Source organism: Aquitalea sp., from assembly GCF_030150775.1.
Classification (GTDB): domain Bacteria; phylum Pseudomonadota; class Gammaproteobacteria; order Burkholderiales; family Chromobacteriaceae; genus Aquitalea; species Aquitalea denitrificans.
Map to the genome: position 1 here is coordinate 1 of NZ_JASLFG010000029.1, position 109,428 is coordinate 109,428.

Annotated in this window: 106 protein-coding genes; 61 read left to right on the top strand and 45 right to left on the bottom strand. The window is 60.1% G+C overall.

Translation table 11 applies throughout. The annotated features are described in order from the left end of the window. The 8 genes from glyQ to QVF59_RS09360 form a co-directional block, all read left to right on the top strand. A partial coding sequence (gene glyQ / locus QVF59_RS09325) for a glycine--tRNA ligase subunit alpha (protein ID WP_287879154.1) occupies nt 1-883 on the top strand: 883 nt, incomplete at its 5' end. Between the two features lie 6 nt (nt 884-889). Beyond that, nucleotides 890-1,324 carry a surface-adhesin E family protein gene (locus QVF59_RS09330; RefSeq protein ID WP_287879156.1) on the top strand — a complete coding sequence of 145 codons (435 nt, stop codon included), beginning with the start codon at nt 890-892 and terminating at the stop codon, nt 1,322-1,324. Between the two features lie 3 nt (nt 1,325-1,327). Further along, nucleotides 1,328-3,388: a glycine--tRNA ligase subunit beta gene (gene glyS / locus QVF59_RS09335; protein WP_287879158.1), complete on the top strand. Its 2,061-nt coding sequence runs from the start codon at nt 1,328-1,330 to the stop codon at nt 3,386-3,388. 107 nt (nt 3,389-3,495) lie between these two features. Beyond that, nucleotides 3,496-4,032: a D-glycero-beta-D-manno-heptose 1,7-bisphosphate 7-phosphatase gene (gene gmhB / locus QVF59_RS09340; protein ID WP_045847554.1), complete on the top strand. Its 537-nt coding sequence runs from the start codon at nt 3,496-3,498 to the stop codon at nt 4,030-4,032. Nucleotides 4,033-4,061: 29 nt separating this feature from the next. Beyond that, nucleotides 4,062-4,832, top strand: a complete 771-nt coding sequence (locus tag QVF59_RS09345) for a lysophospholipid acyltransferase family protein (RefSeq protein ID WP_287879163.1) — start codon at nt 4,062-4,064, stop codon at nt 4,830-4,832. Further along, nucleotides 4,792-5,502 carry a M48 family metallopeptidase gene (locus QVF59_RS09350; protein WP_287879166.1) on the top strand — a complete coding sequence of 237 codons (711 nt, stop codon included), beginning with the start codon at nt 4,792-4,794 and terminating at the stop codon, nt 5,500-5,502. The genes QVF59_RS09345 and QVF59_RS09350 overlap by 41 nt, the downstream gene beginning before the upstream one ends. Before the next feature lie 39 nt (nt 5,503-5,541). Further along, a complete protein-coding gene (gene gloA / locus QVF59_RS09355; RefSeq protein WP_159875201.1) occupies nt 5,542-5,931 on the top strand; it encodes a lactoylglutathione lyase in 390 nt (129 codons plus the stop codon). 127 nt (nt 5,932-6,058) lie between these two features. Beyond that, nucleotides 6,059-7,462, top strand: a complete 1,404-nt coding sequence (locus tag QVF59_RS09360; protein WP_287879169.1) for a sodium:proton antiporter — start codon at nt 6,059-6,061, stop codon at nt 7,460-7,462. A 41-nt stretch (nt 7,463-7,503) separates the two neighbouring features. Here QVF59_RS09360 and ypfH read toward each other — a convergent pair whose 3' ends face one another. After that, nucleotides 7,504-8,190, bottom strand: coding sequence for an esterase (ypfH, locus tag QVF59_RS09365; protein ID WP_159875203.1), 687 nt, complete (start codon nt 8,188-8,190; stop codon nt 7,504-7,506). Between the two features lie 154 nt (nt 8,191-8,344). Here ypfH and mpl point away from each other — a divergent pair, with 154 nt between their 5' ends. Both mpl and QVF59_RS09375 read left to right on the top strand, forming a co-directional pair. Next, nucleotides 8,345-9,730, top strand: coding sequence for a UDP-N-acetylmuramate:L-alanyl-gamma-D-glutamyl-meso-diaminopimelate ligase (gene mpl, locus QVF59_RS09370; RefSeq protein ID WP_287879172.1), 1,386 nt, complete (start codon nt 8,345-8,347; stop codon nt 9,728-9,730). A gap of 31 nt (nt 9,731-9,761) precedes the next feature. Beyond that, nucleotides 9,762-10,394, top strand: coding sequence for a LysE family translocator (locus QVF59_RS09375; RefSeq protein WP_159875205.1), 633 nt, complete (start codon nt 9,762-9,764; stop codon nt 10,392-10,394). A gap of 6 nt (nt 10,395-10,400) precedes the next feature. On the opposite strand, the gene QVF59_RS09380 is transcribed toward QVF59_RS09375, so the two are convergent. The 11 genes from QVF59_RS09380 to queC form a co-directional block, all read right to left on the bottom strand. Continuing rightward, nucleotides 10,401-11,330 carry a PAS domain-containing protein gene (locus QVF59_RS09380; protein ID WP_287879173.1) on the bottom strand — a complete coding sequence of 310 codons (930 nt, stop codon included), beginning with the start codon at nt 11,328-11,330 and terminating at the stop codon, nt 10,401-10,403. 93 nt (nt 11,331-11,423) lie between these two features. After that, complete coding sequence (locus tag QVF59_RS09385; RefSeq protein WP_159875207.1) at nt 11,424-11,936, bottom strand: hypothetical protein; 513 nt, start codon at nt 11,934-11,936, stop codon at nt 11,424-11,426. A 25-nt stretch (nt 11,937-11,961) separates the two neighbouring features. Then, the gene (serB, locus tag QVF59_RS09390; protein ID WP_159875208.1) at nt 11,962-12,804 is read right to left on the bottom strand and encodes a phosphoserine phosphatase SerB; all 843 of its coding nucleotides are present in this window, start codon (nt 12,802-12,804) and stop codon (nt 11,962-11,964) included. Between the two features lie 84 nt (nt 12,805-12,888). Further along, nucleotides 12,889-13,356 carry a DoxX family protein gene (locus tag QVF59_RS09395; protein ID WP_287879174.1) on the bottom strand — a complete coding sequence of 156 codons (468 nt, stop codon included), beginning with the start codon at nt 13,354-13,356 and terminating at the stop codon, nt 12,889-12,891. A 70-nt stretch (nt 13,357-13,426) separates the two neighbouring features. Beyond that, the gene (locus QVF59_RS09400; RefSeq protein ID WP_287879175.1) at nt 13,427-14,176 is read right to left on the bottom strand and encodes an HvfC/BufC N-terminal domain-containing protein; all 750 of its coding nucleotides are present in this window, start codon (nt 14,174-14,176) and stop codon (nt 13,427-13,429) included. Then, nucleotides 14,166-14,996 carry an MNIO family bufferin maturase gene (bufB, locus tag QVF59_RS09405; RefSeq protein WP_287879176.1) on the bottom strand — a complete coding sequence of 277 codons (831 nt, stop codon included), beginning with the start codon at nt 14,994-14,996 and terminating at the stop codon, nt 14,166-14,168. The genes QVF59_RS09400 and bufB overlap by 11 nt, the downstream gene beginning before the upstream one ends. A gap of 42 nt (nt 14,997-15,038) precedes the next feature. Next, nucleotides 15,039-15,293: a BufA1 family periplasmic bufferin-type metallophore gene (locus QVF59_RS09410; RefSeq protein WP_159875212.1), complete on the bottom strand. Its 255-nt coding sequence runs from the start codon at nt 15,291-15,293 to the stop codon at nt 15,039-15,041. Between the two features lie 93 nt (nt 15,294-15,386). Further along, entirely contained in the window at nt 15,387-15,653 is a 267-nt protein-coding gene (locus QVF59_RS09415) for a BufA1 family periplasmic bufferin-type metallophore (RefSeq protein WP_287879177.1), read from the bottom strand. A 251-nt stretch (nt 15,654-15,904) separates the two neighbouring features. Further along, the gene (queE, locus tag QVF59_RS09420) at nt 15,905-16,534 is read right to left on the bottom strand and encodes a 7-carboxy-7-deazaguanine synthase (RefSeq protein ID WP_287879178.1); all 630 of its coding nucleotides are present in this window, start codon (nt 16,532-16,534) and stop codon (nt 15,905-15,907) included. A gap of 2 nt (nt 16,535-16,536) precedes the next feature. Continuing rightward, nucleotides 16,537-17,571: a 6-carboxytetrahydropterin synthase gene (locus QVF59_RS20920; protein WP_502866804.1), complete on the bottom strand. Its 1,035-nt coding sequence runs from the start codon at nt 17,569-17,571 to the stop codon at nt 16,537-16,539. Between the two features lies 1 nt (nt 17,572). Further along, entirely contained in the window at nt 17,573-18,277 is a 705-nt protein-coding gene (queC, locus tag QVF59_RS09435) for a 7-cyano-7-deazaguanine synthase QueC (RefSeq protein WP_287879180.1), read from the bottom strand. A gap of 306 nt (nt 18,278-18,583) precedes the next feature. Between queC and QVF59_RS09440 the strand changes: the two genes are divergently transcribed. Further along, nucleotides 18,584-19,498: a diacylglycerol/lipid kinase family protein gene (locus QVF59_RS09440; RefSeq protein ID WP_287879183.1), complete on the top strand. Its 915-nt coding sequence runs from the start codon at nt 18,584-18,586 to the stop codon at nt 19,496-19,498. Between the two features lie 7 nt (nt 19,499-19,505). Here QVF59_RS09440 and QVF59_RS09445 read toward each other — a convergent pair whose 3' ends face one another. The 4 genes from QVF59_RS09445 to QVF59_RS09460 form a co-directional block, all read right to left on the bottom strand. Continuing rightward, nucleotides 19,506-20,189, bottom strand: coding sequence for a type 1 glutamine amidotransferase domain-containing protein (locus tag QVF59_RS09445; protein ID WP_287879186.1), 684 nt, complete (start codon nt 20,187-20,189; stop codon nt 19,506-19,508). 71 nt (nt 20,190-20,260) lie between these two features. Next, nucleotides 20,261-21,361 (bottom strand): N-ethylmaleimide reductase, encoded by a 1,101-nt coding sequence (gene nemA / locus QVF59_RS09450; protein ID WP_287879188.1) that lies wholly within the window; start codon nt 21,359-21,361, stop codon nt 20,261-20,263. 33 nt (nt 21,362-21,394) lie between these two features. Next, nucleotides 21,395-22,135 (bottom strand): NADPH-dependent oxidoreductase, encoded by a 741-nt coding sequence (locus tag QVF59_RS09455; protein ID WP_287879190.1) that lies wholly within the window; start codon nt 22,133-22,135, stop codon nt 21,395-21,397. Nucleotides 22,136-22,236: 101 nt separating this feature from the next. Next, complete coding sequence (locus QVF59_RS09460; protein ID WP_287879191.1) at nt 22,237-22,851, bottom strand: TetR/AcrR family transcriptional regulator; 615 nt, start codon at nt 22,849-22,851, stop codon at nt 22,237-22,239. A gap of 461 nt (nt 22,852-23,312) precedes the next feature. Between QVF59_RS09460 and QVF59_RS09465 the strand changes: the two genes are divergently transcribed. The 6 genes from QVF59_RS09465 to QVF59_RS09490 all read left to right on the top strand — a co-directional run bounded on the left by QVF59_RS09465 (nt 23,313) and on the right by QVF59_RS09490 (nt 29,475). Beyond that, complete coding sequence (locus tag QVF59_RS09465; protein ID WP_287879193.1) at nt 23,313-23,948, top strand: GspH/FimT family pseudopilin; 636 nt, start codon at nt 23,313-23,315, stop codon at nt 23,946-23,948. Between the two features lie 5 nt (nt 23,949-23,953). Then, a complete protein-coding gene (pilV, locus tag QVF59_RS09470) occupies nt 23,954-24,559 on the top strand; it encodes a type IV pilus modification protein PilV (protein WP_240902651.1) in 606 nt (201 codons plus the stop codon). 8 nt (nt 24,560-24,567) lie between these two features. Further along, on the top strand, nt 24,568-25,533 hold the full coding sequence (locus QVF59_RS09475) for a PilW family protein (RefSeq protein ID WP_159875224.1): 966 nt from the start codon (nt 24,568-24,570) through the stop codon (nt 25,531-25,533). Next, nucleotides 25,515-26,054, top strand: coding sequence for a pilus assembly PilX family protein (locus QVF59_RS09480; protein WP_287879195.1), 540 nt, complete (start codon nt 25,515-25,517; stop codon nt 26,052-26,054). Before QVF59_RS09475 ends, QVF59_RS09480 begins: the two co-directional genes overlap by 19 nt. Nucleotides 26,055-26,755: 701 nt before the next feature. Further along, complete coding sequence (locus QVF59_RS09485; RefSeq protein WP_287879197.1) at nt 26,756-29,068, top strand: pilus assembly protein; 2,313 nt, start codon at nt 26,756-26,758, stop codon at nt 29,066-29,068. Between the two features lie 8 nt (nt 29,069-29,076). Continuing rightward, the gene (locus QVF59_RS09490) at nt 29,077-29,475 is read left to right on the top strand and encodes a type IV pilin protein (RefSeq protein WP_159875227.1); all 399 of its coding nucleotides are present in this window, start codon (nt 29,077-29,079) and stop codon (nt 29,473-29,475) included. 88 nt (nt 29,476-29,563) lie between these two features. On the opposite strand, the gene yiaY is transcribed toward QVF59_RS09490, so the two are convergent. Beyond that, the gene (yiaY, locus tag QVF59_RS09495) at nt 29,564-30,715 is read right to left on the bottom strand and encodes an L-threonine dehydrogenase (RefSeq protein WP_205677492.1); all 1,152 of its coding nucleotides are present in this window, start codon (nt 30,713-30,715) and stop codon (nt 29,564-29,566) included. Nucleotides 30,716-31,189: 474 nt separating this feature from the next. Between yiaY and QVF59_RS09500 the strand changes: the two genes are divergently transcribed. The 9 genes from QVF59_RS09500 to QVF59_RS09540 all read left to right on the top strand — a co-directional run bounded on the left by QVF59_RS09500 (nt 31,190) and on the right by QVF59_RS09540 (nt 41,933). Beyond that, nucleotides 31,190-31,789, top strand: coding sequence for a GspH/FimT family pseudopilin (locus QVF59_RS09500; protein WP_287879200.1), 600 nt, complete (start codon nt 31,190-31,192; stop codon nt 31,787-31,789). 1 nt (nt 31,790) lies between these two features. Then, a complete protein-coding gene (pilV, locus tag QVF59_RS09505) occupies nt 31,791-32,303 on the top strand; it encodes a type IV pilus modification protein PilV (RefSeq protein WP_159875230.1) in 513 nt (170 codons plus the stop codon). Further along, nucleotides 32,300-33,082: a prepilin-type N-terminal cleavage/methylation domain-containing protein gene (locus QVF59_RS09510; protein WP_276608565.1), complete on the top strand. Its 783-nt coding sequence runs from the start codon at nt 32,300-32,302 to the stop codon at nt 33,080-33,082. The genes pilV (QVF59_RS09505) and QVF59_RS09510 overlap by 4 nt, the downstream gene beginning before the upstream one ends. A gap of 14 nt (nt 33,083-33,096) precedes the next feature. Next, nucleotides 33,097-33,639 carry a pilus assembly PilX family protein gene (locus tag QVF59_RS09515; protein WP_159875232.1) on the top strand — a complete coding sequence of 181 codons (543 nt, stop codon included), beginning with the start codon at nt 33,097-33,099 and terminating at the stop codon, nt 33,637-33,639. A 71-nt stretch (nt 33,640-33,710) separates the two neighbouring features. After that, nucleotides 33,711-37,055, top strand: coding sequence for a pilus assembly protein (locus QVF59_RS09520; RefSeq protein WP_287879203.1), 3,345 nt, complete (start codon nt 33,711-33,713; stop codon nt 37,053-37,055). Nucleotides 37,056-37,057: 2 nt separating this feature from the next. Next, entirely contained in the window at nt 37,058-37,510 is a 453-nt protein-coding gene (locus tag QVF59_RS09525) for a type IV pilin protein (RefSeq protein ID WP_287879206.1), read from the top strand. Nucleotides 37,511-38,001: 491 nt separating this feature from the next. Beyond that, on the top strand, nt 38,002-39,267 hold the full coding sequence (gene gabT / locus QVF59_RS09530; RefSeq protein ID WP_287879207.1) for a 4-aminobutyrate--2-oxoglutarate transaminase: 1,266 nt from the start codon (nt 38,002-38,004) through the stop codon (nt 39,265-39,267). A gap of 214 nt (nt 39,268-39,481) precedes the next feature. Then, a complete protein-coding gene (gene gabP / locus QVF59_RS09535; protein WP_159875236.1) occupies nt 39,482-40,882 on the top strand; it encodes a GABA permease in 1,401 nt (466 codons plus the stop codon). Between the two features lie 385 nt (nt 40,883-41,267). Further along, a complete protein-coding gene (locus QVF59_RS09540; RefSeq protein WP_287879208.1) occupies nt 41,268-41,933 on the top strand; it encodes a YiaD family glycine zipper/OmpA-like lipoprotein in 666 nt (221 codons plus the stop codon). A gap of 79 nt (nt 41,934-42,012) precedes the next feature. On the opposite strand, the gene QVF59_RS09545 is transcribed toward QVF59_RS09540, so the two are convergent. Next, complete coding sequence (locus QVF59_RS09545; RefSeq protein ID WP_287879209.1) at nt 42,013-42,933, bottom strand: LysR family transcriptional regulator; 921 nt, start codon at nt 42,931-42,933, stop codon at nt 42,013-42,015. Nucleotides 42,934-43,242: 309 nt separating this feature from the next. Here QVF59_RS09545 and QVF59_RS09550 point away from each other — a divergent pair, with 309 nt between their 5' ends. The 4 genes from QVF59_RS09550 (at nt 43,243) to nikR (ending at nt 47,146) form a co-directional block, all read left to right on the top strand. Further along, the gene (locus QVF59_RS09550) at nt 43,243-44,646 is read left to right on the top strand and encodes an NAD(P)/FAD-dependent oxidoreductase (RefSeq protein ID WP_287879211.1); all 1,404 of its coding nucleotides are present in this window, start codon (nt 43,243-43,245) and stop codon (nt 44,644-44,646) included. A 38-nt stretch (nt 44,647-44,684) separates the two neighbouring features. After that, on the top strand, nt 44,685-45,038 hold the full coding sequence (locus QVF59_RS09555; protein WP_287879213.1) for a cupin domain-containing protein: 354 nt from the start codon (nt 44,685-44,687) through the stop codon (nt 45,036-45,038). A 48-nt stretch (nt 45,039-45,086) separates the two neighbouring features. After that, nucleotides 45,087-46,571, top strand: coding sequence for an aldehyde dehydrogenase family protein (locus QVF59_RS09560; RefSeq protein ID WP_287879214.1), 1,485 nt, complete (start codon nt 45,087-45,089; stop codon nt 46,569-46,571). 128 nt (nt 46,572-46,699) lie between these two features. After that, nucleotides 46,700-47,146: a nickel-responsive transcriptional regulator NikR gene (gene nikR, locus QVF59_RS09565; protein ID WP_287879216.1), complete on the top strand. Its 447-nt coding sequence runs from the start codon at nt 46,700-46,702 to the stop codon at nt 47,144-47,146. Between the two features lie 7 nt (nt 47,147-47,153). Here the strand turns inward: nikR and QVF59_RS09570 are convergent, their stop codons facing one another. The 5 genes from QVF59_RS09570 to QVF59_RS09590 form a co-directional block, all read right to left on the bottom strand. Further along, nucleotides 47,154-48,008 (bottom strand): energy-coupling factor ABC transporter ATP-binding protein, encoded by an 855-nt coding sequence (locus tag QVF59_RS09570; protein WP_159875243.1) that lies wholly within the window; start codon nt 48,006-48,008, stop codon nt 47,154-47,156. After that, nucleotides 48,005-48,856: a cobalt ECF transporter T component CbiQ gene (gene cbiQ, locus QVF59_RS09575; protein WP_287879218.1), complete on the bottom strand. Its 852-nt coding sequence runs from the start codon at nt 48,854-48,856 to the stop codon at nt 48,005-48,007. The genes QVF59_RS09570 and cbiQ overlap by 4 nt, the downstream gene beginning before the upstream one ends. Next, on the bottom strand, nt 48,853-49,911 hold the full coding sequence (cbiM, locus tag QVF59_RS09580; RefSeq protein WP_287879220.1) for a cobalt transporter CbiM: 1,059 nt from the start codon (nt 49,909-49,911) through the stop codon (nt 48,853-48,855). Before cbiM ends, cbiQ begins: the two co-directional genes overlap by 4 nt. A 272-nt stretch (nt 49,912-50,183) precedes the next feature. Further along, nucleotides 50,184-51,203: a chorismate transformation FkbO/Hyg5 family protein gene (locus QVF59_RS09585; protein WP_287879222.1), complete on the bottom strand. Its 1,020-nt coding sequence runs from the start codon at nt 51,201-51,203 to the stop codon at nt 50,184-50,186. A gap of 41 nt (nt 51,204-51,244) precedes the next feature. Then, nucleotides 51,245-51,925: a phosphatase PAP2 family protein gene (locus QVF59_RS09590; RefSeq protein WP_240902595.1), complete on the bottom strand. Its 681-nt coding sequence runs from the start codon at nt 51,923-51,925 to the stop codon at nt 51,245-51,247. Nucleotides 51,926-52,177: 252 nt separating this feature from the next. Here QVF59_RS09590 and QVF59_RS09595 point away from each other — a divergent pair, with 252 nt between their 5' ends. The 13 genes from QVF59_RS09595 to fabG are packed head-to-tail and all read left to right on the top strand — an operon-like array spanning nt 52,178 to nt 63,317. Beyond that, nucleotides 52,178-52,468 carry a phosphopantetheine-binding protein gene (locus QVF59_RS09595; protein ID WP_159875246.1) on the top strand — a complete coding sequence of 97 codons (291 nt, stop codon included), beginning with the start codon at nt 52,178-52,180 and terminating at the stop codon, nt 52,466-52,468. Continuing rightward, nucleotides 52,465-53,121 (top strand): COG4648 family protein, encoded by a 657-nt coding sequence (locus tag QVF59_RS09600; RefSeq protein WP_287879224.1) that lies wholly within the window; start codon nt 52,465-52,467, stop codon nt 53,119-53,121. The genes QVF59_RS09595 and QVF59_RS09600 overlap by 4 nt, the downstream gene beginning before the upstream one ends. 33 nt (nt 53,122-53,154) lie before the next feature. Next, nucleotides 53,155-54,501 carry an AMP-binding protein gene (locus tag QVF59_RS09605; RefSeq protein ID WP_287879226.1) on the top strand — a complete coding sequence of 449 codons (1,347 nt, stop codon included), beginning with the start codon at nt 53,155-53,157 and terminating at the stop codon, nt 54,499-54,501. 1 nt (nt 54,502) lies between these two features. Further along, complete coding sequence (locus QVF59_RS09610) at nt 54,503-54,802, top strand: ApeI family dehydratase (protein WP_287879227.1); 300 nt, start codon at nt 54,503-54,505, stop codon at nt 54,800-54,802. Beyond that, nucleotides 54,799-55,716 carry a lysophospholipid acyltransferase family protein gene (locus QVF59_RS09615; RefSeq protein WP_287879229.1) on the top strand — a complete coding sequence of 306 codons (918 nt, stop codon included), beginning with the start codon at nt 54,799-54,801 and terminating at the stop codon, nt 55,714-55,716. The genes QVF59_RS09610 and QVF59_RS09615 overlap by 4 nt, the downstream gene beginning before the upstream one ends. A 7-nt stretch (nt 55,717-55,723) precedes the next feature. Continuing rightward, nucleotides 55,724-56,305 (top strand): LolA-related protein, encoded by a 582-nt coding sequence (locus QVF59_RS09620; protein ID WP_287879230.1) that lies wholly within the window; start codon nt 55,724-55,726, stop codon nt 56,303-56,305. Beyond that, nucleotides 56,302-58,641, top strand: a complete 2,340-nt coding sequence (locus tag QVF59_RS09625; RefSeq protein WP_287879231.1) for an MMPL family transporter — start codon at nt 56,302-56,304, stop codon at nt 58,639-58,641. The genes QVF59_RS09620 and QVF59_RS09625 overlap by 4 nt, the downstream gene beginning before the upstream one ends. Continuing rightward, complete coding sequence (locus tag QVF59_RS09630) at nt 58,625-59,293, top strand: alpha/beta fold hydrolase (RefSeq protein ID WP_287879233.1); 669 nt, start codon at nt 58,625-58,627, stop codon at nt 59,291-59,293. The genes QVF59_RS09625 and QVF59_RS09630 overlap by 17 nt, the downstream gene beginning before the upstream one ends. Next, on the top strand, nt 59,290-60,120 hold the full coding sequence (locus QVF59_RS09635; RefSeq protein WP_287879235.1) for a polysaccharide deacetylase family protein: 831 nt from the start codon (nt 59,290-59,292) through the stop codon (nt 60,118-60,120). The genes QVF59_RS09630 and QVF59_RS09635 overlap by 4 nt, the downstream gene beginning before the upstream one ends. 32 nt (nt 60,121-60,152) lie before the next feature. After that, nucleotides 60,153-61,346, top strand: coding sequence for a beta-ketoacyl-[acyl-carrier-protein] synthase family protein (locus tag QVF59_RS09640; protein ID WP_287879236.1), 1,194 nt, complete (start codon nt 60,153-60,155; stop codon nt 61,344-61,346). Further along, a complete protein-coding gene (locus tag QVF59_RS09645) occupies nt 61,343-62,137 on the top strand; it encodes a beta-ketoacyl synthase chain length factor (RefSeq protein ID WP_287879238.1) in 795 nt (264 codons plus the stop codon). Before QVF59_RS09640 ends, QVF59_RS09645 begins: the two co-directional genes overlap by 4 nt. Then, on the top strand, nt 62,134-62,589 hold the full coding sequence (locus QVF59_RS09650) for a hotdog family protein (RefSeq protein WP_159875256.1): 456 nt from the start codon (nt 62,134-62,136) through the stop codon (nt 62,587-62,589). Before QVF59_RS09645 ends, QVF59_RS09650 begins: the two co-directional genes overlap by 4 nt. Nucleotides 62,590-62,597: 8 nt before the next feature. Beyond that, nucleotides 62,598-63,317, top strand: coding sequence for a 3-oxoacyl-ACP reductase FabG (gene fabG, locus QVF59_RS09655; protein ID WP_287879240.1), 720 nt, complete (start codon nt 62,598-62,600; stop codon nt 63,315-63,317). A gap of 61 nt (nt 63,318-63,378) precedes the next feature. Here fabG and QVF59_RS09660 read toward each other — a convergent pair whose 3' ends face one another. The 3 genes from QVF59_RS09660 to QVF59_RS09670 are packed head-to-tail and all read right to left on the bottom strand — an operon-like array spanning nt 63,379 to nt 65,417. Beyond that, on the bottom strand, nt 63,379-63,885 hold the full coding sequence (locus QVF59_RS09660; RefSeq protein ID WP_159875258.1) for a 3-hydroxyacyl-ACP dehydratase FabZ family protein: 507 nt from the start codon (nt 63,883-63,885) through the stop codon (nt 63,379-63,381). Then, complete coding sequence (locus tag QVF59_RS09665) at nt 63,882-65,138, bottom strand: beta-ketoacyl-[acyl-carrier-protein] synthase family protein (RefSeq protein WP_287879242.1); 1,257 nt, start codon at nt 65,136-65,138, stop codon at nt 63,882-63,884. Before QVF59_RS09665 ends, QVF59_RS09660 begins: the two co-directional genes overlap by 4 nt. Then, nucleotides 65,139-65,417 (bottom strand): acyl carrier protein, encoded by a 279-nt coding sequence (locus QVF59_RS09670; protein WP_287879243.1) that lies wholly within the window; start codon nt 65,415-65,417, stop codon nt 65,139-65,141. 261 nt (nt 65,418-65,678) lie between these two features. On the opposite strand from QVF59_RS09670, the gene QVF59_RS09675 reads away from it, so the two are divergent. The 3 genes from QVF59_RS09675 to QVF59_RS09685 all read left to right on the top strand — a co-directional run bounded on the left by QVF59_RS09675 (nt 65,679) and on the right by QVF59_RS09685 (nt 68,274). Beyond that, nucleotides 65,679-66,434, top strand: a complete 756-nt coding sequence (locus QVF59_RS09675) for a lysophospholipid acyltransferase family protein (RefSeq protein ID WP_159875261.1) — start codon at nt 65,679-65,681, stop codon at nt 66,432-66,434. Between the two features lie 117 nt (nt 66,435-66,551). Then, nucleotides 66,552-67,313: a glycosyltransferase family 2 protein gene (locus QVF59_RS09680; protein ID WP_287879244.1), complete on the top strand. Its 762-nt coding sequence runs from the start codon at nt 66,552-66,554 to the stop codon at nt 67,311-67,313. A gap of 70 nt (nt 67,314-67,383) precedes the next feature. Then, nucleotides 67,384-68,274 carry a class I SAM-dependent methyltransferase gene (locus QVF59_RS09685; RefSeq protein WP_159875263.1) on the top strand — a complete coding sequence of 297 codons (891 nt, stop codon included), beginning with the start codon at nt 67,384-67,386 and terminating at the stop codon, nt 68,272-68,274. On the opposite strand, the gene nfsB is transcribed toward QVF59_RS09685, so the two are convergent. Together nfsB and QVF59_RS09695 are read right to left on the bottom strand one after the other, a co-directional pair. Beyond that, on the bottom strand, nt 68,261-68,914 hold the full coding sequence (gene nfsB, locus QVF59_RS09690; protein WP_159875264.1) for an oxygen-insensitive NAD(P)H nitroreductase: 654 nt from the start codon (nt 68,912-68,914) through the stop codon (nt 68,261-68,263). The two genes, QVF59_RS09685 and nfsB, sit on opposite strands and share 14 nt — an antisense overlap. A gap of 177 nt (nt 68,915-69,091) precedes the next feature. After that, nucleotides 69,092-72,406, bottom strand: coding sequence for an EAL domain-containing protein (locus QVF59_RS09695; protein ID WP_287879245.1), 3,315 nt, complete (start codon nt 72,404-72,406; stop codon nt 69,092-69,094). 323 nt (nt 72,407-72,729) lie between these two features. Here QVF59_RS09695 and QVF59_RS09700 point away from each other — a divergent pair, with 323 nt between their 5' ends. Then, entirely contained in the window at nt 72,730-73,752 is a 1,023-nt protein-coding gene (locus tag QVF59_RS09700) for an adenosine deaminase (RefSeq protein WP_287879246.1), read from the top strand. A 90-nt stretch (nt 73,753-73,842) separates the two neighbouring features. Here QVF59_RS09700 and QVF59_RS09705 read toward each other — a convergent pair whose 3' ends face one another. Together QVF59_RS09705 and QVF59_RS09710 are read right to left on the bottom strand one after the other, a co-directional pair. Beyond that, on the bottom strand, nt 73,843-74,130 hold the full coding sequence (locus QVF59_RS09705) for a hypothetical protein (RefSeq protein WP_287879248.1): 288 nt from the start codon (nt 74,128-74,130) through the stop codon (nt 73,843-73,845). Nucleotides 74,131-74,216: 86 nt separating this feature from the next. Next, nucleotides 74,217-75,251 (bottom strand): NAD(P)H-dependent flavin oxidoreductase, encoded by a 1,035-nt coding sequence (locus QVF59_RS09710; protein WP_287879250.1) that lies wholly within the window; start codon nt 75,249-75,251, stop codon nt 74,217-74,219. A gap of 242 nt (nt 75,252-75,493) precedes the next feature. On the opposite strand from QVF59_RS09710, the gene QVF59_RS09715 reads away from it, so the two are divergent. After that, entirely contained in the window at nt 75,494-78,637 is a 3,144-nt protein-coding gene (locus QVF59_RS09715; RefSeq protein ID WP_287879252.1) for a putative bifunctional diguanylate cyclase/phosphodiesterase, read from the top strand. 15 nt (nt 78,638-78,652) lie between these two features. On the opposite strand, the gene QVF59_RS09720 is transcribed toward QVF59_RS09715, so the two are convergent. The 3 genes from QVF59_RS09720 to QVF59_RS09730 all read right to left on the bottom strand — a co-directional run bounded on the left by QVF59_RS09720 (nt 78,653) and on the right by QVF59_RS09730 (nt 84,768). Further along, nucleotides 78,653-81,859 carry a bifunctional diguanylate cyclase/phosphodiesterase gene (locus tag QVF59_RS09720; RefSeq protein WP_287879254.1) on the bottom strand — a complete coding sequence of 1,069 codons (3,207 nt, stop codon included), beginning with the start codon at nt 81,857-81,859 and terminating at the stop codon, nt 78,653-78,655. 162 nt (nt 81,860-82,021) lie between these two features. Then, nucleotides 82,022-83,224, bottom strand: coding sequence for an ammonium transporter (locus QVF59_RS09725; RefSeq protein WP_287879256.1), 1,203 nt, complete (start codon nt 83,222-83,224; stop codon nt 82,022-82,024). A 233-nt stretch (nt 83,225-83,457) separates the two neighbouring features. Then, on the bottom strand, nt 83,458-84,768 hold the full coding sequence (locus tag QVF59_RS09730) for an NAD(P)/FAD-dependent oxidoreductase (protein WP_287879257.1): 1,311 nt from the start codon (nt 84,766-84,768) through the stop codon (nt 83,458-83,460). A gap of 182 nt (nt 84,769-84,950) precedes the next feature. Between QVF59_RS09730 and gcvA the strand changes: the two genes are divergently transcribed. From gcvA to QVF59_RS09755, 5 genes are all read left to right on the top strand, one after another. Continuing rightward, the gene (gcvA, locus tag QVF59_RS09735; RefSeq protein WP_159875272.1) at nt 84,951-85,856 is read left to right on the top strand and encodes a transcriptional regulator GcvA; all 906 of its coding nucleotides are present in this window, start codon (nt 84,951-84,953) and stop codon (nt 85,854-85,856) included. A gap of 87 nt (nt 85,857-85,943) precedes the next feature. Further along, a complete protein-coding gene (locus tag QVF59_RS09740) occupies nt 85,944-86,981 on the top strand; it encodes an extracellular solute-binding protein (protein ID WP_240902598.1) in 1,038 nt (345 codons plus the stop codon). A 3-nt stretch (nt 86,982-86,984) separates the two neighbouring features. Beyond that, complete coding sequence (locus QVF59_RS09745) at nt 86,985-88,709, top strand: GGDEF domain-containing protein (RefSeq protein WP_159875273.1); 1,725 nt, start codon at nt 86,985-86,987, stop codon at nt 88,707-88,709. A gap of 42 nt (nt 88,710-88,751) precedes the next feature. Next, nucleotides 88,752-90,068, top strand: a complete 1,317-nt coding sequence (locus QVF59_RS09750) for an Hpt domain-containing protein (RefSeq protein WP_287879260.1) — start codon at nt 88,752-88,754, stop codon at nt 90,066-90,068. A gap of 60 nt (nt 90,069-90,128) precedes the next feature. After that, the gene (locus tag QVF59_RS09755) at nt 90,129-91,655 is read left to right on the top strand and encodes a fumarate hydratase (RefSeq protein ID WP_159875275.1); all 1,527 of its coding nucleotides are present in this window, start codon (nt 90,129-90,131) and stop codon (nt 91,653-91,655) included. A 75-nt stretch (nt 91,656-91,730) separates the two neighbouring features. Here the strand turns inward: QVF59_RS09755 and QVF59_RS09760 are convergent, their stop codons facing one another. Further along, a complete protein-coding gene (locus QVF59_RS09760) occupies nt 91,731-92,258 on the bottom strand; it encodes a cysteine hydrolase family protein (RefSeq protein WP_287879263.1) in 528 nt (175 codons plus the stop codon). Between the two features lie 124 nt (nt 92,259-92,382). On the opposite strand from QVF59_RS09760, the gene QVF59_RS09765 reads away from it, so the two are divergent. Continuing rightward, entirely contained in the window at nt 92,383-93,324 is a 942-nt protein-coding gene (locus tag QVF59_RS09765) for a GlxA family transcriptional regulator (protein ID WP_159875277.1), read from the top strand. Here the strand turns inward: QVF59_RS09765 and QVF59_RS09770 are convergent. After that, the gene (locus QVF59_RS09770; RefSeq protein ID WP_287879264.1) at nt 93,318-94,241 is read right to left on the bottom strand and encodes a LysR family transcriptional regulator; all 924 of its coding nucleotides are present in this window, start codon (nt 94,239-94,241) and stop codon (nt 93,318-93,320) included. The genes QVF59_RS09765 and QVF59_RS09770 overlap by 7 nt on opposite strands. 377 nt (nt 94,242-94,618) lie before the next feature. Here QVF59_RS09770 and QVF59_RS09775 point away from each other — a divergent pair, with 377 nt between their 5' ends. The 3 genes from QVF59_RS09775 to QVF59_RS09785 all read left to right on the top strand — a co-directional run bounded on the left by QVF59_RS09775 (nt 94,619) and on the right by QVF59_RS09785 (nt 97,574). Further along, nucleotides 94,619-95,842: a GGDEF domain-containing protein gene (locus tag QVF59_RS09775; RefSeq protein WP_287879265.1), complete on the top strand. Its 1,224-nt coding sequence runs from the start codon at nt 94,619-94,621 to the stop codon at nt 95,840-95,842. Between the two features lie 164 nt (nt 95,843-96,006). Continuing rightward, a complete protein-coding gene (locus tag QVF59_RS09780; RefSeq protein ID WP_287879267.1) occupies nt 96,007-96,885 on the top strand; it encodes an MBL fold metallo-hydrolase in 879 nt (292 codons plus the stop codon). Beyond that, nucleotides 96,879-97,574, top strand: coding sequence for a DsbA family protein (locus tag QVF59_RS09785; protein WP_287879270.1), 696 nt, complete (start codon nt 96,879-96,881; stop codon nt 97,572-97,574). The genes QVF59_RS09780 and QVF59_RS09785 overlap by 7 nt, the downstream gene beginning before the upstream one ends. 19 nt (nt 97,575-97,593) lie before the next feature. Here the strand turns inward: QVF59_RS09785 and QVF59_RS09790 are convergent, their stop codons facing one another. Then, nucleotides 97,594-98,742, bottom strand: a complete 1,149-nt coding sequence (locus QVF59_RS09790; protein ID WP_159875282.1) for a PP2C family protein-serine/threonine phosphatase — start codon at nt 98,740-98,742, stop codon at nt 97,594-97,596. Between the two features lie 201 nt (nt 98,743-98,943). On the opposite strand from QVF59_RS09790, the gene QVF59_RS09795 reads away from it, so the two are divergent. Together QVF59_RS09795 and QVF59_RS09800 are read left to right on the top strand one after the other, a co-directional pair. Further along, nucleotides 98,944-99,405, top strand: coding sequence for a YaiI/YqxD family protein (locus QVF59_RS09795; protein WP_159875283.1), 462 nt, complete (start codon nt 98,944-98,946; stop codon nt 99,403-99,405). A 314-nt stretch (nt 99,406-99,719) separates the two neighbouring features. Further along, nucleotides 99,720-100,472: a class I SAM-dependent methyltransferase gene (locus QVF59_RS09800; RefSeq protein WP_287879275.1), complete on the top strand. Its 753-nt coding sequence runs from the start codon at nt 99,720-99,722 to the stop codon at nt 100,470-100,472. A 51-nt stretch (nt 100,473-100,523) separates the two neighbouring features. Here QVF59_RS09800 and QVF59_RS09805 read toward each other — a convergent pair whose 3' ends face one another. The 3 genes from QVF59_RS09805 to tadA are packed head-to-tail and all read right to left on the bottom strand — an operon-like array spanning nt 100,524 to nt 102,350. Further along, the gene (locus QVF59_RS09805) at nt 100,524-100,940 is read right to left on the bottom strand and encodes a DUF2721 domain-containing protein (RefSeq protein WP_159875285.1); all 417 of its coding nucleotides are present in this window, start codon (nt 100,938-100,940) and stop codon (nt 100,524-100,526) included. Between the two features lie 5 nt (nt 100,941-100,945). Further along, on the bottom strand, nt 100,946-101,602 hold the full coding sequence (locus QVF59_RS09810) for a L,D-transpeptidase (protein WP_159875286.1): 657 nt from the start codon (nt 101,600-101,602) through the stop codon (nt 100,946-100,948). A 1-nt stretch (nt 101,603) separates the two neighbouring features. Next, nucleotides 101,604-102,350 (bottom strand): tRNA adenosine(34) deaminase TadA, encoded by a 747-nt coding sequence (gene tadA / locus QVF59_RS09815; protein WP_287879278.1) that lies wholly within the window; start codon nt 102,348-102,350, stop codon nt 101,604-101,606. 224 nt (nt 102,351-102,574) lie between these two features. Here tadA and QVF59_RS09820 point away from each other — a divergent pair, with 224 nt between their 5' ends. After that, nucleotides 102,575-103,417 carry a hypothetical protein gene (locus QVF59_RS09820; RefSeq protein ID WP_287879281.1) on the top strand — a complete coding sequence of 281 codons (843 nt, stop codon included), beginning with the start codon at nt 102,575-102,577 and terminating at the stop codon, nt 103,415-103,417. A gap of 28 nt (nt 103,418-103,445) precedes the next feature. Here the strand turns inward: QVF59_RS09820 and QVF59_RS09825 are convergent, their stop codons facing one another. The 3 genes from QVF59_RS09825 to QVF59_RS09835 are packed head-to-tail and all read right to left on the bottom strand — an operon-like array spanning nt 103,446 to nt 104,442. After that, entirely contained in the window at nt 103,446-103,724 is a 279-nt protein-coding gene (locus tag QVF59_RS09825; RefSeq protein WP_159875289.1) for a hypothetical protein, read from the bottom strand. A gap of 1 nt (nt 103,725) precedes the next feature. Continuing rightward, complete coding sequence (locus tag QVF59_RS09830; protein ID WP_287879283.1) at nt 103,726-104,112, bottom strand: phage holin family protein; 387 nt, start codon at nt 104,110-104,112, stop codon at nt 103,726-103,728. A gap of 15 nt (nt 104,113-104,127) precedes the next feature. Beyond that, entirely contained in the window at nt 104,128-104,442 is a 315-nt protein-coding gene (locus tag QVF59_RS09835; RefSeq protein ID WP_159875291.1) for an ElaB/YgaM/YqjD family protein, read from the bottom strand. 366 nt (nt 104,443-104,808) lie between these two features. On the opposite strand from QVF59_RS09835, the gene QVF59_RS09840 reads away from it, so the two are divergent. Then, the gene (locus QVF59_RS09840; protein ID WP_287879285.1) at nt 104,809-105,579 is read left to right on the top strand and encodes a glycosyltransferase family 2 protein; all 771 of its coding nucleotides are present in this window, start codon (nt 104,809-104,811) and stop codon (nt 105,577-105,579) included. Between the two features lie 69 nt (nt 105,580-105,648). On the opposite strand, the gene QVF59_RS09845 is transcribed toward QVF59_RS09840, so the two are convergent. From QVF59_RS09845 to guaA, 3 genes are all read right to left on the bottom strand, one after another. Continuing rightward, nucleotides 105,649-106,287, bottom strand: a complete 639-nt coding sequence (locus tag QVF59_RS09845) for a hydrolase (RefSeq protein ID WP_287879287.1) — start codon at nt 106,285-106,287, stop codon at nt 105,649-105,651. A gap of 34 nt (nt 106,288-106,321) precedes the next feature. Further along, nucleotides 106,322-107,287 (bottom strand): hypothetical protein, encoded by a 966-nt coding sequence (locus tag QVF59_RS09850; RefSeq protein WP_159875294.1) that lies wholly within the window; start codon nt 107,285-107,287, stop codon nt 106,322-106,324. 552 nt (nt 107,288-107,839) lie between these two features. Beyond that, a complete protein-coding gene (gene guaA / locus QVF59_RS09855; protein ID WP_287879291.1) occupies nt 107,840-109,417 on the bottom strand; it encodes a glutamine-hydrolyzing GMP synthase in 1,578 nt (525 codons plus the stop codon). Nucleotides 109,418-109,428: the final 11 nt, after the last annotated feature.

Consider the following 109,428-nt stretch of genomic DNA (forward strand, 5'->3'; position numbering starts at 1 on the left):
CTTCCAGGAAATCATCCTTACCCTCCAGAATTATTGGAACGAGCAAGGGTGCGTCATCATGCAACCCTTCGACATGGAGGTGGGCGCCGGTACCTCGCATCCGGCCACCTGTCTGCGTGCCATCGGCCCGGAGCCGTGGAACGCTGCCTATGTACAACCGTCGCGTCGTCCCAAGGACGGCCGCTACGGTGAAAACCCGAACCGCCTGCAGCATTACTACCAGTTCCAGGTAGCCCTGAAGCCGTCGCCGGCCAATATCCAGGAACTCTACCTGGGCTCGCTCAAGGTGCTGGGTATCGACCCCACCGTGCATGACATCCGCTTTGTTGAAGATGACTGGGAAAACCCGACACTGGGTGCCTGGGGTCTGGGCTGGGAAGTCTGGCTGAACGGCATGGAAGTGACCCAGTTCACCTACTTCCAGCAAGTGGGCGGCCTGGACTGCAAGCCGGTACTGGGTGAAATCACCTACGGTATCGAGCGTCTGGCCATGTATCTGCAAGGCGTGGAAAACGTGTACGACCTGCTGTGGACGGTGTATCCCAACGGCCAGCGCGTGACCTACGGCGACGTCTACCACCAGAACGAAGTGGAGCAGTCCACCTACAACTTCGAACACGCCAATGTGCCCAAGCTGTTCGAACTGTTCAGCTATTACGAATCCGAAGCCAAGCGCCTGCTGGACATCCCGCTGGCGCTGCCGGCTTACGAAATGGTGCTCAAGGCCGGTCACTGCTTCAACCTGCTGGATGCGCGTGGTGCCATCTCGGTCACCGAACGTGCCACCTATATCGGCCGGGTACGCACCCTGTCGCGTGGTGTGGCCCAGGCTTACTACGCTGCGCGTGAGGCACTGGGTTTCCCCATGTGCCCCAAGGCCTGATCGGCCATGAAGACACGGATCAGTCTGCTGCTGGCCCTGCTATCCCTGCCCGCCATGGCGGCAGAGCCTGACTGGGGCATCTACCAGCAAGGTTCCGCCCTGGAACTGGCCATGGACCGTAATTCCATCTGGGTGGAAAAGGACGGGCTGGTCCATTTTGTGAATCAGGAGCGCTTTAGCGAACGTCAGTACGACAAGGCCACCGACATCAAGTATTTCATCCGGCGCACCAGCGGCTACGCCAGCTGCAGCAAGCAGCAATATACCTTTGTCGGCTTCGAATATGCCGACAAGCGTGGCCGCCAGCTGTACTCCACCATGTTCCCGGTGCAGCGTTTTGCCTGGAAATGGCAGTCGGTGGAACAAGGCTCGGTTGCCGAAACCATGCTGCAAGTCGTGTGCTATCTCGCCAAAACTGCTCCGCACAAGAAACCTGAATAAATCATGAACGCCACCCTGCTTATCGAGTTGCTCACCGAAGAGCTGCCGCCCAAGGCGCTGGAAAAGCTGTCGCACAGCTTTGGCCAGACCATTGCCGAAGAACTGAAAAAACTGCAGTTTGTGGCTGCCGATGCCGCCGCCACCGTGTTTGCCTCGCCGCGCCGCCTGGCCGTACAGGTGCCGGCCGTGCTGGCCGTGCAGCCGGACCAGAAAATCGTGCGCAAGGGCCCGGCCGTGGCCGCTGGCATGAAGGATGGTCAGCCCACCCCGGCACTGGCCGGTTTCGCCCGCTCCTGCGGCGTGGATGTTGCCGCGCTCACCACCATGAGCGATGGCAAGCAGGACGTGTTTGCCTATGAAAGCACCAAGACCGGTGAAGCCCTGTCCGCGGTGCTGACCGACATCGTCGCACTGGCGCTGAAAAAGCTGCCGATTCCCAAGCTGATGCGCTGGGCCGACTACGACTACCAGTTCGTGCGTCCGGTGCATGGCCTGATCATGCTGTGGGGCGAAACCGTGATTGACGGCAGCCTGCTGGGCCTGTCCAGCCGCAACGCCACCCGTGGTCACCGCTTCCTGTCCAGCGGCGATGTGTTTGTCGAAAAAGCCGACGACTACGCCCGCGTGCTGTTCGAGCAGGGCAAGGTACTGGCCAGCTTTGATGCCCGCCGCGAGCTGATCAGGAAACGCCTGGCCGACGCCGCTGCCGTGCATGGTGCCACCATTGCCGCCGACGACGCCCTGCTGGACGAAGTGACCGCGCTGGTGGAATGGCCGGTGGTACTGGAAGCCGGCTTTGAAGCCGAATTCCTCAAGGTGCCGCAGGAATGCCTGATCCTGACCATGCAGCAGAACCAGAAGTACTTCCCGCTGCTGGACGCCAAGGGCAAGCTGATGAACCGCTTCCTGCTGGTGTCCAATCTGGAAACCGCCGATCCCAGCCACATCATCCAGGGTAATGAGCGCGTACTGCGCGCCCGTTTGTCCGATGCCAAGTTCTTCTTCGAGCAGGATCAGAAAGCCCGTCTGGAAACCCGTCTGGCCAAGCTGGCCGAAGTGGTTTACCACAACAAGATTGGCAGCCAGCTGGAGCGCGTGGAACGCCTGCAAGCCATCGCCGGCCAGATTGCTGCCCAGCTGGGCGCGGACCAGTCCGTGGCCGAACGTGCCGCCCTGCTGGCCAAGGCCGACCTGGTCACCGACATGGTGGGTGAATTCCCCGAACTGCAAGGCGTGATGGGTATGTACTACGCCCAGCACGACGGCGAAAGCGACGTGGTTGCCGCCGCCATCGAAGGCCACTACCACCCGCGTTTTGCCGGCGACAGCCTGCCGCAGGGCGATATCGCCACTGCCGTGGCACTGGCCGACAAGCTGGAAGCCATTGTCGGCATCTGGGGCATCGGTCTGATTCCGACCGGCGACAAGGACCCGTACGCCCTGCGTCGCGCTGCCCTGGGCGTGCTGCGCATGGCACTGGCCGCCAAGCTGGACCTCAAGGCCCTGCTGGCGCTGGTGGCTGCCGCCTTCCCGACAGGCAAGCTGTCCGCTACCACAGCTGACGAAGTGTTTGCCTTCATGATGGACCGCCTGAAGAACTATCTGGCCGCTGACTATCAGGGTGATGAAGTCGATGCCGTGCTGGCACTGGCCCCGTCCACCCTGAACGAAGTCCCGGCGGTACTGGCTGCCGTGGCTGCCTTCAAGGCACTGCCGGAAGCCACTACCCTGGCTGCCGCCAACAAGCGGGTGAAGAACATCCTGAAAAAGGTGGAAGGCGAAGTGGGTTCGGTAAACCCGGCCTTGCTGAGCGAAGCCGCCGAGCAGGCGCTGTTTGCCGCGGTGAACGAGCTGGCACCGCAGGTGGACGCCAAGTTTGCCGCCCACGACTTTGCCGGTGCGCTGGCCCAGCTGTCCAGCCTGAAGGCACCGGTGGATGCCTTCTTTGATGGCGTGATGGTGATGGCCGACGATCTGGCCGTGCGTGCCAACCGTATTGCCTTGCTGGCCAGTCTGGCAGCGCTGTTCAACCGCGTGGCGGACATCTCGCTGCTGGCGGATTAACCCGGGAGGGGAGTGGAGAGTCGGGAGTAGGGAGTGGGCAACAAGCCAGGCTCCACAACTCGCTACTCGCCACTCCCCACTCCCTACTCAGGAAGTGCTTTCTCAACATGAAACTCGTTATCCTGGATCGCGACGGTGTCATCAATGAAGACCGCGATGACTTCGTCAAGAACACCATGGAATGGGTACCGCTGCCGCACAGTCTGGAAGCGATAGCCAATCTGACCCAGGCAGGCTGGCGCGTGGTGGTGGCCACCAATCAGTCCGGCCTCGCCCGAGGCCTGTTCGATGTGCATGCGCTCAACGCCATGCATGAGAAGATGCACCGTCTGGTGGGTCAGGCTGGTGGCCGCATTGATGCCGTAGCCTATTGCCCGCACGGGCCGGATCACGGCTGTGAATGCCGCAAGCCGCTGCCGGGCATGGTGCTGGAGCTGGCTGAGCGTTTCAATGTCAAATTGCAGGGCCTGCCGCTAATTGGCGACAGTCTGCGTGATCTGGAATCGGTGGCAGCTGTTGGCGGTCAACCCATTCTGGTGCGTACCGGCAAAGGCATGAAAACCCTGGAAAAGGGCGGCTTGCCGGAAGGTACGCTGGTGTTCGATGATCTGTTTGACGCGGCCGAGCACCTGATTAATTCCTGAAGTGCTTTGTTGTGAGGCTGAATTAACCCATGATCTGGATTCGTAACCTGATTTACTGGCTGTTGCTGCTGATTGTCACCCCTTTGTGCTTTCTCGGCCTGTTCATTGCCGCGCCGCTGCCGCGCCGTACCCGCCATGTATTTGGTGAAAGCTGGGCCAAGATTATGCTGTGGCTGCTGGTGCATGTGGTGGGCTTGAAGTACAAGGTGATCGGCGCGGAGAACATTCCGTCCGAGCCGTCCATCATCTGCTCCAAACACCAGTCCGGCTGGGAAACCCTGGCCTTGCAGAAGATTTTTCCCTCGCAGATTTACGTGGCCAAGCGCGAGCTGCTGTGGCTGCCCTTCTTCGGCTGGGGTCTGGCCTTGATGAACCCGATTGCCATCAACCGCTCCGACCGTACCCGTGCCAACGACCGCATGCTGCAGCAGGGGCTGGAGCGCAAGAAGCACGGTTTCTGGATTACCGTGTTTCCGGAAGGCACCCGTACCAAGCCCGGTGTTGCCGGCAAGTACAAGCATGGTGCGGCACGCATGTCGCGCCAGCTGGACATGCCCTTGGTGCCGGTGGCACACAATGCCGGCGAATTCTGGCCGCGCAATGCCTTTCTGAAATATCCGGGCGAGATTACCGTGGTGATCGGCCCGGCCATCCGCCCGCAAGACGGTGTCGGCCCGGAAGCCATGACCCAGCAGGCGCAGCAGTGGATCGAAGCGCAGCAGCGCGAGATCAGCGGCGTCGGCCCCTTTGCCCATCCTGATGACAAGCGCCGCCGCCTGGACCGTCCTGCCGCTGCCTGAGGGTACGGTGGATGTGCACCTGGTACGCCGGGTGCGCAAAAGCATAGGCATCCGCATTGCCGATGGCCGGGTGGAGCTGATTGCCCACCCGCGTGTTACCCAGGCCCGTCTGCATGAGGTGTTGCAAGCCAGACGGGAGTGGATTTCCCGCCATGTGGTGCTGCAGCGGGAACAAAAACAGCAACTAGCAGATCAGACAGGCTTGACCTATCTGGGACGCCAGCTTTCCATTCAACTGCTGGGTGGCGTGCGTCGGACTGCCCGGCTGGACGGAGATGTATTGCAAGTCGCCGGCATCCAGTCCGGTGATGAGGTCGGCCTGCAGACCGTGGTGTCTGCCTGGCTCAAGCGCCAGGCCCAGCTAATGTTTGCCCAGCGCATGGCCTTGTTGCAGTCTCAATGCCCGCGTCCGCCGGGCAAACTCTCGCTGTCTTCAGCCCGTACCCGCTGGGGCAGCTGTACTGCACGTGGCGATATCCGTCTTAACTGGCGGCTGGTGCAGGCCCCGCTGGTCATCATCGATTACGTGCTGGCCCACGAGCTGGCCCATCTGCAGCACATGAACCATTCGGCGGCGTTCTGGATGGAAACCGCCCGCCTGTTTCCCGACTGGAAAAATGCGCGCCACTGGCTGAAACAGCAGGGCAGCAGCCTTTTCCGTTTCGGCTAACTGGCGGTCAGGCCGCCCTTATCATTACAGGAGTCCACTATGCAATTTCTGCACACCATGCTGCGCGTCGGCAATCTGGAACGTTCGCTGGCTTTTTATCAAGACGTGCTGGGCATGCGCCTGCTGCGCCGCCAGGATTATCCGGAAGGCCGCTTCACCCTGGCTTTTGTCGGCTACGGTGACGAAGCCGACCACACCGTGCTGGAACTGACCCATAACTGGGATACCGACAGCTATGAGCTGGGCAGCGCCTTCGGTCATATCGCCATCGGCGTGGATGATGCCTATCTGGCCTGTGATGCCGTGCGTGCCAAGGGCGGCAAGGTGGTACGTGAGGCTGGTCCGATGAAACACGGCACCACCGTCATTGCTTTCGTGGAAGATCCGGATGGTTATAAGATCGAGTTCATCCAGAAGGGCAGCCATTAAGCCCTGAGTACGTCCCCCTGCTGTACCGGCAGGGCTGATCAAGAGGCTGGAACCCTGGTTTTCCAGCCTTTTTCATGTTCACGCTGCTGCGGCCTTGCCGGCGCTAGCAGTTCAAACCGGAGCCCCAATGCCTGCCTCTCTGCGTAAAACCATCAGCCTGATCCTGCTGCTGGCCCTGCCTGCCCTGGCACAAGCTGCGGACCTGGACGGTCGCACGCTAAGCTTGGCCTGGGTGCTGCCTTTTGCTGGCATCCTGCTGTCCATTGCCCTGTTTCCCATTTTTGCACCGGGCTTCTGGCACCACCATTTCGGCAAGATCACCGCCTGCTGGACGGTTTTGTTCCTGCTGCCGTTTACCGCCAGCTTCGGGGTGAGTAGTTCCATCAGCCTGATCGTGCATGCGCTGGTGAGCGAATACATTCCCTTCATCATGCTGCTGCTTGCCTTGTATACCGTGTCGGGCGGCATTCTGGTGGGAGGCAGCCTGCATGGTTCACCCAAGGTCAACACCGCCATCCTGGCCATCGGCACGGCGCTGGCTTCCATCATGGGCACCACCGGGGCGGCGATGCTGCTGATCCGCCCCCTGCTCAAGGCCAACGACAACCGCAAGCACCGGGTGCATGTGGTGGTGTTCTTCATTTTTCTGGTGGCCAATGTCGGTGGTGGGCTGACCCCGCTGGGCGATCCGCCGCTGTTTCTGGGTTTCTTGAAAGGCGTGACTTTTGGCTGGACTTTCCAGCACATGCTGCTGCCGGTGTTGGTCCTGTCTGCCGCCTTGCTGCTGGTGTTCTTTTTGCTGGACAGCCATTTCTATCGCCGTGAGGACGAAGAGTGCAAGCCGCATCACGATCAACCGTTGCGGCTATATGGCAAGCGTAATTTCTTGCTGCTGGCTGGTGTGGTGGGGGCGGTGCTGCTGTCCGGCTTCTGGCAGCCGGGCATTCATCTGGAAGTGGCCGGGGTCCATGCTGAACTGCAAAACCTGGTGCGCGATGGATTGCTGTTGTTGCTGACCGTGCTGTCGCTGTGGATTACGCCCAGGCAGGTAAGGGCGGGTAATGAATTTAACTGGGATCCGATTCTGGAAGTCGGCAAGTTGTTTGCCGGCATTTTCATCACCATCGCCCCGGCCATTGCCATCCTGCGTGCTGGTGTTGGCGGGCAACTGGCAGCACTGGTGCATGCGGTGTCGGGTGCCGATGGTCAGCCGCTGAATGCCATGTATTTCTGGATGAGCGGGCTGCTGTCCAGCTTCCTGGACAATGCGCCTACCTATCTGGTGTTTTTCAACCTGGCCGATGGTAATGCCGTCACGCTGATGGGGCCGCTGGCGCAAACGCTGCTGGCCATTTCCATGGGGGCGGTGTTCATGGGGGCCAATACCTATATCGGCAATGCCCCCAACTTCATGGTCAAGGCCATTGCCGAGCAGCGCGGTGTGGCCATGCCCAGCTTCTTTGCCTACATGCTGTGGTCGGTCAGCATCCTGCTGCCCTTGTTTGTGCTGATGACCTGGCTGTTCTTCTGAGCCTGCATGCGCGGCCTGTATGTTGCAGGCCGCGCATTGGCTCAATGCGGTTTGATGCTGCCCTGTGGTGGCGTGTCCGACAGTGCCTCATTCCATACATGTTTGGGAATGTGGGACTGCAGGTATTCTACTGCCTTCTCCAGCAGGTCCTCGTGCAGCTGGTGGCCGATGAAAGGTTCGATTTCGGCGGTGACATCGCTGCCCAGCGCAATCAGGTGTTCCGCAGCGCGGATGCTGTGCACGTAGGGAATCACCGGATCGGACTTGCCATGGAACAGGTGTACCGTGGTTTGCGGCAGGGCCGTGGCCGGCAGGCTGGCAAAGCGCCCGCTGAAGGCCAGCACGCGGCTGGCCAGTTGTGGGCGCGCTGCCGCTGCTTCCAGTGCCATGATGGCTCCCTGGCTGAATCCCAGCAGGGCGGTGGCCGCATGGCCCAAGCCGCTTTGCTGCTGCCAGTATTCGACCGCAGCAAAAAAGCGTGGCAAGGCGTCAGCTACCCGTTGCAAGCGGTTTTCCTCCGTGACGCCCTGTACCGAAAACCACTGGAAACCCTGGCCCAGATCGCTGGGGTCGGCACCGGCCACACTGACAATCAGGGCCTGAGGAAAGCTGCGCGCCAGCACGTTGCCGGCTTCCTGCATGTGTTCGGGGCTGGCGCCCACGCCGTGAAACAGCAGCATCAGTTGCTGCGGTGTGGTGGGCTGTTGAATGACGATGTCGTGGCGCATGCCTGTTCTCCTGATGATCCGTCAGCACACTGCGGCGCTGACAGACTGAAATGATGGCGCAGGACCTGGCTGGTCGCGCGCGTGAACAGAGTGAAATATAAGGCCAATGCGGCGTTATAATAGCCCTCTCGCGGTTAACACAGCATTCACTGTCATGCACATTCATATCCTGGGTATTTGCGGCACCTTCATGGGCGGCATTGCCGCCATCGCCAAGCAGGCAGGCCACACCGTCACCGGTTGTGACGCCAACGTCTACCCCCCGATGAGCACTCAGCTAGAAGCCATGGGCATCACCTTGACCCAGGGTTTCGGGGCCGAGCAGCTGGAACTGGGCGCTGACATGTATGTGATCGGCAATGTGGTGACCCGTGGCAAGCCGCTGATGGAGGAAATCCTCAATCGTGGCCTGCCCTATATTTCCGGCCCGCAGTGGCTGGCGGAAAACGTGCTGCACGACAAATGGGTGCTGGCGGTGGCCGGTACTCACGGCAAGACCACTACCAGCTCCATGCTGGCGTGGATTCTGGAAGACGCCGGCCTGGCTCCGGGCTTTCTGATCGGCGGCATTCCACAGAATTTTGGCGTATCGGCCCGTCTGCCGGGCAGCCCGGTACAAGACCCGGCCAGTACCAGCCCCTTCTTTGTGATCGAGGCGGACGAGTACGACACCGCCTTCTTCGACAAACGTTCCAAGTTTGTCCACTACCGCCCGCGCACGGCCATCCTGAACAATCTGGAATACGATCACGCGGATATCTTCGCCGATCTGGCGGCTATCGAAACGCAATTCCACCATCTGGTACGCACCATTCCGGCCCAGGGCCTGATTGTCAGCAATGGCCGCGAGGCCAGCCTGACACGCGTGCTGGAGCGTGGCTGCTGGACGCCGGTGGAAGCATTCGGCGTGGCTGATGGATGGCAAGCGGGTGAGCCGGATGCCAATGGCCATTTCGATGTGCTGCTGCATGGCCTGTTGCAAGGCCGGGTGGAGTGGATGCTGATGGGCGAGCACAACCGCCTGAATGCCGTGGCTGCCATTGCCGCCGCTCGCCACGCCGGGGTGGCCGTGCACGATGCCATTGCCGCGCTGGCACGGTTTGACAACGTCAAACGCCGCATGGAAGTGCGTGGCAAGGTGGCAGGTGTCACGGTGTATGACGACTTTGCCCACCATCCCACCGCCATTGCCACCACGCTGGAAGGCTTGCGCCGCCATGTGGGTGACGCCCGCATCCTGGCGGTGCTGGAGCCGCGCTCCAATACCATGAAGCTGGGCACGATGAAGGATGCGCTGCCCGCTTCGCTGGAACTGGCTGATCAGGTGTTCTGCTCGGCTGCTGGTCTTAACTGGAGCCCGGCCGAAGCGCTACAGCCTATGGGCGACAAGGCGGTGACTTTCGATCAGCTGGATGCACTGATTGCTGCCATTCTTGCGGAGGCTCGCGCCGGCGATCATATCCTGGTGATGAGCAATGGCGGTTTTGGTGGTATTCATCAGAAGCTGCTGGACGGGCTGGCTGCCGCTGGGGCAGACTGAAAAGCCCTTTCCCCTCCGAGACCCGCCTGCCATGCCACAGTCCATTCACTGGCTTACCTTTGCCCTGCTGGCGCTGGGCATGGTGCTGACCCCCGGCCCCAATATGGCCTATCTCCTGTCGCGCTCCATCTGCCAGGGGCGGCGTGCCGGCATGATATCGCTGGCAGGCGTAGGCACCGGTTTTCTCTGCTACATGCTGTGTGCCGCACTGGGTATCAGTGCGCTGCTGCTGGCGGTACCGCTGGCCTATGATGCCCTACGGCTGGCCGGGGCAGGCTATCTCATGTATCTGGCCTGGCAGGCGCTCAAGCCCGGTGGCCGTTCGCCTTTCGAAGTGCGCCAGCTTGACGCGGACAGCCCGCGCAAACTGTTTGCCATGGGTATGCTGACCAATCTGCTGAATCCCAAGGTGGCGGTGATGTATTTGTCGCTGCTGCCGCAATTCATTGATACCGCGCAGGGCAGTGTACTGGCCCAGTCCTTGTGGCTGGGTTTTACCCAGATTGCCATCAGCCTGCTGGTAAACGGTGTGCTGATTGTGCTGGCCGGTGGCATGGCACGTTTTCTTGGTGGACGCCCGCTGTTTTTGCGCGTGCAGCGCTGGCTGATGGGGGGCGTGCTGGCCGTGATGGCTGTGCATCTGGCCCGCCAGGGCCGGGCCTGAGCCTGCCTACTCCTGACGGAATATCCGGTTGCTGCCGGCCATGCGGGCCTGATCCAGTGCGCCTTGCAGGCGTTTCAACATGGCATTGGGTGCCTGTTCATCGTCACGCAAGGCACTGATGCCTATGCATAAGCGTAGTGGTAGCGTCTGCACGTCGGCGAAACCGGCTGGCTGGCTGAGTGCCAGCAGCAGCCGGGGGGCCAGCTCATCGGCACCTGATAATGACGTGCCGGGTAGCAGCAGTAGAAAAACATCTTCCTCCCGTCGTGCCACCAGATCGCTGTCCCGCGTGGCCTGCATGCAAATACTGGCTGCCAGCTGCAGCAGGTGTCGGCGTGCTGCTGCCATTTCTGTGTCGGCACCGGCGGGGGGCAGGCTGAGTATTTGCACGGCCATGCCGGATAGCGCACCGCCGTAGCGGCGGATACGCCCGGTTTCGGTATGGGCGGCGGCGAGCAGTTCCGGCATGCTGATCAGCCCGGTGAGCTGGTCGTCTTCGGCACCGGCGACATGTTGCTGGTGCAGGTGCTTGACCAGTTTGAGCGAGCGGGCGAGTAGTTGTTGCTCGAAGTTCAGCAACTGGCTCATCAACTGCTGTTCGGTTCTGTCGCTGAAGCTGACCACCATGATTCTGCTGCCATCAAGCAGGACTTCCCGCAGGGAAAACTGGACATTGATCAAGCGCCCGGTTGCGGTTTGCAACTGCATGCTGCGGTTATAGACCATGTCGTGACCGGCAAGCAGGGTGGGAATTTGTGTTTCACCGGGCGGCAGAAAGTCACGCAGGGGCTGGCCTATCAGTTGTGCATGGGGTGTGGCCAGTAAAATGGCGGCCAGTTGATTGGCACCAAGGATGTGGCCGCTGTCCGGCTGTACCAGCAGCAGCCCGCCCTGTACGGTATCAATCAGCGACTGGAAGACGGGGAAGCTGGCCATGATGGCATACCTGATCTGCTTGGCGGTGTTGCCGGATCATTTCAGTCTATTCCAGGCTGCCGGGTATTGCCGAGGGAATGATGGCCGCCGGCTTCAGCGCTCCAGAATGGCGCGGCGGTGGCGGCGGAATACCCAGCGCTCCCACAACGGACTGGTTTGTTCATCAGCTGGCAGTTGCAGTCTGGCGGTAATGGCGTAGGACTCGTCGGGGGTTGGTGTCTGGGCTTCGATATGGGCCGCAAGAAACAGCATCAATGCCGAATCCGGGTTGGGCATCAGCGCAATCTGTACCGTATCGCCCACCCGCCAGGGATGGTCGGATAGCCAGGCAATACTGTCCAGTCCCAGACGGCAGGGGGTGAGTGCCGGACGCTCCGGGTGGTGGCCCAGCAGGGCGATTTCCAGTGCCAGGTCCAGCTTGGCTTCCAGTCGCACCAGCATCGGGTCCGGTTCTTCCGGCATTTCGCTGGGGGCGGCCAGCACCCGCAGCGCCAGCCGGGTTTCGCGCTGGCGCGCCGGGGAGCACTCTTCCTCGCTCAGTAGCTGCACGCTTAGCGGCAGCCGGGCATCAAAACTGGCACTGTCCAGTGCAGGCAAGGCATTCATGGCATCCTCCCGGCGCGGCCTGGCATCAGGCAAACAGTCTGGCCACACCATCCAGCCCAACGATATTGATGGCCACGTCGGCCTTGGCCTGCACCACCGGCTTGGCACGGTAGGCCACGCCGACACCGGCCTCGCCCAGCATCAAGAGGTCGTTGGCACCATCGCCCATGGCAATCACCTGTTCCGGGCGCAAGCCCAGTTCGCTGCGTTTTTCGATCAGCAGGCGCTGTTTGGCTGCGGCATCCACAATGTCCCCCACTACGCGGCCTGTGAGTTTGCCGTCCACTACTTCCAGCTGGTTGGCGTAAGCATAGTCCAGTCCCAGCTGTTGTTTCAGACGTTCGGTAAAGAAGGTGAACCCACCGGATACCAGCATGAAGCGGATGTCGTTTTCCTTGCAGCGGGCCAGCAGTTGTTCCGCTCCCGGGCTCAGTTGCAGGCGTTCCTGGTAAACCTTTTCCAGCGCGCTTTCCGACAGGCCGGCCAGCAAGGCCACCCGTTCGCGCAGCGAGGCGGAAAAATCCAGTTCGCCGCGCATGGAGCGTTCGGTAATAGCGGCCACCTGCGGCTTGATGCCTTGCATGTCGGCAATTTCATCAATGCATTCGATGGTGATCAGGGTGGAATCCATGTCGGACACCAGCAGGCCGAAATCTGCCAGTTTCAGCTTGCCATCGACAAAGGCAAAGTCATAGCCCAGTGTCTGGCAGCAGGCGCTGATGGCATCGCGGCTGGCCGGGTCGACCGCCTCCAGCCGTGCCACGTCGGGGCTGGGCTGCTGGATGCTGCTGGCACCGGCAAGGTTGGCCAGCTCCTGTAGCTCGCGGTTATCGAGACGGGGGGACTGAATGACAAGGGTAATGGACATGGGCTGGCATGGATTCTGTTGAGCAAGCCGCCATTATGCCACTTGCAGGCCGACAGCCGGAATGGGGATGTACGCCGGGCGGCCTCAGCGTGAGGACTTGCCCCGGGTCCGCCAGCGCTGCCAGGCGGCATCCAGCGACAGGCATCCCGGGCCGAAGGCAAACAGCACCAGCAGCAGCATGGCCCAGTAGTAATGGAACTGGCGGGTGACATCGGTAAGGTCCGGATAGCTGATCACCGCCATCAGGTTGACCACGAACAGCCCGGCGGCGGCAAAGCGGCCAAACAGGCCGAAGGCCAGCAGGCTGGAAAACACGGTTTCGCCAAAGGTGCCCATCACCGCAGCCAGGGCTGGCGGCAGCAGTGGTACATGGTAGTCATTGGAAAACAGCAGCAGGGTGGTATCCCAGTCCTCCAGCTTGGTGAGGCCGGATTTGAAAAATACATTTGCCACCCACAGCCGGAACAGCAGCAGTACCAGCGGACGGGCGCAGTGACTGGCCTGGTCGAACAGCTGCTGCAGCGGCAGCAGTTTTTGTCTGAGAACTGGCATGGTCGGTCTCCCGTGGAGTGGTCAAGCCGCGCCCCTCCGCCAAGGAGGCGGATGGTGAACAAGCCTTGGTTTACAGTTGGTAGTTGCTGAGCAGTCCGTCGGCAAACAGGCGGGCCAGCCCGGCTTGCAGGTCGAAGCCGGCTTCTGCCGACAAGGCCCGTCCGGCTGCTTCTTCCAGCGGCAAGCCCTCTTGCAGGGCCAGCAATAGTGCAGCCATGCCTGCGGTTTGGGCTTGTACGCGAACCTTGCCGGCATGGCGGCTGACCAGTGCCGGTTCGCCGCCGGCCTCCAGGTCTACATTCAGCGTCTGGCCGGGCTGGTGTCCTTGCCAGATGGAAACCACAGGCCAGGGCGATGACAGTGCCCGGCTGCTGTCACTCAGGCTGAAGCGCAGCTGACCGAATTGATCCGGATGGACATCCACCAGCGCCGTCGCGGCCAGTGGCGGCTGGTCGATGGCGTAATAGCTGCGATGCACTGCCCATTCCAGCCGGGCGACATCGGGCAGATACGGTAGCGTCTGTGCCGGTGGAAAATCCTGCAGGAAATCACCGAACGCTGCGCCATAGCTGTGCAGGTTGCCGCTATGCGAGGCATGGCGCTTGCTGTATTCCCGTGCCAGCCCGGTCATGAATTCCGTGCCGACAATCTGGCCGCACACCGGGTAAATCATGTTCAGGGTTTCGATCAGGCCCAGCCGGTAGTTGTTGCGGTAAACCGCCAGTCCGGCCGCATTCAAGCCCAGCGTGCTATCCGGCTGCTGCTCTTGCTGGGCAATCAGTTCCAGCAGCTCGGCCTGCCAGCGTGCTTCAGGCGTCATGGCGGGCTCCTTGCAGAATGGCCTCGGCCTTGGCTGCCTCGGCTTGCAGCGTATCCAGCGGCGGAATGTCCAGATCCCATTCAATCAGCGTCGGGCGCGGGCCTAGCTGTTCTATCACCTGCGTGTATAACTGCCATACGCCGGGGTGTACCGGCTGGCTGTGGGTATCCACCAGCATGCCGTCGCGCTCGCTATAGCCGGCCAGGTGGATTTCGCCAATGGCCTCGGCTGGCAGGGCGGCCAGCACGGCCTGCACATTCGTTCCCAGATTGATGCCATTGACGTAGAGATTGTTGACGTCCAGCAGCAGGCCGCAGCCGGTACGTGTTACCAGCTCGGCCAGAAACTCGCCTTCGTTCATCTCGTTGCCGGGATATTCCACATAGCTGGACAGGTTTTCCAGCAAGATGCGCCGGCCCAGCGCGTCCTGGGTTTCCGCCACGTGGCTGGCAATCACCTCCAGCGCTGCGCTGGTGTAGGGAATGGGCAGCAGGTCGTTCACATAACGCTGCGCACTGTGGTTGAAGGACAGGTGTTCCGACACCGCCGCTGGCTGGATGGCATCCACCAGCCGCTTGAGCGCGGCCAGATGTTCTCCGTCCGGGCGCACCAGCGAACCCAGCCCCAGGCCCACGCCGTGCAGTGACAGCGGATAGCGTGCTGCCACGCGCTGCAGCATGGCCAGCGGCATACCGCCATCGAAGAAGTTTTCACTGTGCACTTCCACCCAGCCCAGTGGTGGCAGGGTGTCCAGCACCTGGCGGTAATGCGGTGCGCGCAGGCCGATGCCGGCGATGGCGGGGAGGGCGGAGTGGGTCATGGTTCTGCTTCAGTCCGGAAAGGGTAAGGGGCAGGCGGACGTTTACTTGGCCAGCTTGCCGCCCATTTTCTCGCAACTGCCCTTGGCTACGTATTTCCAGTCGCCGGGATCTTTGTCCTTGGTGGCCTGGCCAGCGCAGGAGTGAGCGCCGGTGGCGGAGGCACAGTCGTTCTTGCCAGCCTGGGCGATGCCGAAGCACTTTTCCTTTTCTGCGGCGGCGGCCGGGGTGGCGCTGAGCGCGCCCATGGCAACAACAGCACCAAGGGCGGAGGCGAGCAGGGCTTTGGATGCATTCATGATGTTTCTCCTGTGGAGCAAGTTAAAGCATAGGTGGGTTACGCTGCACGGGCCGGGGCTGGCCCGTGCTTGGGCATATTTGCAATAGACTGCTTATTGTTTCATTGGTGCCATGGTCATGCCACCCATCTGTTCGCAGCTACCCTTTGCCACCATTTTCCAGTCGCCGGGGTCTTTGTCCATCTTGGCCTGGCCTTTACAGCCATGCACACCGGTGGCAGAGGCACAATCGTTCATGCCGGCCATGGCCACGCCATAGCATTTTTCCATGTCGGCAGCGGCTGCGGGTGTGGCGCTGAGCGCTGCCATGGTGACAACGGCACCGAGTGCGGAAGCAAGCAAGGTCTTGGAAGTGTTCATGTCTATCTCCTGTTGGGTGGTGACCGGCTGTGGCCGGGTTCAGGAGTCAGTCGCAGCACTGCGGAATTTCTTACAGCCAGCGGCTCATTTTTTTCAATTCGCCGAAATTTTATGATTTTGGCGCTGATTGACTGAAATTGAATGAGGTTTTATTGCTGCTTGCGACTGTTCCTGCTCCATAAGTCGACGGCTCTAACGCTTTCTTACAGCAGCAGGCAAAAAAAATCGGGCAGGATATTCTGCCCGATGACCTAGCGGATATTCACCACCTTGTGAGTCTGTACCGACAGCCGCCAGCGCGGGTATGCCATGCAGTAGGCAATGGCGGCGCGGGTATTGGCGGCTAGCTCCGGGCCATCCATCGGTTGCAGGTAGAAGGTATCGAACTGCAAGTGGGCGACGGTTTCCGGTAGCTGGGTGGCTTGCGGGTAGACCAGCTTCAATTCGTTGCCGCTGGTTTGCAGCAGCGGCGCGCCGGCCTTGGGGCTGACGCAGATCCAGTCGATACCGTCCGGCGCGGCGATGGTGCCATTGGTTTCCACCGCGATTTCAAAACCCTCGGCATGCAGGGCATCAATCAGCGCGCTGTCCAGTTGCAGCAGTGGCTCGCCACCGGTGCACACCACATAGGGTGTGCCGCCGCTGCCCGCCGGCCATTCGCTGGCAATGCGTGCGGCCAGTTCGGCGGCGGTGGCAAACTTGCCGCCATCCGGGCCGGTGCCGACAAAGTCGGTATCGCAGAACTGGCAGACCGCTTTGCTGCGGTCTTCCTCGCGGCCAGACCACAGATTACAGCCACTAAAGCGGCAAAACACCGCGGCGCGGCCTGCTTGTCGGCCTTCGCCCTGTAGGGTGTAGAAGATTTCCTTTACCGTGTACATCTTCATTCCCCCTGCAGCAGTGGCCAGCGCATATCGTCATGGAACAGCAGCGATACCCCCTGATGGGCGCTTTCCATCAGGTCGATGCGTGCCAGCTCCGGTACCAGCGGCGACAGATGGGCATGCACCCATTCGGCCACCGACTGGCTGTGGCCGTCACGCACGCCAGCCAGCTTGTCCAGCGGGTTGTGGTCCAGCTGGCGGTAGATGGGCTTGAAGCGGTCTTTGACATCGCCAAAATCCAGCAGCCAGCCCATGGTGCGGTCCAGGCTGCCGGTGAGCATCAGCCGTACCAGATAGCTGTGGCCGGTGTAGTTGCCATTGCTGTCGAAGGGCACGGCGCTTTCAAAGCGCTGCTCTTTCCAGATGCGGAAGCGCTTGCCATCGAACTGGCTGCCAGCGGTATGGGTTTCACGCACTTCCACCCAGGCCAGGCCTTGCAGACCTGTGTCTTGCAGCGCGTGGTACAGCCAGGCGGCAATCACTTCGCTGGTGGGATTTTCCAGCCCGGTGATGTCATTGAGATAGCGGTGGTTCAGCCGCAGGAACAACGGTGCCCAGGCGGCTTCCAGCTGGGCCTGGCTGTGCTGGCGGGCATCGGCTACGATGCGTACGCCAAAACCATGGCCATGCAGGCGACCACATTTGTGGCCGGCCGGTACATGGGGCAGGTGATGGGCGGCTTCGAAACTGGCAGCAATCCAGTTCAGTGCGCTGCCGTTTTCCAGCATCACACCGCGCTCCGGCGCGCTTTGCAGCAGCAGGGCGGAGGGGCAGTTCAGCGCGTCCTTGATGTGCTGGGCCAGGCTCAGATCGTCACATTGCGGCAGTCGCTGGTTGAGATCGGCATAGTCGAGCGGAGCCAGGACTTGTGCCAGCGCGGTTTGCAGTTCGGCCTGTTCGATATGGGTGACATCGGCACGGGCCAGCACGCGGAAGCTGTGGCCGTGCAGGCCATGCAGGCGGTGTTCGTCACTACCGGGAACATGGCGGGCGGCTTCAAAGCGGCCACCGGCCAGCAGGCAGGATGCATGCATGTCAGGCCTCCTTGCTGCAGCGTTCGACCAGCGGGTCGGCCACGCCAGCTTCGGCAAAGCCCTTGGCGCGCAGCTCGCAGGAGGCGCAATGGCCACAAGGCGGTACCGCACCGTTATAGCAGGTGTGGCTCCAGGCCAGCGCTTCCATTGCGCCCACTTGCTGCGCCAGGGTGACGGTTTCGGCCTTGCTCAAATACATCAGCGGGGTGTGTAGTTCCACCCGGCTGTCCATGCCCAGTCGCACCGCCAGTTGCAGCGCCTGCAAGGTGTTTTCGCGGCAGTCCGGGTAGCCGGAGTAGTCGGTCTGCGCCACGCCGGTGACGATGTGACGCGCGCCACGGGTGTAACCGAAGGCGGCGGCAAAGGTGAGGAAAATCAGGTTGCGGCCCGGCACAAAGGTATTGGGCAGGGCATCGTCGTCTCGGCTGCCTTCTTCCGGCGTAATGCTGTCATCGGTCAGCGCATTGCCACCGATGGCGGCAAAGGTGTCGATGGGCAGCACGGTCTGGCGCACGCCAGCCATGGCGGCAATCTTGCGCGCGCAGTCCAGCTCCACGCGGTGGCGCTGGCCGTAGTCAAAGGTGACGGCTTCCACATTGGCTGCGCCGAACTTTTGCAGCGCCCAGTACAGGCAGGTGGTGGAGTCCTGACCGCCGGACAGCACAACCAGTGCTTTTTCCGCAGTCGTCGGGGTATTCGGTTTCATGGCGTGATCCATCGATAAACAGTCGAGGCGGGTTTGCTGGCGCAGCTTGCCTGGCCTTGCGGCAAAGTGCTGTCGCAATACGCACGCGGGATCGGTCTCACCCGGCAGGTACTGGCAGCCGAATAGGGCGCAGCAAAACCGCCAAATTTACCAGAAAACAGCCTTGCCAGCCAGTTACCCGCCGCGATCAGTGCATTGATTTTACTGACAGCTGTGCCGGTGGCGCGCTGGCAGCGCTGGGTATGCGGGTGTCAAAAGCCGATGTTCTGGCTGATAATCCAATGGTTAATTTCCGATAGCTTATTTATGGTTCAGACCCGGCTGGTTTTCATCCTGCATGGCCTGCGCTGCCCGCGCAGCTTGCCGGATCGTCTGTTGCAGCGCTTTGCTGCCCACTATCAGGTGGACATCCATATCACCACATCCGCCGTGAGTGCCGAGCAGATGGCGCTGGCCGCGGTGCAGCAGGGCTGTGATTACCTGGTGGCGGTGGGTGGCGATGGCACCATCCACGAGGTAATCAATGGTGTGATGCGGGCGGATGCTGCCGCACGCGAGCGGGTGGCGGTGGGGGCGCTGCCGTTTGGCACCGGTAATGATTTTGTCCGTTCGCTGGGGGTGAACGATTCGCTGGAACAACTGGAACAGTTGATTGCCAGCCAGCGCGTACGCCGCATCGACCTGGGGCGGCTTAGCCTGCCGGGAGAGGCCGGTGAGCGGGTGATCTGGTTTGGCAATATCGCTTCACTGGGCATCAGCTCGGCCATTGTCGAACAGGTGCGCCGCCTGCCTGGCTGGCTGCCGGCCAGCGTGGCGTTTTATCTGTCCATCCTGCTCACCTTGCTGCGTTACCGGCCACGCCGCATGCAGCTGACCCTGGAGAGCGGCGAAGTAATCAGTGGTGATTTCCTCAGCCTGTGTGTGGCCAATGGCCGCTATTTTGGCAGCGGGCTGGGCATTGCACCGCTGGCAAGGCTGGATGATGGTTTGCTGGAAGTGGTGATGATCAAGCGCGGTGGCGGACTGGACTTTTTGCGGCATCTGCCCAGCTTGCGCAAGGCACAGCCGGTGCTGGACGAGCGGGTGCGTTACCTGAGTGTGCGCAGCCTGCTGGTGGAGGGGCAGAGCTGCCCGCTGGAGGTGGATGGCGAACTGGTAGGGCAGGCGCCGGCCCGCTTTACGCTGGAACCGGCGGTGCTGCGCTGCCTGTCCGCCCTCTGATACAGAATCAGCCGTTCAGGCGGGCCAGCAGTTTTTCCGCCACCAGTTCGGACGATGCCGGGTTCTGGCCGGTAATCAGCAGGCCGTCTTCGCGCACGAATACGCCCCAGTCCGGGCCTTTTTCATAAATGCCACCCTTGGCTTGCAGGGCGTCTTCCACCAGCAGTGGCACGATGTCAGTCAGCTGCACTGCATCTTCTTCTGTATTGGAAAAACCGGTGACCTTGCGACCGGCCACCAGTGGCTGGCCTGCGGCATCACGCGCATTCACCAGCACGGCCGAGGCATGGCATACCGCAGCCACCGGCTTGCTGGTGGCGACAAAGGCTTCGATCAGTGCAATGGAGGCGCTGTTATCGACCAGGTCCCACAGCGGGCCATGGCCGCCGGGGTAGAACACGGCGTCAAAATCATCGGCTTTTACGCTGTCCAGGGCTACGGTATTGGCCAGTACGGCTTGCAGGGCGGCATCCTGATTGAAGCGTTCGGTGGCCGGGGTACTGAAGGCCGGGTCGGCGCTCTTGGGGTCGATCGGCGGCTGGCCACCCTTGGGCGAGGCCAGGGTGATGGCTACACCCTTGTCGGCCAGCGCGTAATAGGGCGCGGCGAATTCTTCGATCCAGAAACCGGTTTTGTGGCCGGTATTGCCAAGGGTGTCGTGGCTGGTGAGAACAAACAGGACTTTTTTCATGGTGTGCCTTCTCGTGTGGTGTGTGCCGGGCCGTGTTGCCGGCCCGGCCATGTGCTATTGCTGATTCAGCTTCAGTGGTTCAGCGTCGGGTAGTCGGTATAGCCCCGTGCATCGCCACCGTAGAAGGTGGCGGCATCCGGAGTGTTCAGCTCTGCCCCGGCTTGCAGGCGTTCCACCAGGTCAGGGTTGGCGATATAGCTGCGGCCAAAGGCCACTGCATCGATATAGCCCTCGCCAATCAGCTTTTCCGCTTTTTCCGCGCTATAGCCACCGGCGGCGATGATTACCCCCGGATAACGCTTGCGGATTTCCTGACGGAAGGCTTCGCTCAGCGCCGGGCCACCGGCCCAGTCCGGCTCGGAAATGTGCAGGAAAGCGAGCTTGCGCTTGGCCAGCTGTTCGATCACATACAGGGCGATGTCTTGCTGCTCGACATTGGACACGCCATTGAACACGCCCAGCGGCGAAATGCGGATGCCCACGTGGGCGGCGTCCCATTCGGCCACCACGGCATCCACCACTTCCAGCAGGAAGCGGGCGCGGTTTTCCACGCTGCCACCGTAGGCATCGGTACGCACATTGGCCTCGGGCGACAGGAACTGGTCCAGCAGATAACCGTGGGCACCGTGGATTTCCACCAGGTCGAAACCGGCGCGGCGCGCGTTGTCGGTAGCGCGGCGGTAGTCTTCCAGAATGTCTCCCAGCTCCGAGATTTCCAGTGCGCGCGGCACATCGCAGGGCACGCGGGCCAGGCTGCCATCCGGCTGGCGCACATTGGTATTGCTTTCGGCGCGGATGGCCGACGGTGCTACCGGTGCTTCGCCATCCGGCTGCAAGGAGCGGTGCGAGATACGGCCGGTATGCCACAGCTGGAGCGCGGTCTTGCCGCCAGCGGCGTGTACCGAGGCGTTTACCTTGCCCCAGGCGGTCACCTGTTCTTCGCTGTAAATGCCCGGTGCACCGGCATAGCCTTTGGCGGTGGGGGAAATATGGGTGCCTTCGGCAATGATCAGCCCGGCGCTGGCGCGCTGGGTGTAGTACTGCACCGACAGATCGGTGGGTACGTCGCCCGGTTCGGTATTGCGCAGCCGGGTAAGCGGGGCCATGGCAATGCGGTTGTTGAGGGTAACGGCACCCACTTGCAGCGGGGTAAACAGTTTATCCAGACTCATTTCAGCTTCTTCCTGTAGGCAAAGACAAGTTGATCAACGGTCAAAACCAAAGCCCTGCTTGCGGGCGACGGGGGCGACTTCGGGGAAATACACGTTCTGGTAATACTGTGCGGTATTGGCGGTCCAGGGCAGGCCATCCGGGCGGCCGATCTGCTGCCAGTAGGCGGCCAGCGTCTGGTCGTACTGACGGATTTGTTCCGGCAGCTGTGCAGTCTGGTAGTGTTCGTGATGGACAAAGCTCTCACGCGGCAGGCGCGGTTTGATGCTGCTGTCCTGATCGGTATAGCCGATGACCACGCCAGCAATCGGGAAGGTATATTCCGGCAATTGCAGCAGTTCGATCATGGCTTGCGGGTTGCGGCGGATGCCGCCGATCGGCACCACACCCAGGCCTGCGGCACGGGCGGCGGTCATCAGGTTGCCCAGCGCAATGCCGGCGTCCACTGCGCCTACGGCAAAGCCTTCCACGCTGTCCTGAATCACCTGCTCGGCACCCGCCGCTTCCACGCCAAGGCGGGTCTTGTAGAAATCCACCACCAGGGTGACAAACACCGGGGCCTGGGCAATCCACGGCTGACCACCAGCCAGGGCGGCAATCTGCTGGCGGCGCGCGGCGTCCTGCACCACCACCAGCGACACCTGCTGGCCGTTGATGGAGGTGGGGCCTTTCCAGGCGGCGTCCAGCACCGCATCCAGTACCTCGGCGGGGACGGGTTTGTCCTGATAACTGCGAATACTGCGATGTTGTTGCATCAGTTCCAGTGTGCTGTTCATGGCATTCTCCCGTTTGGGTGAAAATAAATAGACCGGTCGTCTAGTTGATGTGTCAAAAATACCCGCCGCAGGGGCGGGTAAGATAAATCCGTTTTACTGCTTTAACTTGCCTGACAGTCACCAGGCTTGAGCATGGCGTCGGTCAGCGCCTGTGCCTGCAGCATGGGCTGCTGGGTGTGCTGCACCTTGAACAGCAGGGCGGAACCTACCCACAGGCTGTACAGGCTGCCCGCCGTGTCTTCGGCTGACAGCCGGGTACACAAGCTGCCTTCCTGCTGCCCGCGGCGGATACAGTCGGCCAGGCGCAGGATGACTCGCCCCATGCCCTCGGCCAAGGCTTCTCGCATCGGTTCGGACAGGTCGGACACTTCGGCCGCCAGCTTGATGGCCAGACAGCTCTGATTGCCTTCTTCGCATTGCTGGTGACGGTCCAGCCAGCCGGAGAAGTAGCGCAGCAAGCAGCTGCGTGCATCCCCCTGGCTTGGGTCCAGTGCTTCCAGCAGGCGCGCATCGTAATGTTCAAAGTAACGCCGCAGCATTTCCACCCCGAAACCTTCCTTGGAACGGAAGTAGTGGTAGAACGAACCTTTGGGCACACCGGCACAGCCGAGGATTTCGGCCAGGCCTACGGCAGAAAAACCCTTGCCCAGGATGATGGATTCACCGGTGGCAAGCAGGTGTTCGCGGGTATCGGAAAACTGGCTGAGTCGTGACATGGGGAGATAGTACTAGACCAGTCGTCTAGTTTGCAAGTGGAGAACAGATATTTCAGCACGACGTGCAGCTCGGCAAGGGGCATCCGGGAATGGCATGCCATGCTGCAGCGCAGAAAAGGATGCGGATGGCAATTGCATAGGCTGGGTGAGGCGCTGCGGCTGCATGAGCGGGGAGGAGTGGGCTGGCGAGGGTAAGTTGATGATTTTTTATGTTTATTTGAAAATAAGCATTTAATTTAATGTTGAATGATTGTTTTTTTACTGAAATGTCCTGTTCGTAACTAAGCAATTAATTCTTTTATTAACGATTTATTCGGAAAAATAACTTGATATTGCTCAGTGTTAAGAATGATAAATCTTGTAAATGTACTTTAACTATGTAGAATGGATAAAATTTTTACCAGTGCTTGATATCGACATGCTGCAGTGCAGTGTGCGTTCTGCACCTAAGCTCCCGATCTATGTCCATTTCCATTGCTGGCAAGCCGATAGCATTACGCAGGCAGAACTGTGGCTTTTCCATGGTTGAGCTGCTGGTCACTATCAGTGTGGCTGCGTTGATCATGGCCATTGCCACGCCGGCACTACAAACCCTGGTTGCCAGCAACAAGATTGCTACCGAAGCCAACCGCATCGTGGCGGGTTTCAATTACGCCCGTACTGAAGCGGTGCGGCGCAACCAGCCGGTGTATATCTGCTCGGCCAATCTCAATACCAATAGCATGAGCATCAGCGGCTGCCTTAGCTCGCAAACCAGTAGCAAGTACAACTGGGGATATGGGCAGTTGGTGTACGCCGACAATATCAGCACCGGCACCATGGGTAGCTATGACAGTGGCGAAGCCATCAAGACCTTTACCTACTACGGCGAGATGAATAATGGTGCGGCGCTGAATCTGGTGATGTCTGCCAGCCCGGTGGCCACGGTGAAGCAGATTGCCTTTGGTAGTGATGGCCGCCTGCTGGATGGCAACAGCCGCAAGCTGGTGTTGCAGGACAGTACCAACAATCTGTGCCGGGTCATCCTGATTAGTGGCTCTGGCCGCAGCAAGGCTTGTGATACCAGCACGGACAACAGTTGCGGAGCCTGCTCGTGAAGAAAATGAACGGCTTCACCATGCTGGAAGTGCTGATTTCCATCTTGATCGTCGGTATTGGCATGCTGGCCATTGCCGGCATGCAGGGGCGTACGCTCAAAACGGTGCGCGAAGCCGAGCAGCAGGGCGTGGCCGCCATGCTGGCCGCTGAAGTGGCTGATGCCATGCGCGCCAATTCCTATGCCAGCATCAATGCCAGCGGTAGCGTGACCGAAGACTGGACCAACTATGTGGAAAGCAGTTATAGCGACCACACCACCGTGCCTTCCACCCTGTGCAATGCAGCCAGCGGTAGCGCATGCAGCAGTGCGCAAATGGCCGCCTATGACCTGTACCAGTTCAAGAACAATCTGGCCACGGCTTTCTCCGACAGCAGCCAGAACAATGTGCGGGCCATTGTCTGTCGCGACAGCACGGCTTCGTCCACCATCAATTTTGATGACAGCAAGCTTGGTGGTTGTACCGGCGGCAGCAAGTTGATGATCCGGGTGGCCTGGAAGGCCGCCATGGAAAAAACTGCCAATACCGCCTTGGGAAACAATAGCGCCAATTCGTCGGCAGCTAGTGCCACCACCCGGGTGTATGGCTATGTCTTGCAGTTTGAACCATGAGTAAATCCATGAAACGGATGCGCGGCTTTACCCTGATCGAGCTGATGGTGTCGCTGACCCTGGGCATGATCGTGCTGGGGGCAGTTGTAGCGGTTTATGTCAACAGCAAGCGCACTTTCAATGTGGTCAACCAGCGCATAGCCATGCAGCAGGATGCACGCATTGCCCTGATGCAGATTTCGCGTGACCTGCGCATGGCTGGCAGCTATGGCTGCGCCACGCTGGATGCCAACAACACGGCGGCTTCACCGGCGGTGACGGTGGATACCAGTGCGGTGAGTTCGCCTGCGGTGTATCAAACCTTTATCACCAGTGGTGGCAGTTATCTGCCCTTTGCGGCTTATGCGTCGTCTACGGCGTCCAGCTGGCTTAACGGGCAGACTGCTTCTGCGTCCATCGATGTCCTGGCTGTTCAGTATGGCCGTGGTACGGCGCAGGCAACAGCCATTGCCTCTGGTGGATTGGCTACTTTTTCTGCCAATAGCAATAACCAGCGTACTTATACGGTGGGGCAGCAGTACTGGGTGGCCAGCACCTGTCAGAAGATCTTGTTGGAAAAGACCACCACCGGTCTGGCTTCGGCGGGGGTGTCGGTGAATGTCGGCAGCATGACCTCCGGTGCCGACATCATGGACCTGGTATCCCGCGCCTATTTCGTCAACAGCAGCGGTGCGCTGGTGATGACCGAACTGGGTCAGGCCGGCACCCTGCAAGGGCCGAACGAGCTGATCAGCAATGTCACCGGCCTGCAATATGAATACGGCGAGGTGACAGACAGCGTCAACTGCCTGGTGACCTACCGAAGCCGCGCTTCGGTCGGTAACTGGCGCAATGTGTCATCGGTGCGCATTACGCTGACGGTACAAAGCCAGAACCAGGTTCCGCTGGCCAGTGGCAACAGCTATGGCTACCTGACCCAGACCTACCAGACCACTGCAGCCATCAGGGGCAAGCAATGCTACAAGTCCAGTTGAATTTCCGGTCGTCAGGTGCCCAGCGTGGTGCCAGCCTGATTGTTTCCCTGATTCTGCTGGCCGTGATTGCCTTGCTGGTGGTGTACGGGGCCCAGCCCTTGCTGACCGAACAGAAAATCGCCAGCAACCAGAACGACCGCACGCTGGCATTCCAGCTGGCTGAGCTGGGATTGAAGTCAGGTGAAAGCTACGTGGCTAGCAACAAGCCTGTTGCCAGTGCTTTTGCAACGGATTGCAGCGGTGGGCTCTGCCTGCCCAGCCAGTCGGCAGGCGGGACCAATGCCTGGGAGCGCAGCAATGTGTTTACCGGTACCTATCTCAATTCGTTGCCGTGCTCTACCTGCACCATTACTGCCGATACCATGCAAAAACCGCGCTACACCATTGAATTGCTGGACAGTAATTATTCCGATGCGGTAACCGGTACTACCGGTGCGTCACTGTACCGTATTACTTCCCGTGCCTGGGGCCGCAATGCCAATACCCAGGTGACCTTGCAAAGTTATTACGTCGTTTCCTGAGGCAGCTGCCCATGTCCCGTTCTGTTACTGTTTGCACGGCAGCTGTGCTGGCACTATTTTCTGCCACGGTTTTTGCTGCGAATCCGTATCCGGCGGTGCCGCTCTATCTGAATCAGAAAACCGTACGGCCCAATATTGCCCTGATGGTGGATGACTCGGGGAGTATGAAAGATGCTCCCAATGGTTATTCAGTAAGTACATCCAATCCAGCTAAAATTACCATTGCGCGCAAGGTGTTGACCGACTTGCTGAACAATAATTGGGATATGGCTTACTGGGCCTTGTTCCATTTTAATTATGGTCCGAATTCCAGGTCGTATGGGGGGTATGTTCCTTTAAGATCCAGCTTGAAGCTGGATGGTTGGAGTGATCCCACATTATCTACTTCCAGCACTCAACTTACCAATTTTACTAATGATATTAATGGCAGTGGATTGACCGATTATTTGGGTACGCCGAGTGCTGGTGCGTTTTATAATATTATGCGCTCGTTTTCCGGGCGGCCTGGCTGGAATGGCTATCCAAGCTATCAGGCACCACAAGACTATACCAATGCTTCGCCCATCAAATATGTCTGCCAGAAAAATTTTGTCATTTTCATTTCAGACGGCTATCCCAATGATGAAGTGGTCAATGCTACCGAGAAGAATAAATCCGGAACTTCTGTTTCTCTGAATAGTTATACCCCGGTCGGAGTGACCATGCCCAGTGTGGCCTCCGGTGTTGACACGACGCTGGTGCGCTATGCCGGGTTTTACTATCAGAATGGAGTGGTTCCCAACGGGGTGAATACCGATACCGAGGGCAATGCCTATAGCGCAGCGACGGCGCAGCCAATGGTGACTTACACCATTGGTTTTGGTCTGCCTGCGACGGACGATGGCCAGAAGGTGTTGGCGGCTACTGCAACGGCGGGGGGGGGGCAAAGCTTCAACTCCAGTGATGAAACTTCGCTAACCAACTCGCTAAAATCCGTTTTGAACAGCATTACCTCTACCACGGCCACCAACGTACCGGTTGTTGCCAGCAAGCCGACCAATCCAAGCGAAGCAATCCAGGCTACCTTCTATTCTGGCGACTGGTCCGGCCAGTTGCATGCCTACAGTGTAAGCAGTAGTACTGGCCTGGCTAGCCTGAGCTCCACCATCCCTATCGTATTCAATGTGTCGGCGAGTACACGTCTGGCCAATATCTTTACCAGCACCGGCCCTTCTGCCAATGGTGCGTTGTACAGCAGCGTAAACAGTGGCAGCAGCAGCTTGCTCAGTTATCTGTCAGGAGGCTCGCCAAGTGGCTGGCGTAGCCGCAGCAGTGACAAATCCAGCCCGTCGACGCTGGGTGACATTATCGATTCCACCCCCACGCCTTTTGGTAGCACGGCAACTGCCGGTTTTGCCGTGGGGGCCAATGACGGCATGCTGCATGTATTCGGTCGTACCACCAGCAATTACACCGAAGACTTTTCCTATATTCCGCGCGCGGTGACGGTAGCCAATCTCACCGCATTGGGCTCCACCACCTATGGTGGCGCGCAGCCCCACCTGTATTTTGTCAACGGCAGTCTGACTTTCAATAATGTCAGCGGCGGAGATAACCAGTTTTCCACGGCGACTACTTCGGTATTGACCGGTGGCATGGCACAGGGCGGGCAGGGCCTGTTTGCGCTGGATATCAGCAATACTGTGGCTAACCCGTCTTTGCTGACTGGTGGCAGTGTATTCGGTATCAGTAATGTGCTGTGGGACCATGTGCCGGCTGATTCCGGTTTTGCCAATCTGGGCTATACCTTTGCCAAGCCAGTGATCGCACAGGTCTATGTAAACGGGGTGAAGAAATGGGCGATGATTACCGGCAACGGTTATGACTCCACCAATAAGGTAAGCAGCCTGATGGTGATTGACCTGAAAACCGGTGCCATGTTGTATGAGCTGAATACCGGCACTGCCAGCAATGGTCTATCCTCGCCTGCTGTACTGGATATCAATGGCGATAAGGTGGCGGATTATGTGTATGCGGGCGACCAGGCAGGCAATATCTGGCGCTTCAAATTACAAACCAGTACGTCCACCACCACATCGGTCAGCAAGTTTTTTACCACCCAGGCCAACCAGCCGGTGGTGGCTGCACCGGCGATTTATGCCGTCAATGGCGGCGGCTACATGATTTATGTCGGTACCGGCCGCATGCTGTACGAGAACACGACCTATAACGACCGTACCACGGTATATCCGCAGTCCTTGTATGGCATTTACGACGACCAGACCAAGACCAATCTGACTTACAGCAGTTCTACCTTCATTACTGATGGTGAGGTGGCCAATCTGAACGGAACTGCGTCGATTGATGGCTCGGCGACATCTACCGCCTCGGGCAAGCTTGGCAGCAGTGTGGTATTCCGTGAAACCACCACCATTACCGATGCGGCTACCACGGGTGGCTTGTCCGTTGGCCCCAGCGGCAACCGCGCCGGTTGGGTGTTCAATATGGACAGCAGCAATGGTGAACGCATGATCTACCAGCCGGTGGTAGCGCTGGGCAAGCTGTATTTCACCACTCAGGTGCTCAAAGGTAGTGACAAGGTATGCAGCAATGTAAATCAGCAAAGCGGCTGGGTGATGGCGCTGGATCTGATGACCGGCGGGGCACCTTCCTCTCCAGCCTTTGATTTGAATGGTGATGGCAAGATCAATACCGGCAGCACTTCGCCGGATGGCGATACGGTAAAGTTTACCGATGGTAAAACCACCATTCCATCCGGCATCAATTACAACATCGGTATTCCATCTGCCTTGTCGATTGCCTTTACCGTCACCACCGTGAATCTGGGCGATTACACCACCACCGACTCGGGCCAGATGGGGACCTATCCCTATCCTTCCACCACCAATACCAATGAGGTGCTGACCTTCTACGTGGGCGGCACCGGCGGCAGCAACGGTAATGTGGCCGCTGGTAAGCTGATTCCCCGTGCCAGTTCGATAGGCCGGCGCATCAGCTGGCGCGAAATTTTCTGAGGCAAAGCATGAAGACACAAGCTGGTTTTACCCTGATTGAACTGATTATCGTGGTGGCGATTGTCGGCATCCTTGCTGCCATTGCCTATCCGTCCTACACCCAGCATGTGATCAAGGGCAATCAGGCGGCAGCCAAGGCCAATCTGGTGGAAGATGCCCACTACATGGCACGGCTGTATGCGGAGAAGGGCAGTTATGCCTCGGCTACCCTGCCGCTGGCCACCGCGCCCAGCACCGGTACCACGCTGTACAATATTGCTGCCAGTGGTGCCACGGCCGATAGTTTCTCCCTGGTGGCCACCCCGGTTGCCGGCATGAGCCAGGCCGGAACCGACACCATTTCGGTGGATCAGGACGGTAATATCGTGTATTGCAGTCAAACCAATACCGGCAGCTGCCATCAGTAAGCTGCAATAGTAAAACCGCCAGTCTTCGCAGCCTGGCGGTTTTGCATTCACCTTCCGTCCTTGCGGGGCGGGTTATTCCTGCCGGGGCTTACATTGCCCCCTCGAAAATGCTTTCGATTTCTGCCTGGCTGGCTTTGCGCGGATTGGTCAGGCCGCAGGCATCTTGCAGGGCATTGCGTGCCAGCAGGGGAATATCTTCCCGCTTTACGCCCAGTTCGCTCAGTGAGGCCGGGATGCCGATGTCGGCAGCCAGCTTGCGGATGGCCACCAGGCAGGCCTTGGCACCGGCTTCTGCAGTCAGCCCCTGGGTATTGACACCCATGGCCGCAGCAACATCACTCAGGCGGGCGGCCGATGTCTGCACATTGAACGCCTCCACATGCGGCAGCAGCAGGGCATTGCAGACGCCGTGCGGCAGGTCGTATACCCCGCCCAACTGGTGTGCCATCGCATGCACATAACCCAGCGAAGCATTATTGAATGCCATGCCGGCCAGGAATTCGGCATAGGCCATCTGTTCGCGCGCTTCCAGATTCTTGCCGTTTTCCACTGCCACGCGCAGGTACTGGGAAATCAGCGCCACTGCTTTTAGCGCGCAGGCATCGGTAATGGGGGTGGCTGCGGTGGAAACATAGGCTTCGATGGCATGGGTGAGGGCATCCATGCCGGTTGCCGCAGTCAGGCCCTTGGGTTTGGCAATCATCAGGTCCGGGTCGTTGACCGACAGGATGGGCGTGACATTGCGATCGACGATGGCCATTTTTACATGGCGTGCCTCGTCGGTGATGATGCAAAAGCGTGTCATTTCACTGGCAGTACCCGCCGTGGTATTGATGGCCACCAGCGGCAGCTGCGGCTTTTTCGAGCGGTCCACCCCTTCGTAGTCGGCAATCTGTCCGCCGTTGGCCGCTACCAGTGCAATGCCTTTGGCACAGTCATGGGGAGAACCACCGCCCAGCGAGATGACGAAGTCGCATTTCTTGTCCTGCAGCACGGCCAGCCCGGCTTCGACGTTGGCAATGGTCGGGTTGGGCTTGGCTCCGGCAAAAATGGTGGCCTGGATATCGCGCTCGGCCAGCAGCTTCTGGATACGAGCCGCCACCCCGATTTCATCCAATACCTTGTCGGTAACAATCAGTGCATGGCGAAAACCATAGGTCTGAATGGATTGGATGGCGTCCTTCAGGCAACCGGCACCCATGACGTTGACAGCAGGGATAAAGAAAGTCGTGGTTGTCACTGTGTTATCTCCTTGTTTGACAGGCCGGCCTCTTGGCTGGGCCAGCCCGGACTGCAGGCAAGAACAACATGGATTACATGACCTAAGCGTCATGCATGCAGCCTATAGCGCCGGGGCAATCACTCCTATACGACTTTAGTTGCATGCATGGCCTTGAGTGCTACCTGGTGCGGGTAGTATTTGTTTTGATCATGCTTTCTTGATGGCTCAGTCATTATTATGATTTTATGGATTTATTTCTTTTTGATTGCCAGAATTGATTTTTTTATTTGATGCTTGATGAAAAAATTGCTATCAGACTGAATACTATTATTAGCATTATTTTACGTTAATTTAATCCTGTGCTTGTTGCTGTGTCATGGATGCACGTGTTTGTTTCGGTTAGTATCAATGCGATTGGTAGCGTAGGTTTTCATGTAATGGTGAGATAGTAAAAATCTCGCATCCTGCCGATTTTTCAGTATTGTTTTTACTGTGTTGCATTGCTGCTTTCTGAAAGATATATTCGCTTTGATAAAGTCCGCTGGATATACCTTGTTTGAGTTGGTGATCGTAATCGTGATTGCCAGCATTGTGACGGTAATGGCCGTATCCACTTATCGCACCACACTGGACAGTAGCAATGTCAGTGCCGAAATCAATGCCCTCAGTCTGGATCTGGCTTATGCCAGAAACGAGGCCATCAAGCAGGGGCAGAATATCCTGTTGTGTGCGTCCAGCAATGGCAGTACCTGCAATAACTCCACCAGCATGGCCAGTGGCTGGATCGTCATGTTGCCGGGCAGCAGCAATACGTGCACGGTAAGCAATGGCCTGGCAGCCAGCGCGGTGTTGCGTGTTGCCTCTGCGGTAAGCAGTGGCGATTCCATTACTTTTGCCTATTCCGGCAGCAATACGTCTAACGGAATCTGCTTTTCACGACTGGGTACTGGTACTACCGGAAAATTCACGGTGGCAGCAGGCACAGCCACCAGCAGTGCCAACCAGTTCAACAAGCAGTGTCTTTATGTGAGCAACGCTGGTCTGCTGCATGTGGTGAAGTCTGGTGCCAGTGACACTTTCGGGAGTTGCTAGCATGTGCATCCGCTCTTTGCAGCAATCTGCCGGTTTTACCTTGCTGGAAATCCTGGTTGCTCTGCTGGTGATTTCGATGGGGCTGTTGGGCATGGCCGGGGTGCAGGCGCTCAGTATTAACAACACCAATTCGGCACGTATGCGTGGTATTGCCGCGATCAAGGCGGAGAGTCTGGCAGCGGCCATGCATGCCAATGTGGCGTATTGGCAGAATGTAAGCGGGACAGTGACACAGAGCTCTGTCTCCACTGCGGGCAGCTGTGGCAGCAGTACCTGTACCGCATCCCAGGTGGCCGGTTATGACGTGTCGCAATGGAGCAGTGAGTTGTCTGCCAGTGCGCTGGCCTTACCGTCTGCTTCCGGCACTTTTTCCTGCAGCTCCAGTACCACCGCGCCGGTGTCCTGCACCATTACTGTTTCCTGGCAGGAAAAGTCCATGACCAGTTCGCTGACGTCCACGACGGCCAGCAGTGCCTTTGCTACGGCCAGTTACCAGATGGTGGTGCAGCCATGAGCCGCTTGCTCTCGTCAAAGCGGTATCGATCACATGGTTTTACGCTGATAGAAATGATGGTCGCCATGACTATTGGCCTGGTGTTTCTGCTGGCCTTGTCGGCACTGTTTCTGTCGTTCAGGAAAACCAGCCAGGGGCAGGGCGGTATTGCACAGATGCAGGATGACCAGCGGATGGCGATGACCATCTTGAGCCAGGTCATCCAGTCGGCCGGCTATTTTCCCAACCCGGCCTCCGCCACGCTTGCCACGGCACTGAGCGCAGACAGCAGTACGGTCAGTGGCGTGTCCTTCAGTGCCGGACAGGTTGTTTACGGTGTGGACAGCGGTGTATCCAGCACGCCGGACACCCTGTATGTGCGCTACCAGAGTGCGCAGAACGACGGCGTGGTTAATTGTCAGGGTGGCAGCAATGCTTCTTCCACGACAGCGACCTATATCAATCAGCTGTCGGCATCGGCCACAACCCAGCAACTGACCTGTGGCCTGAATGGTGCCACGGCAGTCGGTGTTGTCGGGGGGCTTAATCCGTCTTCGGCTTCTATCTGTACCAGTGTCGGCTATGTCGGCATCAGTAATGTGAAATTCCTCTACGGCTTTGATGCGTCCCAGAGTGGATCGGTCACCCGCTATGCCTCGGCAGGCGTGGTCACCAGCAGCAGTGCTTGGCCTTATGTTTATTCAGTCAAGCCGGTCATCACCCAGCTTTATTGCTTCCAGCAAGGAGTGGCTCCGCAGTCGGTGACCTTCTCGCAAACCATCTCGCTGCCAAACCAGTAATGAGGAACAAGCTGATGAGGCCGCTACCAACAGGAATTGCCAGCTGGCGCAGCAAGGGCTTTGCACTGATTACCGCCCTGCTGTTCCTGATGATCATCGCGATCTGGTGTGTGGTGATGATGCGGAATATGGGTCTGCAAGGAAAGATGGCCGGGGGCTTTCGCGAGAAGGGGCGTTCCTTCGAGGCTGCTCAGTCAGCGCTCATCTATGCCGAATGGTGGCTGGCACAAGGCAATGGCAGCTCGGGGAGCAGTTGTTCCTCGGTCGTGACCAGTCCGGTGGTCTGCTCCAATGCGCTGAGCAGCCCGGCCTCGCTGCCCTGGACGGTGGGAGTCAGCTATACCCCGCCCGGCATGAGCATTGCCTCCAGTGGGCTGTCGATGTTTGCCTCCAGTCCCATGTTTTACATTCAGTACGTTGGTGTCAGCAGCACAACCGGTTACAGCATTTACCGCATCAGCGCCGTGGGCTATGGCGGCAATTCCCAGGCGGTAACCGTGCTGCAGAGCACATATGCAATGAGTACCAGCGGCAATGTACAGAATGTCGGTCAATAAACCAGCCTGCCGCCTGCTGGCCGGGCGTGAATCAGCGGATGAGTGTGATGAAGACAGCAAATCCTAAGCATATGGTATGTGGGCTCCCGCAACTGCTGGGCTGGAGCGGACTGCTATGCAGCGGGGTGGTTGCTGCCTCCACCCTGACGGTGGTGGACAACTTTACCGGTACCACCAATTCGGTCAACTGGTATGCCTATGGTTCATTGACTGCCAGCCAGACCACGACCAATACCAGCAGCCCCGGTGCCTGCCTGACAGCAGGTTCCACCACGGCGGGCAGTTCCGGTGCGGCAAGCTCCACCAGTGCCGGCATCATTCCGGCTTGCGGCTCTGGTTCTGGCGGGACGACCGGTACCATTCCGGATGCCTCCGGCAAAGGGGCCTTGCGGCTGACCAATAACAAGAATTATCAGACTGGCGGCATCATCTATGCCGGCGACAGCAATGGCTATGCCTTTCCGGCCAATACCGGCATCAATGCCACCTGGACCAGCTACAGCTATGGCGGCAGCGGGGCTGATGGCTTGAGCTTTTTCCTGCTGTCCTCCGCGCAAAAAATCACTGCACCTTCCTCGCTGGGGGCAAATGGTGGCTCGTTGGGCTATTCCTGCTCCAACCAAAGCGGCAATGCCACCAACAAAACCATGACCGGCTATGGCTCAACCGGGATTCACAATGGCTATCTGGCCATTGGCATGGATGAATTCGGCAATTTTTCCAATAAAAGCGATAACACGGCATCGGGTAGTAGCACTGGACAGACCGCTGGTGCGATTGCCATCCGGGGTAAGGGAGATATCAGTAACGATACCTACTCGAGTTACAACTCATCTTCCATTATCAGCATGTGTAACAGTGGTGCGATAAGTACCACGACGACTACCGGAAGTGGGCATAACGCCAAAACAACCACCACAACCACGTCTATTGATGATTACCCGTTTTACAGCCTGAGTGGCACCACCAACGGAGCGTACAAGGTTTCCAGCAGCACACCGCTGTATGAATCGGCCACCACGCGCGCCAGTGCCAAGCCACATAGCTATCAGTTGCAAATCACCACCGGCAATCTGCTCACCCTGCGTTACAGCTATAACGGTGGTACCTGGACCACCATTGCCAATGGCATCGATATCACCTCCATCGGCGGTACGCTGCCGTCCTACCTGACTTTTGGCTTTGCTGCCTCTACCGGCGGCTCCACCAACTACCACGAAATTACCTGCTTCCAGGCAGCTCCGCTGACGACGTCCAGTAGTGGTGCCGGCCTGAATCAGCAGTCATCCGAAGTACAAACCGGCAGCCAGGCTTATCTGGCCTATTACAACGCCAGCAACTGGTATGGCGGGGTCACTTCCAATGCCATTACGGCGGACTCCTCCGGCACAGTATCGGTAGCCAGTACCGCAAGCTGGGATAGTGGCTGTGGCTTGACTGGTGGATCGTGCTCTACCACCGGTACCACCATTGCCAGCGCACAGGGCTCCAGCAGTCGCAGCATCCTGAGCTGGAATGACAGCTCGCTGGCCGGAGTGGCGTTTCAACTGGGCAATCTGAGCAGCACGCAGCAGACCGCACTGGGCTCATCGACTGCGCTGGTTTCCTATTTGCGCGGGGACCGCACCAGTGAAGGCAGCACGTATCGCAGCCGAACCAGCGTGATGGGTGATGTGATCAACTCCAGTCCCACCTGGGTGGGGCCACCGCTGAAGAGCTATACCGCCAGCTGGTCGGACAAGATCATCAGCAGTGCTTCGCTGCCGGAGAACGGTTCCAGCGCGGTGACTTACCCCACCTTTGCCGCCAACAACCTGACCCGTACCAATCTGGTGTTTGTCGGTGCCAACGACGGCATGCTGCATGGCTTTCGCAGCGGGGCCTACAACAGCTCCGGCGTGTATGACAGCAGCAGCACCAATGACGGCAAGGAGTTGCTGGCCTACGTACCTGGAACGGTGGTGACCTCCTATCTCACCAGCTACAGCAATATCATTTATTCGCATGCCTACTTTGTGGACGCCACCCCGACCAGTGGCGACGTGTTCTACAACAACAGCTGGCATACCTGGCTGGTAGGGGGCATGGGTACGGGGGGCAAGGGCATTTATGCGCTGGATGTCACCACGCCGGCCAATTTCTCCGAATCCAACGCCGCCAGCCTGGTGAAAGGGGAGTGGAACAGTTCCACCCTGACATGTACTTACAGTTCCGGTTCATGTGCATCCGACTTGGGGTACACCGTGGGCACGCCGGTGATCACCCGCTTCCACAATGGCAAATGGGGTGCAGTATTCGGTAACGGCTACAACAGCGCTACCGGGGTAGCGTCCATTTTCGTGATGATGATAGACCCCAGCACCGGGACCGAGACTTTCTACGAGTATTCCACTGGCTATGGCCCCAGCAAGGACCCCACCGGTAATAAATCCAATAACGGCATCTACTATGTCACGCCGGTGGATCTGGATAGCGACAATATTGCCGACTATGTCTACGCCGGTGATCTGTTCGGCAATCTGTGGCGTTTTGACCTGACCAGTAGCGACCCCAGCAAGTGGGTGGTGTCCAGTTATTCCGGCACCAAGCAGCCCTTGTTCTCCACCGGGCTCAACAGTAGTGGTACGCTGCAGCCGATTACCACCAAGCCGGTGGTGGCCACGCTGAAGGCCAGCTCCACCCTGCCACGGGTGATGGTGTATTTCGGTACCGGCAGCAAGGTATCGGCCACGGTCAGCAGCTCCAGTACCTATGCTTCTGGTGACCAGTATTTCTATGGCGTATGGGACTGGAATGTCAGTGCCTGGAATGCACTGTCCTCCACCCAGTTTGCCACCACCTCCAATAGCCCGGGCACCTTGAGTGCCTCGCAGCTGGTAACGCAAACCCTCAGCTCCACCACCACCTCCAGCAGCACTACGGTGGCAACCTATGGCTCCACATCCAGCAATACCGTGTGCTGGGTGGATAGCTCGTCTTGCAGCAGCAATACCCAATATGGCTGGAAGTTTTATTTCCCCTACAGCAGCAGCCAGAACGAGCAGCTGATCTACAACCCGCAATACCTGAATGGTGCCATTACCTTCAGCAGCACCATTCCGGCAACCAGCAACATCACCTCCTGCACAAACAGTGTGGATACCGGCTGGAGCTACGCGCTGAGCCCGGCGAGCGGCGGCAATTTCACTACCTCCTATTTTGCCAACAGCAGTGGTTCTTTCAGCGGCGTGAACGGCCTGGTGGTGAATGCGGTACAGCTCAGTGCCACCGGCTCTTTCCAGGTGGTGACCTATAGCGGCGCAACCTATCTGGTGTATCAAACCTCATCCGGTTATGCCACCGGCAACGTGATTGCCGTTAACACCCAGGGGGTGTCCACCAGTGGCAGCAGGCTGACATGGATTGAATTGAGATGAAGATGAAACGCAGCAACACGTGGGTAAACGGCTTTACCCTGATTGAGCTGGTGATCACCATGGCCATTCTGGGGATTCTGGTGTCCATCGCCATTCCGGCCTACACCAGTTATGTGCAGAAGGGGAATCGACCGGTAGCCAAGACGGCGCTGCTGGAGCTGGCCTCGCGCGAGGAGTCCTACTACGCGCTGAACAATGCCTATGCCTCCCAACCCACGACACTTGGCTATACAAGCAATAGCATTTCGGTACCCGGCAGTAGCCAGAACTACTACACGGTGACCGTGGCATCGGTCAGCAGCGGCACCGTACCCGGCTATACGTTGCAGGCTACGCCAGTGACCGGCAGCGTGCAGGCCAGCGATGCCTGCGCCATCTACCAGCTCGACCATCTTGGCAACAAGAGCAATGTCACCTCTGCCGGCGCGGCGGTAAGCACGGGCAACTGCTGGTAGCCCAGTACGCCTGTATTGGTCGGCCTGTTGTCTGTTGCTGATTGCCTGCGGCGATCATTCCCCTGCCCGAGCCCGGACGGCGGCTGTCTGCCGCTGTCCGCCATGCCTGCCTTCGCTGTTGCATGGGCTTGTTGATGTCATTTTTCTTCACGCAAAGACAGTTTGCCGTGGTGCTTAATTCTTTGTGGCATCTGGCAGATTTTTGATGTGTTTTTGCTGAATTTCCCCTGTTTTTCTTCTGTGTTCAACTTTCCTGATAAAGCGTTTTTTTTCAATGGCTTGCCCTGTTGTCGGGCATGGCTGTCTGCCGTTTAATCGTGTTTAAAATAATATTCATTGTGGCGTTTTGTTAAACGCGTGATTAGAATTGGTGTGCCGAGATGCAATGGAAAATCCAGTTGATACAAGGATTTGACAGCTTTGGATACTGTAGCCAGGTATCGACTGTTTAAAAAATTGCCACTCGTTTTGTTAATGACAGGAGAAACAGCATGAGCAACAAGGACCTGATGCAGCGCAAGGCGGATGCAACCCCGCGTGGCGTGGGCGTCATGTGTACTTTCTTTGCCGACAAGGCCAAGAACGCCGAAGTATGGGATGTGGAAGGTAATCGCTACATCGACTTCGCCGGCGGTATCGGCGTACTCAATACCGGCCATCTGCATGCCAAGGTGCAGGCCGCCGTGGCCGAGCAGCTCAACCGCTTCAGCCATACCTCGTATTCCATCATTCCCTACGAATCCTATGTCAGCGTGGCAGAAAAACTGAACCAGCTGACACCGGGCAATTTCGCCAAGAAAACCGCCTTCTTCAGCACCGGCGCGGAAGCCGTGGAGAACGCCATCAAGGTGGCCCGCGCTGCGACTGGCCGTCCGGGTGTGATCGCCTTTGGTGGTGCCTTCCACGGCCGCACCATGCTGGGCATGGCGCTGACCGGCAAGGTGGCCCCGTACAAGATCGGTTTTGGCCCGTTTGTGGGCGAGATTTACCACGCCGCTTATCCGAATGCCCTGCACGGTGTGTCGGTTGAGGATTCGCTGGCCAGCATCGAAAAACTGTTCAAGTTCGATATCGAAGCCAAGCGCGTAGCCGCCATCATCTTCGAGCCGGTTCAGGGCGAGGGTGGTTTCAATATCGCACCGACAGAGTGGGTGGTGGCATTGCGCCAGCTGTGTGATACCCACGGCATCGTGCTGATTGCCGACGAAGTGCAGGCCGGCTTTGCCCGTACCGGCAAGCTGTTTGCCATGGAGCACTACCCGGTTGCCCCGGACCTCACCACCATGGCCAAGTCGCTGGCCGGTGGCTTCCCGCTGTCCGCGCTGGTGGGCAAGGCCGAGCTGATGGATGTATCGGCTCCCGGCGCGCTGGGCGGCACCTATGCCGGCAGCCCGCTGGGCCTGGCTGCAGCGGGTGCGGTGATTGATGTCATCCGCGAAGAAAACCTGCTGGAGCGTTCCAACAAGCTGGGCGATTTGCTGAAGGAAAAGCTGCACAGCCTGAAACGCGACATTCCGCAGATTGCCGACGTACGCGGCCTGGGTGCCATGGTGGCCGTGGAATTCAACCAGCCGGGCACGCACCAGCCGGATGCCGAATTCACCAGGAAGGTACAGAGCAAGGCGCTGGAATCCGGCCTGATCCTGCTTACCTGCGGGGTGTACGGCAACGTGCTGCGTTTCCTGTTCCCGCTCACCATCGAAGACGAAATCTTCGCCGAAGCGCTGGCCAAGCTGGAAGCCGCGCTGAAGGCCTGATGCCGTCAGGCAGGACCGGCTGAGCCGTCCCGGTAAGCCTGTCCGCCCCGGCTAGCTGTAAGCACGGGCGTGTGCCGCCACTGCCTGAGGGCAGTGGCACGGTGTCGCCGTGTCCAAGAAGTAATGTGGGTCATTTCCAAAAAACATAAAACAATAAAACATCATGACTGGCGGACCTTGCCCACGCAGGCTGCCGGTTTTGGGAGAATCTTTCATGAGTGCTTCATCACAAAGCTTGAGCCACGGGCTCAAGCAACGTCACGTCACCATGCTGTCCATTGCCGGTGTGATTGGCGCTGGCCTGTTTGTTGGCTCCGGCCACGCCATTGCCGAAGCCGGCCCCGCCGTGTTGCTGGCCTATGGCATGGCGGGCCTGCTGGTGGTTCTGGTCATGCGCATGCTGGGTGAAATGGCGGTTGCCGCACCGGATACCGGCTCGTTTTCCACCTATGCCGACCGTGCCATCGGGCACTGGGCCGGTTACATCATCGGCTGGCTGTACTGGTGGTTCTGGGTGCTGGTGATTCCGCTGGAGGCCAATGCCGCCGCCACCATCCTGCATGCCTGGTTTGCCAGTGTGCCGATGTGGGCGTTTGCGCTGGGCATCACCGTTCTGCTCACCATCACCAACCTGTTCAGCGTGAAGAACTACGGCGAGTTCGAGTTCTGGTTTGCGCTGGTCAAGGTGATTGCCATCGTAGCCTTCCTGGGCGTGGCCGGTGCCGCCATGTTCGGCCTGATTCCGGGCAGCCAGGTGAGTGGCACGGCTCGCCTGTTTGACCAGGGCGGCTTCATGCCCAAGGGCTTTGGCGCGGTGCTGGGTGCCATGCTTACCACCATGTTTACCTTCCTGGGTACTGAAATCGTCACCATTGCCGCTGCTGAATCGGATAATCCGCAGCAGCAAATCACCAAGGCCACCAACTCGGTGGTATGGCGGATCAGCCTGTTCTACCTGGGTTCCATCTTTGTGGTAACCGCACTGGTAGCCTGGAACGACCCGCAACTGGCCGCCCTGGGTTCCTACCAGCGCACCCTGCAGCTGATTGGTATCCCTAATGCCAAGGCCATTGTTGACGTGGTGGTGCTGGTGTCGGTGGCCAGCTGCCTGAACTCGGCACTGTATACCGCCTCGCGCATGCTGTACTCGCTGTCCAGCCGTGGCGATGCCATCAAGGTGTTTGGCGATATCGCCCCCAACGGCACCCCGCAAAAGGCGGTGCTGGGTTCCATGGTGGTGGGTTTCATGACCGTGATTGCCAACTACCTGATGCCCAAGGAAGTGTTCGACATACTGCTGGCTACCTCCGGCACCATCGCGCTGCTGGTGTATCTGGTGATTGCCATTTCCCAGCTGCGCATGCGTCAGCGTATGGAAGCCAATGGCGAAACCCCGGCCTTCCGCATGTGGATGTTCCCGACCCTGACCTGGATCGTGATTGTCTTTATCTGTGCCGTGGTGGTGCTGATGGCCATCCGTCCGGAACACCAGGTTGAAGTCATCAGTACCGGCCTGTTGTCGCTGGCCCTGCTGGTGGTGGGCTGGGTGCGCTCGCGCATGTATGGCACACCGTGGATGGGTTCGCGTGAAGCCAAGGTGGCCACACAGTCCTGATCAGACGCGTTTTACCGATCAAATCCCTTCCTTTGCCCTGTTCGACCCAGAGCATTACTTCCACCCCCGCAAGGGGGTTTTTTTTATCCTGGGCCGTCCGGCTTCCGGAGATTGGCCTGGCCGGGCTGTACCTTTGCTTACACAAGGCACACGTTTGCTTACACGTCAGGTTTGTCAGCAGTTCTATAATATGAATTAAATCAAACCGACGTGTCGCAGCCAATCGCCGACCGTCAGTGAACTTGTCAGCGCCCGGGCTGCCTGAGGCAGATGCATGGAATATGCCAGATGGCACCCTGCCATGCAGCTGTTGCCTACTGGATACTGGCGGCCCGGACCCAACCCTGACGGTGTGAGATGCACACACCGCAACGAGGAGATCACGATGAAAAACCTGATGACTACCCTGGTGGCTGTTGCCATCGCCTCTGCCAGCCTGAGCGGTTGCGCCAACATGAGCGAAACCCAGCAAACCACCGGTACCGGTGCCGCTGTGGGCGCGGGTGTAGGTGCCCTGCTGGGCGCACTGACTTCCGGTGGTCATACTGGCCGTAGCGCGGTAACCGGTGCTGCCGTAGGTGCCGCGCTGGGCGCGGGTGGCGGTTATCTGTGGTCGCAGCATATGCAAAAGCAGAAAGAGGCCATGGAAAAAGCCTCGCAGGGCACGGGCGTCAGCGTGAGCCAGACCGCCGACAATCAGCTCAAGCTGAATATCCCCAGCGATGTATCGTTTGACTCCGGCCGCTATGACATCAAGCCGAATCTGCGCCCGGTGCTGGACCGCTTTGCCACCACCTTGCAGCAGAACCCGGTGACCACCGTGCGCATTGTCGGCCACACCGACAACACCGGCAGCGACGCCATCAACAATCCGCTGTCGGTCAACCGCGCCAGCGCCACCCGCGACTATCTGGTCAGCCATGGCGTAGCCGCCAACCGCATCAGCATCGATGGCATGGGTTCGCGTCAACCCGTTGCCGACAACAGCACTGTGGCTGGCCGTGCAGCCAACCGTCGCGTGGAAATCTTTGTCGGCGAAGCTGGCAAGTAAGCCGTCAGCGAGCGCCTCGCGCAGTCAGCAAAAAGCCCCCGCAAGGGGGCTTTTGCATGTCAGCCAGGCCTGGCTGGTGTCAGCTGTTGCGGCTTTGCTCCAGCGCTTGCAGAAAGTATTCCAGCACCAGATTGGGCCGTCGCCCCTTGCGCATGGCCACATTCAGCGGAATGTCGTAACAGAATTGTTGCGGATGTAGCGGCCGCATCACCCCCTGTGCCACCCAGCCAGCGGCAAAGTGATCTGGCAAAAAGCCGATATAGCTGCCGGTAAGAATCAGAAAGGCAATGCCTTCCCGATCCGATGCGGTGGCGGTGCAGTTAAGCGCGTGGTGTTGCGCCATGGCCTCCACCGTCAGCCGGTAGTTGGGGGCAATGGCTTCGGCGCTGCGTAGCTCGGCTTCGCTGATGTCGGCATCGGCACGGGCAAAGAAGGGGTGTTCGCGGCTGCAATACAGCAGCGAATGCTCTTCGTACAGTGGCAGGTAGTCCAGCCCGGACAGCGGGTTGATCAGCGGCACCACGCCCACGTGCAGGTGGCCGTCCTGCACGCCCAGCTCGATTTCGCTGGGGGTGGTCATGGAGATATTGATGCGCACCCCCGGCCCGCGCGCACTCAAGGACTTGAGCGCATGGGTCAGGTGCATGTGCGACTGGGTGACCAGGTTGTTGATGATGCCGATGTTCAGCTCGCCACGCAGCTGGTGGTGCAGCTGGTTCACCTCGGTGCGGAATTCCTCGATGGCCGACAGCATGGTCTGGCTGGCGTGCAGCACCGCCCGGCCTTCGTCGGTGAGGGCAAAGCCGGCGCGGCCACGCTGGCACAGGCAGATGCCCAGCCGTTTTTCCAGATCACCCATGTGCAGGCTGATGGCGGAGCGGCTGATGCCCAGCACGCTTTCGGCGGCGGAAAAGCTGCCGCACTCCACCACGGTCTTGAACAGGCGCAGCAGGCGGATATCAAAATCGCTGACCTGGGAGAGGGATTTTTTTTTGCTCATCAGTTGAGTATTTTTGAAACTGAAGGTAAGAAATTCGTGATTTACCTCAACATATCACCTGGTTCAAGCTATGCCAAGCAACAAGCTGCCCAAGCGCCCGCCGGTGCCGGATAGCTGTTGCATGGTGTGGGGCTGCGCAGTGCTACCGGGCTATCCGCCATGATGTCGGCTGCGCCTTGCTGCATCTTGCTGCGCGACTTGCGTGCCAAGTGCCGACATCGCATGATCGATACACCGCCTGCCAGCCTGCTTGTGTGGCGCAGTGTGTTGTCCCCGTGAACTGTCCCATGCCCGAGGAATATCTGTTTTATGCCGCAAATCGTGTTTGAACGTGAGGCACCGCAACAAGAGCTGATCGACGCCGCGCTGGCCGGCAGCGTCAACCGCCCGTTCTGGGGAGATGATGTGGCGCACCTGCGCCGCAGTTTCCCCCCGCTGCAAGGCAAGGCCAGCGCTGATCTGGCCATTGTCGGCGGTGGTTTTCTCGGTCTGTGGAGCGCCATTCTGGCCAAGGAACGCAATCCGTCGCGCTCGGTCACCCTGCTGGAAGGCCGTCAGGTGGGCTGGGCCGCATCCGGCCGCAACGGCGGCTTTTGTGAAGCCAGCATCACCCATGGCGAGGAAAACGGCCAGCAGCGCTGGCCGGAGGAAATGGCCGAGCTGGAGGCGCAGGGTCTGCAGAATCTGGACGAAATCGAAGCCACCATCCGCCGCTACGGCATCGACTGCGACTTCGAGCGCACCGGCGTGCTGGTGGTGGCGGTGGAGCCCTACCAGGACGAACAATTGCGTGGTGAAGGCTATATGGATGCGGCGCAGATCCGCGCCGAGCTCAATTCGCCCACCTTCCTGTCCGGCATCTGGGAAAAAGACAGCACGGCGATGATCCACCCCGGCAAGCTGGTGCTGGAACTGGCGCGGGTGGCGGTTGAGCTGGGTGTGCAGATTCACGAACAATCCGCCGTCACCGCGCTGCACAGCCGCGGCAGCCGGGTGCGGCTGGCGACGGAGGCGGGCGAGCTGGATGCCGCCCGCGTGGTGCTGGCCACCAATGCCTTTCCCTCGCTGCTCAAGCGTTACCGCTGGCACACCATCCCGGTGTACGACTATGTGCTGATGACCGAGCCGCTCTCTGAGCAACAGCTGGCGTCCATCGGCTGGCACAACCGCCAGGGCATTGCCGACATGGCCAACCAGTTTCATTACTACCGCATCACCCGCGACAACCGCATCCTGTTTGGCGGCTACGATGCCGTCTACAACTTTGGCGGCAAGGTGGACGATGGCTATGACGAGCGCCCGGCTTCGTTCACCCGGCTGGCCAGTCACTTCTTTACTACCTTTCCGCAACTGGCCGGGCTGCGCTTCAGCCATCGCTGGGGCGGGGCCATCGATACGTCTACCCGTTTTTGTGCCTTTTTTGCGCTGGCGCGTGGCGGCAAGGTGGCCTATGCCGCCGGTTTTACCGGCCTGGGCGTAGGGGCCACCCGCTTTGCCGCCAATGTGCTGCTGGACAAGATAGAAGGGCTGGATACACCGCGTACCCGCCTGCGCATGGTGCGCGAGATACCGCCACCGTTTCCGCCAGAGCCGCTGACCTATGTCGCCGTGCAGGCCACGCGCTGGTCGTTGAACCGGGCCGACCACAACCATGGCAAGCGCAATCTGATGCTGCGCACCATGGATGCGCTGGGCCTGGGTTTCGATTCCTGAATCCGTTCGTCCTTTTCTGACCATCCAAGGAAGCAAGCATGTCCAATCCCTTTGCCCTGCTGGCCAATCACTGCGTGAACGCTACGCAGATTGTGCTGGAATATCGCGAAGTCCCGGCCGATCAGCTCATTAGCGGCTCCGCCCGGGTTGGCACGGCCGAGCTGGGCCAGTTGCACGGTTGCAGCATCGGCGTGTGGGAAATGTCGCCCAGCGTCACCACCGATGTGGAAGTGGACGAATTTTTCATCGTGCTGACAGGTAGTGCCACGGTGCAGTTTGCCGATGGCCGGCCGCCGCTGGAATTGCAGCCCGGCACCATGGGCCATCTGGCGGCCGGCACTGCTACCACCTGGGTGGTGACACAAACACTGCGCAAGATCTACATCGCCTGAGCGGTAGCGACCGCCCGGCACAACAATAGCAAGGCAGGAGGAAGAAACATGGAAGTGCGCAACAACTACATCAATGGCCGTTGGCAGGCCTCGGTCAGCGGCGCTACCCGCGAAGTCATCAACCCGTCCAATGGCGAAGTGATTGCCCTGGTCACCGACAGCGTGGCCGAGGACAGCAAGCAGGCGATTGCCGCTGCGCGCCATGCTTTTGACCACGATGGCAGCTGGCGGCGCATGGCCGGGCCCAAGCGTGCCGACATGCTGCTGCGTATTGCCGATGCCATTGCCGCCCGCGCCGACGAACTGGCGGTGATGGACACGCTGGACAATGGCAAGCCGCTGCGCGAGGCGCGCTGCGATGTGGACGATGCAGTGGCCTGTTTCCGCTATTACGCCGGGCTGATTACCAAGCCGCAGGGCGGGGTGTATGAAGTCAGTGACGGCTTTGGCCCGATGCATGCTTATTCCATGCACGAACCGGTGGGTGTGTGCGCGCTGATCACGCCGTGGAACTACCCCTTGCTGATGGCCACCTGGAAACTGGCCCCGGCACTGGCGGCGGGTAATGCTGTGGTGTTCAAGCCCAGCGAAATCACCCCGCTGTCGGCGGTGGCGCTGTTTGAAATCTTCGATGCCGTCGGCCTGCCGGCGGGTACTGCAAACCTGGTGCTGGGCAGCGGCCCGGCCGCCGGGCAGGAGCTGGCCGCCAGCCATGATGTGGACATGATCACCTTCACCGGCAGCACCCGCACCGGGCAAACCATTGCCGCTGCGGCAGTGGGTAACCTGAAAAAAGTGGGGCTGGAGCTGGGTGGCAAGTCGCCCAATATCATCTTTGCCGATGCCGATCTGGAAGGCGCGGTGGAATGGGCGATGATAGGCGTGTTCTTCAACCAGGGTGAAGTGTGCTCGGCCGGTTCGCGCATCCTGATTGAAGAAAGCATCAAGGACCGCTTTGTCGCCCGACTGGCCGAACGCGCCAATGCCATGACCATTGCCCCGGGCATGAAGGATGCCGACATGGGCGCGATTGTGTCCGCCGCACAGCTGGAAAAGGTGCTGGGTCATATCGAACGCGCCAAGCAGCAGGGGGCCACGCTGGTGTGTGGCGGCGAGCGCTATGTCGAGGGCGAGTGCGCCAACGGTTATTTCGTGCGACCCACCATTTTCGACAATTGCACCCGCGACATGGACATCGTGCGTGAGGAAGTCTTCGGCCCGGTGGTGGCCATCCAGACCTTCACCAGCGAGGCCGAAGCCATTGCCATGGCCAATGACACGCCGTACGGCCTGGCTGGCGGGGTGTTCACCTGCGATGGCGCTCGCGCATTGCGGGTGGTGAAGGAAGTCCGTGCGGGCGTCACCTGGATCAACTGCTACAACCCCACCTTTAACGAAGCGCCGTGGGGCGGCTACAAGATGAGCGGCTATGGCCGCGATCTGGGTGTCAATGGCCTGCTGGAATACCAGCAGGTGAAACAGGTGAGCATCAATCTGCAACCGGGGCTGGTGGGCTGGTATCCGCAGCGCTAGTGCGCATAAGGTGCAAGCTATGGCGGGGGCGAGTGCTGCATGTATCGTCCCCGCAGTCTTTTCCCCAGCCGGATGCCTGCTCGCCGCACTTCCTCTGCTATGCTCTTGCCCTGTTTCCGGAGACAAGCATGCAAAGACTGACCATTTCGCTCAGCGACGAGCTGGCGCAGGCATTTGATGAGTTGATGGTCCGGCGCGGCTACAGCAGTCGTTCCGAGGCGGTGCGCGACATGTTGCGCCGCGAACTGGGGGAGGATGATCTGGCCGGCGAAGCGGGCGGCCCCTGTGTGGCAGTGCTCAGCTATGTGTTCGACCACCACGAGCGCCAGCTGTCATCGCGGCTGACCGGGCTGCAGCACGACCACCACGATCTGGCGGTGGCCACCATGCACGCCCATATCAGCCACGCGGACTGTATCGAGACGGTGATCCTGCGCGGTGATAGTGCCGAGGTGGAGCGTTTTGCCCGTTCGGTGATTGCCGAAACCGGTGTGCGTCACGGCCAGGTGCAGCTGATTCCGGTGAGCCCGGCCACGCAGCGCGGCCCCTTGTACCGCCGCAAGAAATCATCCTGAGCCGGGCTCAGCCCTGCCGCCGGCCCAACTGGCGGTAGCCACCGCGCGGCCCGGCATGGCTGTGCTGATGGCCGTGGGCATGCGGGTGGCTGTGGACCTGGCCATCGGCATGCCGGTGCGGGTGGGCGTGCAGCAACTGGCTGCGTGCCAGCAGGGCGTGGTCGGCCAGGATAGCCTGCGGGCTGCCCTGGGCCAGCAAGCGGCCTTCGGCCATCACGATGACGTGGTCGGCAATGTCCGCCACGCTGTCCAGATCGTGGGTGGCGGTAATGATGGTGCGGCCATTGCCACGGCTTTCCAGCAAAAAGCGCAGTACCTCGCTCTGGCTGGCCGGGTCCAGTGCGGCAGTCGGCTCGTCCAGCAGCAGCACTTCGGGCTGCATGATCAATACCGAGGCCAGTGCCACGCGCTTGCGCTCGCCACCGGACAGCCGGTGCGGTGCGCGCTGCTGCAGGTGGCTGATGCCGAATTGCTGCAAGGTGGCGGCAATGGCGGTGCGGATGTCCTGCTCCGGCCAGCCCAGTTGCAGCGGGCCAAAGGCCAGTTCGTCAAATACCGTGGGATTGAACAGCTGCACGTCCGGGTTCTGGAACACCAGGCCCACGCGGCGGCGGAAGGCGTAGTGGCGCGCATCATCCGCCAGTGCCGCTTCGCTCAGCACTTCGCCAAAGGCGCGCACCTCGCCTTGCTGGGCAAAATACAGGCCGTCCAGCAAGCGCAGCAGGGTGGATTTGCCCGAGCCGTTGGCACCGAGCAGGGCGATCCGGCTGCCGGCGGCAATCTCCAGCGTCAGTTCATGCAGGGCAGTGTGTTGCTGATAACGGAAGCTGACCTGTTGCAGGCTGTATACCGGGTGGCTCATGCGTGGGTCCAGACAATGAGAAAGGGCAGGGCGACGGCCAGCAGCAGGGCGCACCAGTCGCGTTTGCGGGTGTGAAAGCTGTGCAGCAGGTAGATATCACCGCGATAACCGCGCGATACCATGGCCAGATGCACATCGCTACTGAGCTGGAAGGCCTTGCCCAGCAGTACGCCGCTGCTGCTGGCCACCAGTTGACGCGTCATGCGGCCGGAGGGGGCGGCCAGCATGCGGCTGCGTCTGGCTTCGAACATCTGACTGGCGGTTTGCAGCAGCACAAACACATAGCGATGGGTCATGCCCAGCAGGGCCACCAACAGTACCGGCACCCCCAGGCTGCGCATGGCCTTGAGCACATGCATCCACGGTGTGCTCAGCATCAGCAGCAGGGCAAAGCTGGCGGCAACCTCCGCCCTGCCCAACAGCAAGGCGGCGCTGTACAAGCCCTGCCGGCTGACGGGCCAGCCCAGCAGTGGCAGGGAGAACAGTGTTTCTCCCGGTACCAGAAACAGCGCCGGCACCGCCAGCACGCCGCTGAACAGCAGCACGCTCAGCCAGGCCTGGCGGTAGAGCTGGCGCAGGCTGATCTGCGAGCACTGTCCCAGCAGCACGGCCAGCCCCAGCAATAACAGCAGGCTGCCGGGCTGGCGGGCCAGCAAGGCGGCGCTCAGCACGGCCAGCAGCGACAGCAGCTTGATGCGCGGGTCCAGTTGCTGCAGCAGGCCCTGGCGTGCGCTCTGTGCCTCGGCATCCAGCGCATGTTCCATCACCTGCTGCAAGCCATGCACCATGCGCTCGGCGATATTGCCGCGATGGCGGTGTCCGCCGGCAATAAAGGATTGTTCGCTCACTGTGGCAGGCCGCGCTTGCCAGCCAGTTGCGACAGCAGCAACAGGCTGAGCAGGATTAGCCCGGCACCAAACAGGGCCGACAGCACATAGCCAAAACCCGCGCTGTGAATGAAGGCCGGCGCATAGTCGGGGAAAGGCGCGGACCACAGCCCGGCCAGTCTGGCCAAGCCTTCCGGTGCGGCTTGCGGCAGTGCATGCAGGCCGGAAGCCTGGATGATTTGCTGACGGCTGGACGGATCGGCAAAGTCTTCCGCCGCCCATTCGCCCCAGGCGGTACCGGCGGCCAGCAAACCCAGTGGCGACAGGATCATCAGCCCGGCCAGCCCATACCACAGCTGGCGTGCGCTGCGGCCACGGCTGCCGGACTGCTCGCCAATGCCGGCTTGTCCAGCCAGCAGTTCTGGCTGGGAGCGCTGCAGATAGGCCACCAGGCCTGCCGTCAGCAGCATTTCCGCCATGCCGGCAAAGCTGAGATGGCCGATCATCATGGCCGGAACTGCCACTGACAACGGATAGGGCGCATACAGCGGCGTGCCGCTGGCGTCATGAAACAGCATGGGCTGCACACCAAATTCGATGGCGGTCAGCAAGGCGGCGGCATTGATGGCCAGATAACCGGCAGCTCCGGCAGCCAGCACACGGCGGCGTGAGGACAGGCTGGCCCCGGCAGACAGCAGGCGGTAAACGGCCCAGGCCACCAGCGAGCCGACCACTGCCATGTTCAGGCTGTTGGCACCGAAGCTGCTGATGCCGCCATCGCCGAAAAACAGCGCCTGAATTAACAGCGCAAGCGAAACCGCAATGATGGACGCCCATGGCCCCAGCACGATGCTGACAATTGCCATGCCTACGGCGTGGCCGCTGGTGCCGCCGGGCAGGGGCAGGTTGAACATCATGATGACGAAGCAGAAGGCGGAAAACACCGCAAACAGCGGCACCAGCCTGGTGTGCAGCAGGCGTTTGGCGCGCTGGTAGGCCACGAGCCAGAAGGGGAGTGCCACGGCATAGGCCAGGGCGCAGGTGGATGGGCTGAGATAACCGTCAGGGATATGCATGGGGCTGCCTTTCAGACGCAGGACGGATGCACCGTGCGTATGAATATTTTTTAAAATGTATGAAATTTTAGCAAGATGCATGCCATCTGTCATGCCCCACACCTGCCCGGCTGGAGATGGGCGGACTGGCGGCAGGATAGCTGGCAACGGTAGGGGGAGGCCACCGTGAAGGTGGCAAGCAACTGTGCACTTGTGGCGGATAGTGCTTAGTGATTGACCAGCACGGCGTGCTTGCGCGCTGGTGCTGGCTGCGGATAGGGCAGGCTATCGGCCTAGCGGTGCAGTCTGAAGCCCTGGGCTTCGATTTCCACCAGCAGGTCGGCACGGCAGATGTCTGCCTGCACATAGACGGCACGGCTGTCATCGCCCACGCATTGCAAGAAGGCGGCACGCACTGCCGGGTAGTCGGCGGCATGGCGGATGTACACCCGGTAGTCCAGCTGTTGCAGGGTGAAAGCGGCAGCATGCTGACGCTTGGCCTCGTCCAGCAGGATGGCGATATTGGCAAAGGTTTCCCGCGTCTGCGCCGTCACATCCCCCGGATGCAAGGTTTCATGCCCGACAATGCTGGCGGTGCCGGAAATGAACAGGATGTCTTCATCCTGTTGGCTGGCCAGTGCGGCACGACTGAAGGTGGGGCTGCGCGGGCCGTATTGGCGCGGGTAGGCAAAGGCGCTGACCTGACGGGGGTTCTCCAGCGGAAGGGCCGGTCGGGAGGCGGCCAGAAAGGCAATGCTTACCGGGCCGCTGGCCGTACCCAGTGCGCAGGCGGCCGGGCTGCTGTCCACCGGGCGTGCGCAGGCGGCAAAAGCCTGATGCCGACCGATATTGAACTGGCGGTAGCGCTCCATGCCGTCCTGCTCGGCATTGATGCGCGGAATGTAATTCCATATCCGCCACAGGTGCGGGCAGTTTTCCGCGGCCAGCAGTCCAAACAGTTGACGGTAGGCCTGCTCGGCAAGCCGCTGCAGTGCAGACTCACCGCCCGCGGGCTGGATGCTGCTTTCTTCCAGCGTAATCACGCCATACAGCACATCCTCTCCAGCCTTGCTGAAGTGGATGTCCCCAAACTGCCCACGCCGTATCGGCGCAGTACTATGCCAGTATTCCTGCAGCGCGCTGGCGCTATTGCCCAGCAAGGGCATCAGCACGGGCTGGGTAGGCCAGGGCTGCGCTTTGGCGGGCTGGCCGATATGGCTCATGCCGAGAATGTGCCCGGCGTCTGCCGGGGCATGGTCTGCGGCCAGTGCCGGGTTGAGCGTGGAGAACTGTAAGCGGGTATCTGGGTACATGCTGCAAGCTTGCTGCGGGAAAGGGTTGATCATGCGTGTAGTCAGTTGCCGGGCTGGCGGTGGTCACGGTGCCGCTGCATGGCGTGGGCGCGCAAGCCTACCAGGCAGGCACTGCCAACGCCCAGCAAGGTGCCGGCAGCCACATCCAGCGCCACATGCTGTTTGACCGCCATGGTGGAGTAGGCAATGGCCACGCACCACAGCAGGTTCAGCCACTGCAGAGCGCGCGCCCAGCGTAGTGCCTGCAGCCGCCAGTGCAGCCACAGCCCGGAAAACACCGCAGTAGCCACATGCAGCGAGGGGAAGGCATTGCCGGCGGTATCCACGTTTTTCAGGAAGGCCACGCCGGGGTACTGCTGCCAGTCTATGTCCGGCGGAGCGATGGCATTGGGCCAGAAGTAGAAAACCAGCAAGCCGGCCACGCAGGGCAGTGCCACCTTGAAGCCATAGGCGATGATCTCGCGATGCGACAACATCAGTACCGGCGGCAGGGATACATAGGCCCACAGTGACAGATAGATAGGCAGCGCCCAGGGGTGGAAACCAACCCAGCCGTCGACTGCGGTGGTCGGCACAATGCTGACGGCAGATGCCGGATGGCGCAGCAGATAGACATAGGCAACAAAAAACACCAGGGTAAAACCCATGGTGCCGAACATCTTGAACCAGAAGCGGGTAAGTACCGTTTCCAGCATTCCGGCTGTGCCATTGCTGTTTGTCATGCCCTCGTTCAAATCACCTCCTTGACATGTGTGCAATAGTCTGTTTTTGCCTTGTGACAAGCAGGCAGGCATATTGTTATACTCGCGCTTCATTTTTAGCTGTCGGCAATACATACCATCTTGAGGTGTAAATGAAAGCCTCAATCAATATGCGTCGCGCGATAGCGCATTACGACCGGCGATGATACCGAAACTGTGTGACATTGGCGATTGCCGGCAATTCCCTTAAAACAGAAACGATTATTGCAAATCATGGAACAGCAACACTCTGCAGATACCGGGCCGGACCTGGCGCTGGAAAGCGAAATCGCCGCGCTGATTGTCTCCGCGCTCAATCTTGATATCACCCCCGCTGATATTGCGCCTGAAGCACCGCTGTATGGCGATGAACTGGGAATCGATTCCATTGATATTCTGGAAATCGCCCTGGTCATGTCAAAACAGTATGGCGTGCAAATGAAAGCGGATAACGAAGACAACTCCACCATTTTCGCCTCGCTGCGTAAACTGGCTGCCTATATTCGCGAGCACCGCAGCAAATGAGTCCGCTATGGCGCACATTGCGCCTGGCTGTGCTGGCAATGGCCGGACTGCTGTATGTGGTGATGGATTATCTGGCCTCCTCCTCCGATCACCCGCCGGTATATGCCGTGGTGGTGGGGGCTGCGCCACTTACCCTGGGGCTGCTGACTGCCAGCTGGAATTCCCGTCTGCGCTGGCCGGCGCTACTGGCCTGCGCGGCAGGTCTGCTGGCCATTGTGGGCAATCTTGATCGCCTGCTGGCCCATGCTGCCTGGTTTTACCTGCTGCAGCACGCAGGCATCATGAGCGGTCTTGGCTTCATGTTTGGCAGCACGCTGCGCACCCATGAGGGGGCGCTGTGTTCACGCATTGCCCGCATTGCGATTGCTGCACCGCTGGATGCCGCCTACTTTCACTACACCTGGAAAGTGACACTGGTCTGGACGGTTTACTTTGCCGTCAGTGCCATGCTCTCGCTTGGCCTGTTTGCGCTGGCACCACTGGCCTGGTGGGCCTTTTATGCAGCAGTGCTGACGCCGGTATCACTCGGGCTGATGTTTGGTGGTGAATACCTGATCCGCCAACTGGTGTTGCCGGACAGCCCGCCGTTCAGCATCGCCCAGACCATACAGTCCTATCGTAAATATTCGCAGTGCCGCGACAACGCCGATTAGGCCGCTGCTGTTGCCGTCCATGCCATTTTGCCCATGAATCTGATACCGCTTCTTCCCGATACCGACCCGACCGCTGCGTTTGCCTACGTTAACGAGCAGGAAATCGACCGCGCCACCTTCCGCGCCCAGGTGCAGACCCTGGCGGCGGCCTTGCCGGCGCGCGAGCGGGTGCTGAACATGTGCGCCGACCGCTACTGGTTTGCCGTGACGCTGTTTGCTGCCATCGCCCGCAAGATGGTGACAGTGCTGCCCAATTCGGCGGCACCGGAACATATAGCCGCCGTGGCGGCAGAGCAGCCGGGCCTGCTGGTGTTGGGCGACCAGGCGGAATGCCCGGTGGCTGATCTGCCCTATATGCAGATCAACACCCTGCCGCCACGCATGGAATTGGCACAGGCCGAACTGCCGCTGATCCCTTTCGACCAGCGCGTGGCCTGTCTGTATACCTCTGGCTCCACCGGCACACCCATGCCGCATTTCAAAACCTTTGGCCGTCTGCGGCTGGCCATTCTGGCCGGGGCCGAGCGGGTATGGGGTGCAGCAGGGCAGGCCTGTTCGGTGGTGGGAACGGTACCCATCCGCCATATGTATGGACTGGAATCCAGTGTGCTGCTGCCGATCATGGCTGGTGGCCGCATGTCTGGCCGCATTCCGTTTTTCCCGGCCGATATCGCCAGTGCGCTGGAACGGATGCCGGCACCGCGCCTGCTGGTGATCACGCCCTTTCATCTGCGCAAGCTGCTGGATGCCGACATCCGCCTGCCCGAGATCGCCGTCATCCTGTCGGCCACGGCACCGCTGTCTGCCGAGCTGGCCGCCCAGACCCGGCAGCAACTGGGCTGCCCGGTGCTGGAAATTTATGGTTCCACCGAAACCGGTCAGGTAGCCACCCGTGAAACCGATGTGGAAACCACCTGGCAGACCTTGCAGGGCATTGCGCTGGAAATGCGCGACGACGAACTGTGGGCAGTGGGCGAGGTGTACGAGACCCCGCAAATGCTCAACGACACGGTGGAGCTGTTCAGCCCACAGCGTTTCCGCCTGGTGGATCGCAAGGCCAATATGATCAATGTGGCCGGCAAGCGCAGCTCGCTGTCCTTCCTCAACAATACGCTCACCAGCCTGCCCGGCGTGGTGGACGGCATGTTCTGCGTGCCCGAGCGCGGCAGCGGTGAGGAGGTGGAGCGTCTGGCGGTGTTCGTAGTGGCCCCCACGCTGGATCGCGCCGCCATTCTGGCTGGCCTGCGCCAGCATCTGGATTCGGTATTCCTGCCGCGCCACGTGGTGTTTGTCGATAGCCTGCCGCGCGACGGCAACGGCAAGATTCTGGCGCGCACCGTACAGGCGCTGATTGCCAGCCATCTGAGCGGACGGGACTGATATGCAGTACACCGAACTGCAGATTGCCGCCGATCACCCGGCCTATCCCGGACATTTCCCCGGTCGCCCCGTCCTGCCCGGCGTAGTGCTGCTGGATCAGGCCCAACTGGTCATCGAAGCCGCCTCCGGCCTGGTACTGACGGGCCTGGCGCTGGCCAAGTTCCACCGTCCGGTGGCACCGGGCGAGGCCTTGCAGCTGGCATTTGCCATCGGTAGCGGTAATGTGTCCTTCGTGATTTCCCATGCCGGTAGCAAGGTGGCGGACGGCAAGTTCCTGGCCGATACGGAGCCTGCCGCGTGAGCGAGGACAGCGGCAGCAACGCCAAGCCGCAGTGGATGCAGCAGCAGGAGCGCGGCAACCGTTTCTGGCTGCGCATCATGTCCACACTGTCCTGCCTGCTGGGGCGGCGCTGCTCGCGGCTGGTGCTGTACGGCATTGCCGCCTACTTTGTGCTGTTCGGCGGTAAGGCACGTCGTGCCTCGCGCAGCTATCTGGCCCGCAGCCTGGGGCGGCCGGCGCGCTGGTACGAGGTGTATCGGCATGTGCTGAGCTTTGCTACCACCATTCACGATCGCGTTTATCTGCTGCGTGACCGCTTTGATGTATTCGATATCGATCTGTCCGGTGCCGAGGAACTGCATCGTCATTACGGTGGCGGGCAGGGCCTGCTGCTGTTCGGCGCGCATCTGGGCAGTTTTGAAGTCCTGCGCGCCATGGCACGCAACCGGCCTGGCATGCAGGTGAGCATGGCGATGTATCCGGAAAACGCGCGCCAGATCAATCAGGCGCTCGCGGCCATCAACCCTGCTGCCGCACCGGACATCATTGCGCTAGGTACACTGGAGGCCATGCTCAAGGTGCACGCCCGGCTGGATGAAGGCGCGCTGGTCGGTATTCTGGCCGACCGTGCCGCCGGGGCGGACCAGTACCTGCAGCGCACGCTGCTGGGCGCGCCGGCGCGCTTTCCCAGCGGGCCGCTGCGCATGGCCGCCATGCTGCGCCGCCCGGTGTACTTCATGGCCGGCATCTATCTGGGTGGCAACCGTTACCGTATCCATTTCGAGCTGCTGGAAGACTTTTCCGCACTCGGGCGGTCACAAAGGGAGGCCGCCATGCAGGCACTGCTGGACAAATATGTGGCCGCACTGGAAAGGCATTGCCTGGCCTATCCGTACAACTGGTTCAATTTTTATGATTTCTGGGATGAAAGCTAGACAGACCATGCGTGTATCCATTTTGAGCAAGACCCTGGCCGGACTGCTTCTGCTGCTGGGCAGCACCGCACTGCAGGCCGCCGATTTTTCTCTGGCTGACTTGATGCAGCAACTGGGACAGAAAAAGTCCGGCACCGCCACCTTTGTGGAAAAAAAATACATCGCCATGCTCAAGCAGCCGCTGGAGTCATCCGGCGAACTGGCTTTCACCGCGCCGGACCGGCTGGAAAAGCGCACCCTCAAGCCCAAGGCGGAGGCGGTGCTGCTGGAAGGCAACAAGCTGACGCTGGAGCGCAATGATGGCCGCAAGATGAGCGTCAACCTGGCTGATCGCCCGGAGGTATCGGCCTTTGTCGAAAGCATTCGCGCCACCCTGTCGGGTGATCGCACTGCGCTGGAGCGCTATTACACCCCGGCGCTGTCCGGTGGCAGCGAGCAGTGGCAACTGAGCCTGACTCCGCTGCAACCGCGCATGCAGAAGGTGATCAGCCAGATCCGCATTGCCGGTACCCGTGCCCAGGTGAAGACCATCGAATTCCTGCAGGCCGATGGTGACCGTTCGGAAATGACCATCACCAGCACCCGATGAAATCAAGACTCTTCAAACCGGCGCTGCTGATCTGGCTGGCCGCCATGCTGGCCTCGGTGCTGGTGATCAGCCAGACCCGCTTCGTGGCTGACCTGTCCGCCTTCATGCCCAAGCTGCCCAGTGCGCGGCAGCAGATGCTGATCGACCAGCTGCGCGATGGCGCTATCGCCCGCATCGTGCTGGTGGGGATTGAAGGCAGCGACGAAGCCGAACGTGGCCGGCTGTCGCGGCTGCTGGTGGACAAGCTGGCACACAATGCGCGCTTTACTTCGGTGCAGAACGGCGACCGCCAGACCCAGCAGCGCGACCAACAGTATTTCTTCAACAACCGTTATCTGCTCAGCCCGGCGGTGACGCCGCAGCGCTTCAGTGCCGCCGGCCTGCACGATGCCATCCAGGGCACACTGGACGCCATGTCCGGCGACGCCGGCCTGATCGTCAAGAAAATCCTGCCGCGCGATCCCACTGGCGAAACCCTGCAGATACTGGAGCAGTTCATCGGCGAGAACCAGCCCAGCACCAGCGACGACATCTGGGTCTCGCGCGATGGCAAGCGTGCAGTGCTGCTGTTGCAGCTGGGCGAATCCGGCCTGAATACCGACGCCCAGGCCGCCGCGCTGGAGGACGTGAAGCAGGCATTTGCCAGCCTGCCGGCGCGCCATGCCGATACCCGGCTGGTGATGAGCGGCACCAGCGTCATTTCGGTGGCCTCGCGCAACATCATCCAGAGTGAGGTGGAGCGGCTGGCCGCGCTGGGAACCGTGCTGGTGGTGGCGCTGTTGCTGCTGGTCTACCGTTCCTTGCCCTTGCTGCTGCTGGGACTGATTCCGGTAGTGTCCGGCGCGCTGGTGGGCATTGCCAGCGTCAGCCTGGGTTTTGGTCATGTGCATGGCCTGACACTGGGTTTTGGCACCACGCTGATTGGCGAGGCGGTGGATTACTCCATCTACCTGTTCATCCAGCGCGCGGGGGGCGGCAATCCCGGCCATTTCTGGCGCACCATCCGCCTGGGGGTGCTGACCTCGGCCACCGGCTTTGCCGCGCTGATGTGCTCCAGCTTTCCCGGCCTGTCGCAGCTGGGCCTGTATTCCATCAGCGGCCTGCTGGCAGCGGCGCTGGTGACGCGCTATGTCCTGCCCGGCCTGATGCCGCAGCAACTGAACCTGCGTGATCTGTCCGGCCCCGGCCTGCTGCTGCAAAAAGTGCTGGACAGCCTTACCCGCCTGCGCTGGCTGCTGCTGGTGGCCATGCTGACAGCGACTGTCGTGCTGGCATTGCATCATCAGGACATCTGGAGCCGCCAGCTCAACGCGCTTAGCTCCACCTCGGCGGCACAGAACAAGCTGGATGCCGAGCTGCGTGGCGATCTGGGCGGTAACGACATGCGTTATGTGGCCAGCTTCAGCGCGCCGGATCAGGAAAGCGCCTTGCAACTGGCCGAGCGCAGCCGCCGGGTATTGCAGCAGCTGAGCCGGCAGAATGTGATCGGCGGCTTCCATACCCCGGATGAACTGCTACCCAGCCTGGCTACCCAGAAGGCCCGTCAGGCGGCCTTGCCCGCTGCGGCGGAAACCGCCAGCCGGCTGACACAGGCCGTGCAAGGCCTGCCGCTGGATGCCGCAGCCTTGCAAGGCTTTGTCAGCGATGTGGAGCGCAGCCGGCAACAGCCGCTGCTGACGCGCGCCAGCCTGCATGGCAGTGCGGCCAGCGTGCTGCTGGATTCCATGCTGATCAAGCGGCCTGGCAGTTATCTGGTGCTGATGCCGCTGCGCCCAGCCAGTGGCGAGAACATCGCGCTGGACAAGGTAAGGGCTGCACTGGCTGCACAGCAACTGGGGCAGGTGACGGTGATCGACCTCTTGGAAGAAACCACCGCCATTTTCGACAGCTATACCCACGAGGCATTGGTGTTTTCCTCGCTGGGCAGCCTGGCCATCCTGCTGTTGCTGTGGCTGAGCTGTGGCTGGTTGCAGGCAGTGCGCGTCACCATCCCGCTGGGCTGTGCCGTGTTGTGCACAGTGGCGATTCTGGATGCTTGCGGCATCCAGCTGACCATCCTGCATCTGGTGGGCCTGCTGCTGGTAGTGGCCATCGGCTCCAACTACGCGCTGTTCTTTGCCAACAAGCAGCAGCTGGGCAGCGATGACCAGCAGCGCCAGGTAGAGGTATCGCTGGTGGTGGCCAATCTGGCCACAGTCACCAGCTTCGGCCTGCTGGGTAGCTCCAGCGTGCCGGTGCTGTCCTTCATCGGCAGCACGGTGGCCATTGGCGCGCTGCTGGCGCTGGTGTTTGCCGCCATGATGGCCAGGATGACGCCGCGTGCGCTGCCTCGCTGATGCATTCCGTGCCGATAGCAGTGCCGACACACTGTTGGTACTGTTGCCGCCGGCCAAGGCCAGCCTGGAAGACCTGCTGGAGCAGGGCATGGTGGCGGCCGTGCGCGCGCGCGGTCTGGCGGTGGATATCGTGCTGGCCGATGTGGGCTATCAGCAGGTGATGGCCGGAACGGTGGCCGCTAGCCTGCAGCAGGCGGTGATTGCACCGGCGCGTACGCAGGGCTACCGTGCCATCTGGCTGGCGGGTATTTCGCTGGGCGCTTTCAATGCCCTGCACCATGCCGCTGTGCATGGTGGCGAGCTGGCCGGTCTTTGTCTGCTGGCACCATATCCGGGTACGGCAGATATCCTGCAGGAAATCCGCCAGGCGGGCGGGCCGCAGGCCTGGGCTGCCGCCACGGCTAGCTTGCAGGATGAGCGCCGTTGGTGGCACTGGCTGGCCACGCAGGCGGACTGCCCGCTGTGGCTGGGTCTGGGTGCGCAGGACCGCTTCCGCGATGGTCAGGACATGTTGGCCAGCCTGTTGCCGGCGCAGCGGGTAAACCGGATTGAGGGAGATCACAGCTGGCCGGTATGGCTGCAGCTGTGGCAACACTGGCTGGTGCATGGGCCGCTGGCCGCGCAGCAGTCACCGGGCAAGGAGGACAGATGAAACCACCAAGGCTGTCGCCGTTTCTCTGGCTGTGTGGTGCTTTGCATGTGCTGGCCTTGCTGGCGCTGCTGTATCGCCCGCATGACTGGCTGGCGCTCTTGTTGTTGCTGGTATTGCTGCATGGCCTGATTGCCGTGGCCGGGCTGCTGCCGCGCTGTGCGCTGCTGGGGCCAAACCTGACCCGCCTGCCTGCTGCGGCCATCCGCCGTGGCGAGGTGGCCATCACCATTGATGATGGCCCGGACCCGGCGGTGACGCCGGCGGTGCTGGACATCCTGCAACATTACGGTGTGAAAGCCACGTTTTTCTGTATCGGCGAGCGCGCGGCGCAATATTCCGCACTGTGCCAGCAGACTGCCCGTGCCGGCCATGCCGTGGAAAACCATGGTCAGCGCCACCGCAAGCAGACTTCACTATTCGGCCCGGCAGGCTGGCGACGCGAGGTGGGCGAGGGCCAGGCCACGCTGCAGCGCATTACCGGTCACACACCGCGGTTTTTCCGGCCGATTGCCGGTTTGCGCAATCCCTTTCTCGAACCGGTATTGCAGCAGCAGGGCGTGTTTCTTGCGAGCTGGACGCGCCGTGGCTATGATACGCGCGTCCGCGACCCCGAGCAGGTGTATGCCCGGCTGGTGCGCAATCTGGCGGCTGGTGACATCCTGCTGCTGCACGACGGCAATGCCGCCCGTACGGCCGATGGCCAGCCCTTGATCCTTAGTGTGCTGCCGCGCCTGCTGCAGGAACTGTCCCGCCGTCAGTTGCAGGCGGTGACATTGCCGCAGGCCTGCCAGCCCGAGCAGACAGCTGCCGGTGTGGCAGATGCCTGATTTTCCAATTCACGCTGATTATTCCGCCGTCTATGCAAGCTCTCAGACTTAGCGCCTACACCCTGACCACTGCCCTGGGCCGTGGGCAGGCCCCTCATCTTGCCGCGCTGCGCGCGCAGCGGGGTGGCATTGTCAAAAAACGCTGGGAAACGGTGGAGTTTGATGTCTGTGTCGGCGAGGTGGCCGCGCTGGATGAGGTCCGCCTGCCCGCCACGCTGGCCGACTACGATTGCCGCAACAACCGCCTGGCCCTGCTGGGGCTGCAGCAGGATGGCTTTGCCGCGCAGGTGCAGGCAGCCATTGGCTCTTATGGTGCCGACCGCATCGGCGTGTTCATGGGTTCCAGCACCTCCGGCATTCTCAGCACGGAAGTGGCTTATCGCCAGCGCGATCCGCACAGTGGTGCGCTGCCGCCGGATTTGCACTATCGCGAAACCCACAATGCCTATTCGGTGGCGGACTTCGTGCGCAAGTACTTTGCCCTGTCCGGTCCGGCCATGGTGGTGTCCACCGCTTGTTCTTCCAGCGCCAAGGTGTTTGGCACGGCACAGCGCATGCTGGCCGCCGGGCTGATCGACGCGGCCATTGTTGGCGGCGTGGACAGCCTGTGCCTGACCACCATCTATGGGTTTTCTTCGTTGCAGCTGGTGTCGTCCCAGCCCTGTCGTCCGTTTGATGCGGCCCGCGATGGCATTTCCATTGGCGAGGGCGCGGCCTATGTGTTGCTGGAGCGGGGTGATCTGGCTCGCCCCGGCGACATCATCCTGACTGGCGTGGGGGAAAGCAGCGATGCCTATCACATGTCCTCGCCACACCCAGAAGGCCGCGGCGCGCACATGGCCATGCAGCAGGCCTTGCAGATGTCCGGCCTGCAGCCGGCAGACATCGGCTACATCAATCTGCACGGGACGGCCACGCCCAGCAACGATGCGGCCGAAGGCGCGGCAGTGCTGGCGCTGTTTGGCAAAGACACGCCATGCAGCTCCACCAAGGGCCACACCGGCCATACCCTGGGTGCTGCCGGTGGCATTGAAGCCATTTTCAGTGCGCTGGCTTTGCGTGAAGGGCTGTTGCCCGGCGGTGTCGGTACCAGCCAGACCGACACGGCCTTGCCGTGCAACTACCTGCTGCACAATGTGGAGCAGCCCTTGCAGCATGTGTTGAGCAACTCTTTTGGTTTTGGCGGCAGCAATTGCAGTCTGGTTTTTTCGCGGGTGGATGCATGAGTACAGCAATGATTTATCTGGATGGCTTGAGTGTACTGGGGCCTGGCCTGCCAGACTGGGGCACGGCAGCCGCCTGCCTGCGTGGCGAACGGCCCTTTGTCGCGGCCGAGCTTGCCTTGCCCGCAGTGCTGGCCCTGCCGGCCACCGAGCGTCGCCGCGTCGGCACGGCAGTCAAACTGGCTATGGCCACCGGCTTTGCCGCAGTGGCGGATGCCGCTGCTGATGCCGCGCAGCTGGTGAATGTGTTTTCCTCCACCGGCGGTGATTGTGACAACTGCCATAATCTGCTGGAGGTTTTGGCATCGGACGAGCGGCTGATTTCGCCCACCCGCTTTCATAACTCGGTCCACAACGCGCCGGCTGGTTATTGGGGCATTGCCACCGGCTGCACGGCGGCCTCCACCAGCCTGTGTGCCTACGACGCCACCTTTGCTGCCGCGCTGATCGAAACCGCCACCCAGGTGCTGGCCAGCGGCCAGGCTGCGGTGCTGATTGCCTTTGATACCGCCTACCCGGAGCCGCTGTACCGCCAGCGTCCCATTCCCTATCCGATGGGGGTGGGCATGGTGCTTAGTCCACAGCGTACTGCGGCCAGCAAGGCTGCATTACAGCTGGCCTTTACCCGCGATGAGGCCAATGTGATGGCCGATGCCGGGCTGGAAGGGCTGCGCCAGACGATTCCCGCCGCGCGCAGCTTGCCGCTGCTGCAGTTGCTGGCCAGCGGCCAGCCCGGGCGCGTGGTGCTGGAATATCTGGATGACTGCCAGCTGGCGGTGACGGTAAGCGCATGATGGACCGCCAGGCCATTGCCGCACGCATTCCTCATCAGGGCAGCATGTGTCTGCTTGATACCGTGCTGCGCTGGGACGCAGAGGAAATCCTGTGTCAGACCGGCAGCCACCTGCTGGAGAATAATCCGCTGCGTGCGGCTGGGCGGTTAGGCGTGGCCAATGCCATCGAATATGCAGCACAGGCCATGGCGGTACATGGTGCGCTGCTGGCTGGCGATGCCGCTCCGGCGGCTGCTGGTTATCTGGCCAGCGTGCGCGAAACCCGCTGGTATTGCCAGCGATTGGATGAGACCGACGCACCGCTGCTGGTGCATGCGCTGCGCCTGTCCGGCAATGACATCACCGCCATGTACCGGTTCGAGTTGCATGCCGGCGAGCGCCTGCTGGCCAGTGGTCGGCTAGGCGTGGTGCTGAATGCCGCCGCGCTGGCTCCCGCTTCCCCATCTTGCTGAGAATCCGTATGAAACGAGCCTTGATCACCGGTGGCAGTGGTGCCATCGGTGCCGCCATCAGCCAGCGACTGGCTGCTGATGGTTTTCACGTCATCATCCACGCCAATAGCAATCTGGCCGCCGCACAGGCGCTGAGTCAGCAACTGGCAGAGCAGGGTTTCAGCGCCGAGGCCGTGCAGTTTGACGTTGCCGATGCCGCCACCAGCGCTGTCGAACTGGAAAAGATCCTGGAACAAGGCCCGGTACAGGTGCTGGTGAATAATGCCGGGATTCATGACGATGCGGTGTTCCCGGGCATGCAGGCGGCGCAATGGCACCGGGTGATCGATGTGTCCCTGCACGGTTTCTTCAATGTCACCCAGCCTTTGACCATGCCGATGATTCGCACCCGCTGGGGACGCATCATCAATATCACTTCGGTGGCGGCGCTGGCCGGCAACCGGGGCCAGACCAACTATGCCGCGGCCAAGAGCGCCCTGCATGGTGCCACCAAATCGCTGGCGCTGGAGCTGGCCAGCCGTGGCATTACCGTGAATGCAGTGGCACCGGGCATCATTGAATCAGCCATGAGCAAGGATGTGTTTGACAAGGACATGGTGGCGCAGATGGTGCCGATGAAGCGGACAGGCAAGCCGGAAGAAGTAGCCAGCCTGGTGGCCTTTCTGGCCTCGGAGCAGGCAGCCTATATTACCGGCCAGGTGATTTCCATCAACGGCGGCATGCTGTAACAGCCTGCCGGATAGCGGGCGGCTGCACCGGCTGCGGCTTTACCGTTCAGGGTCTTGCTGTTTACACCGCCGTCGCCGCCGTGCCGCTGCTCAGCAACTGGGTGCGCGGGGCATAGGCCAGCGCGATTTCCAGCTTGGCCACTTCAACAGCCTCCACCTTTACCACGGCGCTTACCTGCACCAGCAAGGGCGCGACCTGACGGCACTGGATGAAGAACTCCACCGCCGACTCGGGCAGCACCGGCTGCTTGAACCAGCAATTACGTACGGCAGCCAGTACCCCGATCGAATCCTCTGGCAGGGTTTTTACATACGGGTCGCCAGCCAACAGGCCGGCCCCGGCAAACTGTGCCATCGATTCGATCAGCATCACGCCGGGGACAATCGGCAGGCCTGGGAAGTGGCCCTGGATGATGGCATTGTCCTGCGGCCAGCGGGCGATGCCGTGAAACTGGTGCGGCCCCTCGATACACAGGGTTTCACACACGAAAATGGCACCACGGTGTGGCAGCAGCGCGGCCATGTCGGCACGCTGCAACTGCATGGGGTAGTGGTAGGGCTGGCTCATGCCGGGTACCGCTTTGCCACCAGCGAGACATTGCTGCCGCCAAAGGCAAAGGAGTTGGACATGATGGCTTGCACATCACAGCCATGGCGTGCCGTCAGCGGGATGTAGTCCAGGTCGCAGCGCGGGTCCGGCACTTCCAGCGTGGCCGTGGGGGGCAAGGAGCCGCTGCGCATCGCCATCACCGCCAGTGCAAATTCCAGAATGCCACTGGCCCCTATCAGATGGCCGTGCATGGACTTGGTGGAGCTGATGGCAAGCCGGCTTTCGTCCTTGCTGCCAAACACGGTGCGGATGGATTCGGTTTCCACCACATCGCCGGTTTCCGTGGCCGTGCCGTGGGCATTCAGGTACTGGATGTCGGCAGGCTGCAGGCCGGCATCGTCCAGCGCCTGCTGCATGGCATATACCTGCTCTGCGCTGGAAGGCGCGGTCAGATGCGCGGCATCGCTGCTGCAGCCATAGCCGCACAGCTCGCCCAGCGCTGCTTGCTGACGGGCTTCTGCCCGCGCGGCACTTTCCAGCACGATGGCAGCTCCACCTTCACCCAGTACAAATCCACTGCGGTCTTGCGAGAAGGGTCGGCAGCTGCGGGCGGGGTCGGTTTCCTGTGGTTTGGCCATTACGCGCAGCGCATTCCACGCCAGCATGGAACCTGAGGTGAGCATGGCTTCGCAACCGACTACCACGGCAGCATCCAGATAGCCGTCGCGAATGGCGCGGAAGGCTTCGCCAATGGCAACGGCAGAGGACGCGCAGGCTACGGAGTAGGTGTTGCTGGGGCCCTTGAAACCGTAGTGCATGGAAATGGCCGCTGCTGCTGCATTGGCCATCATGCGTGGTACTGACAGCGGGTGCACCATCACCGGATTACGCTTGCCATCGCTATGCACGGCATTCTGAAAACGCTGGTACAGGGCGTCCAGAGTGTGGGCACCCCCAAAGCCGATGCCGACAAACACCCCGATGCGACGGGCCTCTGCCGGCTGTGCGGCAAGGGCAGCCTGCGCAATGGCTTCGGCTGCTGCGGCCAGTGCAAATTGGCTGGCCCGGTCAAGACCGGCATATTTGCTGTCCAGCATGGGTAGCGGTTCGCCTGCGGCAGGGGCCAGCAGTACATTGGGCAGCCATTTGGCAATGTCTGCCGGTGCGGGGCTGATGGCGCAATGTCCTGCCAGCGCCTGGGCGAAGCTGGTTGGCAGGTCCGTCCCCAGCGGGCTGATGGCCCCCATGCCGGTAATCAGTACCTTGGCCAATTATTTGTCCGCCTCGAGTCGCAGGTCTGGCAGCTCGCCGCCATTGTGTGCCCGGATGGCAGCCTCGATGTCGGCCAGCATGTCGCGGAAGCTCATTTTCGGGTAGCGGGTGGGGTCGGGCAGCTGGAAACCGCAGCGGTCTTCAATTTCAAACAGCATTTCCACCATGTCCAGCGAATCCAGTCCCAACTCTGCCACCTGCAGGGCAGGGTTGGTGAACAGGGCCGGGTCTTTGCCTTTGGTATTGATCAGATAGTTTTTGATGATTTCTTCTAGCATATGCTTTCAATCCCGAGCGTTGCAGGCACCAAAATGGCGAGATTATATAGTAAAATCATTACCCCGGTTTGACTTGACTCCTTCAGTGTGCAAGCGCCTTTCAAGGCTGTTTTCATGAGGTTTGATATTGAATGCCTGTTGGAAATCAATGCGGGCCGGCGCTTGTGCCGTGATAGATTTCCGCTGTGGACATTCTGTATCAGGCTCCTGATTTGCCCGTCCTGTAATTCAAGCCCTGTCATTTGAAGGTAAAGTGGAATAATGCCGTACCGCTGTTTACGCCTGGGCCAGATCATACTGTTCTACCTGATGCTGTTGTGGCTGGGCTCCATGCTATTGCTGGGCAATATTGCCGTGCTGCCCTTGCTGCTGGCACCGCGCCGCCTGCGTGAGCCGCTGGTGCAACTGGCCATCAGCCGCATCTGCCGTTGTTTTCTGGCCGGTGCTGCCGCCTGCAGGCTGATGCAGCTGGATCTGCGCCAGCTGGATCAACTGGATGGCCGTCGCCAGATGCTACTGATTGCCAATCATCCCAGCATGATCGACGCATTTCTGGTGTTTTCCCGCCTGCCGCATGTGGTGTGCCTGATGAAGGCCAGTATCAGCTCCAACCTGTTTCTGGGTGCCGGGGCCTACCTGGCCGGTTTTGTGTCCAATCGTCATCCTGAACATATGTTCCGTGCTGCCATCAAGGCGGTGCGTCAGGGGCGGGTGCTGATGATATTTCCGGAGGGTACCCGCACCACGCGCCAGCCGGTGAATGATATTGGCGGCTCGGTGGCATTGATTGCCAAGAAGGCTGCGGCACCATTGCAAACAATTCTGATTACAACCAATTCGCCCTATTTGAGTAAAGGGTGGAGAATATGGCGCCCGCCGCAATTTCCTCTGATATATCGGGCTATTCCGGGACAGCAATTCGAGGCATCTTCCTGTCGAGATGAAACTGCGCGCCGCATTCAGCAGTATTTTGAATCCAGCCTGCAGCAATCAATTGATCCCGAGCTGCATTTGTAATGATTTTCCGGCCTGGCTGCCAGTGGTTGACCATGCGGCTTGCCATCGGCTAATGTCCTGCCGGATTAACCCTATATGACTTGTCCCCCCAGGGCAGGCACTGTCCCGCGATTTGCCATGACGACATCTTCTTCCACCCATGTGGTGCTGATTCCCAGTTACAACCCCGGCCCCAAGGTATATGACACTGTGCGTGCTGCGCGTCAGCAGTGGTCTCCGGTATGGGTGATCGTGGACGGCAGCGACGATGGCTCGGCAGAAGGCTTGCAGCAGATGGCAGCCACTGACGCTGGCCTGCAGGTATTCGTGCTGCCGTACAACAGTGGCAAGGGTGCCGCTGTGCTGCACGGGCTGGATCAGGCCAGCCGTCTGGGCTTTAGCCATGTGCTGTGCATGGATTCGGATGGCCAGCATCCGGCGGCGCAGATTCCCGCCTTCATGGCGGCCTCGCAGCAGCAGCCGCAGGCCATGGTACTGGGCTTGCCGGTGTTCGATGCCAGCGCGCCCAGCCTGCGGGTAAAGGGCCGCAAGATTTCCAACTGGTGGGCCAATCTGGAAACCCTGTGGATGGGCATTGGCGATTCGCTGTTCGGCTTCCGGGTGTATCCGGTGGAGCCACTGCGCCGCATCATGCAGCGCCAGCACTGGATGCGGCGCTTCGACTTCGACCCCGAAGCCGTGGTGCGGCTGTGCTGGGCAGGTGTGCAGCCGGTGAATGTGCCGTCGCCGGTGAAATACTTCCAGGCCGACGAGGGCGGCGTATCACACTTCAATTACTGGCGTGACAACCGCCTGCTTACCTGGATGCATATCCGGCTGATGTTCGGCTTTGCCCTGCGCCTGCCGCTGCTGCTGTTGCGAAAGCTGCGCCGTGGCTGAGGCTGGCATGCTGACTGCTGGTCTGGGGATGGATGGTCCGGGCGTGGATTGCAGGAAACCGGGCTGAACCATGTCCGCATCCCTGATGATGACCCATCTGCTGCTGGAGCAGCTGCGGCGCAATCCTCTGCCGCGCATCCCTGAGCCCGCTGCGGTGATGGCGGATGCCGAGCAGGTATCTGCCTTCATGGATAGTGGCCGCCGCGATGGCGTGCTGCATTACATCTACCTGTTTCATGCCCTGATGTCCTTGCCGCAAATCCGGCCCGGCGATGTGGTGCTGGACTTGGCCTGTGGCCCGGCCAACCAGTTGCTGCAGATGGCCCGTCTACACCCGGACAGCCGCTTTGTCGGTCTGGATGCTTCGCCGGCCATGTTGCAACTGGCTGCAGACAACCTGCGCGCGGCCGGGGTGAGCAATGTCAGCCTGCAACAGGGGGATATTACCGTGCTGGACGGTTTTGCCGACTGTGCGGTGGATGTGGCGCTGTGTACCATGTCGCTGCATCACCTGCCCGATGTCAGCACGCTGCAGCAAACGCTGGGTCAGGTGCGGCGCATTCTGCAGCCCGATGGCGGGGTGTATCTGGCGGATTTTGGCCGGCTCAAGCGCCGGGCCACCCAGCATTACTTTGCCCATGACCGCAGCGAGATGCAGTCGGTGCAGTTTACCGCCGACTTTCTCAATTCTATGCAGGCGGCCTTCAGCCTGGCCGAGCTGCAGCAGGCGGCACACGCGCTGGGCATGACGCTGGACAGCTACCACACCGCGCTGGCTCCCTTCATGGTGGTATTGCGCGGGCCGGCACGTCGTGAAATCGATGCTGGCGTGCGGCAGCGCGCACTGGCTGCTTACCGGCAGCTGGGCCGGGGCGAGCAGCGCGACCTGCACAATCTGCTGCGCTGGTTCCGCCCCGGTGGCCTGAGTTTGCCGGCAGGCTTGCTGCTTACAAACGGGTGATGACGCTGTCGGCCGGCAGGCGCGATTTGGGCAGCTTGGCGTTGAAGTCGCTGTCGCTGCGATAACCCAGCGCCACGATGACGGCGCTGGTATAGCCCATGGCGCGCAGGCCCAGCTCTTCATCCAGTACTTTCTGGTCGAAACCTTCGATCGGGCAGGCATCAATCTGCATGGCTGCCGCCCCCAGCAACAGCGTGCCTACCGCCAGGTACACCTGCTTTTCCATCCAGTGGTGGGCATCACGCAATTCAAAACGATGCATGTTGACGAAGTGCGAGCGGCCACGATGCTGCCCGGCGCGTGCTTCCTCATTGGCAAAGCGCCCGTCTGCCGCTTCCTGTTGCAGCAGCGTTTCCAGATGCTTGTCATCGATGCTGGCGCGGCTGCAGAACACCACCACATGCGAGGCATTCAGCACCTTGGCTTCATTGAAGGCATAGCCGCCACTGGTGGCTTTGGCGATACGGGCCTTGCCTTCGGCGCTGCCCGCCACAAAAAAGTGCCAGGGCTGGGAGTTGGTGGAGGAGGGGCTGAAGCGCAGCAGGGTTTCAATCTGGGCTAGCTGATCGGCACTTAGTTGGCGGCTGGGGTCGAAAGCCTTGGTGGTGTAACGGGTTTGGACCAGGTCGGCAATATTCATGGCGGTTTCCTTGGGAGTCAGGGATGGAATGCCGCTCATTATTGCTGAAGGTCTGTTGCCGTATAAGGTTGGCAGTCAGAAAGCAGTTTCTGTTTTATTTTGAAAATACTGGTAGATCTATGTGTATTCTCGCCTGGAAGTGGTGAATGTTGCTTGATCTGGTCTGCAGGCAGTGGTTCAGCTTTCCAGCAGCATCTGTTCCACCAGCCAGTCGGTCAGCCGCTGGCTGGCTGCGGCATGGTCGGCCTGCTGATGGCAGGCGGCGTGCCATTGCAGGGCATTGACACTGGCTGCGGGCTGACGCAGCAAAAAATGCTGTAGCGGGCAATGTTCCAGTGCTTGTTTGCTGTGTGCGTGCGAGGGTTGGGTATACAGCCAGTGCTGTGCCAGCGCCCCCAGATAGCTGGTGATGGCTCCGTCAGCCGGCGGCAGCTGGAACTGCTGCTGCCAGCGGATGAAGTCCTGTTGCGCCATGGGGCGGGCCAGGCTGTAGCCCTGGCCCAGGGTTGCGCCCAGGATGCAGGCGGCTTCCTGCATGCCGCGATCTTCCAGGCCTTCCACCACCACCTGGCGTTCCAGATCCTGCCCCAGCTGCAGGATGGCGCGGATCAGTGCCAGGCTGGTCAGCGGTGTCTTGCGCAGGTTCAGCGTCAGGCTCTGGTCGATCTTGATGGTGTCAAACGGCAGTGTGCTCAGCCGTTGCAGGCTGCTGTAGCCCGAGCCCAGATCGTCCATCGCCAGCTTGATGCCGGTATGGCGCAAGCGTTCGATGGCGCGGTCCTGGGCTTGCGGCGCAATGTCTTCGGTTTCCAGCAACTCCAGGCTGAGCCGGTGGGGGGCCACGCCGTGGTGGACCAGCGCATCAGCCACCCACTGCGGACAGTCTTCATCCTGCAGCGTGCTGGGGGCGATATTGAGCGAAATGTCGATCTGCAGGCCATGCTGGTCCAGTTCGGCCAGCTGGCTCAGCGCCTTGTCCAGGCCAAGGCGGAACAGGTGATCCAGGTCGGCATCGCCCAGCAGGGGCAGGAAGACGCCCGGGCTGACAATCTGGCCATCGGCCTGCAGCAGGCGTGCCAGCGCTTCTACCTTGACCACCTTGCCGCTCTTGAGATCGACCAGCGGTTGCAGATACATGGTGAGGCCGCCGGCAAACAAGCGCTCGCGCAGGGCAATGGCCAGGTTTTGCTGGATGGCGGCTGCCGGTTTGGTGCTGGCCGCCAGCATCAGCTCCCAGCGGTGCTGCTGTCCTTGGGCAAATTGCTGCATGCTGGCTGATTCGAACTGATTGGGATAGGCACCGAACAGGCTGATGACCGCCACGGTCAGTCCTTCCGGATTGCGTACCGGGATGCTCATGGCGGCGCGGATATGCACGGCCCCGGCTTGCTGATGCCAGGTGGCGTAGCGCTGGTCCTGGCCGTAGGACGCGCTGCTGCAGATGCGCCCGCTGCGCCAGGCCACGGCAGTCAGTCCCTGGCCGCGTGCGGATGCCGGGTCGACCACCGCTTCGGAGCCTGGCAGCTGCAGGCGGTTTGCCACCAGCTCGCCCAGTGGGCCACGGCTGTTTTCCGGTACGAACACGCCGTTGGACATCAGCCGCATCAGCAACACCGCCTGCATGCCGGGCAGTTTGCCCAGCTGTTCCAGCTCGCTGCTGACCGCATCGGCCCACAGGGTGCCATGGTGGGGCATGGGCAGGGATACGCTTTCCAGATACTGGCTTTGCACTTGGGCCCCGGCTTCCAGTTGGGCATGCAGCTGATCCTGCAGACGTCTATCCACGATTTCCAGCAGGCGGTAGCGCTGGCGGATGGGTAGCAGGGCAAGGTTAAGCTGTTCGCTGAAAGTGCGACGGAACAATTCCACACTTTGTACCAGCATCACCGGCGTGACACCGACCAGGCTGTGAATGTAGCCCAACTGGTGGCTGTGCTGGTTGATCTGCTCGGCCTGCATGTCAGGCGACAGGATCTGCAGCAGAAACTGGCGGTGCTGGTGTTCCAGCCTTTCCTGTTCTACCAGACCCAGGCTCGCCAGAATGGCCAGCTCTGCCCGTTCCGGATGCTCCTGGCCGTAAAAGCGCTGGATATAGGTGTCGGTTGCCGTCTGGATCAGGCGGCCGGATTTGCGCAGCAGGCGGGTGGCTTCGTCCCCGTATACCTCGAAATGGCTGCTTTCTTCCTGTGGGTAGCCGGCTTCTTCAGACACCATGCGCCACCAGCGCCGACGGCCTGATTTGTTCTGCTTGGCCTGGTACATGGCGGCATCGGCCTGGCGCATCAGTGCATCCGGTTCGATACCATCGTGCGGAAACAGCGACAGCCCCACGGTCATGCCGACTTCTGCTTCGATGCCATTTCCCAGCCGGAACGGCGACTCCACTGCCTGGTGCAGGCGCTTGAGCGCGGCTTCCAGTTGCGGCAGGGCGTCTTCTTCCGGCAGGTCTTCCATCACTACCACGAACTCATCCCCACCCAGCCGGGCAACAAAATCGGTCTGGCGCAGCAGGCATTGCAGCCGCTGTGCCAGTTCCTGCAGCAAGAGGTCACCAGCCTGGTGTCCCCAGGTATCGTTGACCGGTTTGAAGTCGTCCAGATCTATCATGCAGACCGCTACCAGCTTATCCCGGCGCTGGGCACGCGCTAGCGCCGCAGCCAGATGGCTGGTGAGCGAAAAACGGTTGGGCAGGCTGGTAAGCCAGTCGTGATGGGCGGCGTTGACGATCAGCGCTTCGCTGTTCTTGCGTTCGGTAATGTCCTGATTGGTGCCGATGGCGCGCAGGGCAGTACCCTGTTGATTGCGGGTTACCACCTTGCCGGTACAGCGTATCCATACCCAGGCTCCCACCGCGTTGCGGTAGCGGAATTCTTCCTGAAAGCGTGCCTGCTTGCCGCTTAGCACCGCCATGCTGGCCTGGTAGACGCGCTGGTAGTCGTCCGGATGTACGGCGGCCAGCATGCTGGTAGCCCGGATTTGCTGGGCGGTGGCCGGATAGCCCAGCATGCGCGCCCAGCGTGCGTCCACGCTGGCGCTATCCTGCAGGATGTCCATATCCCATAGCGACAGCTGTGAGGCGTCCAGTGCCAGTGACAATTGCTCGTTGGCCTGTTGCAGTGCCAGTTCGGTAGCCTTGCGGTCGGCAATGTCGGTGTAGGACAGCACATAGCCTTCGGTTTTCCCTGCCGTATTGCACAGGGCGCTGCAATGCAGCATGGCGGTAATGCTGCGCCCGTCACGGGCAATGCGGCGCACTTCACCCTGGAAGGGGTGGTCTGGCCTGATGTCGCCGGCGATGTCCTGATGACAGACACCATCGCTGGCATCCAGTGGAATGATCAGCTTGATGGATTGCCCCACCAGTTCGTGCAAGGGGTAAGCGAACAGGTTGCAGAAGGCCGGATTGGCATAGGCGATGCAACTCTCGGCATCGAGAATGGCAAAGGCTTGCGACGTCTGCTGCAGAGCCTGCTGGAAGTTGGGCACGTTCATGATGAGTTCCTGCCGCCGCGCACATGGCCTGTGGCTGAGGGCAAGTTTCTGTGGCGGCCTCTGGCCTGGTTCTGGGGTGCTGCCTGCTGATTTTACCCCAAACCAGGATGGCTCCAGCGTGCATTCGGCAGCAAAGCTGCGGTAAAGCCGTGGATATTTGTCCGTACACGGGATGCCGCCGCGCATTTTGCTGCCATATCGTCGCTAAATGGTGACAAACGGGGCTTCTGCCCATGCCCGGCAATGGTTATCATGCTGCTTTTGCTCGATATGAAGCGACAGGCCCTGCCTGCCGTCTGACCGGGCTCCCGCCAGGAAATACCATGAGTCAAGCCCATGCTGCGCTGATTGCCGCCTTGCCCAAAGCCGAGCTGCACCTGCATATCGAAGGAAGCCTGGAGCCGGAAATGATGTTCCGGCTGGCCGAGCGCAACGGCATCAGCCTGCCCTATCCCACGGTGGAAGCGGTGCGTGCCGCTTATGCTTTCGATAATCTGCAATCCTTCCTCGACCTCTACTACGCCGGTGCCGGCGTGTTGCAGACCGAGCAGGACTTTTACGATCTGACCTGGGCCTACTTGCTGCGCTGTCGAGACGACAAGGTAGTGCACACCGAGATTTTCTTTGATCCGCAAACCCATACCGAGCGCGGCATTGCCTTTGGCACGGCATACCAGGGTATCCGCCGGGCACTGGATGATGCCCGTGCACAGCTGGGCATCAGCTCGCGGCTGATCATGTCCTTTTTGCGCCACCTGAGCGAAGAAGACGGTTTTGCCGTGCTGGAGCAGGCGCGTCCCTATCTGGCCGGGATTGACGGTTTCGGTCTGGATTCCAGCGAGGTGGGCCACCCGCCGGCCAAGTTTGCCCGCCTGTTTGCCGCCTGTCATCAACTGGGCCTGCCCTGCGTGGCCCATGCCGGCGAGGAAGGCCCGCCGGCCTATGTCTGGGAGGCGCTGGACCTGCTCAAGGTATGCCGCATCGACCACGGGGTGCGGGCGCTGGAAGATGCCGCCCTGGTGGCACGACTGGTGGCCAGCCGCATGCCGCTGACGGTATGCCCGTATTCCAATATCAAGCTGCGCGTGTTCGACCAACTGAAAGATCACAATCTGCGCCAGCTGCTGCAGGCGGGTTTGTGTGCCACGGTGAACTCGGATGACCCGGCCTATTTTGGTGGTTATGTGCAGGAAAACTATCTGGGCTGCGCGCGAGAACTGGGCCTGAGCAAGGCCGAGATCGTCCAGCTGTGCCAGAACGGCTTTGAAGCCAGCTGGCTGGCCCCGGAGGAAAAGGCGCACTGGCTGGCAGAGTGCACCCGCATTGCCGCCGGTTTTGCCGACTGAGACAGATCTTGTGCCAGCCATGCGCCATGCTTGTGGATGGTGCGGCAGCATAAAAAGCCCCGGACTGCGGGGCTTTTTGCTTTGGTATTTTTACTGTTGTGGCGGCGGCTGATCTGGCCGGGCCGCCAGCTTGCCGTGAAAATCAACGCAGCGCGCCGGGATACTTTGACCATGCAGCTGGATCACCACCTTGTCACCCGGATGCTTGCCGCCACAGGCAGCAAAGGCTTCCGGTGGCGGCTGATGGCCTTCGTGCGGCTGGCCTTGAGGTGGCGGCATATCGCCGTCGGCAGGTGGTGGCGGGCGGTCATCGGCACTGGCGATACCCGCCAGCAGTAGCCCGCACAGCAGCAGGGCAGGGTAATGGATGTGTGGCATCGGTCGGGACTCCGGAGAATGGTTACAGGACAAGACTAGCAAGCCTTGGCCTGGGTATTGCCGGGGTTTACCGCGTTTTGCAGTGGCTATGCCTGCCCGGCCAGCTGACGTGTCAGCTGTGCTGCCGGAATGGCATGGCAGCCGCTGGCGTTCTGGCCGCACCACAGCGGGCTGAAATCATCGCGGCCTTGTGCTTCTGCCGCAGCACGCAAGGGGGCGAGTGCGGCCGATGCCAGCGGAAAGGCGGGAGCTGCCGGATGGCGCGGTCCCAGCTCACGCATCAGCCGGTTGACGATGCCGCGTGCCGGTCTGCCGCTGTACAGCGTGGTGAGCGCTGTATGTGCCGCGCGCGACCCGGCCAGTGCCGTCCGGTGCAGCGGGCTGGTATCGGCCTCATCGCATAGCAGATAGGCCGTTCCCACCTGTACCCCGGCTGCGCCCAAGCGCATGGCGGCGGCAATCCCGGCGGCATCGGCAATGCCACCGGCGGCAATCACCGGCAGTGTTACTGCGGCCACCACTTGCGGTAGAAGGGCAAAGCTGCCCAGCTGGGTGTCCAGATCAAGATCAAGAAACATGCCGCGATGTCCGCCGGCCTCCAGCCCCTGCGCGATGATGGCATCGGCTCCATTGGCTGCCAGCCAGCGCGCCTCGGCCACGGTGGTGGCGGAGGACAGCACCTTGCAGCCGGCAGCCTTCACCTGCTGCAGCAGGGCGGGGGCGGGCAGGCCGAAGTGGAAGCTGACTACTGCCGGGCGGTAGTGGCTGACCAGATCGGCCATTTCCTGATTGAAGGGCAGGCGTTGCACACCACCTGCCGCGACGGCGGCGATGCCTTCCTGCTGGTAATAGGGCTGCAGCAGCGCCTGCCAGCCGGCCAGGCGGGCCGGGTCGTCTGCTGGCGGCTGATGGCAGAAGAAGTTGAGGTTATAAGGTTTCTTGCCCAGTACTTGCAGCGTTTGCAACTCGGCTTGCAACTGCGTACTGGACAGCATGGCGGCGGGTAGTGATCCCAGTGCGCCGGCTTCGCTCACGGCAATGGCGAGCCGGCTGCCCTGCACGCCGGCCATCGGGGCCTGAATGATGGGGAAGGGGATGTCCAGCCATTGCGTCAGCGTCATGTCCTGTCCTTGTGATGTCGGGATGAAGCAGCAGCATAGGCCAGTTCCAGCCTGCTGAACATGTTGTTGGCAGCGCTGGCCGGGGTGGTCGTATTGTGTAGCGTTGCCGCTACCTATGCGTATTTTGATGATGAATTATCTGATTCTGACTGTGAAATCACTGTTTTTGCGCCATAATCAGGCAGCCATGCCCGTCCCGCTCGCTATCAGGGCAAATACGATAATAAAGGGCTGATAAAGCCATGCTGACCGTCAAGAGCAAACTGCTGCTGCTCTCCCGTTATTACTGGCTGATCCTGCTGGTGTTCATTGCCGTTGTTGTCAGCTTCGTGCTGTATGTCCGGGCGGAGAAGGCCATTGACCGGGCCAACGAGGCCCGGCATGCATCGATTTTGCTGGCAGGCGAGTTGCGGCAGTCCAGCGACGATCTCACCCGCATGGTGCGCACCTATGTGGTGACGGGCAATCCGCTCTATCAGCAGCATTACCGCGAAATCCTGGCTATCCGCGATGGCAAGGCTCCCCGACCAGTCGATTACCAGAGCAGCTACTGGGACCTGGTATTGGGAGACGATCGCCGCCCACAGCTTTCCGCCCCGGCCCCCTCCTTGCTGCAACGCATGCGTGATGCTGGTTTTACCGCGGCTGAAATGGCCATGCTGGCCACAGCCAAGGCCAATTCCGATGCCCTGACCCGTACCGAGTGGGCGGCCATGCGGCTGGTGGCAGCCAATCCGCCTTTTGGCTCACCGCCACGGCAGCAAGCAATCCTGATGTTGCACGATGCCGCTTATCACCGTGCCAAGGCCGGTATCATGCAGCCGATTGCCCTTTTCAATCACATGTCCGCGCAGCGCACGGCACAGGCGGTACATGATGCCGAGCGCTATGCCCTGCAACTGCGCTGCCTGTTCATTGCCCTTGTCCTGTTGCTGATTCCGCTGTTGTGGGGTTTGCGGCGCAATCTGTATGGCATTCTCGGTGCCACGGTGAGCGAGCTGCATGCCAGCCTTGTCCGGTTGGGCAGCGGTGACTTTTCGCCCCCGGCATCCTTGTCGGCCTCCGCCGGTAACAGCATCATGGGCTGGCTGGCCGAGACCTGGCGCAAGCTGCAGCGGCTGGATGCAGAACGCCAGCTGGCGGATGCGCGCAACCAGCGCCTGACCGGGCTTTACAATGCCCTGAGCCAGTGCAACCAAGCCATTGTCCGCAGCCGTGACGAGCGCGAGCTGTTCGAGCAGATCTGCCAGGCGGCGGTCATCCATGGTGGCATGAAGATGGTATGGGTCGGGCTGCTGGATGAGGAAGCCAGACATATCCGGCCGCTGTGTGCGTTTGGCAACGGCACGGAATACCTGTCCGACCTGCCGCTGGCGACCGACGAGGACAATCCGCTCAGCCATGGTCCCACCGGACGGGCCGTGCTGACCGGCATGGTGCAGTGGTGTCAGGACTTCCGTCACGATCCCACCACCGCCCCCTGGCATGCTCGCGCCGAACAATATGGCTGGGGTTCCTCGGCTTCACTGCCTTTGCAGCGTGAGGGACGCATTATTGGTGCGCTGACCTTGTACAGTGCGGAAGCACATGCTTTCGATCTGGCCGCGCGCAAGCTGATCGAAGAAATGGTGATGGACGTGGATTATGCACTGGACAGCTTCCAGCGCGAGCAAGCCCGGCAGCAAGCCAGTTCTGCCTTGCAGCAGAGTGAGCAGCGCCTGCGCACCATTATTGAAACCGAGCCGGAATGCATCAAGGTGGTGGGTCGGGACGGCCAGCTGCTGGAGATGAACCATGCCGGCATGAACATGCTGGAAGTGGACAACCTGCAGCAGGTGCAGCAGCTGGGCTTGTTGCACTTCATCCGTCCGGAATACCACGCAGCCTTTAAACAGCTGCACCGGGATGTCATGGATGGCCAGAGCCGGACCCTGGAGTTTGAAATCACCGGGCTGCATGGCAGCCGGCGCTGGCTGGAAACCCATGCGGCCCCGATGCGGGCAGAGGACGGCAACATCAGCATGCAGCTGGCCATTACCCGCGACATCACCCAGCGCAAGCAGAACGAGCAGCACATCCGTTACCTGGCCCATTACGATGTACTGACCGGCCTGCCCAATCGCGTGATGCTGGAAGAACAGAGCCAGCAGGCGTTGCAGCAACTTGCCAGCAAGCAGGCCGCATTGGCGCTGATGTTTCTCGATCTGGATCACTTCAAGGACATCAACGACTCGTTGGGCCACAGCGTGGGCGATGCCCTGCTGGTGCGGCTGGCGGCACGGCTGCGTGTGGTGATGCCCGAAGGCGCGCTGATATCCCGGCTGGGTGGGGACGAGTTCATCCTGCTGCTGCCTGATGCCGGTGCCACCGAGGCCGAACAGCTGGCACGCAAGCTGCTGGAAGATATTGCCCGTCCCTGCCGGGTGGATCCTTACGATCTGAACGTGTCGGCCTCCATTGGCATTGCAATATATCCCGATGATGGCCAGGACCTGGAAACCCTCTCACGCCGCGCCGACGCCGCCATGTATCTGGCCAAGAAGGCCGGCCGCAGCTGCTACCGTTTCTACACTGCGGCCATTCAGGAAAAAGCCACGCGCCACCTGTTGCTGGTGAATGCGTTGCGCATGGCACTGGAACAGCAGCAATTCAGCATCCACTACCAGCCGCAGCTGGCGATGGAGGATGGCCGCCTGCTTGGTGCCGAGGCACTGCTGCGCTGGACTCACCCCGAACTGGGCAGCATTTCCCCGGGTGAGTTCATTCCGGTCGCTGAGGACTGCGGGCTGATCCTGCCATTGGGCGAGTGGGTATTGCGTCAGGCGGTACGCCAGGCAAGGCAGTGGCGTGATCAGGGATTGGAACTGGTGATGGCGGTCAACCTGTCGGCAGTGCAATTCCGTCAGACCGATCTGCCGACGCTGGTGGCACGTATTCTGCAGGAAGAAGGCTTGCCGGCCAGTTGCCTGGAACTGGAGCTGACCGAAGGCGTGGCCATGTACGACCCACAACAGGCCATCGCCGTGATGAATGCCTTGTATGAACAGGGCATACGCATGTCTATCGATGATTTTGGCACCGGATATTCTTCGCTCAACCTGCTCAAGCAGTTCCGGGTGTACAAACTGAAAATCGACCAGTCCTTTGTGCGCGATATCGTTACCGATCCGGAAGACCGCGCCCTGGTGGCCGCCATCATCCACATGGCAGACAGCCTGGGCCTGCTTACCATTGCCGAAGGCGTGGAAACTGCAGAACAGCTGGAGTTGCTGCGTACGCATGGCTGCAAGGAACTGCAAGGCTATCTGTTCAGCCGTCCGCTGCCGGCTGCCGAATTCAGCCGTTATGCGCGTTTACACCAGGCTGCCGAGCCGATAACCGGCTGACATCTGCAGCATGGCTCAGCCATCTGCCGCACTGGCTTGGGCAGCATAAGGCTGTGATTGCGCCAGCCAGCCAGGCAACTGACTGGCCGGCATTGCCTTGCTGAACAGGTAGCCCTGCACGGCCAGACAACCTTGCGCCACCATGAAGTCGTATTGACCGCTGGTTTCCACCCCTTCGGCAATTACTGCCAGGCCCAGGCTTTGTCCCAGGGCGATCACCGCCTTGCAGATGGCGGCATCATTGCTGTTCTCCAGTACATCCCGTACAAAGCTGCGGTCTATCTTCACCTGGTCCAGCGGCAGTTGCTTGAGGTAGGACAGTGATGAGTAGCCGGTGCCAAAGTCGTCCAGGGCAAAGCTGATGCCCAGCGCGCGCAGGCTGTCCATTTTGCAGGCCGCATCGTTCAGCTTCATCAGCAGCAGGCTTTCGGTGATTTCCAGTTTCAGCAGTGCCGGGTTGGCACCGCTTTCCCGCAACAAACGGCTGACCCGGGCGACAAAGTCGGTTTGGTGGAACTGGCGGGCGCTGACATTCACGGCAATGCTCAGTTGCGCGGTGGCCGGGTGGTGTGCCCACTCGGCCAGCTGGATACAGGCTTGTTGCAGCACCCAGTGGTCGATGGCGAGAATCAGGTTGCTCTGTTCTGCCAGTGCGATGAAGGCCCCTGGCAGCATCAGCCCGTGTTGCGGGCTATGCCAGCGCAGCAGGGCCTCCACGCTGCGGCAGGGCTGGGCATGGTGGATTTGCGGCTGGTAGTACAGGCTGAATTCACCTTGTTCCAGCGCCTGGTGCAGCTCGGTCTCCAGCCGGGTGCGGGCGTTGATTTCCGCTTGCATCACCGGGTCGAAGAAACGCAGGGTATTACGCCCGGCCGACTTGGCCTGGTACATCGCCAGATCAGCCTGCTTGAGAATGTCCTCGCTGCTGCCGTTTTCGTCGGCAAACAGGGCAATGCCCAGGCTGGAGCTGCCACGATAGTCGTGGCCACACAGCTGGTAGGGCTGGTGTAGTGCAGCCAGAATCTTGCGGCCTACGGTTTCAGCCTCGCGCATGGCCTGATCGCGCTGTGTTCCCAGGTTTTCCAGCATGACGATGAACTCATCCCCGCCCAGCCGGGCGACGGTATCGCCGGTACGCAGGCAGCGCAGCAGGCGGCTGGCAACTTCCTGCAGCAGGATGTCGCCGATATCGTGGCCCATGGTGTCGTTCAGCGACTTGAAATTGTCCAGGTCCAGGAATAGCAGTGCACCGTATTCCTGCTGGCGGCGGGCGGCATCCAGCGCATGTTGCAACCGGTCTTGCAGCAGGCGGCGGTTGGGCAGGTGGGTGAGGGCATCGTAGAAGGCCAGGGTCTGGATTTCATCGGCAGCGGCCTTGCGCTCGGTAATGTCCTGGAAAATAGCCACGTAATGGCTGGTTTGCCCGGCGCTGTCCCTGACTGCGGTGATGGTGAGCCATTCCGGAAATACTTCACCGTTGCGGCGTGCATTCCAGATTTCCCCCTGCCAGGCACCCTTGTCCAGCAGGGATTGCCACAGTTGCTGATAAAAGGCGGCCGGATGGCGATGCGAACTGAGCACGGCAGGGGTCTTGCCCACCACATCCGCGCTGTCATAGCCGGTGATCTGGCAGAACGAGGGATTGACCCGCAGGATGATGCCGCCCGGATCGGTCACCATGATGCCTTCCTGGGTGAGAAAGGTGGTGGCGGCAATGCGCAGCTCCGCCTCCATGCGCTTATGGCGGCTGATATCGGCGATAAAACCGTACCACAGCACATCGTGACCATCCTGTTCCGGCATGGCATCCACCAGCAGCCATTTGATCTGGCCATCCGGCAGGCAGATGCGATATTCGGTACGCCATTGGGTCAGCGTGGCCGCCGAGTGCTGTAGGGCATCAAAAAAGCTGTCGCGGTCCTCGGGGTGAACCAGTTCGCGGATGGCATCGGCACTTTGGCTGACAGCTTCAGGCCGAATGCCGTAAATGTCGTAAAACGCTTCGCTGGCAAAGGGAAAGCAACCGTGGCCATCGGCAAATAGCCGGTACTGGAAAACCACGCCGGGAATCTGCGACACGATCTTGCGCAGCAGCTGGTTGGCGGCATGTTCGGCTGCTTTGTCTTCTTCACGCTGGATGCGCTCGAGCAGACCGTTGAAGGACGCCGCCAGCAGGCCGACCTCATCGGCCCGGCTTACCGGCAAGGCTTGTCTGGGCAATTCGCCATCGCCCATGCGCGTCAGCAACTGGGTAGCTTCGCTGAGTGGCAGTAATTGACGGCGCAGCCACCACCAGCTCAGGCCACCAGCCAGCAGCGTTAGCAGCAAGGTCAGGCCAAACAGCTGGCGCTGCAGGGTGCGAATGGGGGCAAAGGCTTCTTCTGCCGGTAGTACCGACTGCATCAGCCAGCCGGTGGACTTGATCTGTACGCTGGAGGACAGCTCCAGTACCCCGCGTGAACTCATGGCCACACCAGAGCCTTCTTCGCCATTGATATAGCGGTCGTATACCGGGTTGACGCCAGGCGGTGGGCCGGGATTGAGCAGGCGCTGCTTGTCCGACGACATGATGTAGCGGCGGCTTTGCGGCGAGGTGATGAAAAAGCTGCCAGTGACACCATATCTGGCCGAGCTGATGTCATCCAGGAAATTGGGCTGTGCCAGATTGGTCACGCCCATGATCATGCCCACCATTTCGCCTTTGTCATCCAGCAGCGGTTCCAGCATGGAAATCACCGGCTTGCCGGTGTGCAGCCCTTGCATGGGCTCGGTGATATGGCGCCCACCTTGCCGCATGGCTTGTTGGAAGAATGCGCGGTCAGCATAGGAACGACCATTGCGGCCCAGGCTCTCGGGTATGCTGGCTTTCACCATGCCGTTTTTGTCCAGCACCATCACGCCCCAGTTGAACATCATCAGCAAAATGGGGCGGCGCAGCAGTTCGGGCTGGATGGCTGCGGTGCTTAGCGGTTTGTTCTTGAACTGCTCGGTGAGAGACTGCAGCGCCAGTACGCGCTCCCTGACCGAGCGGTCCACTTCGCGTGCGGCCAGTGACACGGTGGAAAACTGCTGGGCCGAGATGGTGGCTTCCATCTGCTGGCGCAGACTGTGGCTGATCAGCAAGGTGGCCAGCCATAGGGTGACGACCAGTGCCAGCAGCATGCCAAGGGTAATGCGGGTGCGCAGGGAGCTCCTGCCATGTGGGGGAAGTTGCGTGCTCATGATTCCGGTTGCTGCCTGCGGGTGATGCTTGTTGTCAGCATAGCGGAGGCCATGCGCGCTGTGTGTCCTCTTGTCAGACAAAACCGACAAAGTCTGAGGCGGATCAAGCTTATGACAAGCTGGGCGAGCCTGCGCACCAGGCCCGACCAGCGCAGGATGGAATTACCAGTTGGTTTCGCGGTCCGGCGTAGCGGTGATCTGGTGGATGGTCAGGTCGGCACCGTTGAATTCTTCTTCTTCATCCAGGCGGATGCCCACGGTCTTGCGCAGCAGTGCATACACGGCATAGCCACCGCCAAAGCCGATGGCAATGCCGGCAACCGTACCCAGCAACTGGGACACCAGGCTGACACCACCCAGCCCGCCCAGTGCGCTCTGGCCAAAAATACCGGCGGCAACGCCGCCCCAGGCACCACAGATGCCATGCAGCGGCCATACCCCTAGCACATCATCAATTTTCCAGCGGTTCTGGGTCTGGGTAAACAGCCAGACAAACATGCCGCCGGCCACCAGGCCCACTACCAGCGCACCCAGCGGATGCATGATGTCCGAACCGGCGCACACCGCCACCAGGCCGGCCAGCGGGCCGTTGTGAATGAAGCCGGGGTCGTTCTTGCCTGCCCACATGGCGCTGAGGGTGCCGCCCACCATGGCCATCAGCGAGTTGATGGCCACCAGGCCGGAAATGCCGTCCAGACGCTGGGCGCTCATCACATTGAAGCCGAACCAGCCAACAATCAGAATCCACGCGCCCAGCGCCAGAAACGGAATGGAAGAGGGCGGATGGGCGGAGATGCGGCCTTCCTTGCTGTAACGGCCACGACGTGCACCCAGGTTGAGCACGGCAGCCAGGCCGATCCAGCCGCCCACCGCATGCACTACCACCGAACCGGCAAAGTCATGGAAGGGCTGGCCGAAACTGTGGCTCAGCCAGTCCTGTACGCCGTAATGGTTGTTCCAGGCAATGCCTTCGAAAAAGGGATATACCAGCCCCACCAGCAAAAAGGTGGCAGCCGACTGCGGGTGGAATTTGGCGCGCTCGGCAATGCCGCCCGACACAATGGCCGGAATGGCCGCGGCAAAGGTCAGCAGGAAGAAGAACTTTACCAGCTCGTAGCCGTGGTGCTCGGCGATATGGCGGGCATCACCCAGGAAGTTGACGCCGTAGGCCACGGTATAGCCGACAAAGAAGTAGGCAATAGCAGAGACGGCAAAGTCGGTGAGAATCTTCACCAGGGCATTGACCTGGTTTTTCTTGCGCACGGTGCCCAGTTCCAGAAAGGCGAATCCAGCGTGCATGGCCAGAATCATGATGGCCCCGAGCAGCAGAAACAGTACGTCTGATGGCGAGTTGGCAGTTGGCATGGCGAGTCCCGTTGTTGTCGGCTTTTGTTGCCTCCTTAAAGCAAGCGCAGTGCCAGCTGGGGCAAGATCGCACCAGCTTGGGCTGTTCGTGCACGAAAATGGCCGCAGTCAGCCCGTTTTTGGGGAGATGCAGTGCGGGCTGTGGTGATGCAAAACGGTGCGCATGCACCAAAACGGGGTTTGCATTGTGTTTTGTGCTGCTGTTTGGTGCATGGTGCTTGCTGCCATCGGTATCAGTGCAGCTTGACCTGTGGCTGGGTACGCCGGCTGAGCAGGCGTCCGGCGGCTGTCAGCAGGGTGGGGAGCCAGCCAAACAGGCTCAGTTGGTGTCGGTGATACAGCGACAGATACATCAGCCGGGCAAACTGGCCGTGGACAAACAGGCTGCGGCGCGACAGTGCACTCATCAGACTGCCCACCGTGCTGTAGCGGCCCAGCGAAATCAGCGATCCCAGATCACGGTAATGAAATGCCCGCAACGGCTTTCCCGCCAGCAGGCAGCGGACATTGTGGAACAGCAGATCCGCCTGCTGGCTGGCAGCCTGCGCGCGTGGCGGCACCCAGCCCTGGCGGTCCGGGCAGGCGGCGCAGTCGCCCAGGGCAAATACGTTTTCATCCAGCGTGGTCTGCAGCGTGGGGCGAACCAGTAGCTGATTAAGGCGATTGCTTTCCAGCCCTGCCAGTCCGGCCAGAAATGCCGGAGCCTGCACCCCGGCGGCCCAGACTACCAGTTCCGACGCAATGCACTGGCCGCTGGCGGTATGCACTGCACCATCCCTGACTACACTGACGCGCTCGCCACACAGCACCCGCACCTGCATTTCCTGCAATTGGCGCTGCGCCTTGGCGGCAATGGCAGGCGGCAGGGCCGGCAGGATGCGCGGTCCGGCCTCGATCAGGGTGAGGCGGATGTCACGATCCGGATTGATGTTTTCCCGGCCATGCGCCACCAGCTCGCGCGTGGTGTTACGCAGCTCGGCCGCCAGCTCCACCCCGGTGGCTCCGGCCCCGATGATGGTGAGCTGCAGCTGCTCGGGCCGCAGAGGGCCTGGCTGCAGGCTGGCACGGATGCAGGCGTTCACCAGTTGGCGGTGGAAGCGGCTGGCATCATCCGGGGTGTTAAGGCAGATCGCATGTTCGGCCACGCCGGGCGTGCCGAAGTCATTGGTGGCACTGCCTACGGCCAGCACCAGGATGTCGTAGTCCAGCTGTCTGGCCGGAATCAGCGGCTGGCCCTGTTCATCCGCCGTGGCAGCGATATGGATGCGGCGTTGCTGGCGGTCCAGATCCTGCATGCGGCCCAGACAAAAGCGGAAACCGTGGCGTTTGGCCTGGGCCAGGTAGTCCAGCGCTTCCCGGTGCGGGTTCATGCTGCCGGCAGCAATTTCGTGTAGCAGCGGTTTCCAGATGTGGGTGCGTGCGGCATCCACCAGCGTGATGTCCAGGCGCTTATCCTTACGCGCCAGGCGTCCCAGGCGGCTGGCCAGTGCCAGGCCACCGGCACCGCCTCCGACAATGACGATTTTTTTGCTGTGCTGTAGCATTTGCTGCTCCCTTGCCAGTGCCTGGCTGTTGCTTCCATTCATGCACCAAGTTGTGATATGGACAGACTGGCAATGCTGGCGTGATGGTTGGATAGGTAATGAATGCAGGCTACTTTGCCTGTGCCATTGCGCCAGTCGCAAACGATATAAATTCAGCACATTGTGAGTTTGAGGAAGAATGTATGCGGAAACGACTACCCGGTATCGAGGCGCTGCAGGCGCTGGAGTGCGCCGCTCGCCACCAGAGCTTTACGCGTGCCGCCGAGGAACTGGCACTTACCCAGAGCGCGGTGTGCAAGCAGATTGCCCAACTGGAGGACATGCTGGGGGTGGCCTTGTTTCACCGTATCAAGCGTCGGGTGAGCTTGACCGAAGCCGGGCGGGTGTATGCACGTGGCGTGCGCGACTGCCTGGCACGGCTGGAGCGGCACACCCTGTCGCTGATGGCGCATCAGGGCTCGGACGGGGTCATCGAACTGGCTGCCGTGCCCACTTTTGCCACTCGCTGGCTGATACCGCGCCTGCCACAGTTCTATCAGCAGCACCCGCACGTTACGGTCAATATCACCACCCGTTCCGATCCCTTTATCTTTACCGATACCGGCTTTGACGCCTGCATCCATTTCGGCAATGGCGTATGGCCCGGTGCCGAGGCGGACTGGTTGTTTGGCGAGGAGATGATTCCGGTATGCAGCCCGCAGCTGCTTGCCTCCGACGCTGTGGCACCGGCACAGCTGGCCGCCTGCCGTTTGCTGCATCTGTCAGCCCGGCACGATGCCTGGCAACGATGGTTTGTCACAGCCGGAGTGGATAATCCACAAGCGATGGTGGGCGCGCGCTACGAGCTGTTTTCCATGCTGGTGGAAGCCGCTCGCGCCGGCATGGGCGTGGCGCTGGTGCCACGTTTTCTGGTGCAGCAGGAAATCAGCAGCGGCAATCTGGTTACGCCGTGCGAACTGCCTTTGCCCAGCGACAATGCCTACTATCTGGTCTATCCGCCCGATCGGGTAGAGTCACCACCGCATCAGGCTTTTGCCGGCTGGCTGTTGCAGCAGGCTGCAAGCTATCGCGAAAGTCTGGTTCGCTAGGAAATTTCTGTTAAAAAATAAGGTATAAACTCTGGTAAACAGCTACATTCAAAATTCAAACGGCAGATTGAAAAAAGAAAACCAAACGTGGCATCAAGAATAAACAGCCTGCTTGCGGGGATGATTGGCTGCCTGTTGTGCTGCCAGCTGGTAATGGCCAAGGACGTGCTGCGCGTGCTGGCCTGGCCCGGCTATGCCGACCCGGATGTGGTGCAGGCATTCGAGCAGCGCTACCAGGCCAGCGTCGAGGTGACCTTTGTCGATTCCGACGAGGCGCTGTGGGCGCACATGCATGCGGTAAAAGGCCCGCGTTTTGATGTGGTGGCTGCCAATACCGCCGAAATGCAGCGCTACTACGCCGCTGGCCTGCTCAAACCGCTTGACCCCGCCTTGCTGCCCAATACCAGCCGGCAGCTGCCACGTTTTCGTCATCTGGCTGCCATTCCCGGTCTGCAGCAACAAGGCCGGCTGTATGCCGTTCCGTATACCTATTCCACCATGGGCATCATCTATGACCGGCGGCAGTTTACCCGGCCACCGGATTCGATGAACGTGCTGTGGGACCCGCGCTACCGCCACAAGGTGCTGGATTTCAACAGCGGTCAGCACAATTTTTCCTTTGCTGCGCTGGCCAGCGGCATCAGCCAGCCATTCCAGCTGTCGGCTGCCCAGCAAGCCATGCTGGTGCAGCGGCTGATTGCCCTGCGGCGTAATGTGCTTACCTATTACACGTTGCCGGAAGAGGCCAGCGAGCTGTTCATCCGCCATCGGATTGCCGTGATGTTTGGCAATTACGGCACCCAGCAGCTCAACTCCCTGCGCCAGGCCGGGGCCGATGTCGGCTATGCCATTCCACGTGAGGGTGTGCTGGCCTGGCTGGATTGCTGGGCCATGACGGTTTCCACGCGTAACCCATTGCTGGCACAGCAATGGATCAATTACATGCTGGAGCCATCCGTCAGCGCTCTGCTGCCCACGCGGCAGGGGCTGGCCAATACCTTGACGGCCAGCGATGAATTGAAAGCCGGTGTGCGCGTGTTGTGGCTGCAGCCAGTAGAAGACGCTGCCCGGCGTGAAGCGCTGTGGCAGAAAATCTATTCCGGCGATCTGCCGGGGAGCTTCTGAACCATGCGCCCCGGTCTGCTGGTCAAACTGGCGGTATTGCTGGCCATCTTCGGCATTCTTGCTTCTGGCATCACCGGCTATTACGCCTATACCGTCAACCGCGCCATGCTGGTATCGGCGGCGCAGAGTGATTTGTTGACCGCCGCACGCGGGGTGAATCGCCGGCTGTCGCAGTCGGTGGAGGAGGCTGCCGATGATGCCCTGCTGCTGTCGCGGCTGGTGGAGGTGGACCGGGTCATCAACAGCCGCATGCCGCGCGAACGGCAGATTGCCGGGGGCGAACTGGCACGGGCGTTTGCATCCATGCTGGCCTTGCATCCGGAATACCTGCAGGTGCGGCTGATCGGTGCTGCTGACAACGGGCTGGAACTGGTGCGTGTAGACAGCCAGAACGGGCTGACCGTCGGCGTTGAGGGCAATGCCCTGCAGGAAAAGGGGCATTTCCCCTATGTATTCGAAACCCTGTCGGTACCGGCAGGGCAGATTTACCAGTCATCCATCGCAGTCAATCATGAACGCTCCGCCCACGATGCCGAGGGGCGTCCGGGGCTGATGGTGGCGACACCGGTTTCCGACCGCGCTGGCCGGCCCGGCGGATTGCTGGTGATCAATCTGGATCTGACACGGCTGCTAAGCCAGCTGCAGCTGGATCTACCCAAGGCTTACCAGTTGTACATGGCCAACCGCTGGGGGGATTTCCTGGTACATCCGGACCCTGCCCAGACCTTTGGTTTTGACAAAGGCCGGCGCATTCTGATGCAGGACAGCTTTGCCCCCACCCGCCAGCTGTTCGAACGCAAGGTGGGCAGCCTGGCGCTCAGCGGTCTGGATCAGCCCGAGCAGTCAGCCGACAAGGTAATGGCCTTTGTCCGGCTCCCCATCGGCCGTGGCAGTCGCGATGAGTTTGTGGTCACCGGGCTGGTACAGCCCCTGGGCAGCGTGCTGGCACTGGCTGCCCCGCTGGGCTTGCGCATCATCCACATGGTGCTGGCCTTCAGTGTCATCGCCATTCTGCTGGCCGTGGTGTTTGCCCGCGCCATGCTGCGGCCAATCAACATCCTGGCCCAGGCGGCCAGCAGTTTTAGCGATACCCGTCAGCAATTGCCTCTGCCGGTGGAGCGCAATGACGAGATTGGTGTACTGGCACGCAATTTTGACCGCATGCAGCGGCAGATCAACAGCCATATGGCCAGCCTGTACGACAACCAGCGCGAGCTGAGCTATCTGGCGCACCACGACAGCCTCACCGGTCTGGCCAACCGGGCGCTGTTTTTCCAGCACCTGGAAAAGATGCTGGCGCTGTCGCAGCGAAGTGGCGCACAGTTTGCCGTGCTGTTTGTCGATCTGGACCACTTCAAGCAGATCAACGACCAGCATGGCCATGCGATTGGCGACCAGGTGTTGCAAGTGGTTGCCCGCCGTCTGCAGCATGCTGTGCGCGGTAGTGACATGGTGGCGCGCATGGGCGGGGATGAGTACCTGATCCTGCTGCAAGGCAGTTTTTCCACCGATGCCCTATCCGAGCTGCTGGGCAAGCTGGCGCTGACCATTGGCGAGGCCATGCTGGTAGAAGGCAAGAAGCTGGAAGTAGGGGCCAGCATTGGTTACAGCCTGTATCCCCGCGATGGCACCTCTGCCGAACAGCTGGTCAACCAAGCCGACCACGCCATGTATCATGTCAAGGCCATCCAGCGCGATGGCCACACCAGGCAACTGCCTTATTCCTGATTCCCGTTTGCGCCGTATACGGCCTAAACCGCTTCGTGACTGATGCCGACATTGACTTCTGATGCCCACCACCCGCTGATCGGGCCTTTGCTGACAGCCCGCCATCGTGGCCAAGCGGCTGATGCAGTCCCGCTTGCCAGCTTGCTGCGCCAGCTGCATCTGCGTTTTCAGCCGCAGGCCCAGCACCTGCAGGTGGATTTCAGCTTGGAACTGGACAGCGCACTGGCCGCGGTGTTGCAACTGAACCTTGCCGTACTGCAGCAACTGCTGATGCAACTGCTGTCGCTGGTCTTGCCTGCCCAGGCCGGGGGCCGGCTGGTGCTCAAGGCACAGGTGTGGGCACAGCAGCACATGCGCCAGATTCTTACCCTGGAGCTGATCGCCAGTCGCGCAGGCGACGCTGGCATGTCGGCAGGCAAGTACTGCGGACCGGCGTGCGCGCGCAAGCGTCGGCACGCCCCGGCCGACTGGCTGCACTGCCGACAACTGGCGCGCAGCCTGGGGGCGGAACTCAGCCTGGAGTCCGGTGCGCACGGCATGCATATCAGTCTGCAGCTCAAGCCGACCATGCCTGAGGCACAGACTTCCCCTGGCGTCACCGTGGCTGGATGCTGGCCGGTTTTGTTGCTGTGTGCCGATGCCGAGCAAAGCGGGCAGCTACAGCGGCAATTGCAGGGCGCGGGCTATCCGCTGAAAACCGTCAACACGGTGGCGGCTGCCTTGCAGTGCTGGCAGCAGCAGGCGGTGGCTGCGCTGCTGTTGGCTGAGCCGGACCCCGGTTGCAGTCTGCCAGCCTTGTTGCAGCCGATGCGCCGCCTGGAAAGCATCCAGCCTTGGCGTGGCCACACGCCGCTGCTGGTGGTGCTGCCAGAGCCGCATGCCCTGCCGCAGGCGCTTGAGCCCATGCCGGATGGCTGGCTGCCCCATTCTTTTGATTGCACTGCCTTGTCCCCCTGGTTGCCTGAATGCGCGCTCAGCAATACTGCGGCCTTGCCGGTGCTGGACCGAGCGGTGCTGTTCGATCTGAGTCAGGGCGACTGGGCGCTGGAGCTGCCCTTGCTGCAGCACTATCTGCAGGACAAGCAGGCCGATCTGGGCCTGTTGCTGCACGCCTGGCAGCAGGGTGATCTGCCTGCCTGTGTGGCACTGGCGCATCGCATCAAGGGAGCCAGCCGCACGGTAGGTGCGCACCGGCTGGCAGAGGCAGCCGCCAGCCTGGAACAGGCTGCCCGGGCCGGGCTGGGTGACAGCCTGCCAACCATGCTGTTGACGCTGGAACAGGCGCTGGAGGATTTTGCCCAGCATCTGCAGTCTGCCGCCGAGCCTGTGGGCAAACCAGGCACAGGCATGGCGCAATAAGGCGCAAGCGCCTAAAATGTCCCGACAATTCCTAAAGCCCCTACGCTGGAGAGACCGCTCATGGCTGTTATCCGTCAGGATGATTTCATTCAAAGCATCGCCGATGCTTTTCAGTACATCAGTTGCTACCACCCCAAGGACTACATCGACGCCCTGTATCAGGCCTATCTGCATGAAGAAAGCCCGGCGGCCAAGGACGCCATGGCGCAGATCCTGATCAACAGCCGCATGTGCGCCGAAGGCCGTCGCCCCATCTGTCAGGATACCGGCATTGCCGTGGTATTCCTGAAAGTGGGCATGAATGTGCAGTGGGACGCCACCCTGTCGGTACAGGAAATGGTCAACGAAGGCGTACGCCGCGCCTACAACAATCCGGACAACAAGCTGCGCGCTTCCGTGCTGCTGGACCCGGCTGGCAAGCGTCAGAACAGCAAGGACAACACCCCGGCCGTGGTGCACTTCGAAATTGTCGAAGGCGATGGCGTGGAAGTGACCTGTGCGGCCAAGGGCGGTGGCTCGGAGAACAAGTCCAAGTTCTACGCGCTCAATCCGTCCGACAGCATTGTCGACTGGGTGATCAAGACCGTGCCCACCATGGGTGCCGGCTGGTGTCCGCCGGGCATTCTGGGCATCGGCATTGGCGGTACCCCGGAAAAAGCCATGCTGCTGGCCAAGGAAAGCCTGATGTCGCACGTGGACATCCACGAGCTGAAGGCCAAGGCTGACAGCGGTGCCGAACTGTCCCGCGTTGAACAGCTGCGCCTGGAAATCTTCGAAAAGGTGAACGCGCTGGGTATTGGCGCACAAGGCCTGGGCGGCCTCACCACCGTGCTGGACGTGAAGATTCTGGACTACCCGACCCACGCCGCCAGCCTGCCGGTAGCGATGATCCCCAACTGTGCCGCCACCCGTCACATCCATTTCCATCTGGATGGCAGCGGCCCGGCCCATCTGGCCGTGCCCAGCCTGGAAGACTGGCCGGAAATCACCTACGACACCAGCAACGGCAAGCGCGTTGATCTGGACAACATCACCAAGGAAGAAGTGGCCAGCTGGCAGCCGGGTGATGTGCTGCTGCTCAACGGCAAGATCCTCACCGGTCGCGATGCCGCGCACAAGCGCATGGTGGACATGCTGAACAAGGGCGAGGCGCTGCCGGTGGACTTCACCAACCGCTTCATCTACTACGTGGGCCCGGTGGACCCGGTGCGTGACGAAGTGGTTGGCCCGGCCGGCCCCACCACCGCCACCCGCATGGACAAGTTCACTCGCCAGATGCTGGAACAGACCGGCTTGCTCGGCATGATCGGCAAGGCCGAACGTGGCCCGGCTGCCATCGAAGCCATCAAGGACAACAAGGCGGTCTACCTGATGGCGGTGGGCGGCTCGGCCTACCTGGTGTCCAAGGCCATCAAGGCCTCCAAGGTGGTGGGCTTTGCCGACCTGGGCATGGAAGCCATCTACGAGTTTGAAGTAAAAGACATGCCGGTAACGGTAGCGGTCGATTCCAACGGTATCTCGGTGCACAACACCGGCCCGGCGGAATGGCGCGTGAAGATTGGCAAGATTCCGGTCAACGTGGCCTGAGCCTGCTCGTAGCCTTGCAGTAAGCAAAAACCCGCCATCCAGCGGGTTTTTTCATTAGCGGCAGCTTGGAGCGTACTAGGCCAATGCTTGTGCTACTGTCGGCAGTGCCACGCGAATGGACAGGGCATTGAGCGCAATCGCATGCAGCATCTGGTCCACGGTAGTGCAGCAGTCGGCCAGCACGGCTACTTCGTACTGTGTGGCTGCTGGTGACAGCGCGGTGTGGGTGACGCAGTTCTGCGTCATCATGCCGCAGATCAGTAGTTTACGGCTGCCCAGTTCTGCCAGCGTGGCCTGCAGCGTGGTCTGGTAAAAACTGTCGGCGGCCTGTTTCACCACTACCGGTGCTTGCGGCGCGGCAGCCAGAATACGCGGGTGAATGGCTACGCCTTCGCTGCCAGCATTGAAAAAGGGGGCCAAGCCCTTGCTGCTGTCGGCCACATGCTGAACCAGGATGACCGGCATACCCAGCACTTGCGCCCGTGCTATGGCGGCCACGCAGTTGTCCAGTACGGTTTCCGTATGCCATAGCGGGTATTTGCCGCTAGGAAAATAGTCGTTCTGTAGATCGATCACGATGAGTGCGGTGTGGGCGTAATCCATGGCGTGGCTCCTGTGCCGGGTTGCAATGTGGCCATTATTGCCAGTGGCAGCTCAAGGCAGAAGTGGCCCGATTGCCAGAATGCGTTAAGATCGGGCCAATTCTGTTTCGCTTCGGCATCCCGCCATGTCTGCCCCCGTCATTGCCGTTGTCGCCTTTGCGCAGATCAGCCCCTTTCACTTGTCGGTGCCTTGCGTGGTGTTTGGCGATGCCCATCCCGGCCTGCCAGCATTCGACTTGCGGGTTTGTAGCGCGGATGCCGGTGAACTGCGCACCAGCGCCGGTTTCAGCATCCACTGTGAGCATGGTCTGGAAGCGTTGTTTGATGCTGAAATCATCATCCTGCCTAGCTGGCAGGCTGGTCGCCCGGTACCGCCGCGCTTGTTGCTGGCGCTGCAGCAGGCGGCGGCGCGTGGTGTGCAGATTGTCGGCCTGTGTCTGGGGGCTTATGTGCTGGCCGAGGCCGGCTTGCTGGATGGCCGTGCCGCCACCACGCACTGGGCCTATGCCGATGACTTTGCCCGCCGCTATCCGCAGGTGCGGCTGGACCCGACGGTGTTGTATGTGGAAGATGGCCAGATGCTGACCTCGGCCGGCACAGCGGCCGGGCTGGATTGCTGCCTGCATCTGCTGCGCCAGCGTTATGGGGCGGAGCTGGCCAATGGCGTGGCGCGGCGGCTGGTGGTGCCGCCACACCGTCAGGGCGGGCAGGCGCAGTTTATCGAGCAGCCACTGCCGGCCAGCGCCGGTGATTCACGGCTGGCGGTGCTGCTGGACTGGATCAGGGCTAATCTGGCCCAGCCGCATAGCCTGGACAGCTTGGCGGACAAGGCGGCGATGAGCCGGCGTAGTTTTACCCGGCATTTTCGGCAACTGACGGGGCGCACGGTCAGCCAGTGGTTACTGGACGAGCGTCTGGCCTTATCTCAGCGCCTGTTGGAAAGCGCTGATCACAATATCGAACAGATTGCCCGGCTGACGGGTTTTGGCTCGCCCGAATCCTTGCGTCATCACTTCCGCCAGCGCTATGCGGTGTCGCCCAGCCAGTGGCGGCAGAGTTTTCAGTGAGCAGCTGACGCTGAAACAGGCTGTTCCCAGGGCGGGATGGGGGCAAAGCGTTGCTGCAGGAAGTCCAGCAGTGTGCGCATGGCTAGTGGTAATTGGCGGCGCGAAGGGTAGAGCGCATAAATGCCCAGGCTGACGGGTTGCCAGTCCGGCAGCAGGGCTACCAGTTCGCCGCTGTGTAGCAGCGGTTTGACCAGATAATAGGGTTGCATGGCCAGGCCGGCACCGTGGCGGCAGGCCTGCAGCAGCGCCACGGCTTCATTGGCGCTCAGCCGGCCATGCACCTTGACCACGGCTTCTTCCTCGCCGCGGCGCAAGCGCCATTCGCTGTGGCCAAACTGGCTGTAGCTCAGGCAGTGGTGCTGGCTGAGGTCGGCGGGCTGCTGTGGCTGGCCGTGCTCCGCCAAATAAGCAGGAGCCGCCACGATGACCGAAGCGCAATCTGCCAGCCGGCGCGCAATCAGGCCCGGCTCCGGGTCATTGGTGATGCGGATGGCCAGATCAATGCCTTCTTCGATCAGGTTGACCGCGCGGTCCCCCAGTTGCAGGTCGATGCGGATCTGCTGGTGTTCGGCCAGAAAAACGCTGATGGCCGGGGCCAGCTGGGCCATGCCGAAGGACATGCTGGTAGTGATGCGCAGCTGGCCGCGCAACTGGCCATCGCGCAGGCCCACTTCTTCGCGGGTTTCCGCGGCCAGATCCAGCATCTGCTGGCAGCGTGCCAGGCAACTGGTACCCGCATCGGTCAGCGTCACCTTGCGGGTGGAACGTTGCAACAGGCGCGCGCCCAGCCAGTGCTCCAGCTCGGCGATATAGCGCGTCACCATGGCGCGGCTCAGCTCCAGCTCTTCGCTGGCGGCGGTAAAGCTGCCACGGCGCGCCACTTCGACAAATACCTGCATGGCAATCAGCCGGTCCATGGTTATCCTTGTTGCTTGGAGTGCATGCGCTGCATGATAAGCGATTGAGCGTCCGCTGCGCGCTTTCGTGGCCAGGCATGGGCGTGCGGCGGGTTCCGGTCGAAAATACTCTGCTGCGCAGTATAAACATGCTTGCTGGCTGCTGCTTCCTATGTTTAATGCCATGCCTGACGTGCTTTTGCTCATTTGTCATCGAATGTATTGCCAAGCGGATTTACACCGATTTACCGGGCGGCATTTCCGTTATACTGCTGCGTGAATTACAAGTCAGGGCATTTCTCCGGCCCGTTTTAAAGCACCATCCTCCGCCCGGAAACCACTGGAGCCGCACCGTATGGGCACCGGCCTGCTGCTGCTATGGCAACGACAAGCGCAAGATGACTGATAAAACCTCGCCGCAGCTGGAGCAGGAACTGGCTGCCGCCGACAGGCAACCCTGGTATCAGCTGGCCTTTCCGCCCGTGCTGGAAGAAGCTTATCTGCATGCGACTTGCGAGCAACGCTTGCGGCGATACCGGCTGTTTGGCGCTATCGGCATTGTGGTGTTCATGTTGTATGGCCTGGTGGACAAGTTTTATCTGGCCGATGCCTATGGCCGCATCTGGCTGTGGCGCTGGCTGATCCTGCCTGGCATGGGGACTATCTCCATCATCGGCAGTTACTGGGCTCCGGTACGCCGCTGGTACGAGCTGTCTGTGGTGGGCGTCAGCACGGCTTGCGTGTTGGCCCTGATCTGGTTTTTCTCCCTCAGTCACATGCCGACGGCACAGCACTATTATGGCGGGGTGATGCTGTGCCTGGTATTCACCATGTTCGGCCTGCGCATTCCCTTCCGTCTGGCTTGCTACAGCAGTGTCATCAGCCTGTCCTATCTGGGCTGGGTGCTGCTTGACTGGCATTTTCTGGATGAAGCCACCCGCTCACTGATTTTCATTCTGGTGATTTCCTGCGTGCTGCTGGGCTTGCTGGGCTTGTTCCAGCTGGAGAAGGAAGCGCGACGCAGCTATCTGCTGGCGCAAGAGTTGCAGCGTGATCATCTCCAGTTGCAGCAGGGCTTCAAGTATTTGCAGCAGATTTCCACTGCCGATGGTCTGACCGGCCTGTTCAACCGGCGCTATTTCGATCAGCAGTTGCAAACGGTGTGGGAGTCCCGCCTGCAAAACAAGGCCGATATTGCCTTGTTGTTTGTCGATGTCGATTACTTCAAAAAATACAATGACAGCCAGGGGCACCAGATGGGGGACGATGCGCTGATCCGGGTGGCGCAGGTCATCAGCCGCCATGCGGAGTCGGTGAATGGCTGTGCAGCACGTTATGGTGGCGAGGAGTTTGTGTTGCTGCTGGCTTGCAGCACGGTCGGGCAGGCCAGCAGGCTGGCAGAACAGATTCGTCAGGATGTGGAAGCGCTGGCCCTGCCACATCCATCCTCGCTGTGTAGCCAGGTGGTGACCATCAGTATCGGCATTGCGGCAGCACACGCCAGCATCAACCAGAAGCCGGACTGGCTGGTGAGTACGGCGGATGCGGCTGTCTATCAAGCCAAGAAGCAGGGCCGCAACCGCATTGTCACCATGCATTCTTGTCAGCCGCTGCCCAATTAATCAGGCTGTCTTTGGCCTGGACACCCTGCCAGATCAAATAATTAGTACATTTTTTGAAACAATCATGCGCGTTTTAATGGATATATCTGCACGATTTTTGGCGCTAAAGTACGCTCCATCATCAATCAGGCGCTGGTTTTACCCTGCGCCATCCGGAGCCGATCATGCCGCGCACTTCTACTGTTTTCCTGTCCCTTTTGCTGTCATCCGGCCTGCTTGGCAGCGCTGCCCAGGCCGCGGACGCGCTTAAATTATCGGTGTATCAGGCCGATGAAAACAGCTTCAATGTCACTTCGGTGTTGGTCAGCGGCGAAAAAGATGCCGTGCTGATCGACAGTGGCTTCACGCGTGCCGATGCCTACCGTATTGCCGCCAGGGTGCTGGATAGTGGCAAGACGCTGAAGGCCATTTATATCAGCCAGGCGGACCCGGACTACTATTTTGGTGCCACCGTGCTCAAGCAGATTTTCCCGCAGGCTGAGTTGCTGGCTGCTGCCCCCACGCTGGCGCGCATCAAGAGCAATATTGCTGGCAAGGTGACATTCTGGGGGCCGAAAATGGGCACCAATGCACCACAGGCTCCGCTGACCCTGCCCAAGCCACTCAAGGGCAGCCAACTGACGCTGGAAGGGCAGGCCATCGAGGTGCGCGGTACTTCCGGGTTGCTGGCGCATCGCGGCTATGTGTGGATTCCGTCCATCCAGGCGATTGTCGGTAATATCGGCGTGGTGTCCGGCCTGCATGTGTGGACGGCCGATACCCAGAGCAAGCAGGAGCGCCAGGCCTGGCTCAGCCAGCTGAATGAAATGGAGGCGCTGCAGCCGAAGCAGGTGATCCCCGGCCACATGGCAGCCGATGCGCCCACTGGCCTTGCCAGTGTCCGCTTCACCCGCAGTTATTTGCAGCAGTTTGAACAGAATCTGGCCGTTTCGGCCACTAGCGCGGAGCTGATCCAGCATATGCAGCAGGCTTTTCCCCAAGCTGGTGAAGCGATGTCGCTGGAGATCGGGGCCAAGGTCAACAAAGGTGAAATGAAATGGTAAACACTACACTGCATTACTTTTACGACCCGCTGTGTGGCTGGTGTTATGCCGCATCACCCCTGTTGCAGGCTGCTGCGGCGCTGCCCGGTCTTAACCTGGCGCTGCACGCCGGCGGCATGATGAGCGGTAGCCGTCGCCAGGCAGTTACGCCGGCCCTGCGCGATTACGTGATGCCGCACGACCAGCGTATTGCCAGCATCACCGGCTTGCTGTTTGGTGATGCCTATTTTGACGGCCTGCTACGTGATGGCAGCGCGATATTCGATTCCACTCCACCCATTGCCGCCATTCTGGCGGCAGAAAAACTGGGCTTGGCCGCACTTGCCATGCTGTCTGCCTTGCAGCGGGCACACTACCAGCGCGGCCTGCGCATTGCCGATACCCTAGTCCTGCAGATGATAGCGCAGGAGCAAGGGCTGGATCCGGCTGGATTTGCTGTCGAGCTGGAACGGCAGCTCAGCCTGGCTGAGCTGCATATCCAAGACAGCCGCCATTTGATGCAGCAATATGGCATGCAGGGTTTTCCCAGTCTTTTGCTGGAGCGGGATGGTCAGTTGCAGAGGGTGGACGTTTCCCCCTGGCTGGGCCAGCCACAAGCATTTACTGCGGCGTTGCAGGGCGTACTGGGGAGTGGGGAGGCCACCGAGGCATCACTTTGCACTGCAGACGGTTGCGGATTGCCAGGATAGCCAGCTGGCAGGTGGGGTTTCAGGGGCAGCGTACAACCACCAGAGAAATATCGTCGTGGTTTTCGCTGCCGGCCAGATGCTGGTTCACTGCCTGGGTGATCGCCCCCTGAATGTCCTGCGAACCGGCCTTGCGCATGGCCTCCAGTATGCCGTCCAGACCGAAGGGGTGGCGATCGGCATTGTAGGCTTCAGTCACGCCGTCCGAGCATACGACCAGTGCACCGCTTTCCTGCCAACTGAAGTAGTCGAGCGTGGATTCGAAATCACTGTCCGGCAAAATGCCCAGCGGAGGAGACCTGGAGGCGAAAGAGCGCAGCACCTCGCCATTTCTGCCTACATACATGGCACAGGGAATGCCGCCGTTCCACACCGCGATGCGGCGTAGCTGGTAATCCACCTCGATCAGCGCCGCGGCCACGAAGCGGCCAATAGGCAGGATGGTATGCAGCTTGCGGTTGATCGTCCGGGCAATCTCCTGCACCGGCAGATTGCGATCGCTCATGGCAAAGAAAGTATCCACCGCCGGCAGGCCGCAGATGGCTGCTGCCAGACCATGGCCGGTGCTGTCTGCCAGCATGATGCGATCCAGTCCCGGCTGGCTGCGCCGGATGCAGATGGTATCGCCGCTGAAGTTCATTGCCGGACGCTGCCATTGCTGGATATTGGGCGGTGTCTGCTCGGCGCGGCGGGTAAAGCGGTCCAGCACCATCTGGGCAAACATCTGCTCCTGCTCATTGATGCGGTAGTACGCTTCCAGCCGTTCGCTATCCTGTGCAATGCGCTGCTGCATGTCCGAAATACGGATCAGCACATGCAGTTTTGCAGTCAGGATATCCAGATCTATCGGTTTGGTCAGGTAATCATCGGCCCCCATCGCCAGTCCACGCAGCAGTTGGCTGCGGTCGGTCAGCGAAGTCAGGAAAATGATGGGAATCCAGTGTTCGCCCAACAGTCTCCGGATGGCGCTGGTGGCGGCAAAACCATCCATCACCGGCATGGTGACATCCATGAAGATGACATCCGGCCTTTGTTGCTGACAGAAATCCACGGCTTCCTGGCCATTGCATACGGCTACGGCCTCGTGGCCCAGCAGGCGGATGTAGTCGATCAGGATCTGACGCGAGGTCGGGCTATCTTCGGCAACCAGAATAGTCAGCGCGCGGGTCATTCAACAAACCTTGTGGGAGAAGGGGCAGGGTGGATACCTGCCTGTAGCGTAAGCATATGCATGTCCGGCTACTATAGAGTGCCTGAACAGTTTATGCCATTAGCTTGGTAATGAATCTGTCGACTTTAACAGATTGACATGGGCAGACAAGCCGGACTGTTGTAGGCTTGCCGCACCTTCATTTTTGTCAAAGCGCATGCCATGACTATCTGGGTTGATGCCGATGCCTGCCCTGCGGTCATCCGCGACATCATCTGCCGTGCGGCCCAGCGTACGGCAACATCGGCCGTATTTGTGGCCAATCGCCTGACTGCCTTGCCTGCCAGTCCCTATCTGCGTGCCATCGTGGTGGCCAAGGGTTTTGATGTGGCCGATGCCGAAATTGCTCGGCAATGTGTGGCAGATGACTTGCTGGTCACCGGTGATATCCCGCTGGCTGCCGAAGTGCTGGCCAAGGGTGTTGCTGCAGTCAATTTTCGCGGTGAAGCCTATTCCAGGGAAACCATTGCCGGTCTGCTGACCATGCGTGACTTTATGGAAACCATGCGTGCCAGTGGTATCCAGAGTGGTGGTCCTCCGCCATTCAGCCAGGCGGACCGGCAACAGTTTGCCGGTAAACTGGACCAATGGCTGGCTGCCCGTCGCCGTCAGGCCAGCAAGTAAATCGCATCTGGACGCAGTAGTTGCTGCGGCAATGCGGTTTGCACTCTGTTACACAGGCAGCTACAAGAATTGCCTGCTGCTGCCGATAAGAAACCAATGATCACAATACATGTGTGCCATGCCGCTGATGTAGCCTGCTTGCTTATGGTTTGTGATTAGTTATTTGACTTGTTTAAACTTTATCTTTCAAAAGAAATTAATTGAAATTAAATGGCATGCACAATGCTATTATCATTAATACCTTGCATCCAAGGGGTGACGCGGAATAGTCCAGCGCACCGTTTACCCGAGTGAGTGTTCATTTGAGCCCAATCATGGATACGCGTGCCATTGCCACCTTCGACCTGCAGTCAGACCAATATGCGCGCTACCGTCCGCAATATCCGGACATGCTGTTTCGCTGGTTGCAGGCTGCGGTTCCCGGCCATCAACGTGCCTGGGACTGCGCTACAGGCACCGGTCAGGCGGCAGTACAGCTATCTCGCCTGTTTGGCCGGGTCGATGCCTGCGATATCAACCACAGCCAGCTTGATGCGGCCGAGCAGGCAGCCAATATCATGTATCTGGAATGTGCGGTGGAGCATCCGCCCTATGGCGATGCCGTATTTGAGCTGATCACGGTTGCCCAGTCTTTGCACTGGTTCGATTTCCAGCGTTTCTGGCCGCATGTGGAAAGAACCCTCAAGCCCGGTGGCGTGTTTGCCGCATGGGGCTACGACTGGTTTCAGGTTTCGCCGGAAGTGGATGATGCCATGCGCTTTTTCCGTGCGGTGATCGAACCGTTCTGGTCCAGTTGCAGCCAGTTGCTGTGGGATGGCTACCGGGACGTCAGCATGCCCTTGCCTGCCATTGCTACCCCGGTCTACCAGATTGTCATGCACTGGAATCTGGAGCAGTTGCTGGGTTATCTGCACACCTGGTCGGCGACCAAGCTGTGCGTGCAAAGCCTGGGTCATCATGTGCTGGATGATGCACGCCAGCGTCTGCTGCGTGGCTGGGGAGATCCTGCCTTGGTGCGTCGGGTCAACATGCCGCTACATTTCATTGCCGGCCGCAAGCCGGGCTGAGTCAAAAAAAACCGGCATTGCCGGTTTTTTTCATCGACATCCGGCTGGTGTTCACTTTTGCTGGCGATGTGATTCCGCTTCCAGGTCGGACAGCAGGATATTCAGCGCATCGGACGAGCGTACCAATTCCCACAGCGAGGTGGCCAGGGAGGCAATCATCAGCAGCAGGCTGATGCCAAATGACATTTCTCCCAGCTGCTGCCAGCCGGTATAGATCTGGAACATGGCCATGCTGCAAAGAAACAGACTGCCTATGCCGAGGAATTGCATCCATTTGATCAGCTGGATACGGGTACGCAGATTGCCGATCTGCAGCAGGATCTTCGGGTTCTGCTCTGTCTTGTAATCGGTGTACAGATTGCGAATGATGCTGGCCAAGCCGAGAAAACGGTTGGTATAGGCTAGCAAAAGTAGCGAAATGGCGGGAAATAGCAAGGCTGGTGTGGTGAGGTTGAGTGCTGCGTGCATGATGTTCAGGAATTCTCGTCTATCAAAATATCTGTGCCATTGGGCGTTTGGTCAAATAGCTGGATGATGTCCGGATTCTTCATCCGCACACAACCCAGTGAAGTAGGGGTGCCAAAGGCAACATGATCGCCTGCGCCATGCAGGTAGATGGCTCGGTCGTAGCTGTCGACATTACCCCCCTGATTCCGGCCGGCCTCATCGCCGCACAGCCACAGGATGCGGGTGAGAATCCAGTCTTTTTCCGGATACTGCTGGTGCAGCTCCGCCGTGTACTTCCATGGAGTTACCCGGCGACGAAAGATGATGGTATTGGGTTCGGCTCCCGCTCCCAGTTTTTCACATACATGGTGCCAGCCCCGCGGGGTCTGGTAGCTGTTGGCCTGTTCGCCGGCCCCGCGTCGTGCTGTGGAAACAATATAGTGCTGCTGCTGACGGCCCCATTCATCAAACAGAATCAGCGACTGGCTGCGTATTCCAACCAAAATCCAGGGTTGGCCATAGTGCCGTGCATTGGCACGGGTGGCTTGCAAGGGGGCATCCTGTTCTGTCTGCAAAATAAAAGCCGCCGGATCTGTTGCATCTGGAGGAGATGCCAGCAATGCCTGTGACAACAGGCTGATGCTTGCTCCGGTGCGTAGCTTGTCCAGCAAGCTTCGTGCCATTTCATGTCTCCTGCTCACGGCGTTGCCGAAAAAAATCACTTAACTGCTGGCTGCATGCCGCTGCCTGCTGTCCACCCCATATGGCCGTATGGTGATTGAGTTGTGACATGGCAAACAGGTTCAGTACGCTGCCGGCGGCTCCGGTACGCGGTTCGCTGGCACCAAAGATCACCCTGCCAATACGGGCATGCAGGATGGCACCGCTGCACATGACACAGGGTTCGAGTGTGACATATAGATCGCAGTCGTCCAGTCGGTAATTACCCGCATGTCTGGCGGCATCGCGCAAGGCCTGCATTTCGGCATGTGCCGATGGATCGGACAAGCCCACTGGCTGGTTAAAACCGCGGCCAATAATCTGCCCATTTCTGACCACGACCGCCCCGACCGGTACTTCCCCGCTTGCGGCCGCCAGGCTGGCCTGCTGCATGGCTTGTTGCATGAAGCTGGCAATTTCTTCTGCTGCTGGAGGAAGGGCAACGGGCGGATGGCTTGCCAGCATCTGGATCAGCCTTTCCCTGTCCGCATCTCCCAGTTGAGACCAGTGCACACCACGCGCAGCAGCTTCCAGTGCAAACAGTAAGCGCCGGGTAGCCGTGTGGCCAGCTGCTTTCAGCTGCAAAAAGGTGGTCACACTGCCGTTTTGCACTAGCTGGTCACGCGTATTGATGCCGATTTGCCGCAACCATTGCACTGCAGCTGGGGGCAGAGGAGGCGTAGCAAGCAGGGTGTCGGTGGGGGAGAGCATGGCAGCGGGGTTGCAGTGGGTAGTTTATCTATTTTAGCGTTTTCGGTGGCAGGACCTATAGCAGTGCGTTAAAGAATCAAACAAATATGCCGATAGAATCAGGTAAAGACATCACTGTGGTAGCTGCCAGCATGCTTTCCATCCAGTATTTGACTCCGAGTCTTGCGCGGGCCGATGCAAGAGATAATGCCCCGGTCTCTGCCTCCTCCGGCAAAGGACAGGCTATGGCGACCAATAGTGCGGATACACCGGTGTTGCCGGGAATGACGCCTGCTGTACAGGACAATACCCGTCAGGCGCTGAGTCAGTCCTTGCAGCAGGCCCTCAACCAATGGCGGCAGCAACAGGCTGCGCTGCAGAAGCAGGCCCAGAGCAGCAAACAGAGTACCAATCAGCCGCTGGATGCCGGTCGTATGGAGATGCTGAAAGAGAGGGTGAAGAACCTGCGCCAGATGCTGTTGCTGGTGGGGCGGGACAAAGCCGGCCTGCGTGCCATTGCCATGCAGCTCAAGCAGATCAGTGCTGAATTACGGCAGATGGTTGCCAATGCGACCGGCCAGGCTCAGCCGCAGGGCATGACGGTGAATGTGAGCATGGCTGCTGCCGGCAATGGGCAAACCGGTGCGGATACTGCTGCAACAGGGGATGTCGCTTCCGCGTCGGCGACTACTCCGGGGCAATCCATGGCAGTGGACAGTGGAAACAAAGAATCATCAGACGGCACTGATACCGCATCCACCAGCCGCGTTGCGGATGCAGGCAATATGCCAGCTGGCAACGGAGTGGCAACTGGCTTGAGCGGCAATATGGAGTTGCAGACGCTGATCAACAGTATCAAGGCCATTCAACAGTGGCTGCGACAGCGCCAACAACAGACGCAGGATGAGTCGCTGAAAAAATGGCTGGATGACAGCAGCAAGGATATGGCGGCTATCACGAATATGTTGAACGGAGGCAGCAATAATGCCGAAGGAGAACTGAACCTGCAGGTAGAACTTGCCGGCAGCGGTACGGATGGCAGCAATGGTGTAGATGTCGGCAGTGCTGGCGTAAACGGTCAGGCCTGAAGAAAAAGCATAGTGCGCGCCAGTTGTTTCAACGGGATGCCCAGAATTTACTGACCAGCTTCCACATCAGCAACATTCTGGTGCCACGGCGCAGCCAGCGGCGTACAGATTCCGAAGGTAGTATATTGGCCAGCGAGGACAACAGGCTGGCGGTGCGACCTCCGCCGGTAAAGGCCATAAAACCTTTTCCGGCCATACCCAGCGGGTGTTGACGCAGCTGTTCCAGCTCCAGGGTCAGCTTCACGCGCAACACCTCGCCCTTCATCAGCAACAGCTGCTTCTTGATGGCACGGTCTTGGGGTTTCATGTCACCTTCTCCCGCTCAGGCTGGTCCAGTCCTTGCGGACTTCGGCCACTGTGTCGGCAAACGGTGCCGGGCTGCGATAAGCACGCTGACGCATATGCCACAGCAAGCCCAGCGCAGCGGCCAGGCTAAGCAGCGTCAGTGCACCCAGCACCAGTGCCCGGGATGACTCAGGGGTAAGCACCAGAATCAGCAGCAATCCACACAACAGGGCCAGCAGCAGCAGGATTAGTGCCAGCCCGCCCAGCAGCAGGCTCAGCAGCAGGTTGTCTTTCTGTTCTTCCGCTTCCAGCAAAAATAGCTCGAAGCGGGTAAGCAACAGAGAGAATACCCCGCTCATCAGCGAGCTGATGCTGCCTGGGCGGGGCGGGCGCTTGGTGGAATCGGGCATGTGGTGGAAAGCGGCTTAGCGGCGTGAAACCAGCATGCCCAGCAAAAAGCCTACCCCTGCTGCAATGCCGATGGATTTCCACGGATTTTCATGTACATAGTCATCAGTTGCCTTGGCGGCAACTTTGGCCTTGCCGACCACGACCTTTTCCGCCTCCAGCAACCGAGCCTTGGCCAGCTTGATGTTTTCACTCAGACGTTTGCGTAGTTCGCGCCCCTTTTCGCCGCCTTCATCACCGGCAGCGCCGAGCAAATCCTCGGTACTGGACAAAACCTGGCGTACGTCATCCAGCAGTTGTTCTTTTTCCTGATTCAGTGCAGCTTCGGACATGGTTATTTCCTCGGTGAGATTGAAACGGGTAAACAAATACAGACTGCAATGCAAAACGGATGGTTCCCATGCGGGCATGGCACTTGTTGACCGTATCAGTGGTACTGCAGCGCGTCAATTGCCAATGGATTGTGATTTGCCCTGCCGCAACAGTGGCTGATGGTTTCTTAATTGCTTACTAGACTGTGCGGAGAAGCAAGCCTGGCTTGCATGACAAGATATGAATTGTTACTGCTTCGCGTATTCCGGATAATGCTCAGAAAATTCACACTCCCTCTGCCTTTGATGCTGATGGCAAGCCCAGGTGCCACATGGCTGGGTGGGACCGCAGCATAGGCAGATCCGTTTCCGAATGGGCAAGATTACATGACGCCGTTGTCAATCTATGTACTGACTTTCAATAGTGAACAATATCTGCAAGCCATCTTGCATGCAGTAGCCGATTTGGCTGACGACCTGCTGGTTGTCGACAGCGGTAGCCAGGATCGTACGGTAGAAATTGCGCAACAATGTGGCGCACGAGTGGTGTATCGGAAGTTTGATGATTTTCGTCAGCAGCGAGATTTTGCCCAGCAGCAATGTCGCCATGACCACGTTTTTTTCCTGGATAGCGACGAGATCCCCAGTCCGGAGTTGGTGGCCCACATCCAGCAGCTCAAGCAGAAGGGGTTTCAGCACGATGCCTATGCCATCCAGCGTGACTGGATTGTGATGGGTAAGCAGGTACATGCTCTGTATCCGGTCGGTTGTCCGGATTACCCGGTGCGTATCATCGAGAAAAACCGTGTGTGTTTGTCTGAGCAAGCGGTGCATGAAGACTTTGTCGGCTACCGTAGCCGTGGCCGGATTGCGTTGCCGATCAAGCACCAGACTTTCCACTCCATGGCGGAGATCAATCGTAAGCTGGATTTGTACACCAATCTGGATGCCAGTGATCTGGCACGCATGCATACACGCAAGAACTTTGCCCTGCGGCAGTGGACCAGCCCGGTTGGTGCGTTTTTCAAGTGGTACGTCAAGAGTGGCAACTGGAAAGATGGCCGTGTCGGCCTGATTCTTGGTCTCTATGCCGCACGGTTTGCACACCGGAAATACAAGAAGGCATTGCAATTGCTCCGTACTGCACCGGGCAGCTAAGCGGATAGCCTGGTTGAGGCCATCAAGGGATGGCCCGTTGGATTACTTACCCGCTCGCTGCTTTGAGGGTCAGTCACGGTCATAAGATAGCTGTATGCCCATGGTGCCCCCGGTTTGAATGAATATATCCATGAAGTCCTGCACAGTTGCCGTGCGTTTCCAGTCGCGCTGCAGTTCGCATAGCAACTGAGTGAGACTGATCAGTTTGCCACCAGCCTGTTCAATCCGGCGCAGGGCCATTTCATGTGCCGTGCGTGATGTGCCTCCGACCGCATCCGCCACCACATATACTTCATAACCTGCCGCCAGGGCATCCAGTGCCGGAAAGGTAAGACAGGCTTCGGTCCATAGTGCGGTCATCACCAGTTTTTTGCGTCCCGTGGCTTCCACCGCCTGGCGAAATTCGATGTCCTCCCAAGAGTTGATCGTGGTGCGATCGTAGGTTGGGTAGTCGCTCAGGACATGGCGCAGTTGTGCAATTGGTGGTTTGTTGAGGCCGCTTGTTACATTGACTGTGGTATGGACAATCGGTAAACCAAAGGCGACAGCAGTTTTGGCGGTGCCAACGATGTTGTTGATCAGTAATTGCCTATCCATCGAGGCAATCGAGTTAACTTGTACTGGCTGATAATCGATGATGATAAACGCTGCATTTTGCGGTGTGAGCAGGTGATCGGTCTTGGCATCGCGGATGGTTTCACTTGTCATGGCTGTTTTCCTGTTGAGTGTCGGGTCGGAAATGTCAGATCTGGTCAAAACCGCCACTGGTATTCTTGGTTGTACCGCTGATTTCCAGTGTTTCAATGGCACCATGCATTTCAAGCGGGTTAATGCCATTGCCGTGGCAAATGAGACCCCCGGCAATTTCCACCCTTTGCACCGAGCCACCAGGCTTGATGCTCAGAGCAATTGCAGACAGGGTAGTAACAACCCCCTTGACCAGTGATTGTCCGGTACCACCAAAAGTCTCAATGCCATGTCTTACCTTGATGCTGCCCACCGGTTTGCTGATCTGGATACCAACGGCACCATCGGCATGGGTGATGATGCGGTCGAATTCAGCCTGACGAACGGTCCCGGTATAGACATTGAAGCCGCGTGCACCTTGGCCGAAGGTTTCAATCTCTGCATTGATCTGCAGTGAACCGATGGTACCGAAGTTGACAAAACCGATGCCGCTGGCGCCAAAGGAAGTCACCTTACCTTCGGCAATCCATTGCTCTACGGCCCCCCAGTTGTCCAGTACCATATCGTTGGGGCCATAAGTTACCACCGGGCCATGATTGATTACCCGGTCAACAAAGGCACCATAAACCGTAAATACCCCCCCGGTAATGCGGTCCGGGGTGCCGGGTGCGATACCGCCATCGCTGTAAACTGCATTGGTTTCCAGACGCCGAGCAACAAGTCGGCCACCGATATCGCCGGCCCCGCTGACAAAAATGCCGCTGCCCCGTACCGGTGCGCCTAGACGACCTGCGGCAAGGCCGGTCATGTCGGCGGTAATGGTAACGGTGCTATCAGGCTGTTGATTCCATAGGGTAAAGGCACCAGGAATGACCTCCACACCATAACCCTTGGGGCGCTGCTCATAACTGCGGGCATCGGCCATTTCGATATCGATATTGTGTGCTTCGACATGGCCGCTACGAACCTGATCACGTGCCAGTATCTGCACCACCCCGGTGATGTCGAGGTTTTGCAGCAATATGCGACCCAGGCTGACAACGCTGCTGTCATTAAATACTGCTCTGCGATCAGTATCTGTTTTAATTTTCAGGCTATTGACCTGATTGTCAGTTGATAAGCATATTCCATCGACTCCTGCCTGGAACTGAAGTGCTGCATTCTTGTTGTTGCCAGAAATCTTCTGACCAGGGCGCAGATGCAGGGTAGGAACATCGCTTAGTTCTGCGGTGATGAGAATATGTGTCACAGCAAGGTCTGCAAGCGTGGAAACAAGCTCTGCAGTGGTATTGACCTGATGTTGTGCAGCACTCATGAGGCATCTCCTTGATTGGTGAGACGTGAAATGAGTGCTTAGAATAGTGTGGGGCTGAAGGGGGATAACTAATCAGTTTCTGGTGATTGTTCTGATTTTTCTGATCGTATGAGCGCCCATTGAATCGGGCAATAGCCATACTTTATCTCTGTATCTTGATTGAATATTACGTGGCATCCGGTTTGGCTGACCATAAAAAAGCCGTCCCGAAGGACGGCTGTATTCAATTGCTATCACACAATCAACGCGGGAGCGTGCTTACTCCCACTCAATCGTTGCCGGCGGTTTGCCTGACACATCGTAAACCACGCGGTTGATGCCGCGCACTTCGTTGATGATGCGGTTGGAGGCGCGGCCCAGCAGGGAATAAGGCAGTTCGGCCCAGTGGGCGGTCATGAAGTCGCTGGTGACCACGGCACGCAGGGCAACCACGTAGTCGTAAGTGCGGCCATCGCCCATCACGCCAACCGATTTTACCGGCAGAAACACGGCAAATGCCTGGCTGGTGAGGTCGTACCAGTTCTTGCCGGTTTTCTCATCCACGGTATTACGCAGTTCTTCGATGAAGATGGCATCGGCCTGGCGCAGCAGGTCGGCGTATTCCATTTTCACTTCACCCAGGATGCGTACACCCAAGCCAGGGCCCGGGAAGGGGTGACGGTAGACCATGTCGTGCGGCAGGCCCAGCGCCACGCCCAGTTGACGGACTTCGTCCTTGAACAGCTCGCGCAGCGGTTCCAGCAGCTTGAGGTTCATGTCTTCCGGCAGGCCGCCCACATTGTGGTGGCTCTTGATGGTGTGGGCTTTTTTGGTTTTGGCACCAGCGGACTCGATCACGTCCGGATAAATGGTGCCCTGAGCCAGCCACTTGGCATTGGTCAGCTTGTTGGATTCAGCCTGGAATACTTCCACGAACTCGCCGCCAATGATCTTGCGTTTCTTTTCCGGATCGGTTTCGCCGGCCAGCTTGCCCATGAACTGTTCGGTAGCATCAACATGGATGACTTTCACCCCCAGGTTCTGCGCAAACATTTCCATCACCATCTTGCCTTCGTTCAGGCGCAACAGGCCGTGGTCGACGAAGACGCAGGTCAGTTGCGGGCCGATGGCACGGTGAATCAGCGCGGCAGCGACCGAGCTGTCCACGCCGCCGGACAGGCCGAGGATGACTTCTTCATCGCCCACTTGCTCGCGGATTTTCTTCACCGCTTCGTCGACGTAGTTGGGCATGGTCCAGCTGGGTTTGCAACCGGCCACATGCAGCACGAAGCGATGGATCATTTCGGTGCCGCGCTTGGTGTGGGTTACTTCCGGGTGGAATTGCACGCCGTAGTAGCCGCGGTCTTCATCGGCCATGGCGGCGATGGGGCAGGACGGGGTTTCGGCAATGACATGGAAGCCGGCCGGCAGGGCGGTAACCTTGTCGCCGTGGCTCATCCACACGTCCAGGAAGCCGTTGCCGGCGTCGTCGATATGGTCTTGCAGGCCTTCCAGCAGTTTGGAGTGGTGGCGGGCCTGAATCTGGGCGTAGCCGAATTCGCGTTTGTCACCGGCTTCCACCTTGCCACCCAGGCTTTGTGCCATGAACTGCATGCCATAGCAGATGCCAAGTACCGGGATGCCCAGTTCAAACAGCGCCGGGTCGGCCTGATAGTCGGATTCGTATACCGAGTTGGGACCGCCGGACAGGATGATGGCCTTGGGGCCGAATGCACGGATTTCTTCAATCGGCATGTCAAACGAATGAAGCTCACAGTAGACGTGAGCTTCGCGTACGCGGCGGGCAATCAACTGGGTAACTTGAGAGCCGAAGTCGAGAATGAGGATCTTGTCCATGCCTGTCCTTG

What these genes read in the sequence shown, in the direction of transcription:
- QVF59_RS09350 (WP_287879166.1), top strand. Translation starts at nt 4,792, where the DNA reads ATGACAAGCGCCGCCGCCTGGACCGTCCTGCCGCTGCCTGAGGGTACG.
- tadA (WP_287879278.1), bottom strand. Translation starts at nt 102,350, where the DNA reads ATGCTCTCCCCCACCGACACCCTGCTTGCTACGCCTCCTCTGCCCCCA.
- QVF59_RS09645 (WP_287879238.1), top strand. Translation starts at nt 61,343, where the DNA reads ATGAGTACAGCAATGATTTATCTGGATGGCTTGAGTGTACTGGGGCCT.
- QVF59_RS09720 (WP_287879254.1), bottom strand. Translation starts at nt 81,859, where the DNA reads ATGAGCACGCAACTTCCCCCACATGGCAGGAGCTCCCTGCGCACCCGC.
- QVF59_RS09520 (WP_287879203.1), top strand. Translation starts at nt 33,711, where the DNA reads ATGGTATGTGGGCTCCCGCAACTGCTGGGCTGGAGCGGACTGCTATGC.
- bufB (WP_287879176.1), bottom strand. Translation starts at nt 14,996, where the DNA reads ATGACCCACTCCGCCCTCCCCGCCATCGCCGGCATCGGCCTGCGCGCA.
- queC (WP_287879180.1), bottom strand. Translation starts at nt 18,277, where the DNA reads ATGAAACCGAATACCCCGACGACTGCGGAAAAAGCACTGGTTGTGCTG.
- QVF59_RS09675 (WP_159875261.1), top strand. Translation starts at nt 65,679, where the DNA reads ATGCCGTACCGCTGTTTACGCCTGGGCCAGATCATACTGTTCTACCTG.
- guaA (WP_287879291.1), bottom strand. Translation starts at nt 109,417, where the DNA reads ATGGACAAGATCCTCATTCTCGACTTCGGCTCTCAAGTTACCCAGTTG.
- QVF59_RS09375 (WP_159875205.1), top strand. Translation starts at nt 9,762, where the DNA reads ATGCCACAGTCCATTCACTGGCTTACCTTTGCCCTGCTGGCGCTGGGC.
- gloA (WP_159875201.1), top strand. Translation starts at nt 5,542, where the DNA reads ATGCAATTTCTGCACACCATGCTGCGCGTCGGCAATCTGGAACGTTCG.
- QVF59_RS09650 (WP_159875256.1), top strand. Translation starts at nt 62,134, where the DNA reads ATGATGGACCGCCAGGCCATTGCCGCACGCATTCCTCATCAGGGCAGC.
- pilV (WP_240902651.1), top strand. Translation starts at nt 23,954, where the DNA reads ATGAACGGCTTCACCATGCTGGAAGTGCTGATTTCCATCTTGATCGTC.
- QVF59_RS09820 (WP_287879281.1), top strand. Translation starts at nt 102,575, where the DNA reads ATGGCGACCAATAGTGCGGATACACCGGTGTTGCCGGGAATGACGCCT.
- QVF59_RS09705 (WP_287879248.1), bottom strand. Translation starts at nt 74,130, where the DNA reads ATGCCACACATCCATTACCCTGCCCTGCTGCTGTGCGGGCTACTGCTG.
- mpl (WP_287879172.1), top strand. Translation starts at nt 8,345, where the DNA reads ATGCACATTCATATCCTGGGTATTTGCGGCACCTTCATGGGCGGCATT.
- QVF59_RS09540 (WP_287879208.1), top strand. Translation starts at nt 41,268, where the DNA reads ATGAAAAACCTGATGACTACCCTGGTGGCTGTTGCCATCGCCTCTGCC.
- QVF59_RS09485 (WP_287879197.1), top strand. Translation starts at nt 26,756, where the DNA reads ATGCCCAGTGTGGCCTCCGGTGTTGACACGACGCTGGTGCGCTATGCC.
- QVF59_RS09830 (WP_287879283.1), bottom strand. Translation starts at nt 104,112, where the DNA reads ATGCCCGATTCCACCAAGCGCCCGCCCCGCCCAGGCAGCATCAGCTCG.
- QVF59_RS09725 (WP_287879256.1), bottom strand. Translation starts at nt 83,224, where the DNA reads ATGCCAACTGCCAACTCGCCATCAGACGTACTGTTTCTGCTGCTCGGG.
- QVF59_RS09360 (WP_287879169.1), top strand. Translation starts at nt 6,059, where the DNA reads ATGCCTGCCTCTCTGCGTAAAACCATCAGCCTGATCCTGCTGCTGGCC.
- QVF59_RS09465 (WP_287879193.1), top strand. Translation starts at nt 23,313, where the DNA reads ATGTCCATTTCCATTGCTGGCAAGCCGATAGCATTACGCAGGCAGAAC.
- QVF59_RS09695 (WP_287879245.1), bottom strand. Translation starts at nt 72,406, where the DNA reads ATGAACGTGCCCAACTTCCAGCAGGCTCTGCAGCAGACGTCGCAAGCC.
- nemA (WP_287879188.1), bottom strand. Translation starts at nt 21,361, where the DNA reads ATGAGTCTGGATAAACTGTTTACCCCGCTGCAAGTGGGTGCCGTTACC.
- glyS (WP_287879158.1), top strand. Translation starts at nt 1,328, where the DNA reads ATGAACGCCACCCTGCTTATCGAGTTGCTCACCGAAGAGCTGCCGCCC.
- pilV (WP_159875230.1), top strand. Translation starts at nt 31,791, where the DNA reads ATGTGCATCCGCTCTTTGCAGCAATCTGCCGGTTTTACCTTGCTGGAA.
- QVF59_RS20920 (WP_502866804.1), bottom strand. Translation starts at nt 17,571, where the DNA reads ATGCATGCATCCTGCCTGCTGGCCGGTGGCCGCTTTGAAGCCGCCCGC.
- QVF59_RS09840 (WP_287879285.1), top strand. Translation starts at nt 104,809, where the DNA reads ATGACGCCGTTGTCAATCTATGTACTGACTTTCAATAGTGAACAATAT.
- QVF59_RS09490 (WP_159875227.1), top strand. Translation starts at nt 29,077, where the DNA reads ATGAAGACACAAGCTGGTTTTACCCTGATTGAACTGATTATCGTGGTG.
- QVF59_RS09825 (WP_159875289.1), bottom strand. Translation starts at nt 103,724, where the DNA reads ATGAAACCCCAAGACCGTGCCATCAAGAAGCAGCTGTTGCTGATGAAG.
- QVF59_RS09560 (WP_287879214.1), top strand. Translation starts at nt 45,087, where the DNA reads ATGGAAGTGCGCAACAACTACATCAATGGCCGTTGGCAGGCCTCGGTC.
- QVF59_RS09625 (WP_287879231.1), top strand. Translation starts at nt 56,302, where the DNA reads ATGAAATCAAGACTCTTCAAACCGGCGCTGCTGATCTGGCTGGCCGCC.
- QVF59_RS09475 (WP_159875224.1), top strand. Translation starts at nt 24,568, where the DNA reads ATGAAACGGATGCGCGGCTTTACCCTGATCGAGCTGATGGTGTCGCTG.
- gmhB (WP_045847554.1), top strand. Translation starts at nt 3,496, where the DNA reads ATGAAACTCGTTATCCTGGATCGCGACGGTGTCATCAATGAAGACCGC.
- QVF59_RS09395 (WP_287879174.1), bottom strand. Translation starts at nt 13,356, where the DNA reads ATGCCAGTTCTCAGACAAAAACTGCTGCCGCTGCAGCAGCTGTTCGAC.
- QVF59_RS09400 (WP_287879175.1), bottom strand. Translation starts at nt 14,176, where the DNA reads ATGACGCCTGAAGCACGCTGGCAGGCCGAGCTGCTGGAACTGATTGCC.
- queE (WP_287879178.1), bottom strand. Translation starts at nt 16,534, where the DNA reads ATGTACACGGTAAAGGAAATCTTCTACACCCTACAGGGCGAAGGCCGA.
- nfsB (WP_159875264.1), bottom strand. Translation starts at nt 68,914, where the DNA reads ATGAATATTGCCGACCTGGTCCAAACCCGTTACACCACCAAGGCTTTC.
- QVF59_RS09600 (WP_287879224.1), top strand. Translation starts at nt 52,465, where the DNA reads ATGAGTCCGCTATGGCGCACATTGCGCCTGGCTGTGCTGGCAATGGCC.
- QVF59_RS09460 (WP_287879191.1), bottom strand. Translation starts at nt 22,851, where the DNA reads ATGTCACGACTCAGCCAGTTTTCCGATACCCGCGAACACCTGCTTGCC.
- QVF59_RS09440 (WP_287879183.1), top strand. Translation starts at nt 18,584, where the DNA reads ATGGTTCAGACCCGGCTGGTTTTCATCCTGCATGGCCTGCGCTGCCCG.
- QVF59_RS09605 (WP_287879226.1), top strand. Translation starts at nt 53,155, where the DNA reads ATGAATCTGATACCGCTTCTTCCCGATACCGACCCGACCGCTGCGTTT.
- QVF59_RS09685 (WP_159875263.1), top strand. Translation starts at nt 67,384, where the DNA reads ATGTCCGCATCCCTGATGATGACCCATCTGCTGCTGGAGCAGCTGCGG.
- gabT (WP_287879207.1), top strand. Translation starts at nt 38,002, where the DNA reads ATGAGCAACAAGGACCTGATGCAGCGCAAGGCGGATGCAACCCCGCGT.
- QVF59_RS09745 (WP_159875273.1), top strand. Translation starts at nt 86,985, where the DNA reads ATGCGCCCCGGTCTGCTGGTCAAACTGGCGGTATTGCTGGCCATCTTC.
- QVF59_RS09330 (WP_287879156.1), top strand. Translation starts at nt 890, where the DNA reads ATGAAGACACGGATCAGTCTGCTGCTGGCCCTGCTATCCCTGCCCGCC.
- QVF59_RS09480 (WP_287879195.1), top strand. Translation starts at nt 25,515, where the DNA reads ATGCTACAAGTCCAGTTGAATTTCCGGTCGTCAGGTGCCCAGCGTGGT.
- QVF59_RS09765 (WP_159875277.1), top strand. Translation starts at nt 92,383, where the DNA reads ATGTCTGCCCCCGTCATTGCCGTTGTCGCCTTTGCGCAGATCAGCCCC.
- gabP (WP_159875236.1), top strand. Translation starts at nt 39,482, where the DNA reads ATGAGTGCTTCATCACAAAGCTTGAGCCACGGGCTCAAGCAACGTCAC.
- QVF59_RS09785 (WP_287879270.1), top strand. Translation starts at nt 96,879, where the DNA reads ATGGTAAACACTACACTGCATTACTTTTACGACCCGCTGTGTGGCTGG.
- QVF59_RS09510 (WP_276608565.1), top strand. Translation starts at nt 32,300, where the DNA reads ATGAGCCGCTTGCTCTCGTCAAAGCGGTATCGATCACATGGTTTTACG.
- QVF59_RS09585 (WP_287879222.1), bottom strand. Translation starts at nt 51,203, where the DNA reads ATGTACCCAGATACCCGCTTACAGTTCTCCACGCTCAACCCGGCACTG.
- QVF59_RS09715 (WP_287879252.1), top strand. Translation starts at nt 75,494, where the DNA reads ATGCTGACCGTCAAGAGCAAACTGCTGCTGCTCTCCCGTTATTACTGG.
- QVF59_RS09345 (WP_287879163.1), top strand. Translation starts at nt 4,062, where the DNA reads ATGATCTGGATTCGTAACCTGATTTACTGGCTGTTGCTGCTGATTGTC.
- QVF59_RS09545 (WP_287879209.1), bottom strand. Translation starts at nt 42,933, where the DNA reads ATGAGCAAAAAAAAATCCCTCTCCCAGGTCAGCGATTTTGATATCCGC.
- gcvA (WP_159875272.1), top strand. Translation starts at nt 84,951, where the DNA reads ATGCGGAAACGACTACCCGGTATCGAGGCGCTGCAGGCGCTGGAGTGC.
- QVF59_RS09455 (WP_287879190.1), bottom strand. Translation starts at nt 22,135, where the DNA reads ATGAACAGCACACTGGAACTGATGCAACAACATCGCAGTATTCGCAGT.
- QVF59_RS09755 (WP_159875275.1), top strand. Translation starts at nt 90,129, where the DNA reads ATGGCTGTTATCCGTCAGGATGATTTCATTCAAAGCATCGCCGATGCT.
- QVF59_RS09790 (WP_159875282.1), bottom strand. Translation starts at nt 98,742, where the DNA reads ATGACCCGCGCGCTGACTATTCTGGTTGCCGAAGATAGCCCGACCTCG.
- QVF59_RS09550 (WP_287879211.1), top strand. Translation starts at nt 43,243, where the DNA reads ATGCCGCAAATCGTGTTTGAACGTGAGGCACCGCAACAAGAGCTGATC.
- fabG (WP_287879240.1), top strand. Translation starts at nt 62,598, where the DNA reads ATGAAACGAGCCTTGATCACCGGTGGCAGTGGTGCCATCGGTGCCGCC.
- QVF59_RS09610 (WP_287879227.1), top strand. Translation starts at nt 54,503, where the DNA reads ATGCAGTACACCGAACTGCAGATTGCCGCCGATCACCCGGCCTATCCC.
- QVF59_RS09590 (WP_240902595.1), bottom strand. Translation starts at nt 51,925, where the DNA reads ATGACAAACAGCAATGGCACAGCCGGAATGCTGGAAACGGTACTTACC.
- QVF59_RS09700 (WP_287879246.1), top strand. Translation starts at nt 72,730, where the DNA reads ATGAGTCAAGCCCATGCTGCGCTGATTGCCGCCTTGCCCAAAGCCGAG.
- QVF59_RS09515 (WP_159875232.1), top strand. Translation starts at nt 33,097, where the DNA reads ATGAGGCCGCTACCAACAGGAATTGCCAGCTGGCGCAGCAAGGGCTTT.
- QVF59_RS09845 (WP_287879287.1), bottom strand. Translation starts at nt 106,287, where the DNA reads ATGACAAGTGAAACCATCCGCGATGCCAAGACCGATCACCTGCTCACA.
- QVF59_RS09555 (WP_287879213.1), top strand. Translation starts at nt 44,685, where the DNA reads ATGTCCAATCCCTTTGCCCTGCTGGCCAATCACTGCGTGAACGCTACG.
- QVF59_RS09660 (WP_159875258.1), bottom strand. Translation starts at nt 63,885, where the DNA reads ATGAGCCAGCCCTACCACTACCCCATGCAGTTGCAGCGTGCCGACATG.
- QVF59_RS09795 (WP_159875283.1), top strand. Translation starts at nt 98,944, where the DNA reads ATGACTATCTGGGTTGATGCCGATGCCTGCCCTGCGGTCATCCGCGAC.
- QVF59_RS09810 (WP_159875286.1), bottom strand. Translation starts at nt 101,602, where the DNA reads ATGGCACGAAGCTTGCTGGACAAGCTACGCACCGGAGCAAGCATCAGC.
- QVF59_RS09770 (WP_287879264.1), bottom strand. Translation starts at nt 94,241, where the DNA reads ATGGACCGGCTGATTGCCATGCAGGTATTTGTCGAAGTGGCGCGCCGT.
- QVF59_RS09415 (WP_287879177.1), bottom strand. Translation starts at nt 15,653, where the DNA reads ATGAACACTTCCAAGACCTTGCTTGCTTCCGCACTCGGTGCCGTTGTC.
- QVF59_RS09410 (WP_159875212.1), bottom strand. Translation starts at nt 15,293, where the DNA reads ATGAATGCATCCAAAGCCCTGCTCGCCTCCGCCCTTGGTGCTGTTGTT.
- QVF59_RS09805 (WP_159875285.1), bottom strand. Translation starts at nt 100,940, where the DNA reads ATGCACGCAGCACTCAACCTCACCACACCAGCCTTGCTATTTCCCGCC.
- QVF59_RS09595 (WP_159875246.1), top strand. Translation starts at nt 52,178, where the DNA reads ATGGAACAGCAACACTCTGCAGATACCGGGCCGGACCTGGCGCTGGAA.
- QVF59_RS09635 (WP_287879235.1), top strand. Translation starts at nt 59,290, where the DNA reads ATGAAACCACCAAGGCTGTCGCCGTTTCTCTGGCTGTGTGGTGCTTTG.
- QVF59_RS09445 (WP_287879186.1), bottom strand. Translation starts at nt 20,189, where the DNA reads ATGAAAAAAGTCCTGTTTGTTCTCACCAGCCACGACACCCTTGGCAAT.
- QVF59_RS09385 (WP_159875207.1), bottom strand. Translation starts at nt 11,936, where the DNA reads ATGAATGCCTTGCCTGCACTGGACAGTGCCAGTTTTGATGCCCGGCTG.
- QVF59_RS09730 (WP_287879257.1), bottom strand. Translation starts at nt 84,768, where the DNA reads ATGCTACAGCACAGCAAAAAAATCGTCATTGTCGGAGGCGGTGCCGGT.
- QVF59_RS09775 (WP_287879265.1), top strand. Translation starts at nt 94,619, where the DNA reads ATGACTGATAAAACCTCGCCGCAGCTGGAGCAGGAACTGGCTGCCGCC.
- QVF59_RS09570 (WP_159875243.1), bottom strand. Translation starts at nt 48,008, where the DNA reads ATGAGCCACCCGGTATACAGCCTGCAACAGGTCAGCTTCCGTTATCAG.
- QVF59_RS09750 (WP_287879260.1), top strand. Translation starts at nt 88,752, where the DNA reads ATGCCGACATTGACTTCTGATGCCCACCACCCGCTGATCGGGCCTTTG.
- serB (WP_159875208.1), bottom strand. Translation starts at nt 12,804, where the DNA reads ATGTCCATTACCCTTGTCATTCAGTCCCCCCGTCTCGATAACCGCGAG.
- QVF59_RS09680 (WP_287879244.1), top strand. Translation starts at nt 66,552, where the DNA reads ATGACGACATCTTCTTCCACCCATGTGGTGCTGATTCCCAGTTACAAC.
- QVF59_RS09380 (WP_287879173.1), bottom strand. Translation starts at nt 11,330, where the DNA reads ATGGCCAGCTTCCCCGTCTTCCAGTCGCTGATTGATACCGTACAGGGC.
- QVF59_RS09835 (WP_159875291.1), bottom strand. Translation starts at nt 104,442, where the DNA reads ATGTCCGAAGCTGCACTGAATCAGGAAAAAGAACAACTGCTGGATGAC.
- QVF59_RS09760 (WP_287879263.1), bottom strand. Translation starts at nt 92,258, where the DNA reads ATGGATTACGCCCACACCGCACTCATCGTGATCGATCTACAGAACGAC.
- ypfH (WP_159875203.1), bottom strand. Translation starts at nt 8,190, where the DNA reads ATGCGCCACGACATCGTCATTCAACAGCCCACCACACCGCAGCAACTG.
- QVF59_RS09620 (WP_287879230.1), top strand. Translation starts at nt 55,724, where the DNA reads ATGCGTGTATCCATTTTGAGCAAGACCCTGGCCGGACTGCTTCTGCTG.
- QVF59_RS09710 (WP_287879250.1), bottom strand. Translation starts at nt 75,251, where the DNA reads ATGACGCTGACGCAATGGCTGGACATCCCCTTCCCCATCATTCAGGCC.
- nikR (WP_287879216.1), top strand. Translation starts at nt 46,700, where the DNA reads ATGCAAAGACTGACCATTTCGCTCAGCGACGAGCTGGCGCAGGCATTT.
- QVF59_RS09670 (WP_287879243.1), bottom strand. Translation starts at nt 65,417, where the DNA reads ATGCTAGAAGAAATCATCAAAAACTATCTGATCAATACCAAAGGCAAA.
- QVF59_RS09525 (WP_287879206.1), top strand. Translation starts at nt 37,058, where the DNA reads ATGAAACGCAGCAACACGTGGGTAAACGGCTTTACCCTGATTGAGCTG.
- QVF59_RS09780 (WP_287879267.1), top strand. Translation starts at nt 96,007, where the DNA reads ATGCCGCGCACTTCTACTGTTTTCCTGTCCCTTTTGCTGTCATCCGGC.
- QVF59_RS09640 (WP_287879236.1), top strand. Translation starts at nt 60,153, where the DNA reads ATGCAAGCTCTCAGACTTAGCGCCTACACCCTGACCACTGCCCTGGGC.
- cbiM (WP_287879220.1), bottom strand. Translation starts at nt 49,911, where the DNA reads ATGCATATCCCTGACGGTTATCTCAGCCCATCCACCTGCGCCCTGGCC.
- QVF59_RS09800 (WP_287879275.1), top strand. Translation starts at nt 99,720, where the DNA reads ATGGATACGCGTGCCATTGCCACCTTCGACCTGCAGTCAGACCAATAT.